This window comes from Pseudomonas sp. 14A (assembly GCF_018132745.1).
Lineage (GTDB): Bacteria > Pseudomonadota > Gammaproteobacteria > Pseudomonadales > Pseudomonadaceae > Aquipseudomonas > Aquipseudomonas mercuritolerans.
The window spans coordinates 115,344-227,870 of sequence record NZ_JAGRQJ010000016.1; the positions used below are offsets into that span (position 1 = coordinate 115,344).

110 protein-coding genes, 2 tRNA genes, 1 other RNA gene, 2 pseudogenes and 1 riboswitch (2 of these 116 running past the window's edge) are annotated in these 112,527 nt (G+C 60.5%); of the genes and pseudogenes, 51 read left to right on the forward strand and 64 right to left on the reverse strand.

Annotated features, from left to right (window positions below; all coding sequences use genetic code 11):
- Positions 1-1,434, forward strand: the 3' portion of a protein-coding gene (locus tag PS14A_RS20415) for a sensor domain-containing diguanylate cyclase (protein WP_212617096.1). It extends 75 nt beyond the left edge of the window; 1,434 of the gene's 1,509 nt are visible here — the last part of the coding sequence; its start codon lies beyond the left edge, outside the window; it ends in the stop codon at positions 1,432-1,434.
- Between the two features lie 150 nt (positions 1,435-1,584).
- On the opposite strand, the gene lpxC is transcribed toward PS14A_RS20415, so the two are convergent.
- The 18 genes from lpxC to rsmI all read right to left on the reverse strand — a co-directional run bounded on the left by lpxC (position 1,585) and on the right by rsmI (position 21,175).
- Positions 1,585-2,496, reverse strand: coding sequence for a UDP-3-O-acyl-N-acetylglucosamine deacetylase (lpxC, locus tag PS14A_RS20420; protein ID WP_007916984.1), 912 nt, complete (start codon positions 2,494-2,496; stop codon positions 1,585-1,587).
- A 112-nt stretch (positions 2,497-2,608) separates the two neighbouring features.
- Positions 2,609-3,805, reverse strand: a complete 1,197-nt coding sequence (gene ftsZ, locus PS14A_RS20425) for a cell division protein FtsZ (protein WP_016773283.1) — start codon at positions 3,803-3,805, stop codon at positions 2,609-2,611.
- 105 nt (positions 3,806-3,910) lie between these two features.
- On the reverse strand, positions 3,911-5,170 hold the full coding sequence (ftsA, locus tag PS14A_RS20430) for a cell division protein FtsA (protein WP_016773282.1): 1,260 nt from the start codon (positions 5,168-5,170) through the stop codon (positions 3,911-3,913).
- Positions 5,171-5,185: 15 nt separating this feature from the next.
- Positions 5,186-6,052: a cell division protein FtsQ/DivIB gene (locus PS14A_RS20435; protein ID WP_212617097.1), complete on the reverse strand. Its 867-nt coding sequence runs from the start codon at positions 6,050-6,052 to the stop codon at positions 5,186-5,188.
- A gap of 4 nt (positions 6,053-6,056) precedes the next feature.
- The gene (locus PS14A_RS20440) at positions 6,057-7,031 is read right to left on the reverse strand and encodes a D-alanine--D-alanine ligase (RefSeq protein ID WP_133338343.1); all 975 of its coding nucleotides are present in this window, start codon (positions 7,029-7,031) and stop codon (positions 6,057-6,059) included.
- A complete protein-coding gene (gene murC / locus PS14A_RS20445; RefSeq protein WP_039761387.1) occupies positions 7,028-8,488 on the reverse strand; it encodes a UDP-N-acetylmuramate--L-alanine ligase in 1,461 nt (486 codons plus the stop codon). Before murC ends, PS14A_RS20440 begins: the two co-directional genes overlap by 4 nt.
- A complete protein-coding gene (gene murG, locus PS14A_RS20450; protein ID WP_016773277.1) occupies positions 8,481-9,551 on the reverse strand; it encodes an undecaprenyldiphospho-muramoylpentapeptide beta-N-acetylglucosaminyltransferase in 1,071 nt (356 codons plus the stop codon). The genes murC and murG overlap by 8 nt, the downstream gene beginning before the upstream one ends.
- A complete protein-coding gene (ftsW, locus tag PS14A_RS20455) occupies positions 9,541-10,752 on the reverse strand; it encodes a putative lipid II flippase FtsW (RefSeq protein WP_172667897.1) in 1,212 nt (403 codons plus the stop codon). The genes murG and ftsW overlap by 11 nt, the downstream gene beginning before the upstream one ends.
- Before the next feature lie 2 nt (positions 10,753-10,754).
- Positions 10,755-12,101, reverse strand: coding sequence for a UDP-N-acetylmuramoyl-L-alanine--D-glutamate ligase (gene murD, locus PS14A_RS20460; protein ID WP_212617098.1), 1,347 nt, complete (start codon positions 12,099-12,101; stop codon positions 10,755-10,757).
- Positions 12,102-12,106: 5 nt separating this feature from the next.
- Positions 12,107-13,189 carry a phospho-N-acetylmuramoyl-pentapeptide-transferase gene (gene mraY, locus PS14A_RS20465; RefSeq protein WP_016773275.1) on the reverse strand — a complete coding sequence of 361 codons (1,083 nt, stop codon included), beginning with the start codon at positions 13,187-13,189 and terminating at the stop codon, positions 12,107-12,109.
- The gene (gene murF / locus PS14A_RS20470) at positions 13,189-14,556 is read right to left on the reverse strand and encodes a UDP-N-acetylmuramoyl-tripeptide--D-alanyl-D-alanine ligase (RefSeq protein WP_110603062.1); all 1,368 of its coding nucleotides are present in this window, start codon (positions 14,554-14,556) and stop codon (positions 13,189-13,191) included. Before murF ends, mraY begins: the two co-directional genes overlap by 1 nt.
- Positions 14,549-16,012 (reverse strand): UDP-N-acetylmuramoyl-L-alanyl-D-glutamate--2,6-diaminopimelate ligase, encoded by a 1,464-nt coding sequence (locus tag PS14A_RS20475; RefSeq protein WP_212617099.1) that lies wholly within the window; start codon positions 16,010-16,012, stop codon positions 14,549-14,551. Before PS14A_RS20475 ends, murF begins: the two co-directional genes overlap by 8 nt.
- Entirely contained in the window at positions 16,012-17,751 is a 1,740-nt protein-coding gene (locus PS14A_RS20480; RefSeq protein ID WP_178084479.1) for a penicillin-binding protein 2, read from the reverse strand. The genes PS14A_RS20475 and PS14A_RS20480 overlap by 1 nt, the downstream gene beginning before the upstream one ends.
- Positions 17,751-18,044 carry a cell division protein FtsL gene (ftsL, locus tag PS14A_RS20485; protein ID WP_016773269.1) on the reverse strand — a complete coding sequence of 98 codons (294 nt, stop codon included), beginning with the start codon at positions 18,042-18,044 and terminating at the stop codon, positions 17,751-17,753. The genes PS14A_RS20480 and ftsL overlap by 1 nt, the downstream gene beginning before the upstream one ends.
- Positions 18,041-18,982: a 16S rRNA (cytosine(1402)-N(4))-methyltransferase RsmH gene (gene rsmH, locus PS14A_RS20490; protein ID WP_137214189.1), complete on the reverse strand. Its 942-nt coding sequence runs from the start codon at positions 18,980-18,982 to the stop codon at positions 18,041-18,043. The genes ftsL and rsmH overlap by 4 nt, the downstream gene beginning before the upstream one ends.
- A 2-nt stretch (positions 18,983-18,984) precedes the next feature.
- On the reverse strand, positions 18,985-19,440 hold the full coding sequence (gene mraZ / locus PS14A_RS20495) for a division/cell wall cluster transcriptional repressor MraZ (protein ID WP_007917012.1): 456 nt from the start codon (positions 19,438-19,440) through the stop codon (positions 18,985-18,987).
- 402 nt (positions 19,441-19,842) lie between these two features.
- An RNA gene (gene rnpB / locus PS14A_RS20500) (RNase P RNA component class A) lies at positions 19,843-20,196 on the reverse strand.
- 73 nt (positions 20,197-20,269) lie between these two features.
- The gene (gene rsmI / locus PS14A_RS20505) at positions 20,270-21,175 is read right to left on the reverse strand and encodes a 16S rRNA (cytidine(1402)-2'-O)-methyltransferase (protein WP_161984073.1); all 906 of its coding nucleotides are present in this window, start codon (positions 21,173-21,175) and stop codon (positions 20,270-20,272) included.
- Between the two features lie 177 nt (positions 21,176-21,352).
- On the opposite strand from rsmI, the gene PS14A_RS20510 reads away from it, so the two are divergent.
- From PS14A_RS20510 to PS14A_RS20525, 4 genes are all read left to right on the forward strand, one after another.
- Positions 21,353-23,164, forward strand: coding sequence for a penicillin-binding protein activator (locus PS14A_RS20510; RefSeq protein ID WP_016773266.1), 1,812 nt, complete (start codon positions 21,353-21,355; stop codon positions 23,162-23,164).
- On the forward strand, positions 23,164-23,526 hold the full coding sequence (locus tag PS14A_RS20515; RefSeq protein ID WP_016773265.1) for a YraN family protein: 363 nt from the start codon (positions 23,164-23,166) through the stop codon (positions 23,524-23,526). The genes PS14A_RS20510 and PS14A_RS20515 overlap by 1 nt, the downstream gene beginning before the upstream one ends.
- A gap of 101 nt (positions 23,527-23,627) precedes the next feature.
- The gene (locus PS14A_RS20520; RefSeq protein ID WP_008082788.1) at positions 23,628-24,221 is read left to right on the forward strand and encodes a phosphoheptose isomerase; all 594 of its coding nucleotides are present in this window, start codon (positions 23,628-23,630) and stop codon (positions 24,219-24,221) included.
- Entirely contained in the window at positions 24,218-24,796 is a 579-nt protein-coding gene (locus tag PS14A_RS20525) for a BON domain-containing protein (RefSeq protein WP_024014250.1), read from the forward strand. The genes PS14A_RS20520 and PS14A_RS20525 overlap by 4 nt, the downstream gene beginning before the upstream one ends.
- Positions 24,797-24,966: 170 nt before the next feature.
- Here the strand turns inward: PS14A_RS20525 and PS14A_RS20530 are convergent, their stop codons facing one another.
- The 7 genes from PS14A_RS20530 to rplM all read right to left on the reverse strand — a co-directional run bounded on the left by PS14A_RS20530 (position 24,967) and on the right by rplM (position 29,856).
- Positions 24,967-25,380, reverse strand: a complete 414-nt coding sequence (locus PS14A_RS20530; RefSeq protein WP_016773263.1) for a ClpXP protease specificity-enhancing factor — start codon at positions 25,378-25,380, stop codon at positions 24,967-24,969.
- 16 nt (positions 25,381-25,396) lie between these two features.
- On the reverse strand, positions 25,397-26,014 hold the full coding sequence (locus PS14A_RS20535; RefSeq protein WP_212617100.1) for a glutathione S-transferase N-terminal domain-containing protein: 618 nt from the start codon (positions 26,012-26,014) through the stop codon (positions 25,397-25,399).
- A gap of 146 nt (positions 26,015-26,160) precedes the next feature.
- Positions 26,161-26,943, reverse strand: coding sequence for a cytochrome c1 (locus tag PS14A_RS20540; protein ID WP_212617101.1), 783 nt, complete (start codon positions 26,941-26,943; stop codon positions 26,161-26,163).
- On the reverse strand, positions 26,943-28,154 hold the full coding sequence (locus tag PS14A_RS20545; protein WP_212617102.1) for a cytochrome bc complex cytochrome b subunit: 1,212 nt from the start codon (positions 28,152-28,154) through the stop codon (positions 26,943-26,945). Before PS14A_RS20545 ends, PS14A_RS20540 begins: the two co-directional genes overlap by 1 nt.
- Positions 28,154-28,747 carry a ubiquinol-cytochrome c reductase iron-sulfur subunit gene (petA, locus tag PS14A_RS20550; protein WP_007917031.1) on the reverse strand — a complete coding sequence of 198 codons (594 nt, stop codon included), beginning with the start codon at positions 28,745-28,747 and terminating at the stop codon, positions 28,154-28,156. Before petA ends, PS14A_RS20545 begins: the two co-directional genes overlap by 1 nt.
- A 273-nt stretch (positions 28,748-29,020) precedes the next feature.
- The gene (rpsI, locus tag PS14A_RS20555) at positions 29,021-29,413 is read right to left on the reverse strand and encodes a 30S ribosomal protein S9 (protein ID WP_003228056.1); all 393 of its coding nucleotides are present in this window, start codon (positions 29,411-29,413) and stop codon (positions 29,021-29,023) included.
- A 14-nt stretch (positions 29,414-29,427) separates the two neighbouring features.
- Complete coding sequence (gene rplM / locus PS14A_RS20560; protein ID WP_007917032.1) at positions 29,428-29,856, reverse strand: 50S ribosomal protein L13; 429 nt, start codon at positions 29,854-29,856, stop codon at positions 29,428-29,430.
- 244 nt (positions 29,857-30,100) lie between these two features.
- Between rplM and PS14A_RS20565 the strand changes: the two genes are divergently transcribed.
- Entirely contained in the window at positions 30,101-31,141 is a 1,041-nt protein-coding gene (locus PS14A_RS20565) for an NADP(H)-dependent aldo-keto reductase (RefSeq protein WP_212617103.1), read from the forward strand.
- A 156-nt stretch (positions 31,142-31,297) separates the two neighbouring features.
- Here the strand turns inward: PS14A_RS20565 and PS14A_RS20570 are convergent, their stop codons facing one another.
- Positions 31,298-32,434, reverse strand: a complete 1,137-nt coding sequence (locus PS14A_RS20570) for an acyl-CoA dehydrogenase family protein (RefSeq protein ID WP_073473472.1) — start codon at positions 32,432-32,434, stop codon at positions 31,298-31,300.
- 250 nt (positions 32,435-32,684) lie between these two features.
- Here PS14A_RS20570 and PS14A_RS20575 point away from each other — a divergent pair, with 250 nt between their 5' ends.
- Complete coding sequence (locus tag PS14A_RS20575; RefSeq protein ID WP_212617141.1) at positions 32,685-33,581, forward strand: GlxA family transcriptional regulator; 897 nt, start codon at positions 32,685-32,687, stop codon at positions 33,579-33,581.
- A gap of 171 nt (positions 33,582-33,752) precedes the next feature.
- Here PS14A_RS20575 and zapE read toward each other — a convergent pair whose 3' ends face one another.
- The 3 genes from zapE to PS14A_RS20590 all read right to left on the reverse strand — a co-directional run bounded on the left by zapE (position 33,753) and on the right by PS14A_RS20590 (position 36,947).
- On the reverse strand, positions 33,753-34,847 hold the full coding sequence (zapE, locus tag PS14A_RS20580; protein ID WP_016773254.1) for a cell division protein ZapE: 1,095 nt from the start codon (positions 34,845-34,847) through the stop codon (positions 33,753-33,755).
- A 90-nt stretch (positions 34,848-34,937) separates the two neighbouring features.
- Positions 34,938-36,293 (reverse strand): tryptophan--tRNA ligase, encoded by a 1,356-nt coding sequence (locus tag PS14A_RS20585; protein ID WP_212617104.1) that lies wholly within the window; start codon positions 36,291-36,293, stop codon positions 34,938-34,940.
- 24 nt (positions 36,294-36,317) lie between these two features.
- Positions 36,318-36,947: an alpha/beta fold hydrolase gene (locus PS14A_RS20590; protein WP_212617142.1), complete on the reverse strand. Its 630-nt coding sequence runs from the start codon at positions 36,945-36,947 to the stop codon at positions 36,318-36,320.
- A 144-nt stretch (positions 36,948-37,091) separates the two neighbouring features.
- Here PS14A_RS20590 and PS14A_RS20595 point away from each other — a divergent pair, with 144 nt between their 5' ends.
- Positions 37,092-37,526: a DUF1043 family protein gene (locus tag PS14A_RS20595; protein WP_016773251.1), complete on the forward strand. Its 435-nt coding sequence runs from the start codon at positions 37,092-37,094 to the stop codon at positions 37,524-37,526.
- 226 nt (positions 37,527-37,752) lie between these two features.
- On the opposite strand, the gene PS14A_RS20600 is transcribed toward PS14A_RS20595, so the two are convergent.
- From PS14A_RS20600 to PS14A_RS20630, 7 genes are all read right to left on the reverse strand, one after another.
- Positions 37,753-38,487: an OmpA family protein gene (locus tag PS14A_RS20600; protein WP_130911278.1), complete on the reverse strand. Its 735-nt coding sequence runs from the start codon at positions 38,485-38,487 to the stop codon at positions 37,753-37,755.
- 120 nt (positions 38,488-38,607) lie between these two features.
- Positions 38,608-39,258, reverse strand: a complete 651-nt coding sequence (locus PS14A_RS20605; RefSeq protein ID WP_212617105.1) for an MBL fold metallo-hydrolase — start codon at positions 39,256-39,258, stop codon at positions 38,608-38,610.
- A 60-nt stretch (positions 39,259-39,318) separates the two neighbouring features.
- Positions 39,319-42,054 (reverse strand): LuxR C-terminal-related transcriptional regulator, encoded by a 2,736-nt coding sequence (locus PS14A_RS20610; RefSeq protein ID WP_212617106.1) that lies wholly within the window; start codon positions 42,052-42,054, stop codon positions 39,319-39,321.
- Positions 42,055-42,397: 343 nt separating this feature from the next.
- The gene (locus PS14A_RS20615; RefSeq protein WP_212617107.1) at positions 42,398-43,762 is read right to left on the reverse strand and encodes a DUF1329 domain-containing protein; all 1,365 of its coding nucleotides are present in this window, start codon (positions 43,760-43,762) and stop codon (positions 42,398-42,400) included.
- A gap of 27 nt (positions 43,763-43,789) precedes the next feature.
- On the reverse strand, positions 43,790-45,679 hold the full coding sequence (locus tag PS14A_RS20620; RefSeq protein WP_212617108.1) for a DUF1302 domain-containing protein: 1,890 nt from the start codon (positions 45,677-45,679) through the stop codon (positions 43,790-43,792).
- A 337-nt stretch (positions 45,680-46,016) separates the two neighbouring features.
- Positions 46,017-47,699, reverse strand: a complete 1,683-nt coding sequence (locus PS14A_RS20625) for a fatty acid--CoA ligase (protein ID WP_212617109.1) — start codon at positions 47,697-47,699, stop codon at positions 46,017-46,019.
- 266 nt (positions 47,700-47,965) lie between these two features.
- The gene (locus tag PS14A_RS20630) at positions 47,966-48,595 is read right to left on the reverse strand and encodes a LysE family transporter (RefSeq protein WP_039761334.1); all 630 of its coding nucleotides are present in this window, start codon (positions 48,593-48,595) and stop codon (positions 47,966-47,968) included.
- A 240-nt stretch (positions 48,596-48,835) separates the two neighbouring features.
- On the opposite strand from PS14A_RS20630, the gene PS14A_RS20635 reads away from it, so the two are divergent.
- The 3 genes from PS14A_RS20635 to PS14A_RS20645 all read left to right on the forward strand — a co-directional run bounded on the left by PS14A_RS20635 (position 48,836) and on the right by PS14A_RS20645 (position 51,669).
- On the forward strand, positions 48,836-49,801 hold the full coding sequence (locus tag PS14A_RS20635) for a 2-hydroxyacid dehydrogenase (protein ID WP_212617110.1): 966 nt from the start codon (positions 48,836-48,838) through the stop codon (positions 49,799-49,801).
- A 32-nt stretch (positions 49,802-49,833) separates the two neighbouring features.
- On the forward strand, positions 49,834-50,832 hold the full coding sequence (locus tag PS14A_RS20640; RefSeq protein ID WP_016773244.1) for a class I SAM-dependent methyltransferase: 999 nt from the start codon (positions 49,834-49,836) through the stop codon (positions 50,830-50,832).
- A 40-nt stretch (positions 50,833-50,872) separates the two neighbouring features.
- A riboswitch (yybP-ykoY riboswitch) is annotated at positions 50,873-50,995 on the forward strand.
- An 89-nt stretch (positions 50,996-51,084) separates the two neighbouring features.
- Positions 51,085-51,669 (forward strand): TMEM165/GDT1 family protein, encoded by a 585-nt coding sequence (locus tag PS14A_RS20645; protein ID WP_041479980.1) that lies wholly within the window; start codon positions 51,085-51,087, stop codon positions 51,667-51,669.
- 110 nt (positions 51,670-51,779) lie between these two features.
- Here the strand turns inward: PS14A_RS20645 and PS14A_RS20650 are convergent, their stop codons facing one another.
- Positions 51,780-52,598: a M48 family metallopeptidase gene (locus tag PS14A_RS20650; RefSeq protein ID WP_016773242.1), complete on the reverse strand. Its 819-nt coding sequence runs from the start codon at positions 52,596-52,598 to the stop codon at positions 51,780-51,782.
- Positions 52,599-52,848: 250 nt separating this feature from the next.
- On the opposite strand from PS14A_RS20650, the gene PS14A_RS20655 reads away from it, so the two are divergent.
- The gene (locus PS14A_RS20655) at positions 52,849-54,990 is read left to right on the forward strand and encodes a methyl-accepting chemotaxis protein (RefSeq protein ID WP_212617111.1); all 2,142 of its coding nucleotides are present in this window, start codon (positions 52,849-52,851) and stop codon (positions 54,988-54,990) included.
- Positions 54,991-55,089: 99 nt separating this feature from the next.
- Here the strand turns inward: PS14A_RS20655 and PS14A_RS20660 are convergent, their stop codons facing one another.
- Genes PS14A_RS20660 through PS14A_RS20670 form a run of 3 tightly spaced genes read right to left on the reverse strand, consistent with a single transcriptional unit; the run spans position 55,090 to position 56,201 of the window.
- Complete coding sequence (locus tag PS14A_RS20660; RefSeq protein WP_212617112.1) at positions 55,090-55,713, reverse strand: SOS response-associated peptidase; 624 nt, start codon at positions 55,711-55,713, stop codon at positions 55,090-55,092.
- 35 nt (positions 55,714-55,748) lie between these two features.
- A complete protein-coding gene (locus tag PS14A_RS20665) occupies positions 55,749-56,009 on the reverse strand; it encodes a DUF2007 domain-containing protein (RefSeq protein WP_024014272.1) in 261 nt (86 codons plus the stop codon).
- 9 nt (positions 56,010-56,018) lie between these two features.
- Entirely contained in the window at positions 56,019-56,201 is a 183-nt protein-coding gene (locus PS14A_RS20670) for a CPXCG motif-containing cysteine-rich protein (protein ID WP_130912867.1), read from the reverse strand.
- A gap of 141 nt (positions 56,202-56,342) precedes the next feature.
- On the opposite strand from PS14A_RS20670, the gene PS14A_RS20675 reads away from it, so the two are divergent.
- Positions 56,343-57,506, forward strand: a complete 1,164-nt coding sequence (locus PS14A_RS20675; protein WP_174823868.1) for a 1-acyl-sn-glycerol-3-phosphate acyltransferase — start codon at positions 56,343-56,345, stop codon at positions 57,504-57,506.
- 97 nt (positions 57,507-57,603) lie between these two features.
- Here PS14A_RS20675 and PS14A_RS20680 read toward each other — a convergent pair whose 3' ends face one another.
- The gene (locus PS14A_RS20680; protein ID WP_039761318.1) at positions 57,604-57,882 is read right to left on the reverse strand and encodes a hypothetical protein; all 279 of its coding nucleotides are present in this window, start codon (positions 57,880-57,882) and stop codon (positions 57,604-57,606) included.
- A gap of 193 nt (positions 57,883-58,075) precedes the next feature.
- Here PS14A_RS20680 and PS14A_RS20685 point away from each other — a divergent pair, with 193 nt between their 5' ends.
- Positions 58,076-58,282: a hypothetical protein gene (locus PS14A_RS20685; RefSeq protein WP_016770662.1), complete on the forward strand. Its 207-nt coding sequence runs from the start codon at positions 58,076-58,078 to the stop codon at positions 58,280-58,282.
- A 349-nt stretch (positions 58,283-58,631) separates the two neighbouring features.
- Here PS14A_RS20685 and PS14A_RS20690 read toward each other — a convergent pair whose 3' ends face one another.
- The gene (locus PS14A_RS20690) at positions 58,632-59,216 is read right to left on the reverse strand and encodes a YajG family lipoprotein (protein WP_024014276.1); all 585 of its coding nucleotides are present in this window, start codon (positions 59,214-59,216) and stop codon (positions 58,632-58,634) included.
- A gap of 205 nt (positions 59,217-59,421) precedes the next feature.
- Between PS14A_RS20690 and PS14A_RS20695 the strand changes: the two genes are divergently transcribed.
- Both PS14A_RS20695 and mqo read left to right on the forward strand, forming a co-directional pair.
- Entirely contained in the window at positions 59,422-59,655 is a 234-nt protein-coding gene (locus PS14A_RS20695) for a hypothetical protein (RefSeq protein ID WP_039761314.1), read from the forward strand.
- A gap of 704 nt (positions 59,656-60,359) precedes the next feature.
- Positions 60,360-61,868, forward strand: coding sequence for a malate dehydrogenase (quinone) (gene mqo / locus PS14A_RS20700; RefSeq protein WP_024014277.1), 1,509 nt, complete (start codon positions 60,360-60,362; stop codon positions 61,866-61,868).
- Between the two features lie 150 nt (positions 61,869-62,018).
- Here the strand turns inward: mqo and PS14A_RS20705 are convergent, their stop codons facing one another.
- From PS14A_RS20705 to PS14A_RS20720, 4 genes are all read right to left on the reverse strand, one after another.
- Entirely contained in the window at positions 62,019-62,306 is a 288-nt protein-coding gene (locus PS14A_RS20705) for a PA4642 family protein (protein ID WP_095123008.1), read from the reverse strand.
- Positions 62,307-62,369: 63 nt separating this feature from the next.
- A complete protein-coding gene (locus tag PS14A_RS20710; protein ID WP_212617113.1) occupies positions 62,370-62,849 on the reverse strand; it encodes a hypothetical protein in 480 nt (159 codons plus the stop codon).
- Between the two features lie 63 nt (positions 62,850-62,912).
- Entirely contained in the window at positions 62,913-63,386 is a 474-nt protein-coding gene (locus PS14A_RS20715) for a WbuC family cupin fold metalloprotein (RefSeq protein WP_212617114.1), read from the reverse strand.
- A 4-nt stretch (positions 63,387-63,390) separates the two neighbouring features.
- Positions 63,391-63,948: a hypoxanthine-guanine phosphoribosyltransferase gene (locus PS14A_RS20720; protein ID WP_016773231.1), complete on the reverse strand. Its 558-nt coding sequence runs from the start codon at positions 63,946-63,948 to the stop codon at positions 63,391-63,393.
- Positions 63,949-64,112: 164 nt separating this feature from the next.
- On the opposite strand from PS14A_RS20720, the gene upp reads away from it, so the two are divergent.
- Together upp and PS14A_RS20730 are read left to right on the forward strand one after the other, a co-directional pair.
- Positions 64,113-64,751 (forward strand): uracil phosphoribosyltransferase, encoded by a 639-nt coding sequence (gene upp / locus PS14A_RS20725; protein ID WP_090286199.1) that lies wholly within the window; start codon positions 64,113-64,115, stop codon positions 64,749-64,751.
- A 2-nt stretch (positions 64,752-64,753) separates the two neighbouring features.
- Complete coding sequence (locus PS14A_RS20730) at positions 64,754-66,028, forward strand: uracil-xanthine permease family protein (RefSeq protein WP_016773229.1); 1,275 nt, start codon at positions 64,754-64,756, stop codon at positions 66,026-66,028.
- Positions 66,029-66,132: 104 nt separating this feature from the next.
- Here the strand turns inward: PS14A_RS20730 and hemH are convergent, their stop codons facing one another.
- On the reverse strand, positions 66,133-67,158 hold the full coding sequence (gene hemH / locus PS14A_RS20735; protein WP_212617115.1) for a ferrochelatase: 1,026 nt from the start codon (positions 67,156-67,158) through the stop codon (positions 66,133-66,135).
- Between the two features lie 13 nt (positions 67,159-67,171).
- On the reverse strand, positions 67,172-68,074 hold the full coding sequence (locus PS14A_RS20740) for a TIGR01777 family oxidoreductase (RefSeq protein WP_212617116.1): 903 nt from the start codon (positions 68,072-68,074) through the stop codon (positions 67,172-67,174).
- A gap of 197 nt (positions 68,075-68,271) precedes the next feature.
- Here PS14A_RS20740 and PS14A_RS20745 point away from each other — a divergent pair, with 197 nt between their 5' ends.
- The 12 genes from PS14A_RS20745 (at position 68,272) to PS14A_RS20800 (ending at position 78,395) form a co-directional block, all read left to right on the forward strand.
- A complete protein-coding gene (locus tag PS14A_RS20745; RefSeq protein WP_130909546.1) occupies positions 68,272-69,258 on the forward strand; it encodes an NAD(P)/FAD-dependent oxidoreductase in 987 nt (328 codons plus the stop codon).
- On the forward strand, positions 69,255-69,470 hold the full coding sequence (locus PS14A_RS20750; RefSeq protein WP_130909547.1) for a TIGR02450 family Trp-rich protein: 216 nt from the start codon (positions 69,255-69,257) through the stop codon (positions 69,468-69,470). Before PS14A_RS20745 ends, PS14A_RS20750 begins: the two co-directional genes overlap by 4 nt.
- Before the next feature lie 215 nt (positions 69,471-69,685).
- Positions 69,686-70,648 carry a DUF523 and DUF1722 domain-containing protein gene (locus PS14A_RS20755; RefSeq protein ID WP_212617117.1) on the forward strand — a complete coding sequence of 321 codons (963 nt, stop codon included), beginning with the start codon at positions 69,686-69,688 and terminating at the stop codon, positions 70,646-70,648.
- Positions 70,648-71,589, forward strand: a complete 942-nt coding sequence (locus PS14A_RS20760; RefSeq protein WP_212617118.1) for a MerR family transcriptional regulator — start codon at positions 70,648-70,650, stop codon at positions 71,587-71,589. Before PS14A_RS20755 ends, PS14A_RS20760 begins: the two co-directional genes overlap by 1 nt.
- A 16-nt stretch (positions 71,590-71,605) precedes the next feature.
- Positions 71,606-73,051 carry a deoxyribodipyrimidine photo-lyase gene (gene phrB / locus PS14A_RS20765; RefSeq protein WP_137214154.1) on the forward strand — a complete coding sequence of 482 codons (1,446 nt, stop codon included), beginning with the start codon at positions 71,606-71,608 and terminating at the stop codon, positions 73,049-73,051.
- On the forward strand, positions 73,044-73,466 hold the full coding sequence (locus PS14A_RS20770; protein ID WP_212617119.1) for a nuclear transport factor 2 family protein: 423 nt from the start codon (positions 73,044-73,046) through the stop codon (positions 73,464-73,466). The genes phrB and PS14A_RS20770 overlap by 8 nt, the downstream gene beginning before the upstream one ends.
- The gene (locus PS14A_RS20775) at positions 73,463-74,245 is read left to right on the forward strand and encodes an SDR family NAD(P)-dependent oxidoreductase (RefSeq protein WP_212617120.1); all 783 of its coding nucleotides are present in this window, start codon (positions 73,463-73,465) and stop codon (positions 74,243-74,245) included. Before PS14A_RS20770 ends, PS14A_RS20775 begins: the two co-directional genes overlap by 4 nt.
- Entirely contained in the window at positions 74,242-75,489 is a 1,248-nt protein-coding gene (locus PS14A_RS20780) for an FAD-dependent oxidoreductase (protein WP_212617121.1), read from the forward strand. The genes PS14A_RS20775 and PS14A_RS20780 overlap by 4 nt, the downstream gene beginning before the upstream one ends.
- Positions 75,486-76,301: a DUF1365 domain-containing protein gene (locus PS14A_RS20785; protein WP_212617122.1), complete on the forward strand. Its 816-nt coding sequence runs from the start codon at positions 75,486-75,488 to the stop codon at positions 76,299-76,301. Before PS14A_RS20780 ends, PS14A_RS20785 begins: the two co-directional genes overlap by 4 nt.
- On the forward strand, positions 76,288-77,553 hold the full coding sequence (locus tag PS14A_RS20790; protein ID WP_137214159.1) for a cyclopropane-fatty-acyl-phospholipid synthase family protein: 1,266 nt from the start codon (positions 76,288-76,290) through the stop codon (positions 77,551-77,553). Before PS14A_RS20785 ends, PS14A_RS20790 begins: the two co-directional genes overlap by 14 nt.
- Positions 77,546-78,037: a DUF2878 domain-containing protein gene (locus PS14A_RS20795; protein WP_212617123.1), complete on the forward strand. Its 492-nt coding sequence runs from the start codon at positions 77,546-77,548 to the stop codon at positions 78,035-78,037. Before PS14A_RS20790 ends, PS14A_RS20795 begins: the two co-directional genes overlap by 8 nt.
- Before the next feature lie 52 nt (positions 78,038-78,089).
- The gene (locus PS14A_RS20800; RefSeq protein ID WP_024014290.1) at positions 78,090-78,395 is read left to right on the forward strand and encodes a YkgJ family cysteine cluster protein; all 306 of its coding nucleotides are present in this window, start codon (positions 78,090-78,092) and stop codon (positions 78,393-78,395) included.
- Between the two features lie 133 nt (positions 78,396-78,528).
- On the opposite strand, the gene PS14A_RS20805 is transcribed toward PS14A_RS20800, so the two are convergent.
- The 6 genes from PS14A_RS20805 to hemA all read right to left on the reverse strand — a co-directional run bounded on the left by PS14A_RS20805 (position 78,529) and on the right by hemA (position 83,888).
- A complete protein-coding gene (locus tag PS14A_RS20805) occupies positions 78,529-79,047 on the reverse strand; it encodes an acyloxyacyl hydrolase (protein WP_024014291.1) in 519 nt (172 codons plus the stop codon).
- 111 nt (positions 79,048-79,158) lie between these two features.
- Positions 79,159-79,950 (reverse strand): glutamate racemase, encoded by a 792-nt coding sequence (murI, locus tag PS14A_RS20810; RefSeq protein ID WP_212617124.1) that lies wholly within the window; start codon positions 79,948-79,950, stop codon positions 79,159-79,161.
- Positions 79,943-80,698: a molybdopterin-synthase adenylyltransferase MoeB gene (locus PS14A_RS20815; protein WP_212617125.1), complete on the reverse strand. Its 756-nt coding sequence runs from the start codon at positions 80,696-80,698 to the stop codon at positions 79,943-79,945. Before PS14A_RS20815 ends, murI begins: the two co-directional genes overlap by 8 nt.
- Positions 80,692-81,522: a peptide chain release factor N(5)-glutamine methyltransferase gene (gene prmC / locus PS14A_RS20820; protein WP_137214163.1), complete on the reverse strand. Its 831-nt coding sequence runs from the start codon at positions 81,520-81,522 to the stop codon at positions 80,692-80,694. Before prmC ends, PS14A_RS20815 begins: the two co-directional genes overlap by 7 nt.
- Positions 81,523-82,605, reverse strand: a complete 1,083-nt coding sequence (prfA, locus tag PS14A_RS20825; RefSeq protein WP_016773210.1) for a peptide chain release factor 1 — start codon at positions 82,603-82,605, stop codon at positions 81,523-81,525.
- Entirely contained in the window at positions 82,602-83,888 is a 1,287-nt protein-coding gene (gene hemA / locus PS14A_RS20830) for a glutamyl-tRNA reductase (protein ID WP_016773209.1), read from the reverse strand. Before hemA ends, prfA begins: the two co-directional genes overlap by 4 nt.
- Positions 83,889-84,070: 182 nt before the next feature.
- Here hemA and PS14A_RS20835 point away from each other — a divergent pair, with 182 nt between their 5' ends.
- From PS14A_RS20835 to ychF, 8 genes are all read left to right on the forward strand, one after another.
- Positions 84,071-85,795 carry a tetratricopeptide repeat protein gene (locus tag PS14A_RS20835; RefSeq protein ID WP_024014295.1) on the forward strand — a complete coding sequence of 575 codons (1,725 nt, stop codon included), beginning with the start codon at positions 84,071-84,073 and terminating at the stop codon, positions 85,793-85,795.
- A gap of 3 nt (positions 85,796-85,798) precedes the next feature.
- Positions 85,799-86,416: a lipoprotein insertase outer membrane protein LolB gene (gene lolB, locus PS14A_RS20840; protein WP_130909558.1), complete on the forward strand. Its 618-nt coding sequence runs from the start codon at positions 85,799-85,801 to the stop codon at positions 86,414-86,416.
- 3 nt (positions 86,417-86,419) lie between these two features.
- The gene (gene ispE / locus PS14A_RS20845; RefSeq protein ID WP_212617126.1) at positions 86,420-87,271 is read left to right on the forward strand and encodes a 4-(cytidine 5'-diphospho)-2-C-methyl-D-erythritol kinase; all 852 of its coding nucleotides are present in this window, start codon (positions 86,420-86,422) and stop codon (positions 87,269-87,271) included.
- 37 nt (positions 87,272-87,308) lie between these two features.
- Positions 87,309-87,383: transfer RNA gene (locus tag PS14A_RS20850), tRNA-Gln, on the forward strand.
- Between the two features lie 45 nt (positions 87,384-87,428).
- Positions 87,429-88,370, forward strand: a complete 942-nt coding sequence (locus PS14A_RS20855; protein ID WP_003171603.1) for a ribose-phosphate pyrophosphokinase — start codon at positions 87,429-87,431, stop codon at positions 88,368-88,370.
- Between the two features lie 141 nt (positions 88,371-88,511).
- A complete protein-coding gene (locus PS14A_RS20860; RefSeq protein ID WP_110602994.1) occupies positions 88,512-89,114 on the forward strand; it encodes a 50S ribosomal protein L25/general stress protein Ctc in 603 nt (200 codons plus the stop codon).
- Between the two features lie 171 nt (positions 89,115-89,285).
- Positions 89,286-89,870, forward strand: a complete 585-nt coding sequence (pth, locus tag PS14A_RS20865) for an aminoacyl-tRNA hydrolase (protein WP_212617127.1) — start codon at positions 89,286-89,288, stop codon at positions 89,868-89,870.
- A gap of 22 nt (positions 89,871-89,892) precedes the next feature.
- Positions 89,893-90,993, forward strand: a complete 1,101-nt coding sequence (gene ychF, locus PS14A_RS20870) for a redox-regulated ATPase YchF (protein ID WP_212617128.1) — start codon at positions 89,893-89,895, stop codon at positions 90,991-90,993.
- Positions 90,994-91,137: 144 nt separating this feature from the next.
- Here the strand turns inward: ychF and PS14A_RS20875 are convergent, their stop codons facing one another.
- A complete protein-coding gene (locus tag PS14A_RS20875) occupies positions 91,138-92,355 on the reverse strand; it encodes an MFS transporter (RefSeq protein ID WP_039761258.1) in 1,218 nt (405 codons plus the stop codon).
- Positions 92,356-92,789: 434 nt separating this feature from the next.
- Between PS14A_RS20875 and PS14A_RS20880 the strand changes: the two genes are divergently transcribed.
- Together PS14A_RS20880 and PS14A_RS20885 are read left to right on the forward strand one after the other, a co-directional pair.
- Positions 92,790-94,847 carry a methyl-accepting chemotaxis protein gene (locus PS14A_RS20880; protein ID WP_212617129.1) on the forward strand — a complete coding sequence of 686 codons (2,058 nt, stop codon included), beginning with the start codon at positions 92,790-92,792 and terminating at the stop codon, positions 94,845-94,847.
- A 115-nt stretch (positions 94,848-94,962) separates the two neighbouring features.
- Positions 94,963-95,039: transfer RNA gene (locus PS14A_RS20885), tRNA-Met, on the forward strand.
- A gap of 202 nt (positions 95,040-95,241) precedes the next feature.
- Here PS14A_RS20885 and PS14A_RS20890 read toward each other — a convergent pair.
- A pseudogene (locus PS14A_RS20890) lies at positions 95,242-95,436 on the reverse strand (DNA-binding protein); the annotation flags it as partial.
- Positions 95,437-95,834: 398 nt separating this feature from the next.
- On the opposite strand from PS14A_RS20890, the gene PS14A_RS20895 reads away from it, so the two are divergent.
- The 6 genes and pseudogenes from PS14A_RS20895 to PS14A_RS20920 form a co-directional block, all read left to right on the forward strand.
- Complete coding sequence (locus tag PS14A_RS20895) at positions 95,835-97,082, forward strand: S-type pyocin domain-containing protein (RefSeq protein ID WP_212617130.1); 1,248 nt, start codon at positions 95,835-95,837, stop codon at positions 97,080-97,082.
- 6 nt (positions 97,083-97,088) lie between these two features.
- On the forward strand, positions 97,089-97,364 hold the full coding sequence (locus tag PS14A_RS20900) for a bacteriocin immunity protein (RefSeq protein WP_130910067.1): 276 nt from the start codon (positions 97,089-97,091) through the stop codon (positions 97,362-97,364).
- Positions 97,365-97,461: 97 nt separating this feature from the next.
- Positions 97,462-97,728, forward strand: coding sequence for a bacteriocin immunity protein (locus PS14A_RS20905; RefSeq protein ID WP_241662852.1), 267 nt, complete (start codon positions 97,462-97,464; stop codon positions 97,726-97,728).
- A complete protein-coding gene (locus PS14A_RS20910; RefSeq protein WP_212617131.1) occupies positions 97,725-97,991 on the forward strand; it encodes a bacteriocin immunity protein in 267 nt (88 codons plus the stop codon). The genes PS14A_RS20905 and PS14A_RS20910 overlap by 4 nt, the downstream gene beginning before the upstream one ends.
- Positions 97,992-98,208: 217 nt before the next feature.
- Positions 98,209-100,041 carry a gamma-glutamyltransferase gene (ggt, locus tag PS14A_RS20915; protein ID WP_212617132.1) on the forward strand — a complete coding sequence of 611 codons (1,833 nt, stop codon included), beginning with the start codon at positions 98,209-98,211 and terminating at the stop codon, positions 100,039-100,041.
- A 156-nt stretch (positions 100,042-100,197) separates the two neighbouring features.
- A pseudogene (locus PS14A_RS20920) lies at positions 100,198-100,347 on the forward strand (transcriptional regulator); the annotation flags it as partial.
- 5 nt (positions 100,348-100,352) lie between these two features.
- Here the strand turns inward: PS14A_RS20920 and PS14A_RS20925 are convergent.
- The 4 genes from PS14A_RS20925 to PS14A_RS20940 form a co-directional block, all read right to left on the reverse strand.
- On the reverse strand, positions 100,353-100,985 hold the full coding sequence (locus PS14A_RS20925) for a LysE family transporter (protein WP_212617133.1): 633 nt from the start codon (positions 100,983-100,985) through the stop codon (positions 100,353-100,355).
- A gap of 73 nt (positions 100,986-101,058) precedes the next feature.
- Positions 101,059-101,658, reverse strand: a complete 600-nt coding sequence (locus PS14A_RS20930; RefSeq protein ID WP_212617134.1) for a flavin reductase family protein — start codon at positions 101,656-101,658, stop codon at positions 101,059-101,061.
- Between the two features lie 160 nt (positions 101,659-101,818).
- A complete protein-coding gene (locus tag PS14A_RS20935) occupies positions 101,819-103,135 on the reverse strand; it encodes a PAS domain-containing methyl-accepting chemotaxis protein (RefSeq protein WP_130929605.1) in 1,317 nt (438 codons plus the stop codon).
- Positions 103,136-103,249: 114 nt separating this feature from the next.
- Positions 103,250-104,563 carry an MFS transporter gene (locus tag PS14A_RS20940; protein ID WP_212617135.1) on the reverse strand — a complete coding sequence of 438 codons (1,314 nt, stop codon included), beginning with the start codon at positions 104,561-104,563 and terminating at the stop codon, positions 103,250-103,252.
- 342 nt (positions 104,564-104,905) lie between these two features.
- Here PS14A_RS20940 and PS14A_RS20945 point away from each other — a divergent pair, with 342 nt between their 5' ends.
- Positions 104,906-106,324, forward strand: coding sequence for a TIGR00366 family protein (locus tag PS14A_RS20945; protein ID WP_159245687.1), 1,419 nt, complete (start codon positions 104,906-104,908; stop codon positions 106,322-106,324).
- 60 nt (positions 106,325-106,384) lie between these two features.
- Here the strand turns inward: PS14A_RS20945 and PS14A_RS20950 are convergent, their stop codons facing one another.
- The gene (locus tag PS14A_RS20950; RefSeq protein ID WP_042609686.1) at positions 106,385-106,675 is read right to left on the reverse strand and encodes a nucleotidyltransferase domain-containing protein; all 291 of its coding nucleotides are present in this window, start codon (positions 106,673-106,675) and stop codon (positions 106,385-106,387) included.
- A 217-nt stretch (positions 106,676-106,892) separates the two neighbouring features.
- Here PS14A_RS20950 and PS14A_RS20955 point away from each other — a divergent pair, with 217 nt between their 5' ends.
- Both PS14A_RS20955 and PS14A_RS20960 read left to right on the forward strand, forming a co-directional pair.
- Entirely contained in the window at positions 106,893-108,065 is a 1,173-nt protein-coding gene (locus tag PS14A_RS20955; RefSeq protein WP_212617136.1) for a hypothetical protein, read from the forward strand.
- A 175-nt stretch (positions 108,066-108,240) separates the two neighbouring features.
- On the forward strand, positions 108,241-108,765 hold the full coding sequence (locus PS14A_RS20960; RefSeq protein WP_212617137.1) for a lysine methyltransferase: 525 nt from the start codon (positions 108,241-108,243) through the stop codon (positions 108,763-108,765).
- 8 nt (positions 108,766-108,773) lie between these two features.
- On the opposite strand, the gene can is transcribed toward PS14A_RS20960, so the two are convergent.
- Entirely contained in the window at positions 108,774-109,418 is a 645-nt protein-coding gene (gene can, locus PS14A_RS20965) for a carbonate dehydratase (protein ID WP_039761245.1), read from the reverse strand.
- A gap of 140 nt (positions 109,419-109,558) precedes the next feature.
- On the opposite strand from can, the gene PS14A_RS20970 reads away from it, so the two are divergent.
- Positions 109,559-109,963, forward strand: coding sequence for a serine kinase/phosphatase (locus tag PS14A_RS20970; protein WP_130910077.1), 405 nt, complete (start codon positions 109,559-109,561; stop codon positions 109,961-109,963).
- A 120-nt stretch (positions 109,964-110,083) separates the two neighbouring features.
- On the opposite strand, the gene rimI is transcribed toward PS14A_RS20970, so the two are convergent.
- Complete coding sequence (gene rimI, locus PS14A_RS20975; protein ID WP_076564123.1) at positions 110,084-110,536, reverse strand: ribosomal protein S18-alanine N-acetyltransferase; 453 nt, start codon at positions 110,534-110,536, stop codon at positions 110,084-110,086.
- Positions 110,529-111,275, reverse strand: a complete 747-nt coding sequence (locus PS14A_RS20980; protein ID WP_041480020.1) for a hypothetical protein — start codon at positions 111,273-111,275, stop codon at positions 110,529-110,531. Before PS14A_RS20980 ends, rimI begins: the two co-directional genes overlap by 8 nt.
- Positions 111,276-111,517: 242 nt before the next feature.
- Between PS14A_RS20980 and mksB the strand changes: the two genes are divergently transcribed.
- Positions 111,518-112,527: the 5' portion of an Mks condensin complex protein MksB gene (gene mksB / locus PS14A_RS20985; protein WP_160768349.1), read on the forward strand. 271 nt of this gene lie beyond the right edge of the window; only the first 1,010 of its 1,281 coding nucleotides appear in the window; the start codon lies at positions 111,518-111,520; its stop codon lies beyond the right edge, outside the window.

A 112,527-nucleotide genomic window follows, 5' to 3' on the forward strand; every position in this document is an offset into this window, starting at 1 on the left:
CTGACTGTGATTGCGATGGTGTGCATCATCACCTTCCTGCTGATCCGCGAGTACGCCAGTGCGCAGGAAGTCGCCACCCGCCGCGCCACGACCATCGCGCAATTGATCGACGCCGATGTGCTGCGCACCGTCGAGCTGTACGACCTGACGCTGCAAGGGCTGATCGCCGCCGCCCAGCGTGACGACCTGCAGAACGTCTCGCCGCAGATCCGTCATCTGGCACTGTTCGATCGCTCTGCCACCGCGCGCTTCAAGGGCGACATCCTCCTGCTCGACAAGCATGGCGAGGTAATCGCCGATTCCTCGCGCATCGAACCGAAACCGGGCAATTTCGCCGATCGCGATTATTTCCTCGCCCACGCATTCAACCGCGACATCGGCATGTTCATCAGCCGCCCGTTCAAGACCCGCTGCGATTGCGAAGAGGCCGATCAGTGGCGCATCAGCTTCAGCCGGCGCATCTCCTCGCAGACCGGTGAATTCCTCGGCGTGGCGGTGGCGTCGCTGAAACTCGACTATTTCGACGACCTGTTCAAAAGCCTCGACATCGGCACCGACAGCACGTTGAACATCATCAACAGCGATGGCGTGCTGCTCGCGCAGAAGCCGTATCTGCAGAGCGATTCGGTCGGCAAGAGTTTCGGCAACCGGCCCAACGTCGTGCGGATTCTCAACGATCGCGATGGCAGCGGCAGTTTCACCAGTACCTCGAGCATGGATAAACAACGCCGGCTCTATACCTACTCGCGGGTCGGCAATCTGCCGTTGACCGTGATGGTGGCGCTGTCCAGCGAGGAAGTGTTCGGCACCTGGCGGCGCACAGCGATCCTGATCAGCGGCGCCACCGGCGTGCTGTGCCTGGGGCTGTTGTGGCTGACCTGGCTGCTGGCCCGGGAACTGCGTTTGCGCCATCGCGCCGAACGCGAACTGGCGCAACTGGCTGCCACCGATGACCTGACCGGTGTGGCCAACCGGCGCATGCTCGATCAGACCCTGCGCCACGAATGGTTCCGCGCCCAGCGCTCGGGCCAGCCGCTGTCGGTGATGATGATCGATGCCGACCACTTCAAGGCCTTCAATGATCGTCATGGCCATCAAGCTGGGGATCAGGTCTTGCGTGAACTGGCCAAGGTAATCACCGCGAACGTGCGACGCCCGGCAGATCTGGTCGCGCGGTATGGCGGTGAAGAGTTTTCGGTGATTCTCGCCGAGACCGACAGCGCAGGAGCGCAGCAGATCGCCGAGCAGATTCGCCAGGCTGTGGAAGATTTGCCCTGGGTTGAAGGCGCTGAGCGGGCGATGACCGTGAGTATCGGCATCGCTACGTGGACATCGGCGAGCGAGATGACCTTGGAGCAGCTGCTGTTTTCAGCGGACAAGGCGCTGTATCAGGCCAAGGAAGGCGGGCGCAATCGCGTTGTAGTGTCAGTTTAAAGTCAAAAGATCGCAGCCTTCGGCAGCTCCTACATCTGGAATGCGGTATCCCTGTAGGAGCTGCCGAAGGCTGCGATCTTTTGATCTTATAAAGGGCATAAAAAAAGGCCATCCGAGGATGGCCTTCAAAAAACTAGAGAGGTTTTTTACTTACACCGCCGCAACCGGGCGCATGTAAGAGATTGGTGCGGTGCTGGCGTCTTCGAACGTCACCACTTCCCAAGCGTCTGTCTGCTCAATCAATTTGCGCAGCAGCTGGTTGTTCAGTGCATGACCGGACTTGAAGCCTTTGAACTCACCAATCAGGCTGTTGCCCAGCAGGTACAGGTCGCCAATCGCGTCGAGGATCTTGTGTTTGACGAATTCGTCTTCATAACGAAGACCGTCTTCGTTCAACACGCCATCAGCGTCGACCACGATCGCGTTTTCCACGCTGCCGCCGAGTGCGAGGTTGTGCTTGCGCAGGTACTCGATGTCACTCATGAAGCCAAAGGTACGGGCGCGGCTGACTTCTTTTACGAACGAAGTGCTGGAAAAATCCACGCTTGCACTCTGGGTGCGGTCCCGGAATACCGGGTGATCGAAATCGATCTCGAAGCTCACCTTAAAGCCTTCGAAAGGGACGAAAGTGGCGCGCTTGTCGCCGTCTTCCACTGTCACTTCACGCAGGATGCGGATGAATTTCTTGGCGGCGTCCTGTTCTTCCAGGCCTGCCGATTGAATCAGGAATACGAAGGGTCCAGCGCTGCCATCCATGATCGGGACTTCGGACGCGGAGAGCTCGACGTAGGCGTTATCGATGCCCAGGCCAGCCATGGCCGAGAGCAAGTGCTCTACCGTGTCCACTTTGACGTCGCCATTGATCAGCGTCGTCGACATAGTGGTTTCACCGACGTTTTCCGCGCGGGCAGGAATCTGCACCACAGGGTCGAGGTCAGCGCGACAAAACACAATGCCAGTGTCGACAGGCGCAGGCTTGAGGGTCAGATAGACCTTCTCACCGGAGTGCAGGCCTACACCTGTGGCACGGATAATATTTTTCAGTGTGCGTTGTTTAATCATGGCTTGGGCCGCTTCAGCGCAAATTGCGAACTGGTATCAACAAAGGCTGGCGATGATAGCAGACCATGCCTTTGCTGAACACCAATCACCTTCATAGCCCTGATACATTCCATCAATCGGCCTGACGACGCAGGAATGCCGGAATGTCCAGGTAGTCCAGGTCATCCTGCGGATTCATCTTCGCGGCAGCCGCAGCACCGGCCTGAGCCTGGTTGCGCATGACGGTCGGACGGTCCAGATCACGGTAGTTCACCGCTGGCTGCTCCTGACGGGCCGGAGCCGGTTGTTGCACCTGCGCCGAAGCCATCGAGGTGTGAACGGTGTTGTCGATGACCTTTACAGGCTTCTCGATTTTCGCGCCCAGACCGGTGGCAACCACAGTTACGTGCAGCTCGTCGCGCATGTCCGGATCGATAACGGTACCGACCTTGACCATCGCGTGCTCGGAAGCGAAGGCTTCGATGATCGAACCAACGTCGGAGTACTCACCCAGGGACAGGTCAGGACCGGCGGTGATGTTCACCAGAATGCCGCGCGCACCTTGCAGGTTGACGTCTTCCAGCAGCGGGTTGCGGATTGCCGCTTCGGTGGCTTCACGTGCACGGTTCGGACCGCTGGCGCAGCCAGTGCCCATCATTGCCATGCCCATTTCGCTCATCACGGTACGCACGTCGGCGAAGTCGACGTTGATCATGCCCGGACGCTTGATGATGTCGGAGATACCGCGAACGGCACCGGCCAGTACATCGTCAGCCTTGGCGAAAGCCGACAAGAGGCTGGCGTCTTTGCCGAGGATGGTCAGCAGTTTTTCGTTCGGAATGGTGATCAGCGAGTCGACGCTTTCCGAGAGCATGCGAATGCCTTCGTCGGCGATCTGCATACGCTTGCGGCCTTCGAACGGGAACGGACGGGTCACGACCGCAACGGTCAGGATGCCCATTTCCTTGGCCACTTCAGCGATGATCGGCGCCGCACCGGTACCGGTACCGCCGCCCATGCCGGTGGTGATGAACACCATGTTGGTGCCGGCCAGCACTTCAGCAATGCGCTCGCGGTCTTCCAGAGCGGCTTGACGGCCGACCTCAGGATTGGCGCCGGCGCCCAGGCCTTTGGTCACGCCGGTGCCCAGTTGCAGGATGGTCCGCGCGCCGATGTTTTTCAGCGCTTGAGCATCGGTGTTGGCGCAGATGAACTCAACGCCTTCGATGTTGCTCTTGACCATGTGATTGACAGCGTTGCCGCCGCCACCGCCGACACCGATAACTTTGATTACCGGGCTTGCGGGGATGTTGTCTACGAGTTCGAACATTTTCCCTCTCCTTACATTCTCTAGTTTTTTCGCCTACTGCTGTTTGTAGCGGTGTATCTACTGCAGTTGCTTGCCGCTTGAAGCTTGTCGCTCCAGGCTGCTGTTTTAAAAATTGCCCTGAACCCACTTTTTCAGTCGGTCCAGCAGCGGCGCCTGAGGCTCTTCGCTGCTGTAGCTGTCGCGGCTGCCGATGCCGGAGAACGAAACTCCGTCGGACTGCTTCTGCAGGCCGTACATCAACAAACCGACGCCAGTGGAATAAATCGGGTTGCGCACCACGTCATCCAGACCTTTCACGCCATGCGGCACACCAAGGCGCACCGGCATGTGGAAGATCTCTTCGGCCAGTTCAGTGGCGCCTTCCATTTTCGACGTACCGCCGGTGAGCACGATGCCCGCCGGAATCAGGTCTTCGTAGCCGCTGCGACGCAGCTCGGCCTGGATCAGGGTGAACAGTTCGTCGTAACGCGGCTCGACCACTTCGGCCAGGGCCTGACGCGACAGTTCGCGCGGTGGACGGTCGCCAACGCTCGGCACCTTGATGGTTTCGCCGGCACCGGCCAGTTTGGCCAGGGCGCAGGCGTAACGGATCTTGATCTCTTCGGCGTACTGGGTCGGAGTGCGCAACGCCATGGCGATGTCGTTGGTCACCTGATCACCGGCAATCGGGATCACCGCGGTGTGACGGATCGCGCCTTCGGTGAAGATCGCGATGTCGGTGGTGCCGCCGCCGATGTCGACCAGACACACGCCCAGTTCTTTTTCGTCGTCGGTCAGCACCGAGTAGGCCGAGGCCAGTTGCTCAAGAATGATGTCGTCGATTTCCAGACCGCAGCGACGCACGCATTTTTCAATGTTCTGTGCAGCGTTGACGGCGCAGGTGACCACGTGAACCTTGGCTTCCAGACGCACGCCGGACATGCCCAGCGGCTCGCGCACGCCTTCCTGGTTATCGATCACGTAATCCTGCGGCAGGGTGTGCAGCACGCGCTGGTCAGCCGGGATCGCCACGGCCTGGGCGGCGTCGAGTACACGCTCAAGGTCCGCCGAGCTGACTTCACGATCACGGATCGCAACGATGCCGTGGGAATTCAGGCTGCGGATGTGATTGCCGGCCACGCCGACGAACGCCGAGTGAATGCGGCAGCCGGCCATCAGTTGGGCTTCTTCGATCGCGCGCTGGATCGACTGCACGGTGGATTCGATGTTGACCACCACGCCCTTCTTCAGGCCGCGGGACGGATGCGTGCCGATCCCGACGATTTCCAGCTGGCCGTCGTCCGCGACCTCGCCTACCAGCGCCACCACTTTGGAGGTGCCGATATCCAGACCGACGATCATTTTGCCGCTTTGCACGTTTGCCATGGGTCCTGCCTCTTCTTAATTCTTTGCGACAGCGGGTTGGGCTGTCGTCGGCGCTACGGGTTCCCGCCAGCCAACAGCGAGGCCGTTGGCGTAGCGCAGATCGATGCGCGCAATGTTCGTAATCTGCTCTTTCAGCGTCTTGTCATAGATGGCGATGAAGCGGCGCATCTTTTCCACCAGGTTGCCGCGTCCCAGCAGCAACTCGATGCCGGGGCCGGAACTGCCGGCACCGGTGGTCAGGAACCAGCTGCCGCGTTCACGCAATTCCAGGCGTGCAATCGAAAAACCCAGCGGCCGCAGCATCTGGCTCAGCACCTGATACTGCTGCATCACCTGCTGTTGAGCCCGTTGTGGGCCGAACAGCTGCGGCAGGTGTTCGTAGTTCGCCAGCTCTCTGGGGGTAAATGCCTGACCCTGATTGTTCAGCAGCGACTCGTCGCCCCATCGGGCCACCGGCAATTGCTCTTCGAGGCGGATCACCACCTGGTCCGGCCACACCCGGCGCACTTCGGCATGAGCGATCCATGGCATCTGTTCCAGCTCTTTGCGCATGCCGGCGAGGTCGATGGTGAAGAAGCTCGACGCCACGAACGGCGCGATTCGCTGCTGCACCGCCTGCTGGCTGATGTAACTCAGGTCGCCCTGCACCGCGATCTTGCTGATCGGCCGATCGGCGTACGGCAACAAACGCTGCGCGCCTTCGTAGGTACCAAAGCCCAGCGCCACCAGCAGCACCGGCCAGAACAGGCTTTTCAGAAAGCCGAAATTGGCTTTCGGCAGGCGCGCGGACATCGGCTCTTTCGCCACCATTCGGCTGGCACCCCGCGGCACCGGCTTGCGGCCGGGTGCGGGTGGCTGATGTCTGAGATGAGCGCCTTGCATGGTCTTAACCTCGCGCCTCTGTTGCGCCTGCGTTTTCAACGCTGGCGGCCAGAATGGCCAGAACCAGTTGCTGGAAATCCAGACCGGCAGCCCGCGCCGCCATCGGCACCAGGCTGTGATCGGTCATGCCCGGTGCGGTATTGACTTCGAGGAACCAGAACTGCCCGTCGGCGTCCTGCATCACGTCCGCCCGGCCCCAACCGGCGATACCCAGCGCCTCACAGGCCTTGGCCGTGAGTTCCATGAGTTCCTGTTCCTTGGCCGCGTCGAGCCCGCACGGAATGCGGTACTGGGTATCGTTGGCGATGTACTTGGCGTCGTAGTCGTAGAACGTGTGCGGTGTACCCAGGGCGATAGGAGGCAACACCTGGTCACGCAGGGTGGCGATGGTGAACTCCGGACCTTGAATCCATTGCTCGACCAACACTTGCGAATCGTAGGTACTGGCCGCTTTCCATGCGTCGATCAACTCGGACGCAGAATTCACTTTGGCCATCCCGATACTTGAACCTTCATGCGCCGGTTTGACGATCAAAGGCAAGCCCAGTTCCGTCGCCGCCGAAATACAATCGGCTTCGCTGCACAGCACGGCGTGACGCGGCGTCGGAATCCCGAGGCTGTGCCAGACCTGCTTGGTACGCAGCTTGTCCATCGCCAGTGCGGAAGCAAGAATGCCGCTGCCGGTGTACGGGATGCCGGCGCACTCGAGCAGGCCCTGCATGCTGCCGTCTTCACCGCCGCGACCGTGGAGAATGATGAAGGCGCGGTCGATCTTTTCGCTGAGCAGACGCTGCAGGAAGTCTTCGCCCACATCGATGCCGAACGCGTCGACGCCAGCGCTTTGCAGCGCTTCGAGCACGGCGTTGCCGGATTTCAGCGAAACCTCACGCTCGGCACTCAGGCCGCCGAAGAGCACGGCGACGCGGCCGAAGTCTTTCGGCGCGATGGTGGAGAACAGCTTGGCGTAGGCAGCAGTCATTTCAACTTCCCCTCGACCGGCGCCGCCACGGCGCCGGCGAACAATTCACTTTTCAACAGCTTCGGCGCGAGACCGCCGATATCACCCGCGCCCTGGCACAGCAGAATGTCGCCGGCGCGCAGCAGCGGCTTGACCAGCGGTGCCAGGTCAACGCCACGCTCGATGTAGATCGGGTCGAGCTGACCGCGCTGACGGATGCTGTTGCACAGCTTGCGGCTGTCGGCGCCCGGGATCGGCTCTTCGCCGGCCGGATAGACTTCCATCAGCAGCAGCACGTTGGCGTCGGCCAGTACATTGACGAAGTCGTCGTACAGATCACGGGTGCGGCTGTAGCGATGCGGCTGGTAGACCATCACCAGACGACGCTCCGGCCAGCCACCGCGCACGGCTTTGATCACGGCAGCGACCTCGGTCGGGTGGTGACCGTAGTCGTCGACCAGCATCACGTTGCCGCCGTCTACCGGCAGTTCGCCGTAGACCTGGAAGCGTCGGCCAACGCCCTGGAAGCCCGACAGGCCCTGAACGATGGCTTCATCGCTGACGCCTTCATCGGTGGCGATGCAGATGGTCGCCAGCGAGTTGAGCACGTTGTGGTTGCCGGGCATGTTCACCGACACGTCCAGCGGCTCGCGATCCGGGCGCAGCACGGTGAAGAAGGTCTGCATGCCCTGCTGACGGACATTGATTGCGCGTACGTCGGCGTCTTCGCTGAAGCCGTAGGTCACGGTCGGACGTTTCACCAGCGGCAGGATTTCGCGCACCACCGGATCGTCCAGGCACATCACCGCCAAACCGTAGAACGGCAGGTTGTGCAGGAATTCGACGAAGGTTTTCTTCAGTTTGTTGAAGTCACCGTCGTAGGTCGCCATGTGGTCGGCGTCGATGTTGGTGACCACGGCCACCAGCGGCTGCAGATGCAGGAAGCTCGCATCGCTTTCGTCGGCTTCGGCGATCAGGTAACGGCTGGTGCCGAGCTGGGCATTGGTGCCCGCCGCATTCAGGCGACCACCAATCACGAATGTCGGGTCCAGACCACCGGCCGCGAACACCGAAGCGATCAGGCTGGTGGTGGTGGTTTTGCCGTGGGTACCGGCGACGGCGATGCCGTGGCGATAGCGCATCAGCTCGGCGAGCATTTCTGCGCGCGGCACTACCGGAATACGACGCTCAAGGGCAGTCGCCACTTCCGGGTTGGAGGTGTTCACCGCGCTCGACACCACCAGCACATCGGCAGTAGCGGCGTTCTCGGCACGGTGACCGATGAAGATCTGCGCGCCAAACGATTCCAGGCGCTCGGTGACCGGCGAAGCTTTCAGGTCGGAACCGGAGACTTGATAGCCCAGGTTCAGCAACACTTCAGCAATGCCGCACATGCCCACGCCGCCGATGCCGACGAAGTGGATGCGACGGATGCGGCGCATTTCCGGTTGTGGCATGGCTTTCTGATTCTCAACCATGGGCCACCTCCAGACAGGTATCGACCACGCTACGGGTGGCATCGGGTTTGGCCAGTCGGCGGGCCGCTTGGGCCATTGCTTCGAGTCGTTGCGGTTGCATCAAGACCTCTGTCAGGCGCGCGGCAAGATCCGCGGCACCAGTCGTTCTTTGCGGCATCAGGAAGGCTGCGCCTTCGCGGGCCAAATAATCGGCGTTGCGGGTCTGGTGATCGTCGATGGCGTGGGGCAAAGGCACCAGCATCGAGGGCAGACCGGCGGCCGCCAGCTCACTGATGGTCAGCGCGCCGGCGCGGCACACCACCAGGTCAGCCCAGCCATAGGCCTGGGCCATGTCTTTGATGAACGGCTGCACCTGCGCTTCCACACCCACGGCGCGGTAACGCTCGGCAGTCACTTCATCGTGATTTTTGCCGGCCTGATGAAACACTTCCGGGCGCAAATCGGCAGCGACTTGCGCCAGGGCTTCAGGCAGCAATTTGTTCAACGGTTCTGCGCCCAGGCTGCCGCCAAGGATCAGCAAACGCGCTTTGCGCCCGGCCAGTGCCGGTCGCGATGTGTCGAGGAACAGCTCGCTGCGCACCGGATTTCCGGTGGTACGGCGGCTGTCCGACAGAGTAAAGGTGTCGGGGAACGCTTCACACACTCGGGCGGCGAACGGCACCAGCAACCGATTGGCGGTGCCGGCGACAGCGTTCTGCTCGTGAACGATCACCGGCACGCCGGCCAGTTTCGCAGCAAGACCACCAGGGCCGGTCACATATCCGCCGAAGCCAACCACGCACACCGGCTTCAGGCGGCGCATGATCGCCCGCGCCTGCCACACCGATTTCAGCAACATCAGCGGCGCCTTGAGCAGCGACAGCTTGCCCTTGCCGCGCAGACCGCTGGCGTTGATCCGGTGCAGTTCAAGCCCAGCCGCCGGAACCAGTTCGTTTTCGATCCCGCGTGGCGTGCCGAGCCAGTGCACGGTATAGCCGCGCGCCTGAAACTCGCGGGCACAGGCCAGCGCCGGGAACACGTGGCCGCCGGTACCGCCGGCCATGATCAATACATTAGCGCCCATGAGTCGGCTCCTCGGCGAAGTCGCTCTCCTGGAATTCCATCTCTTCGCTGCCCAGGTGGGTTCGACTCTCCCACTCGATGCGCAGCAACAGGCCGAGACAGGCGCAGCAGATCACCAGCGAGCTGCCGCCGTAACTGAGGAACGGCAAGGTCAGCCCCTTGGTTGGCAGCAGGCCGACGTTCACACCGATGTTGATCAGGAACTGACCAATCCACAGGAACGACAAGCCGTAAGCCACGTAAGCGGCAAAGAACTGCTTGGCCTTCTCCGCCCACAGGCCGATGTACATGCCGCGAATACATACGAACACGAACAGCGCGACGGTGCACAGCGAACCGACCGCACCGAGTTCTTCGGCGAGTACCGAGAACACGAAGTCGGTGTGCGCTTCCGGCAGGTAGAACTGTTTCTGCACGCTGTTGCCCAGGCCGACGCCCAGCCACTCGCCGCGACCGAAAGCGATCAAGGCCTGCGACAACTGATAACCGGCGCCGAACTGGTCGGCCCACGGGTCGGCGAAGTTGGTCAGACGCGCCATTCGATAGGGCTGCATCTGGATCAGCAGAACCACCGCGCCAACCGCCAGCACCACCATCAGCGAGAAACGGAACAACCCGACCCCGCCAAGAAACAGCATCGCCGCCGCGGCGCCCATCATTACCACGGTGGCACCGAAGTCCGGCTCCATCAGCAACAGACCGGCCATCGGCAGCAGAACGATGAACGGCTTGAAGAAGCCCATCCAGCTCTCGCGCACTTCTTTCTGCCGGCGCACCAGATAACCGGCGAGGTAGATCACCACGAACACCTTGGCGATTTCCGACGGTTGCACGTTGAAGAAGCTGAAACCGATCCAGCGCATCGAACCGTTCACTTCGCGGCCGATGCCGGGGATGATCACCATCACCAACAGGCCGAACGCACCGATCAGCATCATCCAGCCGAGGCGCTGCCAGGTGGCGATCGGGATCATCATGGTGACGATGCACGCGCCCAGGCCCAGCACCACATAGATAAGGTGGCGAATCATGTAATACAGCGGACTGCCCGACTGCGCCGCCGCCACTTCGGTGGACGCCGAGGCGATCATGATCAGGCCGAGACCGAGCAGCGCCAGGCAACCGGCGAGCATCGGGAAGTCGAGGTCGATGCCACGCCCGGTGATCAGCGGCGACGGGTACGGCTTGATGATGTTTCTCAGGTTCATGCCAGTTCCTCCACAGCGCGGACGAACTGGTGACCACGGTCTTCGTAATTCTTGAACATGTCGAAACTGGCGCAGGCCGGAGACAGCAGCACTACGTCACCCGGTTGGGCAGCGGCGCGGCATTGCGCGACGGCGTCGACCAGCGAGGACGCACGGATCAGCGGCACGGCATCACCGATGGCTGCGCCGATCTTGTCGGAGTCGCGGCCCATCAGCACCACAGCGCGGCAGTTGGCCGCCACCGGATCGCGCAGATCGTTGAATTCGGCGCCTTTGCCGTCACCGCCGGCGATCAGAATGACCTTGCCGTCGATGTCCGCACCGAGGCCTTCGATGGCGGCCAGAGCGGCGCCAACGTTGGTGGCTTTGGAATCGTTGTAATAGGCCACGCCGTCGAGATCGCGCACCCACTGGCAACGATGCTCGAGGCCGGCAAACGTGCGCAACGCCGCGAGCATGGCGTCGAACGGCAGGCCCACCGCGTGACCCAGTGCCAAGGCGGCGAGAGCGTTGGACTGGTTGTGTGCGCCACGAATTTTCAGTTCACGCACCGGCATCAGGTTCTGGAATTCGAAGGCGAGGTATTTCTCGCCGTCTTCTTCGCGAATGCCGAACGCCTTGAAATCCGGTTTGCTCAGGCCAAAGGTCCAGCATGGCTGGCCTTCGCCAATCAATGGACGGCTCAGGGCGTCCTGACGGTTGACCACAAACTGCTTCGCGCCCCGGAAGATCCGGTGCTTGGCCAGGTGATAGGCCGGCAGACCGCTGTAGCGATCCATGTGGTCTTCGCTGATGTTCAGTACGGTGGCGACTTCGGCGTTGAGCTGGTCGGTGGTTTCCAGCTGGAAACTCGACAACTCCATGACGTACAGCTCGACGTCATCGCTAAGCAGATCCAGCGCCGGCGTGCCGAGGTTGCCGCCAACGGCGACGCGCTTGCCGGCCGCAGCCGCCATCTCGCCGACCAGAGTAGTGACGGTGCTTTTCGCGTTGGAGCCGGTAATGGCCACGATCGGCGCCCGCGCGTTACGCGCGAACAGCTCGATGTCGCCGGACATTTTCACGCCACGGGCTGCGGCGGCTTGCAGGGCCGGGGTCGCCAGCGCCAGGCCGGGGCTCACGTAGAGCTCGTCGGCACGGCAGAGGAATTCGACGTCCAGCTCGCCACAACGCACTTCCACGTGCGGATAGTCACGCTTGAGCGTGGCCAGTTCCGGTGGATTGTCCCGCGTGTCGGCCACAGCAAACGACGTGCCCCGGTTCGCCAGGAAGCGAACCAGGGACATGCCGCTCTTGCCGAGGCCGACAACGATGCGGAAGTGGTCAGAAGCGATCAGAGACACTCGTTCTACCTCAGCTTCAGGGTGGCAAGGCCGACCAGGACAAGAATCACGGTGATGATCCAGAAACGGACGATCACGCGCGGCTCGGGCCAGCCCTTGAGTTCAAAGTGGTGGTGTATCGGCGCCATGCGGAACACACGGCGACCGGTCAGCTTAAAGGAGGCAACCTGAATGACCACTGACAGGGTTTCCATCACGAACACGCCGCCCATGATGAACAGGACGATTTCCTGACGGACGATCACCGCAATGGTGCCCAGTGCCGCGCCAAGTGCCAGGGCACCGACGTCGCCCATGAATACTTGCGCTGGATAGGTGTTGAACCAGAGGAAACCAAGGCCGGCACCGATCAGCGCGCCGCAGAACACGATCAGCTCGCCCGCGCCCGGCACGTAAGGAATCAGCAGGTATTCGGCGAATTTCACGTTACCCGACAGGTAGCAGAAAATCCCCAGGCCGCCGCCGACCATCACGGTTGGCATGATCGCCAGGCCGTCGAGGCCGTCAGTCAGGTTGACCGCGTTGCTCGAACCGACAATCACAAAGTAGGTCAGCACGATGAACCCGGCGCCCAGCGGAATGCTGTAGTCCTTGAGCATCGGCAGGATCAAGGTGGTTTCCACCGGCGTCGCGGCAGTCATATAAAGGAAGATCGCTGCGCCGAGGCCGAACACCGACTGCCAGAAATATTTCCAGCGGCTCGGCAGGCCACGGGAGTTTTTCTCGATGACTTTGCGGTAATCGTCGACCCAGCCGATGGCGCCGAACAGCAGGGTCACCAGCAGCACCACCCAGACGTAGCGGTTGCTCAGGTCAGCCCAGAGCAGAGTGCTGACGCCGATCGACGACAGGATCAACGCGCCACCCATGGTCGGCGTACCGGATTTGGACAGGTGCGATTGCGGGCCGTCGTTACGTACCGATTGGCCGATCTGACGGTTCTGCAGAGTACGGATCATCCACGGGCCATAGCACAGCGACAAGACCAGCGCGGTCAGCACACCGAGAATCCCGCGCAGGGTCAGGTACTGGAAGACCGCGAAGCCTTTGTAGAACTGTTGCAGATACTCCGCTAGCAGCAGCAGCATTAATGTTTCTCCAGACTGGACCCGCACAGAGCCGCAACGATGTTTTCCATCGCTGCGCTGCGCGAACCCTTGATCAAAATGGTGGTGTTTGTGTCCTGCTCGGCGGCGAGGGCCTGGATCAGCTCGGCCTGGGTGCCGAAGTGCTGCGCCTGCTCACCGAAAGCGTTTACCGCGTGGACCATGTTCGGCCCGACCGCGTAAAGCGCGGAAACCTTGCCTCGGGCGTACTCGCCCACGTCGCGGTGCCCCTGCTCCGCCCAGTCGCCCAACTCGCCGATATCTCCGAGCACCAGGACGGTGCGGCCGGAAAAGCCGGCGAGTATATCAACGGCCGCACACATCGAGGTGGGGTTTGCGTTGTACGTATCATCGATGACGCGCATGCCGTTTTTCGCCAGTTGCGCGACGGTGCGCCCCTTGACCGGTTGCACCGCGCCGAGGCCGGTGGCGATGCCGAACAACGACACGCCCAAGGCGTGGGCAGCAGCGGCGGCAGCCAGGGCATTGGCGACGTTATGGGTACCGAGCAGGTTCAGTTGCACGCGCTCACTGCCTTCAGGCGTGTGCAGATTGAACGCCGGGCAACCACGGGCATCAGTGGCCAGATCGCTGGCATGGAAATTCGCCTCGCTGTTGCTCAGGGCGAAGGTCAGCACCTGACGACCGGCAGCGCGGGTCTTCCAGATAGCGAAAGCCTTGTCATCGAGGTTGAGCACGGCGATGCCATCGGCGGCCAGGCCTTCGATGATTTCACCTTTGGCTTCGACGATTTTTTCCGGACCGCCGAACTCACCGACGTGAGCGGTGCCGGCGTTGTTCAGGATCGCCACATGCGGCTTGGTCAGGCCCACGGTGTAGGCGATTTCACCGAGACGCGAAGCGCCCAGTTCGATCACGGCGGAGGTGTGTTCCGGCGCCAGTTCGATCAGGGTCAGCGGGACGCCGAGGTCGTTGTTCAGATTGCCACGGGTCGCCAGCACCGGACCGCGCGTGCGCAGGATGCTCGCGAGCATTTCCTTGACCGTGGTCTTGCCACTGGAACCGGTCACCGCCGCCACTGGCTGGGTGAACGCAGCACGGTTCAAGGCGCCGAGTTGGCCCAGCGCCTGACGGGTGTCCTTGACCAGCAATTGCGGCAGCGCGCTGTCGGCGACTTCGCGCTCGACCAGTGCCGCCACGGCGCCTTTACCGGCAACGTCGTTCAGATAATCATGACCGTCGAAACGCGGGCCGGTCAGGGCGATGAACAACTGGCCGGGCTGGATCGCCCGACTGTCGATGCTGACGCCGTCGAAACTCGCGTCAGCGCCGATCAAACGGGCTTCGAGTGCGTTGGTCAGTTCGCTGAGTGTCAGGGCCTTAAGCATGGGCCACCTCCCACGCGGTCAGGGCGCGATCGGCCTCGACCAGATCGGAAAACGCATGGCGCACGCCGTTGATTTCCTGATAGTCCTCGTGACCTTTGCCGGCCAGCACAATGACGTCATCAGCGGTTGCGCCAGCAATCAATTGCGCAATGGCCTGGCCGCGACCGGCGACGAAAGTGACTTTATCCACAGCGCTGAAACCGGCGCGGATGTCGTCGAAAATCACCGCAGGATCTTCGGCGCGCGGGTTGTCGTCGGTCACCAGCACTTGGTCGGCCAGACGCTCGACCACTTCGGCCATCAACGGACGTTTGCCGCGATCGCGATCACCGCCGCAGCCGAACAGGCACAGCAATTGGCCTTTGACGTGCGGGCGCAGTGCGGTAAGAACTTTTTCCAGCGCATCGGGCGTGTGGGCGTAATCGACCACCACCAGCGGTTGCGTGCCGCCGCCCAGACGCTGCATGCGCCCGGCCGGGCCTTCGAGCTTTGGCAGCACTTTGAGAATTTCGTCGAGGGCGTAATCCAGACCGAGCAAGGCGCCGACTGCCGCCAGCACGTTGCTCAGGTTGAAACGCCCGAGCAGCGTGCTGCGCAGGTGGTGCTCGCCTTGCGGCGTTACCAGCGTGGCGCGTACGCCGTGGTCGTCGAACTGCGCTTCGCGGCAGAACAGGTACGCGCTGCTGTCGAGCAGGCTGTAGGTGATCAGGCGCGACTCGCGTTTTTCCGCCGCCAGTTGCCGGCCGAAATCGTCGTCGAGATTGACCACGCGGCACTTCAGGTCATTCCAGGCGAACAGCTTGGCCTTGGCCTCGGCGTACGCCTGCATGGTGCCGTGATAATCCAGATGGTCACGTGACAGATTGGTCATCACCGCCACGTCGAACGCCAGCGCGGTGACCCGGCCCTGATCCAGACCGTGGGACGATACTTCCATGGCCACGGCTTTGGCACCGGCCTTTTTCAGGTCACCCAGTGTCGCTTGCACGGCAATCGGATTCGGCGTGGTGTGCAGGCCGCTTTCCAGCGCGCCATAGAAACCGGAACCGAGGGTGCCGACGATGCCGCAATGCTGGCCGAGCAGATCCAGCGCCTGCGCGACCAGTTGGGTCACGCTGGTCTTGCCATTGGTGCCGGTGACGCCGATCAGGTTCAGGTGGTGACTCGGTTCACCGTAAAAACGCCCGGCGATGTCCGACAGCTGCGCCGCCAGACCCTTGACCGGAATCAGCGGCACGTCAGTGATCGGCAGCACGGTGGCGCCTTCGACTTCATAAGCCACGGCAGCCGCGCCGCGTTGCAAGGCATCGGCGATGTGCGCACGGCCATCGAAGCGGCCGCCGGGCACGGCGAGAAACAGATCGCCGGCGCGCACGTTGCGGCTGTCCAGCGCCAGTTCACGGATCAACAGATCATGGCCGGCGTGGGGAAATATCTTGTTCAGACTTAATGACATCAGCCGCGCCCTCCATTGGCTTTCAGCGGAACGACCGGGGTGGCGTTGGCCTGTTGCGTGGTCGGCAGGTTGTCCGGGGTCACGTTCATCAGGCGCAGGGTGCCGGACATCACACGGCTGAACACCGGCGCGGACACCAGACCACCGAAGTACCCGGCCTTGGTCGGTTCATCGATCACCACAACAATCGCGTAACGCGGATCGCTCATCGGGCCGAAACCGGCGAACAGCGAACGGTAGGAGTTTTCCGCGTAGCCCTTGGTGCCGACCGAGGTCTTGCGCGCGGTACCCGACTTGCCGCCGACGTGATAAGCCGGCACCTGCGCACGGAATACGCCGCGCGGCGCTTCGATCACTTGCTGCAACATGCCCTGCATGGTTTTCGCCACGGCTTCCGGCAGCACTTGCGTGGTCTGCGGCATCTTGTCGGTTTTGATCAGGGTCAGCGGCGCGAGGCGACCGTTGTTGGCCAGTGCCGAGAACGCATGCACCAACTGGATCGCGGTCACGGAAATACCGTAGCCGTAAGACAAGGTTGCAGTTTCAGCCTTGCGCCATTCGCGGTAGTTGGGCAGATTGCCGACACGTTCGCCGGGGAAGCCCAAACCGGTGTCCTGACCGAGGCCGACTTTCTGCGCGAGACGGAAAATGGTTTCGCCGCCGATATCGAAGGCGACTTTACTCATGCCGACGTTACTGGAATTGATCAGGATGCCGGTCAGGTCGAGCACCGGCCCCTCGGTCTTCGACACGTCTTTGATGGTGTACTTGCCGATCTGCAACGAGCCCGGGTACACCTCGACGGTGTCACTCGGTTTCCAGCGGCCGGTTTCGATCGCCGCGCTCATGGAAATGGCTTTCATGGTCGAACCCGGCTCGAACACGTCGATCATGGCGCGGTTGCGCATCATCGCCGGTTGCAGGTTGCGACGGTTGTTCGGGTTGTAGGTCGGCTGGTTGACCATGGCCAGAATCTCGCCGGTCTTCACATCCATGATCACCAGACTGCCGGCCTTGGCGCCGTTCTCGATGATCGCGTTGCGCAGCTCGCGGTTGGCCAGGTATTGCAGACGCAGATCAATCGACAACGCCAAGGGCTTGCCGGCCTTGGCGTTTTTGGTGACCTGAACATCCTTGATCAGCCGGCCACGGCGATCCTTGATGACTTGTCGTTTGCCCGGCACCCCGGCCAGCCATTCGTCATAGGCCAGCTCGACGCCTTCACGGCCGTGATCGTCGATATCGGTAAAGCCGACCATGTGCGCGGTGACTTCCCCGGCCGGATAGAAGCGGCGGAATTCTTCGATGCCATAGACGCCCGGCACTTTCAGATCGAGCACAGCCTGGCCCTGCTCGGGGGTCAGCCCGCGCACCAGATAGATGAATTCTTTGTTGGCCTGGGCTTCGAGGCGTTCGCTCAGGGCTTTCGGGTCCTGACCCAACGCGGCAGCGAGTGCCGGCCACTTCTCTTTGGCCGACTGCATTTCCTTGGCGTTGGCCCACAGCGTGGTCACCGGCGTACTGACGGCCAGAGGCTCGCCATTGCGGTCGGTGATCAGGCCACGGTGCGCCGGAATCGGAATGTGCCGCAGGCTGCGCGCATCGCCCTGGCCCTTGAGGAAGTCACGGTCGACCACTTGCAGGTCGATGATGCGCCAGCAGATCGCCGCGACCATCAGGCCGAGCAGCGCCACCATCAGGCGGAAGCGCCACGGGAACAGTGCGCCTTCGAGTTTCATCATGGCGCCACCATCTTCACGTCAGCCGCGCCAGGGATGTGCATTTTCAGTTGTTCGGTGGCCAGCACTTCGATGCGACTGTGCGCGGTCCAGGTGCTCTGCTCGAGAATCAAGCGGCCCCACTCGGCCTGCGCCTTGTCGCGCACGCTGAGTTCGTTATAAAGAGTGTTGAGCAACTGCCGGTTCCAGTGCGCGCTGTACGACACGGCAATGGCCGAAAACAGCACGCCAATAAAGAGCAGCAGCATCAGAAAGCTGCCGCCGGGCAGTGGTTTGGCGAAAAGCTTGCTCACCGCAACTTCTCCGCGACACGCATGACGGCGCTACGGGAACGTGGGTTGACTTTGAGTTCGGCGTCGGAGGCCGTCTGCGCTTTGCCGTGGATTTTGATTTTCGGTTCGAAGGCGACGTGGCGAACCGGCAGGTTGCGCGGCAGGTTGTCGGCTTCGCCTTTCACCAGCTTGCGCATGAACAGTTTGACGATGCGGTCTTCCAGCGAGTGGAAGCTGATGACCACCAGACGGCCGCCAACTTCCAGCGCTTCCAGCGCGGCGTCGAGACCGGCTTCCAGATCGCCGAGTTCGTTATTGACGTGAATGCGCAAACCCTGGAACGCGCGGGTAGCCGGGTTCTTGCCCTTTTCCCACGCCGGGTTGGCGACTTTCAGCACCTCGGCCAGATCGGCGGTGCGCTCGAACGGTTTGATGTCACGACGCTCGGCGACGGCGCGGGCCATGCGCCCGGAGAAACGTTCTTCGCCGTATTCCTTGAACACCCGGGCGATTTCTTCCACCGGCGCGGTGTTGACGAATTCGGCAGCGCTGATGCCGCGGGACGGGTCCATGCGCATGTCCAGCGGACCGTCATTGAGGAAACTGAAGCCGCGCTCAGCGTCGTCAAGCTGCGGCGACGACACGCCGAGGTCGAGCAGAATGCCGCTGACCTTGCCGGTCAGGCCTTGCTCGGCAACCACCGAACCGAGCTCGGCAAAGCTGCGCTGCACAACGACAAAGCGGCCGTCTTCGGCCGCTAGCGTTTGCCCGGTGGCAATCGCTTGAGGATCCTTGTCGAATCCGATGAGTCGACCGTCCGGCCCGAGCTGGCTGAGGATCAACCGACTGTGCCCGCCGCGCCCGAACGTGCCATCCAGATAGCAGCCATCAGGACGTACGGCGAGAGCCTCGACGGCTTCGTCAAGCAGTACGGTGATGTGGTTAAAGCCGCTATCAATAGTCACAGGATCAAATCACGCAGTTCATCAGGCATCGCGCCCGGTTGTTGAATAGCAGCAAGGTCAGCGGCAGATACCGCGTTCCATGCATCCTCGTCCCACAATTGGAACTTGTTCAGCTGGCCGACCAGCATCGCGCGCTTATCGAGCTTGGCGTATTCGCGCAAACGCGGCGGAACCAGGAAACGACCACTGCCATCGAGTTCGAGGTCGACGGCATTACCAATCAATAAACGTTGCAGGCGACGGTTCTCTTCGCGAAGCGAAGGGAGTGCGCGCAACTTGGTTTCAATAATTTCCCACTCATCGAGCGGATAGACACACAGGCATGGATCAACGGCATCAATGGTCACGATCAATTGGCCGGAACTGCGCGAATCGAGCTCGTCACGGTACCGGCTCGGCATGGCGAGACGGCCCTTTGCATCGAGACTGATAGCGTTAGCTCCGCGAAACACGTCAGCGTTTCTCCAATTTTTATCGTTTTGAGCTCAAAAAACCCACTTCATGCCACTTTCCGCCACTTGCGCACACTATAGGAATGCGCCCACCACACCGTCAAGGCGCGGATTAAAGGAAAAGCCTTACAGAACGGAGATTTAGCGACGTAAAAGGAGGCTCAACGAGAATCTGACGTGAAGTTTCGACCAATAACTTGATGCAGCACTGAAAGCTGCGCTCGAAAGTTAAAGTAGTTTGTTAAGAGTAAGATTTTTTCGGTATTACAAAGGCGCTTCGGCTGTTGATTGAAGCAGGGTGGGAAAAGGCTATTACCGCGTTTGCCGCTGCCGGAGTTTCAGACCAGGCCGGCTGATATTACACAGCCGCGTCTTTTTTGTTTCAAGCAGGGAAAGAAAAAGGTGGAGAGTCGATCTGTAAGCCGGGTTCTGTCTTGAACAGTCATTCGTCTACGATGGCCATCACTGGACATCTTTAGCAACCTACCCGGTCCCAGCGCGGGCCACGCCTTGGGACCCTATTTGGTCTTGCTCCAAGTGGGGTTTACCTAGCCACGAACTGTTGCCAGACGTGCGGTGCGCTCTTACCGCACCTTTTCACCCTTACCGGCGCTTGCGCGCTTAGGCGGTTATTTTCTGTGGCACTTTCCGTAGGCTCACGCCTCCCAGGCATTACCTGGCACTTCGCCCTATGGAGCCCGGACTTTCCTCCCCCCCCTAATTTTCATAGAGGGCAGCGACTGTCCGATCGACTCTCCGCCGCGAAGGTTAACGGCAGAGCGCCGGAAGAACAAGCGCTAAAACCCTCAAGAACGCCATGGGCGACGGCTTACACGCCTTTCTGTTTATCCAGCGCTACCTGATACAAGACGTTTTTGCGCTCGCCGGTGATTTGCGCTGCCAGTGCGGCGGCGCGCTTGAGCGGCATTTCCTCCAGAAGCAGATCGAGGATGCGCATGGCTTCGCTGCTGACCGCGTCCTCCGACTCCGGCGCGGTCCAGCCGGCCACCAGCACCACGCACTCGCCGCGCTGCTGATTACTGTCGGACTCGACGAACGCACGCAGCTCGCTGAGCGGCAGGCCTTTGAGGGTTTCGAAGGTCTTGGTGATTTCCCGCGCCAGCAGAGCCTGACGCTCGCCGCCAAACACCGCTTCCATATCCTGCAGGCATTCGAGAATGCGATGCGGCGCTTCATAGAAAATCAGGGTGCGCGGCTCTTCTTTGACTGCTTCCAGACGCGCCTTGCGCCCGACCGACTTGGCCGGCAGAAAGCCTTCGAAGATAAAACGGTCGGACGGCAATCCTGCCGCCGACAGCGCCGCAATCAACGCGCAGGCACCCGGCACCGGCACCACGTTGATGCCGACCGCACGGGCCTGACGCACCAGGTGATAACCCGGATCGGAGATCAGCGGCGTGCCGGCATCGGAGATCAGTGCGACGTTGTCGCCCGCCAGCAACCGGGTAATAAAGCGGCTACCCTCATCCCGTTCATTGTGTTCGTGGCATGCGGCCAAAGGCGTGCCGATGCCGAAGTGCTGCATCAGGCGCGCCGAATGCCGCGTGTCTTCCGCTGCAATCAGGGCCACTTCACGGAGGATTTTCAAGGCCCGGGCGCTGATGTCGTCCAGGTTGCCGATGGGCGTCGCCACCACATAAAGCGAGCCAGCAGCGGAATTCAAAGGACCTGGAGCAGTCAAAGCGCACACCTCGTGATCGGTAAAAGCGGCCATTGTAGCGCGTCATGAGGCTTGCGATGCGCTCCGGCCGAGTGCGGTTTTTCGCCCGGTTGTGCGCTGCCGCAACATTTACTCCAGCTAAATTGACCGATTCACGCCAGTAACATCGCGCCCCGGCCAGTGCTTGGGTACAATTCCACGCTAATTTGATCGAGTATCAGGAACACTTACATGATCGCTTGCCTGCGGCTGTTCACTGCCCTCTGCCTCGCTGCCTTGTTGGCCGCGTGCGCCAGCTCCCCTTCCTCCAGCCTTGGCGAACTTCCACGGACTCCGGACGCCAGCATCGAGCAACTGCTCGAACAGGCTGCGCAGGCTAAAACCCCGGAACAAGCCGCCCTGCTGCGCCTGAGCGCGGCGGACCAGGCCTACCGCCAAGGCAATGCCGGCCAGTCCGCGCAGATCCTGCAACAAGTGCCGGTTGAGCAACTCAAGCCAGGCCAGCAGATTTTTGCCAACACGCTGTCCGCAGAGCTGGCCATGACGCGCAATCAGCCGAAAGCTGCACTGACTGCCCTGAGCCATCCAAGCTTCCAGAAGCTCAGCGAAATGCCGGAAGAGCAGCAAGTGCGCACCGGCACTGTTCACGCCCGCGCCCTTGAAGCCGATGGCCAGACGCTGGCCGCTGCCCGCGAGCGTGTGTTCATCGCACCGATGCTGGAAGGCGAAGCGGCGAGCAAGAACCACGAAGCGATCTGGACCCTGATCGCGTCGCTGCCAACCGATCAATTGCAACCGAACAACACCGACGATCTCGGCGGCTGGATGGCGCTAGCGCAAGCGGTGAAAACCGCAGGCACGCTGGAACAGCAACAAGCCGCAATCGACAACTGGCGTGCGCAGAATCCAAAGCACCCGGCGGCTGTCAACCTGCCGCTGCCACTGACCAAACTCAAGGAACTGGCCAGCCAGCCATTGAGCAAAATCGCCCTGCTGCTGCCCCAGGACGGCCAATTGGCGTCGGTCGGCAAAGCGCTGCGTGAAGGCTTCATGGCCGCGCATTATCAGGCGCAACAGGCCGGCCAGAACCCGCCTGCCATCGAGTTCTACGACAGTTCGAAGCTGACTTCGATGGACGAGTTCTATCGCAAGGCCCAGGCTGACGGCGTGCAACTGGTAGTCGGCCCGCTGGAAAAACCACTGGTCAAGCAACTGAGCACTCGCCCGCAACTGCCAATCACCACCCTTGCGCTGAACTACAGCGAAGGCGAGCAAGGCCCGGCGCAACTGTTCCAGTTCGGCCTCGCTGCTGAAGATGAAGCTCGCGAAGTTTCCCGACGCGCCCGCGCCGATGGCCTGCATCGCGCCGCGATCATGGTGCCGAAGGGCGAATGGGGCGATCGCGTTCTGCGTGCCTTCAGCCAGGACTGGCAAGCCAATGGCGGCAGCATCGTTGCCACCGAACGTGTCGATCAGCCGGTGCAACTGGCCCAGCAGATCGCCGACATGTTCCAGCTGCGTCAGAGCGAAGCTCGCGCCAAGAGCCTGCAGAATGTTGCCGGCACCAATGTCGCCGCGCAGCCTTCGCGTCGTCAGGACATCGAATTCATCTTCCTGGCCGCCACGCCGCAACAGGCCCAGCAGATCAAGCCGACCCTGAACTTCCAGTACGCCGGCGACGTTCCCGTCTACGCGACCTCCCATGTGTACAGCGCCAGCGGCGACGTCAATCAGTACAACGACATGAACGGCATTCGCTTCTGCGAAACCCCATGGCTGCTGGAAACCAGCGATCCGCTGCGCCAGCAAGTAGCTGCGCAATGGCCGCAAGCCAATGGCAGCCTCGGTCGCCTGTACGCCATGGGCGCCGACGCCTATCGCCTCGCCCCGCGCCTGGGCCAGCTCAAGGCCCTGCCGGACAGCCGCATCGAAGGTCAGTCGGGCAGCCTCGGCATGACCCAGACCCAACGCGTAGTGCGCCAGTTGCCATGGGCACAGTTCGTCAGCGGTCAGGTGCAGCGCCTGCCGGACACACCGCGCTGATGCCCGACAGGTCACGCTCGCAAAGCGGCAAGGATGCCGAGCGCCAGGCGCTCGAACATCTGCAACAACAAGGGCTGCGCCTGCTGGCGCAGAACTGGTTATGCAAACGCGGCGAGCTTGATCTGGTCATGCTTGATGGCGATACAGTAGTATTCGTTGAAGTTCGCTACAGAAAAAACACTCAATGGGGTGGCGCGCTCGCCAGTATCGACGAGCGCAAGCAGCAGAAACTGATCTTTGCAGCACAGTATTTTCTTCAGCGCGAGTCGCGTTGGGCCAATTCCCCCTGCCGCTTCGATGTGGTGGCGATCGACAGCCACCCGAATCAGCTGAACTGGTTGCAGAATGCTTTCGACAGTTGATCGCCTGCACCCTGCCCCGTTTTCGTCCGACACATTTTGCTCTTTGCTTTGCGGGCTGCACATTCACGTGCCGAACAGCCGCGCCACTTAAGGTCACACAGATGGACATGCAATCCCGAATTCGCCAGCTTTTCCAGGCCAGTATCGACACCAAGCAACAGGCGATGGACGTACTTGCACCGCACATCGAGCAAGCCAGCCAGATCATGGTCAACGCCCTGCTCAACGAAGGCAAAATGCTCTCGTGCGGCAACGGTGGTTCGGCCGGCGACGCCCAGCATTTTTCTTCGGAGCTGCTCAACCGCTTCGAGCGCGAGCGTCCGAGCCTGCCGGCGATTGCGCTGACTACCGACACTTCGACGATCACCTCGATCGCCAACGATTACAGCTACAACGAAGTGTTCTCCAAGCAGATCCGCGCGCTCGGCCAGCCGGGCGATGTGTTGCTGGCGATTTCGACCAGCGGCAACTCGGCGAACATTATTCAAGCGATCCAGGCCGCACATGATCGCGAAATGATTGTCGTAGCTTTGACCGGACGCGATGGCGGCGGCATGGCGTCGCTGCTGTTGCCCGAGGACGTCGAGATTCGCGTACCGGCCAACGTCACTGCACGTATTCAGGAAGTCCACTTGCTGGCGATCCATTGCCTCTGCGATCTGATCGACAGCCAACTGTTCGGGAGTGAAGAATGACCCCTAATCGCCTTGGCCTTCTGGCCTTGACCCTGTGCCTCGGCATCAGCGGCTGCACCTCGGTGGTGAACGCCAGCCGTGAAGCGCCGATCGAAGACGACCGTGGCACGCGCACCTTCGGCAGCAAGATCGACGACTCGCTGATCGAGACCAAAGCGGGCGTGAACATCGCCAAGGCCGACCCGGCCCTGGACAACGATTCGCACATCGTCATCACCAGCTTCAACGGCGTGGTCCTGCTCGCCGGCCAAACGCCACGTGAAGACCTCAAGGCCAAAGCCGAACAGGCCGCCGCCAACGTCCAGCGCGTGAAGAAAGTGCACAACGAACTGCAAGTGCTGCAACCGTCCTCCCTGCTCGCGCGCCAGAACGACGCGTGGCTGACCACCAAGATCAAGACCCAGATGCTCACCGACGCCAGCATTCCTGGCTCGCGCATCAAAGTCGTCACCGAGAATGGCATCGTCTACCTGCTCGGCCTGCTGACCAAACAGGAAGCCACTCAGGCAACCAATCTGGTTCAGGGTGTGTCCGGTGTGCAGAAGATCGTGAAGCTGTTCGAATACATCGACTGACCTGATGACGCAGAGCTGTGTAGGAGCGTGTAGGAGCTGACGAGTGCAACGAGGCTGCGATCTCTTGATCTTGCTTCTAAAGATCAACAGATCAAAAGATCGCAGCCTCCGGCAGCCCCTACACCGCCAACGCAGGCACAAAAAAGGCGATCCATCCGGATCGCCTTTTTTTATTTCACAACCTTCAAACTTGGCCGGCCACTCGGGCGTGGCGGCTCGCTGCCCGGTGGCGGCGAGTCGTCATCCGGATCGATGTCTTCCTCGTCGTCCATCGGCAACTCGAGGTCAAACACCATGCCCTGGCCGTTCTCCCGCGCATAAATGCCCAGGATCGCGCTGATCGGCACGTAGAGACTGTGCGGAACACCGCCGAAGCGGCCTTCGAACGTCACCACGTCGTTATCCATGTGCAGATGACGCACGGCACTCGGCGAGATGTTCAGGACGATCTGGCCGTCACTGGCAAAACCCTGTGGCACCTGCACCGCCGGGTACTCGGAGTTGACCAGCATGTGCGGGGTGCAATCGTTATCCACAATCCACTCGTAGAGCGCGCGGACCAGATAAGGTCGACTGGAGTTCATAGCGGCTCCTTAAGCCTTAGCGCATATCGCGTTCGACACCAGACAGACTCGCCTGGAAAGCCTCACGCGCAAACTGACGCTCCATATAATCAAGCAGCGGCTTGGCCGGCCGCGGCAGTTCAATACCCAGCATCGGCAAACGCCAGAGTATGGGTAATAGGCAGCAATCCACCAGACTTTGTTCCTCACTGAGGAAGAACGGCTTGTCGGCGAACAGCGGCGAAACGCCGGTCAGGCTTTCGCGCAGTTCCTTGCGCGCCACGACCCGTGCAGCCTCTTTGCTCTTGGGATCCAGAATCAGATCCACCAGCCCGCACCAGTCACGCTGAATCCTGTGGATCAGCAGACGGCTGTTGGCCCGCGCCACCGGATAAACCGGCATCAGCGGCGGGTGCGGGTAACGCTCATCCAGATACTCCATCACCACGGTCGACTCCCACAACGCCAGGTCACGATCGACCAGCGTCGGCAGACTGCCGTAAGGGTTCACCTCAATCAGTTTAGGCGGCTGGCGGCCCGCTTCCACGTAAATGATTTCGGCGCTGACACCCTTCTCTGCAAGCACGATGCGCACTCGGTGGGAATAGTGGTCGGCGGGGTCGGAGTAACAGGCCAACCGATTGGTCACGCCCATGGCGATCCTCCTCGCTTGTTGAATTTGTCGGAACCGGAAAAACGCGCGCGCCCAGAGGGCACCTCCCGCAGGGTCTGACTGAGCAGATCCTGCTTTAGCGGAGGCGCCCTTGGGCGCGCGCGATTAACAGCAATGCTTGAAGCGTATCAGTGCACGTCTTTCCAGTATTCACGCTTGAGCAGGTAGGCGAACACAAAGAAGAACGCCAGGTACAGCAAGACGTAAGTACCGATGCGCTGATGTTGCAGCTTAACCGGGTTAGCCGAGTAAGCCAGGAAGGTTACCAGATTCTTGACCTTCTCATCGAACTGCTCTTCGTTCAGAGCACCGGACTTCGGCACGATGGTCAGTTGATCGCACGCTTCATGGGTCAGCGGCGTGCCGGTCAGCGGATCGTATTGCTTCTTGCCGTCCTCGACGATCTGCACCTGTTTGCAGCCGACGACCTGACGACCTTGCAGGCCGACCAGTACGTTAGGCATGCCGACGTTCGGGAAGACCTTGTTGTTCACGCCCCATGGACGCGCCGGATCTTCATAGAACGACTTCAGGTAACCGTAGAGCCAGTCGGTGCCGCGTACTCGCGCTACCAGAGTCAGGTCCGGCGGCGCTGCGCCGAACCAGGTCTTGGCGTCGGCCGGCTGCATGCCGATGTTCATGTGGTCGCCAATCTTGGCACCGGTGAATACCAGCTTCTCCAGCATCAACTCGTGCGGGATGCCGAGGTCATCGGCGACGCGCTCGTAACGCTGGAACTTGGCACTGTGGCAACCCATGCAATAGTTGGCAAAGGTCCGCGCACCATCCTGCAGAGCGGCTTTGTCAGAGACGTCGATATCGACACTTTCCAGTTCAGGACCATGACCCTCGGCGGCAAAAACCAGGGAAGGCAGAGCAGCAAAAATCAGAGCAAGTAATAACTTTTTCATCAGCCAGTCACCCTTTCCGGAACCGGTTTGGTCTTCTCGAGCCGGGTGTAGAACGGCATCAGAATGAAGTAGGCGAAATACAGGAAGGTGCAGACCTGCGACAGCAACGTGCGCCCCGGAGTTGGCGCAAGAACACCGAGAACGCCGAGAATCACGAAGGAGATGCAGAACACCACCAGCCAGATTTTGCTCAGCCAGCCCTTGTAGCGCATCGATCTCACCGGACTGCGATCCAGCCATGGCAGCACGAACAGCACCGCAATCGCCGCACCCATGGCGATAACGCCCAGGAGTTTGTCCGGCACCGCACGCAGGATTGCGTAGAACGGCGTGAAGTACCAGACCGGAGCAATATGCTCAGGCGTCTTGAACGGGTTGGCCGGCTCGAAGTTTGGTTTTTCGAGGAAGTAGCCGCCCATTTCCGGGAAGAAGAACACAATGAAGCAGAAGATGAACAGGAACACCACAACGCCGACAATGTCCTTCACCGTGTAGTACGGGTGGAACGCAATGCCGTCCAGCGGGATGCCGTTTTCGTCTTTGTGCTTCTTGATATCGACGCCGTCAGGGTTGTTCGAACCGACTTCGTGCAGCGCCAGAATGTGCAAGACCACCAGACCGAGAATCACGATCGGCAGCGCGACCACGTGCAAGGCGAAGAAGCGGTTCAGGGTGATTCCGGAGATCAGGTAGTCACCACGAATCCACTGGGTCAGGTCATCGCCGATCAGCGGAATCGCACCGAACAGCGAGATGATCACCTGGGCTCCCCAGTAGGACATCTGGCCCCACGGTAGCAGGTAACCCATGAACGCTTCGGCCATCAGTGCCAGGTAAATCAGCATGCCGAACACCCAGACCAGCTCGCGCGGTTTTTGGTACGAACCGTAGAGCAGGCCGCGGAACATGTGCAGATAGACGACGATGAAAAACGCCGAAGCGCCGGTCGAGTGCAGCAGACGCAGGATCGAGCCGTACTCGACGTCGCGCATGATGTATTCAACGGAAGCAAAGGCCTCTTCTGCCGACGGCGTGTAACTCATCGTCAGCCAGACGCCGGTGACGATCTGGTTGACCAGCACCAGCAGTGCCAGCGAGCCGAAGAAATAGAAGAAGTTGAAGTTTTTTGGTGCGTAATATTTGCTGAGATGGTCTTCCCACATTTTGGTCGCGGGAAAGCGCGCATCAACCCAATCCATGAACTTGCTCATCACGCTTTCTCCGTATCGACGCCAATGACAATCAGGTCATCGGTCTCATAGGAATGCGGGGGAACTGGCAGGTTCAAAGGCGCAGGTTGCGACTTGTAGACGCGGCCAGCCAGATCGTAGTGGGAACCGTGGCACGGGCAGAAATAGCCGCCTACCCAGTCCTTGCCCAGATCCGCAGGTGCCACTTCGGGACGGAAGGTCGGTGAGCAACCCAGGTGCGTACAGATCCCGATCAGCAGGAGAATTTCCGGCTTGATCGAACGTACTTCCGGGTCGACATAAGTGGGTTGCGTGGAGTTTTTGGAGGTCGGATCGGAGAGCTGACCCTCGATCTTCTTGAGATTCCCCAGGATTTCCTCGGTACGGCGGACAATGAACACCGGCTGGCCGCGCCATTCAGCAATCATCTGCTGGCCTGGCTCGATTTTGCTGACATTCACTTTCACCGGTGCACCGGCAGCTTTCGCCTTGGCACTGGGAAACCATGACCCCACGAACGGGACCGCAGCCCCCACCGCTCCTGCAGCACCCACCACGGATGTGGCTGCCACCAGGAAGCGACGCCGGCCTGCATTCACGCCGTCATTGCTCATTCAGTCCTCTCCCATCAGCTTTTTTGGCCTGTTAAATCAGGCGTCTACTAAATAAATCAAATGTTACTTATAAAAATTTTGCCCGAATGGTAATGAAAACCCCCAATTCTGACAAGGTTAATTCCCCGGGGCTCAGCCCCTCAAGCCTTGGAGTATAGGGGGTCTACGGCTGTGGCAAGTTGTCACAACGCAATTCTTTGATAAATCGCACGCATAAAAAAACGCCCGCTTCCGTGAGGAGGCGGGCGTTCTTTTTTGAACGTGGAAGCGGAATTAACGCTTCGAGTACTGCGGACGCTTACGCGCTTTACGCAGACCAACTTTCTTACGTTCAACTTCACGGGCGTCGCGGGTAACGAAGCCAGCTTTGCGCAGAGCGCTACGCAGGGTTTCGTCGTAGTCCATCAGAGCGCGAGTGATGCCGTGGCGGATTGCGCCAGCCTGACCACTTACACCACCGCCGATCACGGTGACGTAGATGTCGAACTTCTCGACAGTCTCGGTCAGCTCCAGCGGCTGACGAACTACCATGCGGGCAGTTTCGCGGCCGAAGAAGTTATCCAGCGAACGGTTGTTGATGGAGATGTTACCAGTACCCGGACGCAGGAAAACGCGTGCGGTTGCGGTCTTGCGACGGCCAGTGCCGTAATTTTGAGTCGCCGACATAATGTACTATTCCGTTAAAACTTCAGTTCTTGGGGCTGCTGAGCAGTATGAGGGTGAGCAGCGCCCGCATAGACTTTCAGCTTACGGTACATGTCGCGACCCAGTGGGTTTTTAGGCAGCATGCCTTTAACCGCGGTCTCGATCACGCGCTCAGGGGCCTTGGCGATCAGCTTTTCAAAGTTGATCGACTTGATGCCGCCCGGGAAACCGGAGTGGGAGTAGTACATTTTGTCAGTGGTTTTAGCGCCGGTAACACGGATCTGCTCGGCGTTGATGACGACGATGTAGTCGCCGGTGTCAACGTGAGGAGTGTACTCAGGCTTGTGCTTGCCACGCAGACGGCTCGCGATTTCGGTGGCCAGACGACCCAGGGTCTGACCAGCAGCGTCGACGACAAACCAGTCGCGCTTTACTGTTTCCGGTTTAGCAGTAAAAGTTTTCATTCTTTATAGCCTCAGGGGCCGCCTGTAAATAAGACGGCGGATCTTACTGAATAGTGCGTACTTTGACAAGTCAAAGGCAGCCGGATACAGACGCTTTCGGGGGCTCGGGTCGGCGCGTCCGTTCAACGGCAAGATTCTTCGGCGGCGGCGCATCACTTCCACTGCAGAAAGAGGTCGGCAATTATGCAGATTGCGAAAATTTTTTCAACCTGCTTTTATGATTGTTTTGCCCAAGGAGCACCCGATGGACTATCGCCAGCTAGGCCGTACCGACCTGAACGTGAGTGCAATCTGCCTCGGCACCATGACCTGGGGCGAGCAAAACACTGAGGCTGAAGCCTTCGCCCAGATCGAGCGGGCGAGAGAAGCGGGGATCAATTTCCTCGACACCGCCGAAATGTACCCGGTGCCGCCCAAAGCCGAAACCTACGCCACCACCGAGCGCTACATCGGCAATTACTTCAAGAGTCGCGGTGACCGTTCCGACTGGATCCTCGCCAGCAAGATCGCCGGCCCCGGCAACACCATCGACTACATCCGCGACAAGAACCTGCGCCACAACCGCCAGCACATCACCGAAGCACTGGACGGCAGCCTCAAGCGCCTGCAGACCGATTACATCGATCTGTATCAATTGCACTGGCCGGAGCGCAGCACCAACTTTTTCGGGCAGCTGGGCTACAAGCACAAGATCGAAGCGAACCTGACGCCGCTGGAAGATACCCTCGAAGCCCTCGACGAGCAGGTTAAGGCCGGCAAGATCCGCCACATCGGTCTGTCCAACGAAACGCCGTGGGGCACCATGCGCTTTCTGGCTCTGGCCGAAGCGCGTGGCTGGCCGCGTGCGGTATCGATCCAGAACCCGTACAACCTGCTCAACCGCAGCTTTGAAGTCGGCTTGGCCGAGATCGCCATGCGCGAACAGTGCGGCTTGCTCGCCTATTCGCCGCTGGCATTCGGCTTCCTCTCCGGCAAGTACGAAGGCGGCGCCCGTCCACCGAAAGGCCGCCTCAGCCTCTACAGCCGCTTCAGCCGCTATTTCAACCCGCAATCGGAGGCGGCGTGCAGCCGTTACGTAGCCCTGGCCCGTGAACACGGTCTGGACCCGGCACAAATGGCCTTGGCCTTCGTGACCCAGCAACCCTTCGTCACCAGCAACATCATTGGCGCGACGACGCTTGAGCAACTGGACAGCAACATTGCCAGTTTTGATCTGAAACTGTCCGATGAAGTGCTGGCCGGGATCGAGGCGATTCACAAGGATCACCCGAACCCCGCGCCATAACTGACCGCCAAAAGCTTCGCGAGCAGGCTCGCTCCCACAGGTACGGTGATCCCCTGGGGGAGCGAGCCTGCTCGCGAAGAGGCCAGTCGGATTACCTCAACAGCGGAACGCGGAGCGTCCCCGGCGGCATTCCTTTGCTGCGCGTGGGAACGATCATCACAGCGACCGCGCAATAATCTCCTTCATGATTTCATTGGTGCCGGCATAAATCCGCTGCACCCGCGCATCCGCCCACGCCCGGGCCACCGGGTATTCCCACATGAAGCCGTAGCCACCATGCAGTTGCACGCACTCGTCGAGCACCTTGCATTGCAGATCGGTGCCCCAGTATTTGGCCATCGCAGCGGTCGGCACATCGAGTTTGCCCTGCAGATGCAGCTCCAGGCAGCGATCGACGAAGACCCGGCCGATCTGGATCTCGGTGGCCATTTCGGCCAGTTTGAAGCGGGTGTTCTGGAAATCGGCGATCGACTTGCCGAACGCCTTGCGATCACGGGTGTAATCCAGCGTCCATTGCAACGCTGCTTCAGCCGAGGCCAGACCGCCAATCGCCACGGTCAGGCGCTCCTGCGGCAACTCCTGCATCAGATAGGCAAACCCGGCACCCGCCTGGCCGAGAAGGTTTTCCTTCGGCACGCGCACGTCCTGGAAGAACAGTTCCGAGGTGTCCTGCGCCTTCATGCCAACCTTCTCCAGGCGCTTGCCCTTCTCGAAGCCCGGCGTATTCGCCTCCACCAGAAACAGACTGGTGCCCTTGGCGCCAGCCTTGGGATCTGTCTTGGCCACCACGATGACCAGATCAGCCAGAAAGCCGTTGGTGATGAACGTTTTCGAACCGTTGATCACATATTCGTCACCGTCCAGCACCGCCGTGGTTTTCACCCCTTGCAGATCGGAACCCGCGCCAGGCTCGGTCATGGCAATCGCCGTGACCATTTCGCCCGAGACCAGTTTCGGCAGGTATTTGTGTTTCAGCGCCTCGCTGCCGTAATGCAGGATGTAGGGCGCGACGATGTCCGAGTGCAGCGAAAAGCCGATGCCGGTCAGGCCCAGACGCCCGACTTCTTCAATCACTACGGTGCTGTAGAGGAAATCCGCGCCCAGGCCGCCGTACTCTTCCGGCAGATGCGAACAGAGCATCCCCGCCTCCCCCGCCTTGTTCCACAGCGCGCGATCGATGTGCCCCTGTTTCTCCCACTGCGCGTGATACGGCACGGCCTCTTTTTCGAGGAAAGTTCGCACGCTGTCGCGGAACAATTCGTGCTCTGAGCTGAACAGGGTTCTGGGGATCATGCGGCACCTTTCTTTGTTGTTGGAGGGATACGGCTCTCAGAGACTAAGCCCGACTCCTGCTACGGGACACTGGACACATCCGACAAAAAATAAGACGATCCAGCCGTCTGGTGACCACTTTCCCTTATAAAAACAAAACAAAAGTTGAATTATGTCTAAGCACGTTTCCCCGCCCTTGCGGCGCGTCAGCATCCTGGCCATCGACCGGGTTTTCGCTTACACCCTCATGCAGGCCAAGGATTTTTTCCATGTGGCCAGCCTGCGTTACGGCAAACAACTGGGCCATGGCCTGACGCCGGCGTTCGAAACGCGCCTGGTCAGCCCCGATGGCAAACCGGTAAAAAGCTTCAGCGACGTGGTCATGCCGGTCGACGGCGGCCTGGAAAACGCCGACGTGATCATCCTCCCGGCGTTCTGGGACGATTTCGACACGCTGTGCAGCCGTTACCCGCAAATCATGCCGTGGCTGCGCGAACAGCATGCGCGCGGCGCGGTGTTATGCGGCGAAGCCACCGGAGTGTTCTGGCTGGCCGAAGCCGGGCTGCTCAACGGCAAGGAAGCGACTACCTACTGGCGCTTCTTCAACGCCTTCGCCGAGCGTTTCCCCAAGGTCTATCTGAATCAGGACAAGCACCTGACCGACGCCGACAATCTCTACTGCGCCGGCGGTACTACTTCGGCCTGCGATCTCTACATCTATCTGATCGAACGCTTCTGCGGCGCGAACGTGGCACAAGCCGTGGCCCGTGACATCCTTTACGAAGTGCAGCGCAGCTACTCACCGGGACGTATCGGTTTCGGCGGGCAGAAGCTCCATCAGGACGTGATCATCCTGCAGATCCAGCACTGGCTCGAAGAGCATTTCGCCGACAAGTTCCGCTTCGAAGACGTCGCCCGCGAGCACGGCATGAGCATCCGCAACTTCATGCGCCGCTTCCAGACCGCCACCGGCGACAAACCGCTGCACTACTTGCAGCGCCTGCGCATCGAGACGGCCAAGGGCCTGCTCTCGGGCACACGCAAGAGCATCAAGACCATCAGTTACGAGGTCGGTTACGACGATGCAAGCTTCTTCGCGCGACTGTTCCGCCAGCACACTGAACTGTCGCCTAACCAGTACCGGCAGCAGTTTCAGCAGGCTGCGTAACTCAACTGCACAATCCAATGTGGGAGCGAGCCTGCTCGCGAATACGTACTTACCTGCAACATTGACGTTGCTGACACTGCGCTTTCGCGAGCAGGCTCGCTCCCACAGGGAAAAACTTCAGCGCATAAAAAAGCCTGCAATCGCAGGCCCTTTTCCTTGCCGAAACTCCGTTTAAGGCTTGTGCGCCCGCGACAGGAATTCGTGGGATTGCATCTCCAGCAGTCGGCTCAGCGTGCGCTGGAACTCGAAGGTCAGGCGTCCGCCGGTGTACAGATCCTTCAACTCGACTTCAGCAGAAATGATCAGTTTGACGTTGCGATCGTAGAACTCGTCGACCATGTTGATGAAGCGCCGGGCGATGTCGTCGGTGGTGACGCTCATCTGCTCGACGCCGCTGAGCAGCACGGCGTGGAAGATCTTGCCCAGTTCGATGTAGTCGTTCTGGCTGCGCGGGCCGTCGCACAGTTCACGGAAGTCGAACCAGGCCACGTCGTCGCAGGTGCGCAGAGCGCGGATTTCGCGGTTCTCGATGATCAGCACATCGTTTTCCACCGCCGCCGTGCACTCCGGTGTCAGTGCCTTGAAGCTCTTGCGCAGGCTTTCGTGCGCGGCTTCATCGAGCGGATAGTGGAACAGCTCGGCTTGCTCGAGGTGACGCAGACGATAATCGACGCCGCTGTCGACGTTGACGATCTCGGTGTTCTGCTTGATCAGCGCGATGGCCGGGAGGAAACGTGCACGTTGCAGGCCATCCTTGTACAGACCGTCCGGAACGATGTTGGACGTCGCGACCAGGGTCACGCCGTTCTTGAACAACTCTTCCATCAGCGTGCCGAGGATCATCGCGTCGGTGATGTCGGAGACAAAGAATTCATCGAAGCAGATCACCCGCGACTCGGCCGCGAAGCGCTTGGCGATGATGGTCAGCGGGTTCTTCTCGCCGCCCAGGGTCTTCATTTCTTCGTGCACGCGCTTCATGAAGCGGTGGAAGTGCGTGCGGGTCTTTTCCTTGAACGGCAGCGCTTCGAAGAAGGTGTCGACCAGGTATGTCTTGCCGCGACCGACGCCGCCCCAGAAATACAGGCCCTTGACCGGCGCCTGATCCTTTTTGCCAAACAGCTTGCCGAGCAGACCCGGCTTGTTCTGGTCAGCGGCGATCAAGTCGTCGTATAGACGCTGCAAGTGACGCACGGCAGTTTCCTGCGCGGCGTCATGGAAGAAGTCCGGGCGTTTCAGATCAGCTTGATATCGTTCTAGGGGCGTCATAATTCGTTAGCAAGGCAACAAAAACGGGCCGTCACTGTAGCGACGGCCTGTGGGAATGGCAATCGGCCCTTGGTCGGGTCGTGCCGCCGATCAGTCCTGAGCCGGGGTCAGCGCGACGCGCAACGCCTCGATGGCGGCGTCCCGCGCACCGATGTCGGCAAACGCCGGGCTGTCGCCCACGCACTCACCGGCCAGCCAGACGCTGAAGCTCAGTTCTTCAGTACGCACGTCCAGCGGCTCGCCGGACTGCAACTGTTTGGTCACCTGGCCGGCGGTTTTGCCGTCGGCGAAGTTGCGCGACAGCAGCAATTGCTCGCCGTCGGCTGACAGCAGACGGAAACGGAAACTGCCGTCGTCCTCGCGGAAGCTGACGAAACGCGCGGTTTTCGCAGCTTTCTTTTTGGTGGTCGCGGCGACCTGAACCTGATTGACGAAAGAACGCAGGCCGACAGCTTCGCGCAATTCATTGAGGAACGGCGTGGCCACGGCGCGGGCCTTCTTCGCACCGATCTGCAGGATGTCTTCCAGGTCCGCCGGACGCTCGATCAACTGGTGATACTTCTCGCGCGCCTCGCCCAACTCGCTGTCGAGCAACTGGAACAGGCGATTCTTCGCCTCACCCCAGCCCAGACCACCGAGCAGTTCGCTGCGGAATTCGTCAGCCTGCGCCGGGGTGGCGAAGGCCTGGAACAGGGTGAACAGGTGCGAGTTGTCAGGATCTTTCGCTTCGCCCGGGGCCTTGGAGTCAGTGACGATCCGCGAGATCGCGTCCTTCATCTCTTTGGCGCTGGAGAACAGCGGAATGGTGTTGTCGTAGCTCTTCGACATCTTGCGACCGTCGAGGCCCGGCAAGGTGGCCACGCTTTCTTCGATCAGCGCTTCGGGCATGGTGAAAAATTCTTTGCCTTGACCGAACAGATGGTTGAAACGCTGACCGATATCACGGGCCATTTCCACGTGCTGAATCTGATCGCGACCGACCGGCACCTTGTGCGCGTTGAACATCAGGATGTCCGCGGCCATCAGCACCGGGTAGCTGTAGAGGCCCATGGTGATGCCGGCATCCGGGTCTTCACCGGTTTCAACGTTCTTGTCCACCGAGGCTTTGTAGGCGTGCGCGCGGTTGAGCAGGCCCTTGGCGGCGACGCAAGTCAGCAGCCAGGTCAGCTCGGGGATTTCCGGGATGTCGGACTGGCGGTAGAACGTCACGCGGTCAACATCGAGGCCGCCGGCCAGCCAGGTCGCGGCGATTTCCAGACGCGAGCGCTGGATGCGCAGCGGGTCATCGCATTTGATCAGGGCGTGGTAGTCGGCCAGGAAATAGAACGAATCGGCCTGGCTGTCGCGGCTGGCGAGGATTGCCGGGCGAATCGCGCCGGCGTAGTTGCCCAGGTGCGGCGTGCCGGTGGTGGTGATGCCGGTGAGAATGCGGGTACGGTTGGTCATGGGTAATCGCTTGTCAGACTGCAATCAATTCGAGAGACGCGGCAACAGCAGATCCTTGAGATCGGTCAGCTTGCCGTGAAAAAAGTGTCCGCATTCTGCCACTTTCAGCAGCTCATGGGGGCGCTGGAGTTTTTCCGACCATTGGTAGACCAGCTGCGGATCGATGACTTCGTCGGTTTCCGGCTGGATCACGGTCAACCCGCCGTGCTGCGGCAGTTGATCCTGCTCGCCCAGACGCATCACTGCCGGGGCAACCATGAACAGGTGTGCAAGCTGGACGCCTTGGGCTTCGAGACGGCCGCCGAGACTTGCTGCAACAAATCCGCCGAAGGAGAAACCGAACAGGGTCAGCGGCAAGTCCGGGTGTTTTTCCCGCAGCCATGCGGCGGCTGCTTCGGCATCATCGACTTCACCACTGCCCATGTCGTGCGTGCCCTGACTGGCGCCGACGCCACGATAGTTGAAACGCAAGGTGATCAGGCCCGCGTCGCGCGCGGTGCGCTGCAGGGTCGAGACGACCTTGTTGAGCATGGTGCCGCCCTGCACCGGGTTCGGATGGCAGATCAGCGCGATGCCGCGCGGCTGCTCGTTATCCAGGTAAAGGCTTTCCAATTGACCCACCGGGCCGTCAATCACTACAGGGGTTTCACGCATCAGCAAGGGAGGAACTCCGTGACCTCGAATCGGGTCGACTCGTCTAGCAAATTGTCTGTGCCAATCTATTGCGAGTGAATCGCGGTATACAGCGCAGGTTCGAGCCGTTAACGTAAAGCAAAGCCGTTTATAGAGGAAGGACTCGTGGAACACTCGCTCTTAGTTTGGTTGTTACCGACTCTTGCCCTGGTTGTGGGTGTCGCCATTGGATTCCTGATCGCGCGCGTTGCGCCGAACGCCGCACCGAGCCGCACGCAGCGTCAACTGGATGATATCCAGGAGCGTTTCGACAGTTACCAGAACGAAGTGGTCACCCACTTCAACAGCACCGCGATGCTGGTCAAGAAGCTCACTCAGAGCTATCAGGAAGTGCAGGATCATCTCGCCGAGGGCGCCAATCGCCTGGCCCTGGACGAGCAGACCCGCCAGCGCCTGATCGCCGCCCTGCACGCCGACGCAGCGCAGGCACCACGTGAACGCCTGACGCCACCGCGCGATCAGGAACCACCGCGTGACTACGCGCCAAAGAGCCCGAATTCGCCGGGCATGCTCGATGAGCATTATGGTTTGAAGAAGTAAGCAGTCTTCGCTGAAAACAAAAAGCCCCCGGACAGTGATGTGTCCGGGGGCTTTTTTGTATCTGCAATCTTCGCTGCGCTTGCCGGCCTCTTCGCGAGCAGGCTCGCTCCCACAGGGGGAATGCATTTCAAATGTGGGAGCGAGCCTGCTCGCGAAAGGGCCGCTACAGGCGACACAAAAAAATGCCCGATCACAAGACCGGGCATTTCTTCATCCAGGCAATCGCTTATGGATACTGCTGCACCGTACCCGGCTGTTGCTGCTGACCACCGTACTCCTGGCCTGGAATAGCCTTCAGGTTGACTTCGACCCGGCGGTTCTGCGCGCGGCCGTTGACATCACCGTTACTGGCAATCGGGTTATCCGGGCCGGCGCCACGGGCCGACAGGTTGGCACCGCTGACGCCTTGCGAGGTCAGGTAAGTCGCCACGCTCTGCGCACGACGCTGGGACAGGTCCATGTTGTGCTGGCGGCTGCCGGTGCTGTCGGTGTAGCCGACGATTTCGATCTGGTTCTGGTTGAACTCTTTCAGCGAGTTGGCCAGGTTGTTCAGCGGTTGATAGAAGCTGGAAGCGATGTTCGCCGAATCGGTGGCGAAGGTGATGTTGCCCGGCATGATCAGCTTGATCTGATCGCCCTGACGCTGCACTTCAACGCCAGTGTTGGCCATGCTCGCGCGCAGTTTCTTTTCCTGCTGGTCGGCGTAGTAGCCGTAGCCTGCTGCGGAAGCACCGACGACAGCAGCGCCGATCAAGGCGCCCTTGCCACGGTTGTCGTGGCCGATGGCGGCACCGGCAAGTGCACCGGCCAGCGCACCGAGGCCACCGTATTTGGCGGTTTTGCTCATGCCTTGCGAGCCACCGTCGGCCTGACCCTGATTGTCATACGGATTAGGCGAGGCGCAGCCGGACAGCACGGCCACGGCAGTAGCGACAATAATCAAACGACGCGTGGTGAACATGGAGAGCTCCTGGTTTTTTGCATTCTGTGGTGCAGCGGCCACTGATCAATCAATGGACCTGCGCGGGCGTTGGATCATGACAATGCCTAAAAATTCCGCCCGCTGCCCGTGACAAAAAATTCAGGCACGTACAAACGGGTTCTCGCGCATCTCATCACCCAGACGCGTGTCCGGACCGTGCCCGGTGACAACCGTCGCGTCCTCGTCCAGCGTATACAGCCGCTGCTTGATCGAACGCACGATGGTCGCCTGATCGCCGCCCCACAAATCCGTGCGCCCAACCCCGCGACGAAACAGCGTGTCGCCGGCTATCAACAGCTTAGCCTCGGAAAACCAAAAGCTCATGGAACCGGGGGTATGACCCGGCGTGTGCAAAGCCACGCCGCAACCGCAGGCCAGCTCTTCGTCATCGCTCAACCAGCGATCCGGCGATGGCACCGGGGTGTAAGGCACGCCGAACATCTGGCATTGCATCTCCAGATTGTCCCAGAGGAACTGGTCTTCCTTGTGCAGATGCAAAGTGGCGCCGGTCTTCACCTTCATTTGGCCGGAAGCCAGGAAGTGATCGAGATGGGCGTGGGCGTGGGTGTGGATGATGCTGACGACTTTCAGGCCATGGGCATCGAGGCGCGCCATGATCAGGTCCGGGTTGCCGCCCGGGTCGACGACGATGGCTTTTTTGGTGATTGGGTCGCCGATGATGGTGCAGTTGCACTGGAGCGGGCCGACGGGGAAGGTTTCGCGGATAAGCGCAGGGCTGGGCGTGGTCATGGAAAAATCCTGGACAGGGTCAACGCCGTTGGCAACGGCCGATGGCGAATTTTACCGTCGCTAGAGCAATAACCCCAATGCCTTCGCCCGCGCCACGGCCTGCGTACGCCGCTCAACCCCAAGCTTGCTGTTGATATGGCTCGCGTGGGTTTTCACGGTGTGCAGGGAAATGAACAACTGCTCGCTGATCTCCTGATTGGAACAGCCTTGAGCGATCAGGCGCAGCACGGCCAGCTCACGGCTGCTGAGTTGTTCGGTAGCGGAGCTTTCCACGGCCGGGCGTGGCGCGGCTGTTGGGAAATGCGTGAGCAATTGCTGGCTGACCGCGTTGCAGGAGAGTGCCTGCAATTGCCCGCGCATCCAGTCGGCATGGCTTTTCAGTAGCGCATCGAAGGGCTGGAAGACGCCGCCGGCAGCGGCTTCCAGAGCTTGGCTCAACGTTTTGCGGGCTTCCGGTTCGCGCCCATTCGACAGCAACAGCGTCACCTTCTGCGTCAACGCCATCACACTGAGCAACTGGCGTCCGGTCCGCTGGCCGTTTTCATGCAATACGTCCAGCCGACCTTCGGCCAGCATCGGTTGGCCCTGAATTACATCGAGCAGCGCCTGTTGCAGCTCCACATGCAGCGGCAGCTGCGGATGAAACTCCGGCGGTGCAGCGGCGTGTTCGCCGGTGTAGGTCTGGCCCAGGCGCGCAAGCCACGCCTCGGCGAGATCGATGCGACCCTGGGCCAGCCACAGTTCGCATTTGACCAAGGTGATCATCGCCAGGTAGTAGATCGGCGGCACGTCCCAGATGTGCATCAGGCGTTCGGCTTCGGCGAGTTCGGCGAAGGCCTTGGCGAACTCGCCGCTGGCGCCGTCGAGGCGGGCAATCACGCAGTGGCCGATCAGCACGCTGATGTCGCGACAGGCCCGCGCCTCGCCAATGCCGGCCAGCAGGCGTACGCGTGCGGCCTGCGGCTGCAAACGCATCGCCAGCAGGAAACCTTCGTACAACGTCAGCCGCGCGCGCACGGCGTACAGGCGTTGCGGCGACAGACCGCGCAAGCGCTCCAGGCCCTGATGCACTTCATCCAGCGCGCGCAGGATCTCGCCCCGCGATTGCAGAACCCGCGCCCTGTCGTAATGCGCCAGTGCTTCGAATAATGGATTGCCGACCCGTTGCGCCAGCTCAAGCGATTCGCGGTTCAGGCCACGGGCGCGCCACAGATCACCGTCGGCGATCGCCAGATTGGATAGGGTCGACAGACACATCAGGCGCTGGCCGTAACGCTTGGCCGGCAGGCTCTCCAGCGCTTCGCTGCAATAACGCAGGGTCAGTTCGCGATGGCCGCGCCCGCGAGCGATGATCCCGCTAAGCGCCAGCCATTGCGCCAGCATGGATTTTTGCGCGGTGGCCGAAGGCGCCGGCAGGAAACGGCTCAAATGGCTGGCCAGCTCTTCAGCGGCGTCGAGCTGACAGGCCAGCCCCAGCGCCCAGCTGTACAGCACGATCAGCCGTGGCGTACTGATCAGCAGGCTGTCGGGCAAGTCCATTTTCCATCGCAGCAGCATGCCGACGTTCTGCTCGGCGAGCAGCTGTTCTTCGGACAGGTTCTGTACCAGGTTCGCCGCGACATCGAGATGCCCGGCACGCAACGCCTGCTCCACCGCTTCGTCGAGCAAGCCCTGTGCGTTGAACCAGCGGCAGGCGCGCAAATGCAGTGTAGCGTTGGGCACCATCGCCTGGGCGATTGGCCGGCTGCGCAACAAGTCAGAAAACAAATGGTGATAGCGATACCAGTGACCGTGCTCGTCCAGCGGCACCAGAAACACCTGATGGGCGAGCAGAAAGCGCAGGATCTCGGCGCTGTCATGGGCTTCGCGGACCGCGTCGCACAGCTCGCTGCAAAAGCGTTCCTGCGGTGCGGTTTCGTAGAGGAAGGATTGCACTTCGGTTGGCAAGCAATCGATGACTTCTTCGAGCAGATAATCGCGTATCAGCCCTTCACCGCCATTCAGCGCTTGCGGAAGCGCGGCATCGTTGCCCGCCTCGGCCACCGCCAGCAGCCAGAAGCGCAGACCGGCGACCCAGCCTTCGCTGCGCTGGATCAGGCTTTCCAGTGCTTCGCCGCGCAGTGAGCTGCTGTGGCGGTCGAGCAAAGTCAGGGCTTCGTCGTGGGTCAGGCGCAAGTCCTGTTCGTGCAGCTCAAGCAACTGCCGCGACAGGCGCAGACGCGCCAGATGCCAGTCCGGGCGCTGACGACTGGTGACCATCACCAGCAAGCCATCGGGCAGATGATTGAGGAAGAATTGCAGGCACCGGTCCAGCACCGGCCCCTGGGCGAGGTGGTAGTCATCGAGTACCAGCAGCAACGGTGCGGCTGGATCGAGGTGCAGCGCCAGCTCATCGAGCAGACCGTCGAGCCACTCTTCGAACGCGAATGGTTGATGGCGCTGACGCATTTTCAACAGGCCGAGGGCACCAGCGCCCAACGCAGGAAAATAGTCTTGCAGACCTTCGAGCAAGCGCTCGAGAAAACGTCCGGGATCGCTGTCACGCGGACTCAAGCCCAGCCAGAGACTTTGCCAATGCGCCGGCAGACTCTGACAGAACTCCACCGCCAGCGAGCTCTTGCCGAACCCGGCCGGGGCGCTGACCAACAGTAACCGACCACCGAGCCCGGCCTGCAGACGCTGGCAAAGGCGCGGCCGCAGGACATAGCCGTCAGGCAGCGGCGGGCGAAAAAAACGCCCGTCCAGTGCTGCGACGGTGATGCTTGCGGGACCCGGAAGTGGGGACAGATCAGTCATGGCCGGCTCTTGTTCGAAGGCGATTGGCGGCGTTGCAGATGTCCGCAGCCTAGCCTTAATCGAACCGGTTATGAAGGTTGCTGCTACAAATGGCTACAAAAAGGCTACACAGCGCCGCCAAAATCCGGCATCACCGACCAATCGCGACCACGATGAATCCGTGTAGGAGCTGCCGAAGGCTGCGATCTCTTGACTTTGCTTTTTCCAGAATCAAAAACAGGATCAAAAGATCGCAGCCTTCGGCAGCTCCTACATGAGCGGTGCGGCGTAAACCGCACGCAAAAAAACGCCCCGAACCGGTCGGGGCGTTTTCACGAGGATGCGGCCTCGGGTTTACGCAGGTTTAGCGAACACCATCCTGACGCAGAGCGGCCGGGGTGAAATCGCTGGTGGTGGCGGTGAAGCCGAAGTCATACGCCTGTTTCTCTTCGTTCTTCATGCCCAGCGCCAGATAGCGGCCGGACTGCAAGTCGTAGAGGGTTTCGAGGGCGTACCACGGCACTTGCTTGTCGTAGTAGTTCTCGGCATGCGCCTCGGCTACACGCCACAGTTGGCCGCGACCGTCGTAATGGTCGATGACCGCTGCCTGCCAAGTGTCCTCGTCGATATAGAAGTCACGCTTGGCGTAGATGTGGCGCTGGCCTTCCTTCAGGGTCGCGACCACGTGCCAGACGCGGCGCAGCTCGTAGCGAGCCAGGTCCTGGTTGATGTGACCGGCCTTGATGATGTCGGCGTACTTCAGTTTCGGATCGTCGAGTTTGTAGCTGTCGGAGGCGATGTACATCTCTTTCTTGCCTTCGAGCTTCCAGTCGTAACGATCCGGCGCACCGTTGTACATGTCGAGGTTGTCGGAAGTACGCAGGCCGTCGGCGGCAGTACCCGGGCCGTCATACGACACTTGCGGTGCACGGCGCACACGACGCTGACCGGCGTTGTAGACCCACGCCGAACGCGGCTCCTTGACCTGATCGAGCGTCTCGTGCACCAGCAGTACGCCACCGGCCAGACGCGCCGGCGCGGTCACTTTCTGCTTGAAGTAGAACAGGATGTTGCCCGGGTTCGCCGGATCGTAGTCCTTCATCTTGTCGCGGAACACGAACTGATCCTGGAAGTACACCAGGCTGTACGAGCCGTTCGGTTGCGGCGTGGCCTGGGTCACCAGACGGGTCACGCTGCCGCCGCGATAGCGGGTGATGTGGTTCCAGATCACTTCCACGCCGGTTTTAGGAATCGGGAACGGCACGGCGGTATCGAAGTTTTCCAGACCGTTGCCGCCGGACACCAGGTTGGTGCTGGTGGCGTTCTTCTTGATCGCAGCGAACACGTCATCCGGCACGGTGGCGCCGCGATGGGACGGATAGACCGGCATCTTGAAGGTTTCCGGGTAGCGCTTGAACATCGCGTACTGGCCCGGGGCAAGCTTGTCCTTGTACTTGTCGACATCCTTGGCAGTGATGGTGAACAGCGGCTGCTCACTGGCGTAAGGGTTGGACAGGAAGCCTTTGCTGTCGACACTGCCGGCGTTTTTTGGCAGTGGTTTCCAGGCCGGGATCGAGCCGTCGGCATTGCCAGCCATTTCCGCGCCCATCGGCGTCAGGCTCTTGCCCAGTTTATCCGCTTCGGCAGCAGGCACCGCCGCCATGACACTGGTCGCCAGCAGCGACAGGCCCAGAACACCGGCGTGGAACAGACTCTTTGTTATTTTCATAAATTCGTTCGTCCTGAAATGCAGTGCTTAGAAGTTCACGCCGAAGCTGAGCGCCACGAAGTCGCGGTCGTCCACGGTGGTGTACTTGCCGTCGAAGAAATTGGTGTAGGCCAGGCTCGCGGTGTAGGTGTTCTGGTATTCGGCATCGACACCCAGGCTGACCGCTTTGCGACCTTCCTCGAAGTTGCCGCCAGGGCCTGGCGAGTAACCGCTGACGTCGTGGGACCAGGCCACGTTCGGCTTGAGGTTCACACCGGCAAACACGTCGTTGTATTCCCAGATCGCCCGACCACGGTAGCCCCACGACATCGACGTGGTGAAACCGTCGTTTTCGCAATTGCGGCTGCGGTTGTTCTGCGGCGAACCGGGACCGGCGCCGTTGATGGTGCTGTTGTTGAGGATGTTGGCGCAGGTATCGACTGTACCAGTGGCCGGCAACTCACCCGGACCGTAGACCGGGTCACGGCCATAACGCTTGTCGGAGCGGCTTTCCAGGCCACCGACGTAGGTCGCGCCGACTTCACCCACGAGGGTCAGACGACTGGCGCCCATGACCTGATCGAAGAAGTGCGTGAACGTCGTCTGGATCTGGGTGATTTCCTTGCGCTCATAGCCATGCAGATCCTGACCCGGCACGCCAGTGAGCAGCGAAGCGTTGGTCAGCGCGCCGCCCAGAGGACGTACGCCGGCAAACAGGATGTCGGTGGAGTTCAGTTGTACCGGCGCGTTCGGACGGTAGCTGATCTCACCGCTCCACGCCGTACCGGTAGGCAGGGTGGTGGAGAAGCTCAGACCGTAGAGACGAATGTCTTCCGGGTATTCGATGAAGTAATTGGAGTTGCCCGCAACCAGCAGCGGTGCGAGTGCGGCAAACGGCCCCGGCAACCCGGCAGCGGTGTTGTAGACCGATTGCGGCGCGCCGGTGGCGCTGAAGATCGGCGCACGGCTGTGGTAGTTCATGAAGTAGGCGCCGAACTCGGTGTCGAGTGGCTCGAACATGTATTTGAGGGACGCACCCCACTGACCGCTATCGCGCGCGTCACGGTCCGGCCCACGGCGCACCAGCACGCCTTCTTCGTCGACGTTCACACCGTTGGCGGCCAACGGCCCCAAAGCGATCGCCGGAATCTGCGAACGCTTGTTCAGTACGCGCAAATTGTTGTCGCAACCGTCGGCAACGATGTCTGGCTGGGAGAAGAAGGTGCCGCAGTTGTCGACGACGGTCTGATCCCATTCCAGTTGGTAGAACGCTTCGGCCGAGAGGTTATCGGTGAGGCTCTGCGACACGTAGAACATGTTGACCGGAATCAGGCCTTCCTTGATCTCGGCGCCCGGACGACGGAACGCGGAGACGTCGATCGGGTTGATCGAGTTGATGCCGCCGCCGATGAAGGTACTTTCACCCCAGCTCACTACCTGCTTGCCCAGACGCACGGAACCCGGCTGATCGGCGATCGCGTAGTTGTGGTAGACGAAGGCGTCGAGGATCTGCCCGCCGGAGGACTTGGCGCCCTCTTTGCGGTTGCTGTCGCTGATGTCCTTGAATTCGCGGCTCTCGTCCTTCAGTTCGAAGTCGTACCAGTACTTGCCACGGACGAACACGCCGGTGTCGCCGTATTTCAATTCAAGGTCATGGATGCCCTTGAAGATCTTCGAGAAGGTTTCGCCGCTCTTGAAGTTGGCGTGACCGTCATCGGAAGTCTGCGACAGGCCACGGCCGCCGTTGTTGACGCCGATGAGGTTCTTGTTCGGGCTCTGAGTAGACCAACTGGCACCGATCGACAGGGACGAGTCGAACTGGCCTTCGATTTCACCGACGTTGAAACTGACGCCGAATGCAGGCCCGGCGAGCGAGGAGGCAAGACTGACCGCCAGAGGCAGTTTCGCCCGGCGCCAGAACTGGTTTACTGAGGTCATCGACGCTACTCCATGTGCATTATTGTTATGGCAGTGAGTACTTTTAAAAACGCTGTGGAGGACCGGGCGCCAGGGCTGCCCGAAATCGCTCCAGAGTTGCTCGCCCCGATCAGTGCGTGTGCTCCGTTTCTAAAAAGTCCTTGAGCGGACTATATCCAGCGGGTGGTAGTGCTTGATCCCTCTAAAGTGTGATTTGCAGCCGCCAACCACTCTGGAACAGTCCTTTCGCCAGTCCGACACAAGTCGGCACGGCAAGGATGGCTGATTTTTTCGATTTCACAAGCCAAGCGCTTGCTTGGTGGGTCTGGCGCGCCGGTTTCGGCGCGCCAGCAGGCACTTAAAGTGTCGAGAGGAAGGTGCTGTTGTTGGCCTGCCATTCGGTGATGTCGAGGCGGATGCGCTTCTTGTCGAGCTTGCCGACACTGGTCTTGGGAATTTCGGTAACAAGGGCGATCTGACTGGGGATCGCCCACTTGCTCAGGTGCCCCAGCTCGACGAACGGTTTGAGGTGTTCCTTCAGTTCCCGTGCGCCGATCACCTGCCCTTCGCGGACCACCAGCAAGGCAAACGGACGCTCGCCCCACTGCGGATCGGCAATGCCCACCACTGCTACTTCGCGTACCGCCGCATGCCGGCTGATGAGGTCTTCGAGGTCGAGGGAGGAGATCCACTCGCCGCCGGTCTTGATCACGTCCTTGATGCGATCACGAATATCGATCACGCCCATGCTGTCGAGCGTGGCGACGTCACCGGTGTGCAACCAGCCACCGGCCCAGAGCTCGGCGCCCTTCTGCGGTTCGTTGAAATAGCCTTCGGTCAGCCACGGCGCGCGCAGCACCAGTTCGCCCTGGGTTTCGCCGTCAGCCGGAAGGAAATTGCCCTCGCCGTCGACAATCGCCGCTTCGACCAACGGTCCCGGCACGCCGGCCTTGATCCGGTAAGTGGTGCGCTCGTCTTCGCCGCCGGCCATCAGTTCGTCGTTGAGGTGCGCACAGGACACCAGCGGCCCGGTTTCCGACATGCCGTACGCGGCCGTCAGCTGAATGCCACGGGCCTTGGCGTTTTCATACAGGCTGCGGTTGAGCGCGCTGCCGCCGATGACGATTTTCCAGCCGCCAAAATCCGCACCTTGCGCGGCTTTGGCGTTGAGCAGCATCTGCAGGATGGTCGGCACGCAGTGGGAAAAGGTGACCCTCTCCTTGCGCCACAACTCCACCAGATACTCCGGGTCGTAGCGCCCCGGATAAACCTGCTTGAGCCCGAGCATGGTCGCCACATAAGGCAAACCCCAGGCGTGAACGTGGAACATCGGCGTGATCGGCATGTACACATCGTTGGTGCCGAGCAGCCGTACGCTGTCGATCGATCCCATGATCGTCGCCACGCCGATGGTGTGCAGCACCAGTTGCCGATGGGTGAAATACACGCCTTTCGGATTGCCCGTGGTACCGGTGGTGTAGAACGTGGTGGCCACAGAATTTTCGTCGAAATCCTGAAAATCATACTGCGCACTCGCAGCGGCCAGCAGTTGCTCATATTCGCCGACGAGGTTGGGCAGCTCTGCGGTTTTCTCCGGAAGATCGGTCAGCAGCAGGGTTTTCTCCACCGTGGTCAGCTGCGGCGCGATGGCCTGATACAGCCCGACGAACTCACTGTTGACCAGGACGAAGCGGTCCTCGGCGTGGTTCATGGTGTAGAGGATCTGCTCGGGCGACAGACGAACGTTGATGGTGTGAATCACCGCGCCGATCATCGGAATGGCGAACATGCATTCCAGGTAACGGTGGCTGTCCCAGTCCATCACCGCCACGGTGTCACCAGCCTTGACGCCAGCAGCCGTCAGCACGTTGGCCAGCCGCGCAACCCGCTCGATCAGGGTCGGATAGCTGTAGCGCAACTGGTCGCGGTAGATGATTTCGCGGGTTTTCTCGTAACGGGCGCCGGACATCAGCAGCCGTTTGATCAGCAATGGATACTGGTAGGCCCCATCGGCCGGCGGAATGACCCGAGTCTGCAACATAAGAATCCCTTTTCTGACTGCACGGTGTTGGCGGAGAGATTCGTACTCTAGTGCGCCTGCATGACAGTCAAATCAGCCAAAGGAATGATTTGCAGAGCCGTACAAATGCTAGCTTTGCGCCAGCATCCCAGACATCGAGAAAATGGATATGGCACCTGTAGGAGCTGCCGAAGGCTGCGATCTTTTGATCTTGATCCTGAAACAAGATCAAAAGATCGCAGCCTCGTTGCACTCGTCAGCTCCTACGAGGGAAAAATGCCGGCCGGTCAGTGCATCTCGGTGAACGCGATTTTCACGCCGAGAGCAATCAGCACGGCGCCCATGGTGCGGTCGAACCAGTGGCCCATGCGGGCGAAGCCGGCGCGCACCCGTTGCTGGCTGAACAGCATCGCCACCAGGCAGAACCAGATCGCCGTCGCCACCGCCAGGTACACCCCGTAACCGGCCTGCACGGCCAGCGGTGTGTGCGGGTTGATCACCACGGTGAACAGCGAGAGGAAAAACAGCGTGGCTTTCGGGTTCAGACCGTTGGTGACGAAGCCCGAGGTAAACGCGCCCCGCGCGGTGCGTACGCCGGTTTCCCGGTGCAAGTCATCGTTGACGGTTTTCGCCGGTTGCGCGCGCAAGGCCTTGAAGCCGATGTAAAGCAGATACGCGGCGGCGGCCCACTTCAGGGCGTTGAACAGCACGATCGATTGCGACACGATCAGACCGATGCCGAGCAACGAATAGCCAACGTGCAGGAAAATCGCCGTGCCCACGCCCAGCGCGGTCCAGGTGCCGGCGCGGCGCCCATGGGTCACGCTCTCGCGCACCACCACGGCAAAGTCCGGGCCGGGGCTGGCCACGGCGAGCAGGTGGATCAGGGCAACGGTCAAGAACTCGGTCCAGTACATGGGGGCTCCTCAGGATTCGAATGTTCACACTGGGCTCATTGCCGAATGCTTTCCCTGTGGGAGCGAGCCTGCTCGCGAAAGCGCTGGGTCAGCCAACAGAGATGTTGAATGGGCCAGAGCTTTCGCGAGCAGGCTCGCTCCCACAGGTGTTCAAGGCATCTCGGTGTCGAGTAACCAATTGTTTCATCTGGTAGGCTCGGCAGAGTACGCCCTCCGCTCACAGCACAAAAGGTACAGTTGATGACGAACACGCGCCGCGCGGTATTCCTTGATCACCCTTCGCTGGATCTCGGCGATCTGGACCTCGGTCCGTTGCGCGAATGCTTCAGCGACTTGCAGCTGTTCGCCCAGACTCTGCCGGAACAGGTCAGCGAACGCCTGCACGGCGCCAGTGTGGCGATCACCAACAAAGTCGTGATCGACGCCGCTGCAATGGCTGCCAACCCGCAGCTGAAACTGATCCTGATCAGCGCCACCGGCACCAACAACGTCGACCTCACTGCCGCCCGCGCTCACGGCATCACCGTGTGCAATTGCCAGGCTTACGGCACGCCGTCCGTGGCGCAACACACGATCATGCTGTTGCTCAACCTCGCCACGCGCCTGGCCGACTATCAAAAGGCTGTGAGCGAAGGCCGCTGGCAACAGGCGAAACAGTTCTGCCTGCTCGACTACCCGATCGTCGAACTGCAAGGCAAAACCCTCGGCCTGCTCGGCCATGGCGAACTCGGTGGTGCCGTGGCGCGACTGGCCGAGGCGTTCGGCATGCGCGTGCTGCTTGGGCAGATTCCCGGGCGCCCGGCTCGGCCGGATCGCCTGCCGCTGGAAGAACTGCTGCCGCAGATCGACGCCCTGACCCTGCACTGCCCGCTCAACGAGCACACCCGGAACTTCATCGGCGCCGGCGAACTGGCCGCGATGAAGCCCGGCGCATTTGTGGTCAATACCGCTCGTGGCGGCTTGATCGACGAGCAGGCGCTGGCCGACGCTTTGCGTCGCGGCCACCTCGGCGGTGCGGCGACCGATGTGTTGAGTGTCGAGCCACCGACCCAGGGCAACCCGCTGCTCGCCGCCGATATCCCGCGCCTGATCGTCACCCCGCATAACGCTTGGGGCAGTCGCGAGGCGCGCCAGCGTATCGTCGGGCAATTGAGCGAAAACGCCCAGGCGTTCTTCAGCGGTGAGGCGCTGCGGGTCGTCAGTTGATAAACTGCGGCACTTTTTTTCAAGGAGCAGTTATGGATCCGCGCAGTGAAGTACTGCTTCGTCAGGCCGAGTTATTCCAGGGTTCGCTGCTGTTGGCCGGCCTGCCTGCCGACGACTTGCTCGGGCGTCTGCCGAATGCGTTCGGCTGGTGCTGGCACGCTGGCGACCAAGCCGCACTGGACGCACGTTTCGAAGGCCGCAGCCAGTTCGGCGTGAACGTGCCCGAGCGTGAGTTCGACAGCGCTGTGGTGTTCCTGCCCAAGTCCAAGGACCTCACCGACTACATCCTCAACGCCGTGGCGTCGCGTCTGGCCGGGCGTGAGGTGTTTCTGGTCGGGGAAAAACGCAGCGGCATCGAAGGCGCATCCAAACAGCTCAACCCGTTCGGCAAGCCGCGCAAACTCGACAGCGCCCGCCACTGCCAGCTCTGGCAAGTCACCGTGGCCAATGCACCTGAAGCGAAACCGCTGGAAAGCCTGGCGCAGACGTACGAACTGCCGCTGGCCGAAGGGCCGTTGAAAGTCATCAGCCTGCCGGGCGTGTTCAGCCACGGTCGCCTGGATCGCGGCAGTGCCCTGCTGCTGGAGCATCTGGACAAACTGCCGAGCGGCCATCTGCTTGATTTCGGTTGCGGCGCCGGCGTGCTCGGGGCTGCGGTGAAACGTCGCTATCCGCACAATCAGGTGACGTTGCTGGATGTCGACGCGTTCGCCGCCGCCAGTAGCCGTCTGACCTTGGCCGCCAATGGCCTGGAAGCCGAAGTGCTGACCGGCGACGGCATCGACGCCGCGCCGATGGGTTTGAGCGCGATTCTGAGCAATCCGCCATTCCATGTCGGCGTGCACACCGATTATTTCGCTACGGAGAACCTGCTGCGAAAAGCGGCGAAACATCTGAAAAACGGTGGCGAACTGCGCCTTGTGGCGAACAGCTTCCTCAAGTATCAGCCGCTGATCGAGGAGCACCTGGGCGTGTGTGCGATCAAGGCTGAAGGCAATGGTTTCCGGATCTACCGGGCCAAGCGCGGCTGAAAATTTGTTCTTGCCCAATCGTATTTGCCTAGGCAGAATCCGCTCCGTCCTAGGGGAGTAGTCTCCCACGAGCGCCAAGCTCGTCCGGCATACGTCAACATACTTGATCCTCAGATCATGGCGTATGCGACCCAAGCGTCCGCACCAGACGGATCGCAGGGTTTGACAAGACCTATGACACGCACACCTTACCCGGGGCGGGAAGGCTGTACGTGTCATAGCCGTGTCGACCCGCCCCTTAGGAAATCCCTGATGCTGGACTCGCTACTCGTTCCCACCGCTATCGTTGCCTTGGCCGAAATCGGCGACAAGACGCAACTGCTCGCGCTGATTCTCGCCGCTCGCTTTCGCAAACCCTGGCCGATCATCGCCGGGATTGTCGCCGCGACCCTGGCCAACCACGCAGCAGCCGGTGCGGTAGGTGCCTGGGTCGGCAGTTTCTTCTCCGACGCCGTCCTGCACTGGATCCTCGCCGCCAGCTTCGCCGCCACGGCGCTGTGGACCCTGGTCCCGGACAAAATGGATGACGACGAAGCCAGCACGGCGCGCAAGTTCGGGCCGTTCCTGACCACGCTGATCGCGTTCTTCCTGGCGGAAATCGGCGACAAGACGCAGATCGCCACGGTGATGCTCGCCGCGCAATATCCGGAACTGTGGCTGGTGATTATCGGCACCACCGTGGGCATGCTGATTGCCAACGTGCCGGTGGTACTGGCGGGTAACTTTGCCGCAGAGAAACTGCCACTGACCCTGATCCGCCGCCTCGCGGCTTCGGCGTTCATGATTCTGGCGATTGTTGCGGTTTATAAAGCGATGCAGAGCAGCGGCTGGGTTTGAAGCAGCTACAAGCTACAAGCTGCAAGCTGCAAGCTGCAAGCTGCAAGCTGCAAGCCCAGCGAGTCTGCTTTGACTTGTAGCTTGCCGCTTGAAGCTTGTAACTGCTCTATTCAGGACTTCGGGGCTTTTTCGTACAACGGCATGACTTTAGGAATCGCTGCCTGCAACGCAGCAATGCGGCTGCTGGATGCCGGGTGGGTGCTCATGAATTCCGGTGGCGCGCCTTCGGAAGCCTTGCTCATCTTGTCCCACAGGGTGATCGCCGCGTTCGGGTTGTAACCGGCGCGGGCGGCCAGTTCCAGGCCGATCAGGTCGGCTTCGTTTTCGTTGGCGCGGCTGTTGGGCAAGGTCATGCCGTAGTTGGCCACGGTGTCGGCCAGCGCCAGGCTGTCCTGCCCCAGACCGAACAGGGCACCAGCGCCCTGCTTGGCCATCTCCATACCGTAAGCCTTGGACATCGCTTCACGACCGTGCTCGCGCAGAGCGTGGGCGATTTCATGGCCCATGACCGCAGCGATTTCATCGTCGGTGAGTTTCAGACTGTCGATCAGCCCGGTGTAGAAGATGATCTTGCCGCCGGGACCGCAGTTGGCGTTGAGCTCATCGCTCTTGATCAGATTGACTTCCCATTGCCACTGCGCCGCGTCCGGGCGGAATGTTGGCGCTTGGGCGATCAAGCGGTTGGCGATGGTCTGCACGCGCTTGGCTTCAGGGCTGGTCTTGTCCAGCACACCTTTGCTCGACGCCTCGCCGACAGTCTTCTGATACGACTGCGCGTACATCTGGTCCACCTCTTGCGAGGACAGCATGCTGAACATGTACTGCTTGCGCTCCACGCCCACGGCGCCGCCGCTGGTGGTGTTGACCGACTGACAACCGGCCAGCAACAGCGCTGCGCTCAAAGCACTTACCACTAATGTCTTGTTCATTCAAAAGCTCCCTGAAAACCTGAGGCGTATCCTAGGCGGCTAATTGTATTGGCGCCAGATACAACGGACGCATTGCGCGTACATTCACCTATGGCCGCAAGACCTCGTGGAAATTCCTCAAGCGCATTGAATCCGCCGCGCACCGATCCATCAGCGACATCGCGGGCCGATTCCGACCAACGTCTCTCATGGCCCTGCACACCCCGCCGATAAATCCCTCGCAGATTGTCCTCTTGCGTGCGGAGCGCCCATGAAGTTCAAGTCGATCCAGTTTTCCGTCGCCGCCCTGGCCGGCGCCATCGTTCTGAGCGTGGTCGCGGCGCTGGTGCTGTACGCGCTGTTCTCCGGCGCTCGCACTCAAGAAATGGTGCAACAGCGCACCCAGGCGCAGTTCGAGCAAGTCATCGAACAGCGCCTGACCTCGCTCGCGCAGACCCAGGTCAGCCAGATCCAGCGCGAACTCGAAGCGCCGCTGTTGATTGCCGGCGGTCTGGTACGCGTGAACGCCCTGCTCGGCGCGACCGGCGCCGACGGCCAGCCGCGCCTGAGCGTCAGCCGCGAACAACTGATCAGCCTGATCAAGGAAAACGTCGAAAAGAACCCGAAGATTCTCGGCACCTACATCGGCTGGGAAAAAAACGCACTGGACCACAATGACGCGGCCTACATCGGCAGCTCTGTAGTTGGTATCGATCCGGCCAACGGCCGCTTTTTGCCGTGGTGGTTCCGCAATACCGACGGCAGCCTGGGCGTGGACAAACTGGCCGATGTCGACGATCAGAAAACCCTGTCCACCGGCATACGCGCCAGCGAGTACTACCTGTGCTCGAAAGAGACGAAGAAAGCCTGCGTGATCGACCCGGCACCGTACAAGGTCGGTGACAAGATCGTCATGCTCGCCTCGTTCATCGAACCGATCATGGTCAACGGCGCATTCCAGGGCATCGTCGGTGCCGACCTCTCGGTCAATTTCATTCAGGACATGCTGCTCGCCGCCAACCAGAAGCTTTACAGCGGCGCCGGTGAAATGGCGCTGGTCGGCGGCAACGGGAGGATCGTTGCCTACACCAAGGACTCGAGCAAATTCGGTGAAAAAGTCAGCGACATCCTCGACGCCGAACAGGCCAGCAATCTCGCCAACCTCAAGCGCGACGAGGTCACCTATTCGGTGAATCAGGCCAAGGGCCGCATCGAGCTGTACCTGCCGTTCGGCATCGGCCAGACCGACGCACGCTGGACACTGATGCTGCAACTGCCACTCAACGCGGTCATGGCCGATCTGCAAAACCTCCAGGCCGACCTTGATGCCCAACGCAAATCCGACACCTTCGGCATGGCCATGGTCGGCCTGGTCATCGCCGGCATTGGCCTGCTGGTGATCTGGCTGGTGGGCCACGGCATCGCGCGGCCACTCAAGCAAATGGTCGCCATGCTCGATGACATCGCTCAGGGCGAAGGCGATCTGACCCGGCGTTTGAGCAGCGACCGCAGCGATGAACTGGGCTCGATTGCCAAAGGCTTCAACACCTTCCTCGCCAAGTTGCAGGCGATGATCACGCAAGTGGTGACCTCGGTGCAGAGCGTCAGCGATTCCTCGGAACACACCGCCGACATCGCCATCCGCACCAACATCGGTGTGCAGAAACAAATGGCCGAGATCGATCAGGTGGCGACCGCGGTGCAGGAAATGACCGCCACCGCCCAAGACGTGGCGCGCAATGCCACCCAGGCCGCACAAGCGGCAAGTCACGCCGATCAGGCCGCCAGCCAGGGCATGCAGATCGTCCGCGACACATCGGATTCGATTGGCGTGCTGGCGGTGGAAATCGGCAAGGCTGTCGAGGTGGTGCAGACGCTGGCCAAGGACAGCGAAAACATCAATGCCATCCTCACCGCCATTCGCGGCATCGCTGAACAGACCAATCTGCTGGCACTGAACGCGGCAATCGAAGCCGCGCGGGCCGGCGAGCAGGGTCGCGGTTTTGCCGTGGTTGCGGATGAAGTGCGCAATCTGGCGCAGAAAACCCAGAAGGCCACTGAAGAAATCCAGAGCATGATCCAGCAGTTGCAACAGGGCACCCGCGATGTGGTGCGTGTGATGGAAGACAGCCAGAACCGCACCGACGAAAGCGTGCAACACGCGGCGAAAGCGGCCGAGGCGCTGGAGACGATTACCCAGGCCGTGTCGGTGATCAATGACATGAACACGCAAATCGCCAGTGCGGCAGAAGAGCAAAGCGCAGTGGCCGACGACATCAACCGCAATGTGATCAATATCGGTCAGGTGGCGAATGAAGTGGCGGGCGGTGCGGATGAATCGAGCTCGGCGAGCGCCGGGTTGACCAAACTGGCCGAGCAGCAGCGGCGGTTGATCAATCAGTTCAAGGTTTGATCTTTAGATCCTCTTCGCGAGCAGGCTCGCTCCCACAGTTGGATTGCATTCACATGTGGGAGCGAGCCTGCTCGCGAATATGCCGGCACAGATCACTCATCACGCCGGGGTGAGACACTCCGGCCCGTTCAACTTCGGATCATTCACCAGATTCGCCAGCACCCGCTCGCGCAGCGCCGCCGGCTCACTGGCGAGCAAACCCTGCAACACATGCAGCGGCGTTTGAGGATCAAGCCAGGCAGCCTGCCCCGCTTCATCAAGAATCAACGGCCGGCGCTGACTCGCCGCCGACTGAGTGATCACCGCCGTGCTCAGCCAGACCTGCTCCTGCACCGGATACGCTTCCCAGATCGCCGCGAAAAACAACGACGAGCCCTCCCCCGGCGTTAACCAGTACGGCCGCTTGCGCTGGGTGCCGCGCCATTCGTAAAAGCCGTTGGCCGGCAGCAGGCAGCGACGCAAGCGCAAGGCCTCACGAAACATCGGCTGTTCTGCGACGGTTTCGGCGCGGGCATGGGCCGGGGTCTTCGACAGATCGGTCAGCCACGGCGGCGTCAGCCCCCAGCGCGCACGGGCCAAGGTGCGCTGGCCGTCTTCTTCGGCACGCAGCATCAGCACCGAGTCATTCGGGGAAATGTTCCACTGCGCCTGTTGATCGGCGGGAAAACCTGGCAGGGCCGCGAAGTCGCGGTTCCAGCGAAACAGGGCATAACGTCCACACATGGGGCAACACGACTCTGAATAAAACGAAGGCCAGCCTAACAGACCAGCGTGCCGGGAAAGCTTTCCGGTTCGTCGCCGGGCAGCGGCAGCGCGGCATTGTACGCGGTGATCAACTCGCGGGCGTATTCGGCCTGATCGTTATCCACCGACAGCCAGAGCAGGCCGAAGATCGGCAATTCACCCGCACCGCCCACCAGATCACGGCCGATCAGATGCGCCTCGATCCCCTCACTGGCAAGCATGCCCTTGAGCATTTCGCCCTCCATCAGGTTCGCCGGTTCGTAGATGCGCTGCATACGCGGCCCTCACTCGTTTTCGCTGAAGACTTCCAAGTGCCACTCTTCTTCATGTACCTGCAGGACAAAGGTGATCGGACGACAGCACACCTGGCAGTCTTCGATATACGTTTGATCCCCAGCGGACAAATCCAGAGTCGTCTCGACTTCCTCACCGCAATACGGACATTCATAGCGTGCATTTTCCAGCATCGCGGTCTCCCCAGTGACTTGTGCGTATAATCGCCGGTCTATTTGCAGGGCTATTTTTGTCTGGCTACTTTTCAGACCGTGCCCCGCGGGTTTTCGATCAAACCCTTTACTTACCCTAGCCGTTTCCAACAAGAGAGCATGATGGGCGAATTCGATGCCATCCGACCTTACGACGACAGCGAAGTACCTGCGGTACTGGCAAGGCTGCTCGGCGACAAGGCGTTTCTAGATATCCTCACCCACTTCCGCTTCCCGCGTTTTGCCGGTGCCTTCGGCTGGATGCTCAAACCTCTTATAGCCCATCGGCTGCGTCGTGAGTTTGCCGACGTGAATTCCGTGGCTACCTTACAGGACAAAGTCGAGTTCTACGTCGACCACACCATCGAGCGCGCCACCGACGGCGTGACCTATACCGGTGTCGAGCAATTCAAGTCCGGCAGCGCCTACCTGTTCATCGCCAACCACCGCGATATCGTCATGGACCCGGCCTTCGTCAACTACGCCGTGTACCACGCCGGCCTGCCGACACCGCGCATCGCGATTGGCGACAACCTGCTGCAGAAGCCGTTTGTCAGTGACCTGATGCGCTTGAACAAGAGCTTTATCGTCCACCGCTCGATCACCGGCCGTCGCGAGAAAATGGCTGCTTATCAGTTGCTGTCGGCGTACATCAACCACTCGATCCGCAACGATTGCGCGTCGATCTGGATTGCTCAGGCGGAAGGTCGGGCGAAGGACGGCGACGACCGCACCGAGTCGGCGATCCTCAAGATGTTTCACATGAGCCGCAAGGACGAGCCGTTCGGCGAAGTGATTCGTTCGTTGAACGTTACCCCGGTGTCGATCAGCTATGAATACGACCCGTGTGACCAGGCCAAGGCCCGCGAACTGTACATCCGCGCCACCACCGGCACCTACGCCAAGGCGCCGGGCGAGGATGACGTGAGCATCGCGAAGGGCATCACCGGTTACAAGGGTCGGGTCCACGTGAATTTTGCCGCGCCGATCACCGAGGTGTTCGAGGACACCAAGCAATTGGCGATCGAGATGGACAAGCAGATTCTCGGCGGTTACCGGTTGTTCCCGGTGCATTACCTGGCGTACGCGCAGTGGGCGGATGCCGATCCGCAATTGAATGTGCCGAAAGCGGCCGAGGTGTTCCCGGCTGACGAACTGGCCAAGGCGCAGGATGAATGGCAAAGCCGATTGGATGCCTGCCCAGCTGAGCATCGGCCGTACCTGGTGCTGCAATATGCGACGCCGGTGCGTAATCAATACCGGGTCAAGGCTGGGTTGCCGCTGTAAAGCAACAGCAAGATCAAAAGATCGCAGCCTTCGGCAGCTCCTACATGGGAATGATGTACATCCTGTAGGAGCTGCCGAAGGCTGCGATCTTTTGCTTTCAGAAGCGCGTGCTGATCCAGGAGACGATCAGAGCAAGCCCCAGGCAGGCAAAACCAAAACGATAGAAGAATCGGTTCATGCGCAACGTCGCCCAATCGAGGATCGGCTCGGCATTCGGCTGCGCCTGGCGCTGGGCGGCGAGACTGGCCTGGGCGCGTTGCTCACGACGGCGGGTCGCGTGCAGCAGCCAACTGCCCGGAAAGGCCAGAAGCAAGGCCAGCAGGTTGATCAACTTGGCGGGATGGGCGGTAAACAGCGTCATCAAGTGCAGCGACATCACAGACCTCGAACTTAACCGGTGTGGCAGACGCCAGACCGACGACCGCGGCGCGGATTCTACCCAAACCGGCCCACCCTGCCCCTGCCTTTGCGACAAATAACCTGACAATCGACCGATGGCTGTCCTGTGTCATGGCATCGTCACGTGGATGCTTCACCCTGCGCGCCTCGAAACCCGAATGGAATGCGACATGCTGCACGCGGAAAACCAGGATCGCCTGTACCTCATCACCCCTTACGACGACCAGCAAAGCCTGGTCGGCAGCCTTGCCTTCAACGTGCAGGATCGACACTGGCTGGTGTATTGCGCGCTGGGCGGGCATCAGCACGCGGACTTGCCCGAGACCGATTTGTTGACTGGCGTGAGTGTGCTCGATTTCTATTCCCAGGCTGCCTGAACGTCAAAAGCACCCTCACCCTAGCCCTCTCCCAGAGGGAGAGGGGACTGACCGAGGTGTTTGCGGTAGATACGCCGACTTAAGATACCGCGCCGAACTCAGGTTTTTGACGCACACGCGATCGGCTCCCTCTCCCTCCGGAGAGGGGACTGACCGAGGTGTTTGCGGTAGATACGCCGACATGAGATACCGCGCCGAACTCAGGTTTCGAAGCACACGCGATCGGCTCCCTCTCCCTCGGGAGAGGGCTGGGGTGAGGGGAATCGATTTCCCATACGACACAAATCCCAGATCCAAAAAAAACCCGGAACCATCACTGGCCCCGGGCTTTTTCACATTCGCTGCAAACTTACTCAGCGAGCACCTGACCCACGGTCGGGTCCTTGAACAGACGCGTCAGCGCATCGCTCAATACATCGCTGACCAGTTTGGTGTTGGTTTCCTGATTCGGCGCCATGCCGAAGCGCTGGTCCAGCGACGCACCGTAACGACCGCTGTAGCGGCGGTTGGCGTTCTGCACGTCAGAGCGGAAGGTTGCGCCGATGGTTGCTTCGGTCACGTACATGCCTTCTTTCGGCGACTGATATTTCAACTCGGCCAGGGTCACGGTCAGCTGCGGCGCGTTGGGTGCGTTAGTGGTCGGGGTGAAGCCGAGCAGACGCACGGCGGCTTCGGCCTGGGCCTGCAGCTTGGGCAGGATCTGCTCGCGCTGCACGGTGATGGCGCTGGTTTCCGGGTACAGACCGCCACGGGTGCCCAGGGTTGGCGACGGACGACCATCGACCACACGCACGATGACAGGCTGGCCACGACCGACCGCTGGCAGTTGCGTGGTCAGCTTCGGCTCCGGATTCAGTTGTTGCGGGCTGTGGGCGCAGCCGGCGAGGGTCAAACCGGCGACAGTGATCAAACCGAACAACAGGCGTTGCAACATGCTCTTCTCTCCAGAATCAGGCACAAACAGGCCGGCAGTATAGCGGTGGGCCACTGCGCGTAACCAGCGCCGCGCAGTGAATACTGAAATGTCTGACAAACCCCGCCGAAAGCGGTTCCTGTCACACATTCTTCACCGTCCATACACCGCGGCGTCATGCCTCGCCGACAAGCTTCAAAGCAGTCCTCCTTCAAGGAACTCTGCCATGCGTTATCTGATCTCGCTGTTCGCCCCTCGCCCGCTGCATCGCAGCTTCGCCCTGCTCGACCGCAACGGTCATTGCCAGGCTTTCAAGCAGTGCAGCCTGCAACCGATGGGCGACGGCTGGGTGGAAATCGAAGAAATCCGCCTGACCTGGTTGAACCAGCCGCTGCCCGCCAGCGCCCGGGTCGTACCGCGACAAATGCGCGCACGGGGTCAGGTGCAGTTGAGCATCTGACCGGATGCCTAATAAAAGTCATTAAACACGAGCAACTGCGCGCATTTCTTCGCTACAATCTCCCCCCGATTATAAGGACGTCTCCTGATCGGGCCCCGCAACAGCGTCAATGCGCATGCATCGACATCAAAATCGCCCACAGAGAGCCGCCCACACAGATCGAGTGAAGTTGGCGCGCTTGCCTGTTCTTCCGGCAAAAACCCGCTTTTCGCGAATCTGCAGAGCTGTCATTCGCTCGGCCACCGCGTTGTTTTGCCCTTGCGGGCAGGTGCCAGGCCAAGGCAGCCCTTTTTTGAGGTTCACGTCTTCAAAAGAGCGTGAAAAAAACGGGTTTTCACAACTTCACAAGAGTGTGGCGAGCAAATGAATAGTTTTGCGTCTGAACATGCACCATTAGCGTCCGAAACAGCCCAACGACACAGGACCGGGTATACCTCGAACATCGGAGCCTGAAGCCTGTCCGCTACGGATTTGGTTGCACGAAAACGGATGTCTCGACCATAAGTCGAATTGCCAGCCCTGCGTGAAAATGCGTTCATGGAACGCTTGAAACCAGGCCGCACGCATCCGTCGAAGTTGCGAAAAATTGCGAAGATTCGGACATGGCCAACCTGACCACGGATAGCCCGGGCCCACTGACCTGCCCTGGAACGCCTGGCAGCCATGCCGACAATTTGGTGCTGCAGATTTGGGAGACGCGTTAAATGGCGCATAACGAAGCAGTCGACGTAGTTCTGGTAGGGGCCGGCATCATGAGTGCCACCCTGGCCGTACTGCTCAAAGAGCTCGACCCCGCGATCAAGCTGGAAGTCGTTGAGCTGATGGATTCCGGTGCTGCCGAGAGTTCCAATCCGTGGAACAACGCCGGTACCGGTCACGCCGGCCTGTGCGAGCTGAACTACACCCCGCAGGCCGCCGATGGCAGCGTCGACATCAAGAAAGCCGTGCACATCAACACCCAGTTCGAGGTGTCGAAGCAGTTCTGGTCGTACCTGACCAAAAAAGGCACGTTCGGCTCGTGCAAATCCTTCATCAGCCCGGTTCCGCACCTGAGTTTCGTTCAGGGCGAAAGCGGTGTGTCGTTCCTCAAGGAGCGCTTCAATGTCCTGAGCAAGCACCACGCGTTTGCCGACATGGAGTACACCGAAGACAAAGGCAAGATGGCCGAGTGGATGCCGCTGATGATGCCGGGCCGCTCGCCCGACGAAGTCCTCGCCGCCACCCGCGTGATGAACGGCACCGACGTCAACTTCGGCGCCCTGACCAATCAGTTGCTCAAGCACTTGAGCAGTGCCCCGGACACCCAGGTCAAATACTGCAAGCGCGTGACCGGCCTCAAGCGTAACGGCGCCGGCTGGACCGTCAGCATCAAGGACGTCAACAACGGCAACACCCGCGAAGTCGACGCAAAGTTTGTCTTCCTCGGTGCCGGTGGCGCGGCCCTGCCGTTGCTGCAGGCTTCGGGCATCGAAGAAAGCAAAGGCTTCGGCGGCTTCCCGATCAGTGGCCAGTGGCTGCGTTGCGATAACCCGGAAGTAGTCAAGCACCACCAGGCCAAGGTCTATAGCCAGGCGGCCGTGGGTTCGCCACCGATGTCGGTGCCGCACCTCGATACCCGCGTAGTCGATGGCAAGAAATCCCTTCTGTTCGGGCCGTACGCCGGTTTCACCACCAAGTTCCTCAAGCACGGCTCCTTCATGGACCTGCCGATGTCGGTGCGCGCCGGCAACATCGGGCCGATGCTGGCGGTGGCGAAAAACAACATGGACCTGACCAAGTACCTCGTCAGCGAAGTGATGCAGTCGATGGAACAGCGTCTGGAATCGCTGCGGCGTTTCTACCCGCAGGCGAAAGCCGAAGACTGGCGCCTGGAAGTGGCCGGCCAACGGGTGCAGATCATCAAGAAGGACCCGAAAAAGGGCGGCATCCTGCAGTTCGGTACCGAACTGGTCGCAGCGAAGGATGGCTCCCTCGCTGCCCTGCTCGGCGCATCGCCAGGTGCGTCGGTGACCGTTTCGATCATGCTCGAGCTGATCGAAAAATGCTTCCCGGCCAAGGCGTCCGGCGAGTGGGCAAGCAAACTGGCGGAAATCTTCCCGGCCCGTGAAAAGGTTCTGGAAACCGATGCTGCGCTGTATCGCAAGATCAACACGCAGAACAACATCGCCCTGGAACTGGTTGAAGAAAGCAGCGAGACACCAAGCTTCGCTTGATCTTGCGGCATGAAAAAACGCCCCAATCGGGGCGTTTTTTATGGACGCCAGAATCAAAAGATCGCAGCCTTCGGCAGCTCCTACAGGGCCAACATAAATCCCATGTAGGAGCTGCCGAAGGCTGCGATCTGTTGATCTTGTCTTTTGCCCTTAACCGCGGGACTTTTCGATCAGTTCAATGTATTCCGGGGCGTTGCGCTGATCGGCGATCAGCTCAACGAAAGTCTTGCCCTGCTCATCCTTGCCATCGACGTCATAACCCGCCGCAACGAAGAAGCCCAGAAAGCGCTCGAAGTCATCGATGCGCAATCCGCGATAGGCCTTGATCAGTTTGTGCAGCGACGGCGAAGTGGCGTCGACCGGCTCAAAATCGAGGAACAGCTTGATCTGCTCATCGCCGATCTCGTCACCAATCACTTGTTTCTTATCTTTACGCATTGCCGACTCCAGCTCGCAGACATGACACGGGGCGGGCAGTTTACCCCTGCCCGACCGCCCGGCTCAACGCGGACGAATCGCCCCGGTGTGCAAATCCGCCCAGATGTGGCCGTTGGCATAACTGAGGAACTGCACATACACCGTGTCGTTGCGCAGCAGATCCATCACCACGCGGTATTGCGCCAATGGATAGAACAGCGTCAGGGTTTTGCTTTTGTCATCGTAGGCCGGCTTTTTCAGGCTTTTGCTTTCGCCGTCAAAACTCACCAGCACCTGGCTGATCGTCGCGCCCTTGTTCAGCGATTTGCCTTTGAGGCGGATCAACAAGGATGAGGTGACCGGAATCGGCTGCTGATTGGACTGGCGCTGCGCACCGACCACCACCGAATACTCGCTGACCTGCAGCAGTTGCTGCTGCTCGGGGTCAGCATCACGCAGGGTCAGATCGTCCGGCGGCAGGAACTGGCTGTGCATCGGCGCAGCGGACAGCGGCAGGCTGAGAGACAGCAGCAGGGCGGCGAGACTGCGGATCAAGAGGCGCATGACAGACTCCGGAGGGCGGGGCCAAGAACTCTAGCATGCACCTGCGCAAATCAATGCGCCGATTCAATCGAACTGCTTGCGCATCCAGGCCTGATAGTCAGCGACACCGGGCTCGCCATCACGCGGTGCCCATGGGGCGAGTTCGCCTTCACCGACCGGGCGATAGGGTCCGGCCTTGCATTCGAACATCAGGCTGTCGGCTTCCAGTACGACCAGTCCGTGAAAGACGTTCGTCGGCAGATCCACACCGACACAGTCCCCGCCGGCCTGCAGAACCTGCTTTTTCAACACGCTACCGTTTTCGTCGAAAATCAGCAGCCCCAGCCGCCCCTTGAGCACCAGCAACGTTTCAGCCTTGTTAACACCCAGATGACGATGAGGCTGGATGTAGGTCTGCGGTTGCAGCCCCACCGCCATGCGATGACAGGCTTCTTCCATCTGATGGAAGTTGTGATGCTGGCGTCCGCGGGGATTGTGCGCGGCTTTCTCGGCCAACTCAGCGAACAGCGTTTGATCAAGAAAGCCAGGCGTACCCATCGCTTTACATTCCTTTAACCGCGTAAATCCCGTTGGCGTTGCGCCAGTAGCCCTTGTAGTCCATGCCATAACCGAAAATGTAGCGGTCGATGCATGGCAGGCCGACGAAATCGGCTTTCAGGTCCGGGCGCGCCTTGCGGTCGTGATCCTTGTCGATCAGCACGGCGGTGTGCACTTTGCGCGCGCCGGCGTGTTTGCAGAAGTCGATGATCGCGCCCAGGGTATGACCTTCATCGAGGATGTCGTCGATGATCAGGACGTCGCGGTCGATGAACGAGACTTCCGGCTTGGCTTTCCAGAACAGGTCGCCGCCGCTGGTTTCGTTGCGATAACGGGTCGCGTGCAGGTAGGACGCTTCCAGCGGGAATTGCAGATGCGTCAGCAGTTTGCCGGAGAAGATCAGGCCGCCGTTCATCACGCAGAACACCACCGGATTGCTGTCAGCCAGTTGTTCGTTGATTTGTGCACCGACGCGGGCGATGGCCGCCTCGACTTCAGACTCGGTGTACAGGCAGTCAGCCTCTCGCATGATTTGACGGATATGCTCGAGATCAGCGGACATGGCGCTCTCCAGGGGTTGGCGGAATTGGAAAAGCGGGCAAAGGTACGCATCCCGCGAGGTCGAATCAAGCTCTTATGGACTAACGTACAGAATGTCCTATAGGACATCACCCTCGGATAGATTAATCTAGGCCGGTTTTTTTGCCCGCCGCCGGAGCCTTTCCCATGCCCATCCTCGAGATCCGCCATCCGCTGATCCGTCATAAACTCGGCCTGATGCGCCGCGCTGACATCAGCACCAAGAATTTCCGCGAGCTCGCTCAGGAAGTCGGCGCCCTGTTGACCTATGAAGCTACAAAAGACCTGCCGCTCGAATCCTACGACATTGCCGGCTGGTGCGGCACCGTGTCGGTGGAGAAGATCGCCGGCAAGAAGATCACCGTCGTGCCGATCCTGCGTGCCGGCATCGGCATGCTTGAAGGCGTGCTCAGCCTGATCCCGGGCGCCAAGGTTTCTGCTGTGGGCGTTGCCCGCAACGAAGAAACCCTGCAAGCGCACACCTACCTGGAAAAACTGGTACCGGAAATCGACGAACGCCTGGCGATGATCATTGACCCGATGCTCGCCACCGGCAGTTCCATGGTTGCCACCATCGACCTGCTGAAAAAGGCCGGTTGCCGCGACATCCGCGCCATGGTCCTGGTGGCCGCGCCGGAAGGCATTGCTGCCGTAGAAAAGGCGCACCCGGACGTGACCATCTACACCGCGTCCATCGATGAACGTTTGAACGAGCACGGCTACATCATTCCTGGGCTTGGCGACGCCGGTGACAAGATCTTCGGCACCAAGCAGAAGGACGCGTAACCATGCAGCAAGAGTTCAACGATCCGCTCTGGCGCACGGTACTGTCCGGCGCGCAGATGCTGTTCGTGGCCTTCGGCGCCTTGGTGCTGATGCCGCTGATCACCGGCCTGGACCCCAACGTGGCACTGTTCACCGCGGGTCTGGGGACGATCCTGTTCCAGATCGTCACCGGACGTCAGGTGCCGGTGTTCCTGGCCTCGAGCTTCGCTTTCATCACGCCGATCATTCTCGCCAAGGGCCAGTTCGGCCTCGCCGCGACCATGGGCGGGGTGATGGCGGCCGGTTTCGTCTATACCTTCCTCGGCCTGGCCGTGAAGATCAAAGGCACCGGCTTCATTGACCGTTTGCTGCCACCGGTGGTGATTGGTCCGGTGATCATTTCCATCGGCCTGGCCATGGCGCCGATTGCCGCGAACATGGCGATGGGCAAGGCCGGCGACGGCACCGAACTGATTCACTATCAAACAGCGATGATGATTTCCATGCCGGCGCTGCTGACCACGCTGATCGTGGCAGTGTTCGGCAAGGGCATTTTCCGTCTGGTGCCGATCATTTCCGGGGTGCTGGTGGGCTTTGCCATGTCGTTCTATTTCGGCGTGGTCGACACCGCGAAAATTGCTGCAGCGCCGTGGTTCGCCCTGCCGCACTTCACCGCGCCGGAGTTCAACTGGCAGGCGATTCTGTTCATCGTTCCGGTGGCACTGGCCCCGGCGATCGAGCACATCGGCGGCGTGATCGCCGTGGGCAGCGTGACCGGTCGCGATTACCTGAAGAAGCCGGGCCTGCATCGCACCCTGCTCGGTGACGGCATCGCCACCACTGCTGCCGGCCTGTTCGGCGGCCCGCCCAACACCACTTACGCCGAAGTGACCGGCGCGGTGATGCTGACCAAGAACTACAACCCGAAAATCATGACCTGGGCGGCGATCTTCGCCATCACCCTGGCGTTCATCGGCAAATTCGGCGCGCTGCTGCAGAGCATTCCGGTGCCGGTGATGGGTGGGATTCTGTGCCTGTTGTTCGGTTCGATTGCGGCGGTGGGCATGAACACCCTGATCCGCCACAAGATCGACCTGGGCGAAGCGCGCAACCTGGTGATTGTTTCGGTGACGCTGGTGTTCGGTATCGGCGGTGTGCTGGTCGGCACCGGCACCGGCCCGGATGACTTCGGCCTCAAAGGCATCGCGCTGTGCGCGGTGGTGGCGATTGCGCTGAACCTGATCCTGCCGGGCAATGATGGCTGGAAGCAGAAGAAGGCGGATGAGCCGCTGATCTAAGGCTTTCAGATTTTCATCGCCTGACAGATAGCATTCGCGAGCAGGCTCGCTCCCACAGATTGGAATGTATTTCCCCTGTGGGAGCGAGCCTGCTCGCGAAGCTTTTAAAGGGCCAGCGGCGCTCTTTCGCAGAGGGTCGCCAGCGCCTTGGCCCATTGCGGGTCGTCGTTCAGGCACGGCACCAGTACCAGTTCCTCGCCCCCCGCTTCGCGGAACTGTTCCCTACCGCGATCGCCAATCTCTTCCAGCGTCTCGATGCAGTCAGCTACGAACGCCGGGCACATCACCAGAATCTTTTTCACCCCGCTTTTCGCCAGTTCATCCAGCCGCGCTTCGGTATACGGCTCGATCCATTTCGCCCGGCCCAGGCGTGACTGAAACGACACCGACCATTTGCCGTCCGGCAGGCCCATGGTTTTGGCGAAGGCGGCGGCGGTACGGAAACACTGCGCGCGGTAACAGGTTGCCAATACCGCCGGCGAGGCGGTCTGACAGCAATCGGCGCCCTTGAGGCAGTGATTGCCCGTCGGGTCGAGTTTGCTCAGATGCCGCTCCGGCAAGCCGTGAAAGCTCAGCAGCAGATGATCGTAATCCTGCTGCAGATGCGGACGCGCACTGGCGACCAGTGCTTCGATGTATTCCGGCTGATCGTAGAACGGTTGCAGGATCGACAACTGGACATCGAGTTTCTTCTCGCGCAGCACGCGCCGGGCTTCTTCGATCACGGTGGTCGTAGTGCTGTCGGCGAACTGCGGATACAGCGGCGCCAGCGTGATCTTCTTATGTCCCGCTTTGACCAGACGCAGCAGACAGGTTTCGATCGACGGCTCGCCATAACGCATCGCCAGATCCACCGGGCCGTGTTTCCACGTGCGGGTCATCTGCTCCTGCAAGCGGCGGCTGAGCACCACCAGCGGCGAGCCCTCCTCCCACCAGATCGAGGCGTAGGCATGGGCCGATTGCTCGGGGCGCTTGATCAGGATCAGCGACACCAGCAACCGCCGCAGCGGCCATGGCAGGTCGATCACGTAGGGGTCCATCAGAAATTGATTGAGGTAGCTGCGCACATCGGCCACCGAGGTGGAGGCCGGAGAGCCCAGGTTGACCAGAAGCAAAGCGTGATCGGTCATGCAACGTCCTATTTCAGAGGCGGCTGGAGAGATCATCCAGAGCCGCGCGTAAATCCGTAAAGCGGAAAGCGAACCCCGCTTCGAGCAAGCGTGCCGGCGTGGCGCGCTGGCCGCCGAGCAATAACAGTGACAGTTCGCCGAGCATTACCTTCAGCGCCAGGGTCGGCATCGGCATGAACGCCGGGCGGTGCAACACACTGCCCAGCGTCTTGGCAAATTCGCGGTTGCGCACAGGTTTCGGCGCGCAGGCATTATAAGGACCGCTCGCCTGATTCCGGTGCAGAAGAAAATCAATCAGGGCGATTTGATCGTCGATATGAATCCACGGCATCCACTGCCGACCATTGCCCAAAGGCCCGCCCAGCCCGAGCTTGAACGGCAGCAACAGCCGCGACAAAAAGCCGCCCTCGGCCGACAGCACCAGACCGGTTCGCACCAGCATCACGCGTATGCCGAGGTTCTCGGCACGCAGCGCGGTTTCTTCCCAGGCGATGCACAACTGACTGGCGAAGTCGTCGATGCCGGGCGGCGATTCTTCAGTCAACTCGCGTTCGCCACCGTCGCCGTACCAGCCGATCGCCGAGCCGGAAATCAGCAGCGACGGTTTCTGCGCACGAGTTTCCAGCCACGCCAGCAGCGTTTCCGTCAGGGTGATGCGGCTGCTCCACAGCAACGCCTTGCGGCGATGGGTCCAGGGGCGGTCGGCAATCGGCGCGCCGGCGAGATTGACGATCGCATCCAGCGGATCTTCGCCGAGGTCTTCCAGACGGGCAATCCCGCGCACTTGCGCGCCGCAGATCTGCGTGACCTTTTCCGCGCGGCGACTCCACACCGTCAGGCGATGGCCCTGCTCCAGCCAGTGTCGGCAGAGCTGACGTCCTATCAAACCAGTACCGCCGGTCAGCAATATGTGCATGACATCTTCCTCGCGTGGCGTTTAACCCGGATCACTAGTCTATTTTTATAGGCAGGGATCTTTTCGATCGGGCAGGCTCTATGGTTTAACAATAGGCCAAGCTGTCAGAACGAGAACGCTAGAAGTTATACCAAAAAACAGAATTGTACAGGTTTGATCGACGGCGTAGTCTGTACAGAAAGGTAAACGAGGCCCCTATGACTGTACCTATCGCAATCATCGGCACCGGCATCGCCGGGCTCTCCGCCGCCCAGGCTCTGACAGAGACCGGGCATACCGTTCAACTGTTCGATAAAAGCCGCGGCAGCGGCGGGCGCATGTCGAGCAAGCGCAGCGACGCTGGCTCGCTGGACATGGGCGCTCAATACTTCACCGCGCGCGACCGGCGCTTCGTCACCGAGGTGCAGCGCTGGCAGAGCCAGGGCTGGGCCGCCGAATGGACGCCGCAGCTGTACACCTTCCAGGGCGGGCAACTGAACATGTCGCCGGACGAGCAGACCCGCTGGGTCGGCACGCCGCGCATGAGCGCCATCACCCGTGGCCTGCTCGATGGTCTGGATGTGCAGTTCGCCTGCCGCATCACCGAAGTCTATCGCGGTGAAGAACACTGGCATCTGCAGGACGCCGACGGCTGCACCCACGGCCCCTTCAGCCATGTGGTGATCGCCACACCAGCGCCGCAAGCCACCGCGTTGCTGGCCGCCGCACCGAAACTTGCCGGCGTCGCAGCCGGGGTGAAAATGGAGCCGACCTGGGCCGTCGCCCTCGCCTTCGAAACTCCACTCGATACGCCAATCGAAGGCTGCTTCGTGCAGGACAGCCCGCTCGACTGGCTGGCGCGCAACCGCAGCAAACCCGGGCGCGACAGCACGCTTGACACCTGGGTGCTGCATGCAACCAGCGCCTGGAGCCGGCAACATATTGATCTGTCCAAGGAAGCAGTGATCGAGCATTTGCACGGTGCTTTCGCCGAACTGCTGCACAGCGCCATGCCTGCGCCGACCTTCAGCCTCGCCCACCGCTGGCTCTACGCCCGCCCCGCTACCGGCCATGAATGGACCACGCTGGCCGATGTCGATCTGGGCCTGTACGCCTGTGGCGACTGGTGCCTGTCAGGCCGCGTTGAAGGCGCCTGGCTCAGTGGTCAGGAGGCTGCACGTCGCTTGCACGAACACCTGCAATGAATCGCATCAATCCGCGCAAATTGCTGCTGTCGAAGTGGACAGCAGCCCAGCCGCAAAACCGCGAAAAACATTTTCTGGTGACCGAACTGATCCGCGACGAGGAAGGTACGGTGCTGGAAGTTGAATTGCAGGCGGTGCTGACCCAGCGTAGCGAGCGACTGGATTGGCAGGTGCTGAAAGACAGCGAGAACTGGTTACTCGGCTGGAAATAGATTTCCCTTGTGGGAGCGAGCCTGCTCGCGAATGCGCTGTGCCAGATGCGGATTCACTGACTGACACACCGCTTCGCGAGCAGGCTCGCTCCCACAGTGTTCTTGGTGAACCCAAAAAAGTTATACAAATCATTTGACTTGTACATCCATCGATCTATGCTGAGGAAAAGTTGTACAGAGATAACTCTCTGTACAGGTATAGATTCGAGGTGCTCATGTCTACTGCTTCCCTGTCCAAGCCGAAGATCGCCATCAGCGCCTGCCTGTTGGGCGAAGAAGTGCGCTACAACGGTGGGCACAAGGAATCGCGGCTGTGCAGCCGTACCCTCACCGAATATTTCGATTTTGTCCCGCTGTGCCCGGAAGTCGCCATCGGCATGGGCATTCCCCGTGAGCCGATCCGGCTGGTCGGCGACCCGGAGCAACCCGAGGCCGTCGGTACCGTCGACCGCACTATCAACGTCACCAGGCCGCTGGCCGAGTACGGCGAGAAAATGGCCGCCGAGTTGCAGGACCTGTCCGGCTACATCTTCATGCAGCAGTCGCCCTCCTGCGGGCTGGAACGGGTCAAGGTCTATCACGACAACGGCGCGCCAGTGAATGGTGGCGGACGCGGCATCTATGCGCAGGCATTTTGCGCACAACATCCTGACCTGCCCGTGGAAGAAGCCGGGCGCCTCAACGATCCGGTGCTGCGGGAAAACTTCATCACCCGCGTATTGGCCTACAGCGCCTGGCAGCAAGTGCTCGCCGAGGGCCTGACCCGCCGCGCGCTCACCGAATTCCACTCGCGCTACAAGTACCTGCTGATGGCGCACAACCCGCTGCAATACAAAAACCTCGGCAAATTGCTCGGCAACATGGCCGACAGCGATCCCGCCGAACTCGGCCCACGCTACTTCAGCGAACTGATGGCCGCGCTGAAGAAATGCGCCACACGCGGTACTCACTGCAACGTGTTGCTGCACCTCAGCGGATATTTGAAACAATCGCTAAGCGCCGAAGACAAACAGGAAATGCAGCAGATCATCGGCCAGTACCGCCAGGGCATCGTGCCGCTGGTGGTGCCGCTGACACTGCTCAAACACCACTTTCGACTCCATCCGGACCCGTACATCGCACAGCAGGTTTACCTGCAGCCGCATCCGGAAAACCTCAGTCTGCGAAACTCGATCTGATGAACGATAAAACCGACAGCAGCGCCCAGGAAGACCTCGGCGCCGACTTCAAGAAAGCCCTCGACGAGGGCTGGTTGCCGATTCGCGAAGTCGCGCGGCAGACCGGCGTCAACGCCATCACTTTGCGTGCGTGGGAACGTCGCTATGGGTTGGTGGTGCCGCAGCGCACGCCCAAGGGTCATCGGCTCTACAGCGCTGAACATGTGCAGCGGATCATGGCCATCCTCACTTGGCTCAACCGTGGGGTGGCGGTCAGCCAGGTCAAGCCACTGCTCGACGCGCCGCAAGCCTTCACCGAAACCGTGGAGAACGACTGGCAGCGTCTGCGCCAGACTTTGCTCTCGGCAGTCACCGCACTGAATGAGCGCACGCTGGATGACAGCGTCAATCAGGCCATCGCCCTGTACCCGCCACGGACCTTGTGCGAGCAATTGCTGATGCCGTTGCTGGCCGAGCTCGAACAGCGCTGGCAGGGCCAGTTCGGCGCGCAGATGGAGCGCACGTTTTTCTATTCCTGGCTGCGCAGCAAGTTCGGCGCACGCATCTACCATAACAACCGCCAGTTGCATTCGGCGCCGCTGCTGTTGATCAATCATTCCGACCTGCCGCTGGAGCCGCATCTGTGGCTGTGCGCATGGCTGATCAGCAGTGCCGATTGCCCGGTGCAGGTGTTCGACTGGCCGCTGCCGGCCGGCGAACTGGCGCTGACCGTCGAGCATCTGCAAGCCCGTGGCGTGCTGTTGTATTCGAGCAAAGCCATGCAACTGGCGCAGTTGCCCAAGCTGTTGGCGAACGTCAATTGCCCGACCCTGATTGCCGGCCCCACGGTGCACATTCACCACACCGAGCTGTCAGCACGCACTGCGCAAACCACCGATCTGTTTTTGGCCGAAGATCCGCTTGCCGCCCATCAGGCGCTGCTCGAGCGCGGATTGATTTGATGATGGGTTTAATCACATGCAATTGATCTGGCTGCGCAGCGACTTGCGCCAACATGACAACACTGCCCTCGCGGCCGCCGCAGCGCGCGGCCCGACGGTGGCGGTGTATCTGTTGAGTCCGCAGCAGTGGCTGGAACACGATGATGCACCGTGCAAGGTGGATTTCTGGCTGCGCAACCTGCGCGAACTGAGCCAGAGCCTCGGCACGCTGAATATCCCGTTGTTGATTCGCAGCGCGCCGCACTGGGATCAGGCACCGGCAGAGTTGCTCAAGCTCTGTCGGCAATTGAAGATCGAAGCAGTGCATGTCAACGAGGAATACGGCGTTCACGAAAGCCGCCGCGATGAAGCCGTGGCCGACACGTTGCGAGCCGAGAGCATTGAGTTCCACAGCTATCTGGATCAGTTGCTGTTCAAACCCGGGACGGTGCTGACCAAGACCGGCACCTATTTCCAGGTGTTCAGTCAGTTCCGCAAGGTCTGCTACGAGCGCCTGCATCGCTCGATGCCGGCCTTGGTCAAAGCACCGGGCAAACAGGCCGCCCTGGATATTGCCAGCGATGCGATTCCCGAGGCTGTCAAAGGCTTCGCCACACCGAGCGAATCCCTACGCGCCTTGTGGCCGGCCGGCGAGCAAGAAGCGCGGCGCCGGCTCGACACCTTCACCGATGCGCAGATCGATTATTACCGCAGCGAGCGCGACTTCCCGGCCAAACCGGGCACCAGCCAACTGTCGGCGTACCTCGCCGCGGGGGTGATCTCGCCACGCCAGTGCCTGCACGCCGCACTGCAAAGCAATCAGGGCGAGTTCGAAAGCGGCAAGGTCGGCGCGGTCACATGGATCAACGAGTTGCTGTGGCGCGAGTTCTATAAACACATTCTGGTCGGCTACCCACGCGTCTCCCGGCATCGCGCCTTCCGCCCGGAAACCGAAGCGCTGGCCTGGCGCGATGCGCCGGAAGAACTCAAGGCCTGGCAGGAGGCACGCACCGGACTGCCGATCATCGACGCTGCGATGCGCCAATTGCTGGAAACCGGCTGGATGCACAATCGCCTGCGCATGGTCGTGGCGATGTTCCTGACCAAAAATCTGTTGATCGACTGGCGCGAGGGTGAACGCTTTTTCATGCGTCACCTGATCGATGGTGACCTGGCGGCGAACAATGGCGGCTGGCAATGGAGCTCGTCCACAGGCACCGACTCGGCGCCGTACTTCCGCATTTTCAACCCGCTGAGCCAGTCGGAAAAATTCGATGCCGAAGGCGTGTTCATCAAGCACTGGTTGCCGGAACTGGCCGGGCTCAACAAGAAGGAAGTGCACAACCCAGCGGCAGCCGGAGGACTGTTCGGCGTGGCCGATTATCCGGCCCCGATCGTCAACCTCAGCGCTTCACGCGAGCGCGCGCTGACGGCGTTCAAGAACCTGCCGTCGCGCCAGCCAGTGGGCGGCAGCGATGAGTGACTTCCTGCGCAGCTTCGCCCGCGAGTTTTCCGGGTTGAACAAAGACAACCTGCATCGCCTCGGCGAGCTGTACAGCGACGACATTCATTTCACCGATCCGCTGCATGAGGTTCAGGGCTTGGCACAACTGCGGGATTACTTCAGTGAGCTGTACGCCAACGTCAGCGATCTGCGTTTCGATTTTCACGGCTTTGACCAGATCCGCGAAGGTGAGGGTTACCTGCGCTGGGTCATGAGTTATCGCCATCCGCGCCTGGCCAAGGGCCGGGAAATCAGGGTCGGTGGCTGTTCGCACCTGCTCTGGCGCGACAAGGTTTATCGCCATCGGGATTATTTCGATGCCGGGGCGCTGCTGTATGAACACTTGCCAATATTGGGCCGGGTGATTGCCTGGCTGAAAAGGAGAATGGGATGAGTCGTACACCTCCACGGCGGTATTGGTTGACCGGCGCCAGCAGTGGCATCGGTGCAGCATTGTGTGAGGACATCTTGAAAAGCGGCGCGCATCTGGCGGTCAGCTCGCGCTCGACTGCGCCGCTGAAAGTCTTGTCCCAGCGTTATCCGGGACAGGTGCTGGTGGTGCCCGGCGATCTGACCAACAGTCAGACCGTGCGCGAAATCGGTGAGCAGATCGGCGCGGCCTGGGGTTCGCTGGACAGCGTGATTCTCAACGCCGGCACCTGTGAATATGTCGACGCGCGCCAGTTCGATTCGTCGATCATCGAGCATGTGGTGCGCACCAATCTGCTCGCCAGCAGCTATTGCATCGAAGCCGCCTTGCCGCTGCTGCGCAAAGGCACCGCGCCGCACCTGGTCGGCATGGCCAGCTCGGTGACCTACCTGCCGCTGCCACGGGCCGAAGCCTATGGCGCATCGAAGGCCGGGCTGCGTTACCTGTTCGAATCGCTGCGCATCGATCTGGCGGATGAAGGCATTGAAGTCACCATCATCAGCCCGGGTTTTGTCGAAACGCCGCTGACCGAGAGGAACGATTTCCCGATGCCGCTGAGCTGGCCTGCGGATAAAGCAGCGCGGCACATCTTCGCCAAACTCAAGGACCGTCCGCTGGAAATTGCCTTCCCGGGGCTGTTCATGGCCGCGCTGTGGCCGCTGTCGAAACTGCCCGCCCGCGCGCAACTGGCGATCGGCAAACGCATGGTGCGCAAGAACCCACCACAGCGGGACCCGCTATGAAAATTGCCGTGATTGGCAGCGGTATCGCCGGGCTCACCTGCGCCTACCTGCTGAACCGCCGCCACGACATCACCGTGTTCGAAGCGAGTGACTGGGTCGGCGGCCATACCCACACCGTACCGGTCAGCGTGGCCGGGCAATCGTTCGCCATCGATACCGGTTTCATCGTGTTCAACGACTGGACCTACCCGAACTTCATTCGTTTGCTCAACCAGCTCGGCGTGGCGTTCAAGCCAACCGAAATGAGCTTTTCGGTAACCGACCCGGACACCGGCGTGGAGTACAACGGCAACAACCTCAACAGCCTGTTTGCCCAGCGCAGCAATCTGTTGTCGCCGGGGTTCTGGGGCATGCTGCGCGACATTCTGCGCTTCAACAAAGAAGCCCAGCGCGACCTGATGGAACTGCGCATCGCCGCCGACACCACCCTCGACGATTACCTCAAGGCTGGCGGCTACAGCGAGCGTTTCATACTGCATTACATCGTGCCGATGGGCGCGGCGATCTGGTCGATGCCGATGGCGGAAATGCTCAATTTCCCGCTGCAATTCTTCCTGCGTTTCTTCAAGAATCATGGCCTGCTGTCAGTCAGTGATCGCCCGCAGTGGCAAGTCATTGAAGGCGGTTCCAGTGCCTATGTGGCGCCGCTGACCGCTTCATTCAGCGACAGGATTCGCCTGAACTGCCCGATCAAGCGCGTCGAGCGCAACCAGCACGGCGTAGTTATCCACAGCCCGGCCGGCCTCGAACATTTCGACAAAGTGGTGTTCGCCTGTCACAGCGATCAGGCGCTGAACCTGCTGGCCAACCCGAGCGAAGCCGAGCGCTCGATTCTCGGCGCCCTGCTCTACGCCGACAACGACGTGGTGCTGCACACCGACACGCGTCTGCTGCCGACACGCAAACTGGCCTGGGCCAGCTGGAACTATCGCCTCGGCGGCGCCGGCCATACGCGCGCGGCGGTCACCTACAACATGAACATCCTGCAAGGCATCGAAAGCGACACCACGTTTTGCGTCAGCCTCAACCAGACCGCCGGCATCAGCCCCGATAAAGTGCTGGCCCGTTACACCTATGCCCACCCGCAATACACGCTCGCCGCAGCGGCCGCGCAAAACCGTTGGGGCGAACTCGATGGCGAGCAGCACACGCATTATTGCGGCGCCTACTGGGCCAACGGCTTTCATGAAGATGGCGTGGTCAGCGGGCTGCGCGTAGCCGCCGCGCTCGGTGAAACCCTGTGAACAGCGCTCTGTACAGCGGCGTCATCGGCCACCGACGTTTTGCGCCGCGCCGCCACGAATTCCGCTACCGCATCGGCCTGCTCTATCTCGACCTGAGCGAACAGGACGCCGTGCTGGCTTTGTCGCCGCTGGCGGGGCGCAGCCGCTTTGCGCCGTTCTCGTTTCGCGAAACCGATTACCTGAAAGCCTTCACCGGCAAGGGCATGCGCCTGATCGACGCCGTGCGCCAGCAGGTCGGCGCGGCCATCGGTCATGAGCCACAAGGCGCGGTATGCCTGCTGACCCAGCCGCGCAGCTGGGGGCTGTCGTTCAATCCGGTGAGTTTCTTCTATTGCCATGAAGCCGACGGGCAACTGGCGGCGATCGTTTGTGAAGTGACCAACACGCCGTGGCGCGAGCGTTATCACTATGTGCTGCCGGCGCAGGCGCCGACCAGCCTGGTGGATTTCCACCAGCATTTCGCTGTGGCCAAGGCGTTTCACGTCTCGCCGTTTCTGCCCCGTGACCTCGAATACCGCATGAGCTTCAGCCCGGCTGCGCAAAGCCTCGGCGTGCACATGGCCGATTGGCAGGGCAACGAGAAACTGTTCGACGCCACGCTGAATCTGCGCCGCGAGCCGCTCGATCGGCGCAGCCTGCACCGCTACCTGCGGCGCTTCCCGTGGATGACCGCAAAAACCGCTTTGGCGATTTATTGGCAAGCACTGCGACTGCTGCTCAAGCGCGCGCCGATCTTCGCTCACCAGGCTGCCGACGGCAGCTTTCAAACCGCCACTGTGCCTCCGAAGGAGCCGCACCATGAAATCCTCTAGCCTGCCGCTCGGTCGCTTCAGCACCAACGGTTTGACCGGCTCGCTGCTGCGCCGTGGCGTGTTGCGCCAGTTGGCGCAGCTCAAACACGGACAATTGATGGTCGTCGAGGATGGCGAACAAATGCTCTTCGGCACGCCGGGCAGCGCCCTGCTCGGCGAAGTCCATGTACTCGACCCGGCCCTGTGGGGCATGGTCGCCGGCAACGGCTCGATCGGCGCCGGCGAAGCATTCATCCACGGCTACTGGAGTTCGCCGGACCTGACGGCTGTGGTGCGCGTATTCGTCAGCAATCTCGATGTGCTCGATGCAATGGAGGGTGGCCTGGCGCGACTCGGCCGCCCCTTTGTGCAAGGGCTGCACTGGCTCAATCGCAACACGCGCAAGGGTTCGCAGAAAAACATCGCCGCGCATTACGACCTCGGCAATGAACTGTTCGAACAGTTTCTCGACCCGACCATGATGTATTCCGCCGCCCAGTTCCTTTCGCCGAGCGACACCCTGGAACAGGCGCAATTGAACAAACTCGAGCGCATCTGCCAGAAACTCGCGCTCAAGCCCAGCGACCACCTGCTGGAAATCGGCACCGGTTGGGGCAGCATGGCCCTGTACGCAGCGCAGCATTACGGTTGCCGCGTGACCACTACGACGCTGTCGAAAGAGCAGTTCGCGTTCACTGCCAAGCGCATCGAACAACTTGGCTTGCAGGATCGCGTCACCCTGCTGCTCAAGGACTACCGCGACCTCAGCGGCGAGTACGACAAACTGGTGTCGATCGAGATGATCGAAGCCGTCGGCCATCGGTTCCTGCCCACCTACTTCAAACAATGCGCGCAGTTGCTCAAGAGCAACGGGCTGATGCTGCTCCAGGCGATCACCATTCGCGAGCAACGCTACGAACAGGCCAAACGCAGCGTCGACTTTATCCAGCGCTACATCTTCCCCGGCGGCGCCCTGCCCTCGGTGCACAAGATGCTCGATGTGGTCAGCCGCGAAACCGACATGAACCTGCTGCACATGGAGGATTTCGGCCTGCATTACGCCAAGACATTGCGCCTGTGGCACGAGAACTTTCGCCTCGCCCATGGTCGCCTGAGCGAACTGGGCTACGACGATTATTTCCTGCGTTTGTGGGAGTTCTATCTGTGCTACTGCGAGGGCGGATTCCTCGAACGCACCATCGGCACCGCGCAATTGCTGCTGGCCAAACCGGCGGCGATGACCGCGCCGCTGCTCGGTCGCTTCGATGCGTGAACGTGTCGCCAACGCCGTGCTGTTTCAGCTCGGCTGGCTGGCCTGCGTGCTCGGCGGCAACAGTTTGTGGCTGCTGCTGGCACTGGCGGCACTGGTGATTCATCTGCGCTGGATCAGCAGTTGGGCGGCAGAAGGTCGTTTGATTCTGTGCGTGGTGATTGTCGGCACGGCGGTGGACAGCGTCTTGCGTCACCTCGACGTGTTCCGCTTTGCAGACGCGTCACCGCTGATTCCGCTGTGGCTGATGCTGCTGTGGGCGCTGCTCGCCACCACGTTGCGCCACTGCCTGGCCTGGAGCGCGCGGCCATGGTGGCTGGCCAGCGGGCTTGGCGCAATCGGTGGCGCATTGTCGTACTACGCTGGCGGACGCCTGGCAGGCGTGCAATTTCCCTATGGCGAGGCGGCAACGCTGATCGTTATCGGGCTGCTCTGGGCAGGCTTGTTCCCACTGTTGCATTTGATGGCGCGGCGTCTGGCGCCGTGAGCGTCCGTCAGCGCTTTCACACCCACAGCGATCACTGCCTTACACTGCCACGATGAAAACCATCCCCCACACCCAAATCGCCGAACCGGCGGTCACCTGCTCGACCTGCGCGGCGTGCTGCTGCCAGCTCGAAGTGATGCTGATCACCGACACCGGCGTGCCTGATCGCTTTATCGATACCGATGAATGGGGCGGTGAAGTGATGCTGCGTCTGGACGACGGCTGGTGCGCGGCGCTGGATCGCGACAGCATGATGTGCACGATCTATGAACGACGCCCGCTGATTTGCCGCGAGTTTGAAATGGGCGCGCCGGAGTGCATCGAAGAGCGCCGGGGTATTGCGACAGCCTACCGCTGATTCTTTGACAACGCAGAAACAACTGTGGGAGCGAGCCTGCTCGCGAAGCGGTGTGTCAGCCACCATTTGAATTGACTGACACTCAGCTTTCGCGAGCAGGCTCGCTCCCACGTTGGTTCCGCGTAGCGGCGTGTTACAGCGGCATTGTGTAATGCAGCGCGTAGCTTTCTACACCATCGTTGTCGCTGGACAGGCCGGCGTTGGAGTAGTGCGTGGCGCGGATGCCGACTTCGTGGCCGCCGTTGAAGCGCAGGCCGAAACCGATACGGTCTTCGAACTGGAAGGAACCGCCCAGCTTGTTGCTCTCATATTCGGTGTTGGAGAAGAACGCCGCGCCGATACCCGCTTCAACGTACGGTTTGACCGACTGACCGGCAAACTCGTAAACGAATACAGGCGAGAACGACAGGCTGTTGTTGCTGGAAGTCTTGTCACCTTCCCAGTACGTGTAGGCACCGCTCCAGTAGCCAGTCAGGCGACCGACGTCGCTCTGCAGCCAGCTCTTGTCCCAGTCGAAATTCATGCCTAAGCGATACGTCATTGTCGAATCGCTGGTACCGCCGACGGCGAATTCAACGCCAGCGGCTTGTGCAGAAATGCTTTGCCCCATCAGTGCGGCCGCAATCGCGGCCAAGCAGAATAGTCGCTTCACTTTGAAACTTCCTTTTCCGGAACGATCGTTTGGTTTTTAGTTGCTGCTGTCGCTATAGAAATCCGCGCTTGGTCAGAAGTTCAGCGTTTTTTAAGTTATTTCACATTTTTTTTACAAGTCGAAGTTTTGCACATTCGACGCAGTTTGGCCCAGCAACGGTAGGATTTTTCTGAAGGATTGCGGATCGCCGCTGGTCCAGAACTTCACCGGCTGGCTCGGGCGTTGCGCCAGCAGATCACGCTCGGCGAGCAAGCGCTGCAACTGCCGGGCCACGGCAGCTCCGGTATCGATCAGGCTGACATCGTCGGCGATCATCGACCTGAGTAACGGCTTGAGGAAGGGATAATGGGTGCAGCCTAGAATGATTGTGTCGCAGTTTTGCGCCAGCAATGGAGCGACGTAACCTTGCAATAAAGTGCGTAATTCGGCGCTGTGCAGATCACCCGTTTCGATCAGTTCGACCAGTCCCGGACAGGGCTGGGTGATGACTTTTATGTCAGCCGCGAAACGATCGAGCAACGCGGCAAACTTTGCGCTCTGCAACGTGCCGGTCGTGGCCAGAACGCCAACCACGCCGCTTCGCGTGGCCGCAGCGGCCGGTTTGACCGCCGGTTCCATGCCGACAATCGGCCAGTCCGGGAAATCACGACGCAGGTCGGCAACACCGGCCACCGTCGCGGTATTGCACGCCAGCACCAAAGCCTTGGCACCCTGCTCGCGAAAAAATCCTGCCATCGCACTGCAACGCTGGCGGATGAATTCCGGGGTTTTCTCGCCGTAAGGAATATGCCCGCAATCGGCGACATAAAGCAGCGATTCATTGGGCAACAAGCGCTGGATTTCGCCGAGGACCGACAAGCCGCCGACCCCGGAATCGAACACGCCGATCGGCGCTTCACGCATGGCGGGCGCCACAGACGCTGCAGCCCGGATCGCGCTTGACCCGCAGCTCACGGAAGCGCGAACTCAGAGCGTCGATCAGCAACAAACGCCCCACCAATGGCTCGCCAAAGCCGACCAGCACCTTCAACGCTTCCAGCGCCTGCAAGCTGCCGACCAGGCCGACCAATGGCCCGACCACGCCGGCCTCGCTGCAGGTCAGTTCGGCTTCGCTGCCGTGTCCGTACAGGCAGTGGTAGCAAGGGCTCTCGCCACGCCGCGGATCGAACACCGACAGCTGCCCTTCCAGACGAATTGCCGCACCGCTGACCAAGGGCTTGCGCGCGGCAACACAGGCGGCGTTGACTGCCTCTCGGGTAGAGAAGTTGTCCGAGCAATCGAGGACCAGATCCACCGCCGCCACCGCTGCGGCGAGGGAATCGGCGTCCAGCGCCTGACGATGGGCGACCAGTTGAATCTCGGGATTGATCGCGCCCAGGCGCTTGAGCGCCGAGTCGACCTTGGACATGCCGACACTGTCGGTGTCGTGAATGATCTGCCGTTGCAGGTTGGTCAGATCGACCGTGTCGAAATCCGCCAGATGCAACTCGCCGACGCCCGCTGCCGCCAGATACAACGCCACCGGCGCGCCGAGACCGCCAAGGCCGACGATCAGCACGCGGCTGGCCTTGAGCTTCAGCTGCCCGTCGATGTCGATGTGTTGCAGCAGAATCTGCCGGCTGTAGCGCAGCAATTCCTGATCATTCAGCACGGCAGGCGCCCCAGACTGATGCGTTGATGGCCGCCCAGATCGGTGCGGCTATGGACTTCTTCAAAGCCACGAGTCAGCAGCAGATCACGCACGGCTTCGGCCTGATCATAGCCGTGTTCGAGCATCAGCCAGCCTCCGGCATCAAGATGATCCGGCGCCTGCGCAACAATCAGGCGCAGATCGTCGAGGCCATCTTCACCGGCGACCAGCGCACTGGCCGGTTCGAAGCGTACATCGCCCTCGACCAGATGCGGATCGGCGGCGGCAATGTACGGCGGGTTGCTGATGATCAGATGGAAGCGCTGGCCTGCAAGTGCGCTGAACCAATGGCTGCTCAGCACCGTAGCGTTGTTCAGGTGCAGACGCTGGCGATTGCGTTCGGCCAGGGCCACGGCTTCGAGCACGCGATCCACGGCGGTGACCTTCCACGCCGGGCGTTCGCTGGCCAAAGCCAAAGCAATCGCGCCACTGCCGGTTCCCAAGTCGAGGACCTTGGCCGGGGTTGCCGGCAGCAGCTCAAGGGCTGCCTCCACCAGCAATTCGGTGTCCGGGCGCGGAATCAGCGTGTGCGGCGCGACTTCCAGATCGAGTTTCCAGAATCCCTGCTGGCCGAGAATGTAGGCCACCGGCTCGCCACTGCGGCGGCGTTGCAGATATTCGGCAAAGGTCAGCGCAGCCTCGCTCGGCACGATGCGCTCGGGCCAGGTGTGCAGGAAGCTGCGCGACTTGCCCAATGCGGCGGCCAGGAGCAATTCAGCGTCCAGACGCGCAGTCGGCGAGTCCGGCAACTCGGCAGCGCGCAACAGGCTGGCGATGATGGTCATTTATTCACCTATCGCTGCGAGTTGGTCAGCCTGATATTCGGCGAGCAGCGGCTCGATCACGGCTTCGACGCCACCGGCGAGAATTTCATCCAGGGAATACAGGGTCAGGTTGACGCGATGGTCGGTGACCCGGCCCTGGGCGTAATTGTAGGTGCGGATACGCTCGGAACGATCGCCGGAGCCGACCAGCAACTTGCGCTCACTGGCAATCGCGTTGGCTGCCGCTGCGTTCTGCTGATCGTTGAGTTTTGCCGACAGCCACGCCATCGCCCGGGCACGGTTCTTGTGCTGGGAGCGTTCTTCCTGACACTCGACGACGGTGCCGGTCGGGATGTGGGTAATGCGGATCGCCGAGTCGGTGGTGTTGACGTGCTGACCACCGGCCCCGGAGGAACGGTAAGTGTCGACACGCAGATCCGCCGGGTTGATCTCGATGGCTTCGCGCTCGTCCGGCTCGGGCAATACCGCCACGGTGCAGGCCGAGGTGTGGATCCGGCCCTGGGATTCGGTGGCCGGTACGCGCTGGACGCGGTGTGCGCCGGACTCGAATTTCAACTTGCCGTAAACGTTGTCGCCTTCAATGCGGGCGATGACTTCTTTATAGCCGCCGTGTTCGCCTTCGTTTTCCGAGAGGATCTCGACGCGCCAGCCACGCCGCTCGGCATAGCGCGAGTACATGCGGAACAGGTCGCCGGAGAAGATGGCCGCCTCGTCGCCACCGGTGCCGGCGCGGATTTCGAGGAACACGTTACGCCCGTCATTCGGATCTTTAGGCAGCAGCATGCGCTGCAGATCGGACTCCAGCGTGACCAGCAACTCCTTGGCTTCGCGAACTTCTTCCACGGCCATTTCGCGCATGTCCGGGTCGTTGTCCTTGAGCAGCGCCTGCGCGCCTTCAAGATCGCTTTGTACGCCGAGCAGCTTTTTATAGGCGGCCACTACCGGCTCGAGTTCGGCGTACTCTTTGGAATAGGCGCGGAATTTGGCCTGATCGGCAATGACTTCACCGTCGCCGAGCAGCGCGGTCAATTCCTCGAAACGGTCCTGGAGAATGTCCAGCTTGTTGAGCAGTGACGCTTTCATTGCGGTTTTTTATCCGAAAAACTATCCGGTGAGCCCTCAAGGGCAAAGAGTTCCTGGGCCATGGCCAGCGCATCGAGGCGGCCTTCGGCAGACAGCTTTTTCAACTGCACGCTGGGCGCATGCAAGAGTTTGTTGGTCAGGCCACGGGCCAGTTGCCCGAGCACGTCTTCGGCGTTGCCGCCGTTGGCCAGCAGACGCAGGGCCTTCTGCAATTCTTCGTCTCGCAAGCGTTCGCTCTGTTGACGATAGGCCTTGAGCACATCGACTGCCGCCAGTTCGCGCAGGCGCACCATGAAATCGTCGGCGCCGACCGAGACCATTTCCTCCGCCGCTTGCGCAGCGCCCTGACGGCTCTTGAGGTTCTCGGCGACCACTTCGTGGAGATCGTCGACGCTGTACAGGTAAACGTCGTCCAACTCGCCGACTTCCGGCTCGATATCCCTCGGTACCGCAATGTCGACCATGAAGATCGGCTTGTGCTTGCGCAGCTTCAGCGCACTTTCCACCGCACCCTTGCCGAGGATTGGCAACTGGCTGGCGGTCGAACTGATGACGATATCGCTGCGCACCAGCTCCGCCGGAATGTCCGAGAGCAGCACCGCGTGAGCGCCGAACTGCTCGGCCAACTGACTGGCGCGCTCCAGCGTGCGGTTGGCAACGACGATGCGCTTGACCCCCAGCTCATGCAAATGGCGCGCGACTAAAGTAATCGTCTCACCGGCACCGATCAGCAGCGCCTGGCTGCGTTGCAGATCGCTGAAAATCTGTTTCGCCAGGCTCACTGCGGCAAACGCCACCGACACCGGGTTCTCGCCAATCGCAGTATCGGTACGCACCTGCTTGGCGGCATTGAACGTTGCCTGGAACAGCCGCCCCAGCAACGGACCGATGGTGCCGGCCTCGCGGGCCACGGCGTAGGCCGATTTCATCTGACCGAGAATCTGTGGTTCGCCCAGCACCAGCGAGTCGAGCCCGGAAGCGACGCGCATCATGTGACGAACAGCCGCATCGTCTTCATGCACATAGGCACTGGCGCGCAGCTCGTCGAGGCTCAGATGGTGATAATCGGCCAGCCAGCGCAGCACGACATCGGCCGAGAGCTGATCCTGTTCTATATAAAGCTCACTGCGATTGCAGGTGGAGAGGATCGCGGCTTCGCGGCTGTCGGTCAGTCGGCAGAGCTGCTGCAAGGCCTCCACCAGCTGCTCAGGGGTAAAGGCCACGCGCTCGCGGACGTCTACTGAAGCAGTCTTGTGGTTGATACCGAGTGCAAGGAAGGCCATTCAAGGTCGCTGATGGTGACGTGAAGCCGGCAATTGTCCTACTTCGAAAGATTCAGAACAACTACCGCTGACTATTGTCCCAATCGTCAGCCCCTATAATGGCCACAATTGAGTCTCGGTTATGTTTGGCCGAAGGCTTGTGTCATGATGATCCGACCGCAGGTTAGTCGTCCTCTTCCTATATGAATAGATCTTCCGCGTTGCTCCTCGCTTTTGTCTTCCTCAGCGGCTGCCAGGCCATGGCGCCCGTTGCGCCGGACGGCACCCCACCGGTCGAAGACACCACGCCCGCCCCTGAAAAGCCCAAGGTTTACGGCTCGTTCAGCGAGGAAACCGTGTTCAGCCTGCTGAGCGCCGAACTCGCCGGCCAGCGCAATCGTTTCGACATTGCCCTGGACAATTACGTGACCCAAGCGATCAACACCCAGGATCCGGGCGTCTCCGAGCGGGCTTTTCGCATCGCCGAATATCTGGGCGCCGATCAACCGGCCCTCGACACCGCGCTGATCTGGGCGCGCAACGCGCCGGACGATCTCGAAGCGCAACGCGCCGCCGCCGTGCAACTGGCCCGCGCCGGGCGCTACGACGACTCCATGGTCTATATGGAGAAAGTCCTGCAGGGCAAGGGCGACACCCATTTCGATTTCCTTGCGCTGTCGGCCGCCGACACCGATCAGGAAACCCGCAACGGTCTGATGAAAAGCTTTGACCGTTTGCTCCAGCGCCACCCGAACAACAATCAGCTGATTTTCGGCAAGGCTCTGCTGTTGCAACAGGACGGCGACAATCAAGGCGCGCTGACTCTGCTCGAAGACAACCCACCGGAAGACGGCGAAATCGCACCGATCCTGCTGCGAGCGCGCCTGCTGCAATTGCTCAACCGCGGCGATGAAGCGCTGCCGCTGTTGCAGAAAAGCATCAGGAAATACCCCGAAGACAAGCGCCTGCGCCTGACTTACGCGCGCATGCTGGTCGAACAGGACCGCATGGACGACGCCAAGGCCGAATTCTCCACCCTCGTTCAGCAATACCCGGAAGACGACGAACTGCGTTATTCGCTGGCTCTGGTGTGCCTGGAAGCCAAGGCGTGGGATGAGGCCAAGGGTTATCTGGAAGACCTGATCGCCCGCGAAAGCCACGTCGATTCAGCGCATCTGAACCTTGGCCGGATTGCCGAAGAGCGCAATGACCCGCAAGGCGCGCTCATCGAATACGCCCAGGTCGGCCCGGGCAATGACTATCTGCCGGCACAGCTGCGTCAGGCCGATATCCTGATGAGCAACGGCAAGACCGCCGAAGCGCAGAGCAAGCTGGCCGCCGAGCGTGACGAGCAACCGGATTACGCGATTCAGCTGTATCTGATCGAATCGGAAAGCCTGTCGGCCAACAAACAGGACGACAAGGCCTGGAAGGTTCTGCAACAAGCGCTGCAGAAGTATCCGGACGATCTCAATCTGCTTTACACCCGCGCCATGCTCGCGGAAAAACGCAATGACCTGGCGCAGATGGAGAAAGACCTGCGCCTGATCATCAAGCGCGACCCGGACAACGCCATGGCGCTGAATGCGCTGGGCTACACCTTGTCCGATCGCACCACCCGCTACGCTGAAGCGAAAACGCTGATCGAGCAGGCGCACCAGATCAATCCGGAAGACCCGGCGGTTCTCGACAGCCTCGGCTGGGTGAACTATCGCCTGGGCAATCTGGACGACGCGGAGAAATACCTGCGCCAGGCGCTCGAGCGTTTCCCCGACCACGAAGTCGCCGCGCACCTTGGCGAAGTCCTCTGGGCCAAGGGCAATCAACGCGAAGCCAAACAAGTGTGGGGCAAGTTCCTCAAGGATCAGCCCGACAGCACCATTCTGCGCAGCACCATCAAGCGCCTGACCGGATCCGAGAATCTTTAAACCATGCTTTTGCGCCACGTTATTGTTTTCAGCTTCATCGCCCTGCTCGCCGGCTGTTCGGGTTTCGGCACTCGCGAATCGGTCGAGGGTCACGGCAGCCCGGCCCAGTGGGCGGCAAACAAACAGCGACTGACCGGCCTTGATGGCTGGCAGATCGACGGCAAGATCGGCATCCGCGCGCCGAAGGATTCCGGCAGCGGCACGCTGTTCTGGCTGCAGCGTCAGGACTATTACGACATTCGCCTGTCCGGCCCGCTGGGCCGTGGCGCGGCACGCTTGACCGGGCGTCCGGGCAAGGTGTCGCTGGAAGTCGCCAACCAGGGCCGCTACGAATCGCAATCTCCTGAAGCCTTGCTCGAAGAGCAACTGGGCTGGAAATTGCCGGTGTCGAATCTGGCCTGGTGGGTTCGCGGCCTGCCCGCTCCGGAAAGCAAGAGTCGCTTGAACCTGGACGCCGACAGCCGCCTGGCCAGCCTTGAGCAGGACGGCTGGAAAGTCGAATACACCGCCTACACCGAACAGAATGGTTACTGGCTCCCCGAGCGCATCAAGCTGCACGGCACCGACCTCGACGTGACGCTGGTGATCAAGACCTGGCAACCGCGCAAGTTGGGGCAATAACGCATGACCGCTGCACGCCTGACCCTGCCCTCGCCGGCCAAACTCAACTTGATGCTGCACATACTCGGTCGCCGTGAAGACGGTTATCACGAATTGCAGACGCTGTTTCAGTTCCTCGATTACGGCGATGAAATCACTTTCGCCGTGCGCGATGACGGCGTGATCCGGCTGCATACCGAGTTTCCCGGCGTGCCCCACGACAGCAACCTGATCGTGCGCGCGGCGAAGATGTTGCAGCAACAGTCCGCCTGCGCGCTCGGCATCGACATCTGGATCGACAAAGTCCTGCCCATGGGCGGCGGCATCGGTGGCGGCAGTTCGAATGCGGCGACGACTTTGCTCGGTCTCAACCATTTGTGGCAACTGGGCTGGGATGAAGATCGTCTCGCCGCACTGGGTTTGTCACTCGGTGCCGACGTACCGGTGTTCGTCCGTGGCCATGCGGCATTTGCCGAGGGTGTTGGCGAGAAACTGACCCCGGTCGACCCCGAAGAACCGTGGTATCTGGTGCTCGTGCCGCAAGTCGCTGTTAGTACGGCAGAAATTTTTTCCGATCCTTTGTTGACACGTAACACACCGCCCATTAAAGTGCGCCCCGTTCCCGAGGGAAACAGTCGAAATGACTGCTTGCCGGTGGTAGCAAGGCGTTATCCAGAGGTACGTAACGCATTGGATTTGTTAGGTAAATTTACCGAAGCAAAGCTCACCGGAACTGGAAGTTGTGTGTTTGGGGGCTTCCCAAGCAAAGCTGAAGCTGATAAAGTCTCGGCCCTTCTGACAGAGACCCTTACAGGGTTTGTAGCGAAAGGAAGCAACGTTTCGATGTTGCATCGCAAGCTGCAAAGTCTGCTCTAAAGGAATCAAGTGCCCGGCACTTGAAAGCAACAGATACAGGGGCGTCGCCAAGCGGTAAGGCAGCAGGTTTTGATCCTGCCATGCGTTGGTTCGAATCCAGCCGCCCCTGCCATTTTCTCTACTCATCCAGGTTACCCTCAGCCTCTAGGTACTGCGCGTGTCCAAGATGATGGTCTTTACGGGGAATGCCAACCCCGATCTGGCTCGGCGTGTCGTACGTCAGCTGCATATCCCTCTCGGTGACATCTCTGTCGGCAAGTTTTCCGACGGCGAAATCACAGCCGAGATCAATGAAAACGTTCGCGGTAAAGACGTCTTCATTATTCAGCCGACCTGCGCTCCGACCAACGATAACCTGATGGAACTGGTAGTGATGGCTGACGCCTTCCGCCGCTCCTCGGCTACTCGTATCACTGCTGTTATTCCTTATTTTGGTTATGCCCGTCAGGATCGCCGTCCGCGTTCCGCACGTGTGGCTATCAGCGCGAAAGTCGTTGCTGACATGCTTACCGTAGTCGGCATCGACCGTGTTCTCACGGTTGATCTGCATGCTGACCAGATTCAGGGTTTCTTCGATATTCCGGTAGATAACATCTACGGCTCCCCGGTTCTGGTGGATGACATCGAAGATCAGCGCTTCGAAAACCTGATGATCGTGTCCCCGGACATTGGTGGCGTCGTGCGTGCACGGGCTGTTGCCAAGTCGCTGGGCGTCGATCTCGGGATCATCGACAAACGCCGTGAGAAAGCCAATCACTCTGAAGTGATGCATATCATCGGTGATGTCGAAGGGCGTACCTGTATTCTCGTCGATGACATGGTCGATACCGCCGGCACCCTGTGCCATGCGGCCAAGGCCCTGAAAGAGCATGGCGCAGCCAAGGTCTTTGCCTATTGCACACACCCTGTGCTGTCGGGCCGGGCCATCGAGAATATCGAAAATTCCGTGCTGGACGAGCTGGTGGTGACCAACACCATCCCGCTGTCCGCTGCAGCACAAGCCTGTGCACGTATCCGCCAACTGGATATCGCACCGGTTGTTGCCGAAGCGGTTCGCCGCATCAGCAATGAAGAATCGATCAGCGCGATGTTCCGTTAAGGGCCCTGCCCTTTACGAAATGTCTCGTTGACGAAAAGCGCCCCGCCCCGGCATTCCTGTCGGGGCGGGGCTTTTTTGCCCATACCGTGTTCGGCGCTGGTCGCAAACGCCACTCGGTCATGGCTATTTTGGAGATACAAAATGAACGATTTTACTCTGAATGCTGAAGTGCGTTCCGACCTGGGGAAAGGTGCGAGCCGCCGCCTGCGTCGTCTCGCAAGCCTGGTTCCAGCTGTAGTTTACGGTGGCGACAAAGCCCCTGAATCCATCAGCATGCTGGCCAAAGAAGTTGCCAAACTGCTCGAAAACGAAGCGGCTTACAGCCACATCATCGAGCTGAACGTTGGTGGCACCAAGCAGAACGTAATCATCAAGGCTCTGCAGCGTCACCCGGCCAAAGGCCACGTGATGCACGCTGACTTCGTACGCGTTGTTGCCGGCCAGAAACTGACCGCCATCGTGCCTGTACACTTTGTTGGCGAAGAAGCTCCAGTGAAGAAAGGCGGCGAAGTTTCGCACGTTGTTGCTGAAATCGAAGTGACCTGCCTGCCAAAAGATTTGCCTGAGTTCATCGAAGTCGACCTGTCGAAAGCAGAAATCGGCACCATCATCCACCTGTCGGACCTCAAAGCTCCTAAAGGTGTTGAGTTCGTTGCTCTGGCACACGGCGATGACAAGGCTGTTGCCAACGTCCACGCTCCACGTGTTGCTGCAGAACCTACCGAAGAAGGCGCAGCAGAGTAATTCACTCTGTCATGCCGGAGTGAGCAAGTAACATCGCGGACTGGAACGTAGCGAGAAAGCGGGCGAGAACGCGGAGTTTACATCCATGGTAAATGAGCATTTTTCGTCCACTTTCGCCGCTTTCCCTTATCGCGGCGATGTTATCCACCACTCCAAGGAAGGGCCCCTATCGTGACTGCCATCAAACTGATCGTTGGCCTGGGAAATCCAGGCGCTGAATACGAACAGACCCGGCATAACGCAGGGGCCCTTTTTGTTGAGCGCGTCGCCCACGCACAGAATGTGAATCTTGTGGCCGATCGCAAATATTTCGGCCTGACCGGGCGCTACTCGCATCAGGGTCAGGATGTTCGTCTGCTGATTCCCACCACCTACATGAACCGCAGCGGCCAGGCCGTGGCGGCACTCGCCGGTTTCTTCCGCATCAAGCCTGAAGAAATCCTCGTGGCGCATGACGAACTCGACTTGCCTCCGGGCGTTGCCAAGCTCAAGCAGGGCGGCGGCCATGGCGGTCACAACGGGTTGCGCGACATCATTGCGCAACTGGGCAATCAGAATACGTTCTACCGCCTGCGGCTTGGCATCGGCCACCCGGGCGTTGCCAGTATGGTTTCAAATTTCGTCCTGGGTCGTGCGCCACGCGCCGAACAGGAAAAACTCGATGCCAGCATCGACTTTGCCCTCGGCGTGCTGCCGGATATCCTCGCCGGGGAATGGAACCGCGCGATGAAAAACCTGCACAGCCAGAAGGCCTGACTTTTACCCGAGGGGAAACACCATGGGATTCAATTGCGGCATCGTCGGCCTGCCTAACGTCGGCAAGTCCACCCTGTTCAACGCCCTGACCAAATCCGGTATCGCGGCCGAGAACTTCCCCTTCTGCACCATCGAGCCGAACAGCGGCATCGTGCCGATGCCGGATCCGCGCCTGGAAGCTCTGGCGGCCATCGTCAATCCGAAGCGCATCCTGCCGACCACCATGGAATTCGTCGACATCGCCGGCCTCGTTGCCGGTGCCTCGAAAGGTGAAGGCCTGGGCAACAAGTTCCTGGCCAACATCCGCGAAACCGATGCTATCGCTCACGTGGTGCGCTGCTTCGAAGACGACAACGTGATTCACGTGTCCAACAGCGTCGACCCGAAACGCGACATCGAAATCATCGACCTGGAACTGATCTTCGCCGACCTCGACAGCTGCGAGAAGCAACTGCAGAAAGTCGCGCGCAACGCCAAGGGCGGTGACAAGGACGCCGTGGTTCAGAAGGCTCTGCTCGAGCAACTGATCGCGCACTTCACCGAAGCCAAGCCGGCGCGCAGCCTGATGAAGAACATGAGCGCGGATGAGAAAGCCGTGATCAAGGGCTTCCACCTGCTGACCACCAAACCGGTCATGTACATCGCCAACGTGGCTGAAGACGGCTTCGAGAACAACCCGCACCTGGACGTGGTCAAGGCCATTGCCGAAGAAGAAGGCGCCATGGTCGTTCCGGTGTGCAACAAGATCGAAGCGGAAATCGCCGAGCTCGACGACGGCGAGGAGAAGGACATGTTCCTCGAGGCCCTGGGCCTGGAAGAACCTGGCCTGAACCGCGTGATCCGCGCCGGCTACAAAATGCTCCACCTGCAGACCTACTTCACCGCCGGTGTCGAAGAAGTCCGCGCCTGGACCGTCAAGGTCGGTGCCACCGCACCACAGGCCGCTGGCGTGATCCACACCGACTTCGAAAAAGGCTTCATCCGCGCCGAAGTCATCGCCTACAACGACTTCATCCAGTACAAGGGCGAAGCCGGCGCCAAAGAAGCCGGCAAGTGGCGCCTGGAAGGCAAGGATTACATCGTCAAGGACGGCGACGTAATGCACTTCCGCTTCAACGTCTGAGCAACAGCCGCACACAAAAAAGCCGCGTTTGATACGCGGCTTTTTTGTGTCTGAAAGATTGTTAAAAGATCGCAGCCTTCGGCAGCTCCTACAGATGTACATCTATCCCCTGTAGGAGCTGCCGAAGGCTGCGATCTTTTGATCTCAAGCTTTTTTAGTACGCGGGAGAAAGATCGCCAACACACCAAACAACGGCAGGAACGAGCACAGGAAATACACATACTCAATCCCGTGCACATCCGCCAGATGCCCAAGCAGCGCTGCACCAATCCCGCCGAAACCGAACATGAGTCCGAAGAAAATTCCGGCAATCATGCCGACATTGCCCGGCACCAGTTCCTGCGCGTACACCACAATCGCCGAGAATGCCGACGCCAGAATGAAGCCGATCACCACGCTGAGAATGCTGGTCCAGAACAGATCGACATGCGGCAGGATCAAGGTGAACGGCGCGACGCCGAGGATGGAAAACCAGATCACAGCCTTGCGCCCGATCTTGTCGCCAATCGGTCCGCCGAAGAACGTCCCCGCCGCCACTGCGCCCAGGAAAAGGAACAGGTGCAATTGCGAGCTGGCCACTGACAGGTCGAACTTCTCGATCAGGTAGAAGGTGAAGTAGCTGGTGAAACTGGCCATGTAGAAATACTTGGAGAACACCAGCAGCCCCAGCACCACCAGCGCACTGGTCACCCTGCCCTTCGACAAGCCGTGCGTCGCCGCTTGGCCGGCCTTGAGCTTGAACAGGTTCAGATGGTTGGCGTACCAGCGGCTGATGCGGTACAGCACAAACAGCGCAAAAACCGCGAACAGGCCAAACCACGCCACATTGCCTTGGCCGAAGGGAATGATGATCGCCGCCGCCAGCAACGGGCCGAACGCGGAGCCGGCATTGCCGCCGACCTGAAAGGTCGATTGCGCCAGACCAAAGCGGCCGCCCGAGGCAAGTCGTGCAACACGCGAGGCTTCCGGGTGAAAGGTCGACGAGCCGATACCAATCAGCGCCGCCGCCAGCAGAATCAATGGGAAGCTGCCGACCACCGACATCATCAGAATGCCGATCAAGGTACACACCGTGCCCGCCGGCAACAGCCACGGTTTGGGGTGGCGATCAGTGTGATAACCGACCCACGGCTGCAACAGCGACGCGGTCAATTGGAAGGTCAAGGTGATCAGGCCGACCTGGGTGAAGGTCAGGCCATAGTTGGCCTTGAGCATCGGGTAGATCGACGGCAGCACCGACTGGATCAGGTCGTTGATCAAATGAGCCAGCGCCACCGCGCCGATGATGCGCATCACCAAGGGGCTGCTTTGCGGAGCAGCGGTCGCCGAGGCAGCGGCGGTCTGAACGTTGCTGATAGCCATGGAAAATTCCGGACAGCAGATGGGTGCCCGCAGGCAGGTGCGTCAATGTGCCATTTTTCGGTGCGCTCGCGCTATCCCCTTAGCCAGCTAACTAAGTTATTGGACACACCACCGTGTAGGAGCTGCCGAAGGCTGCGATCTTTTGATCTTGCTTTTAACCATCAAAGTCAAAAGATCGCAGCCTTCGGCAGCTCCTACAGGGGATCGTTGGCAGCGAAGGTGATAGCGCAACGCCATGGTCTGAATCTTGCCTTGCTTCTGCCCTTGAACACGATCGCCTTACAAAGGCGCTCGACAATGGGAAGTTTCGCTACAGAGCCGGCCTACAGAGCGGGCATGGGTGAACTTTCGAGGCCTTTTAGAGGGCACGGGTCGTGAGCCAACAGCTCGCGATGCACGCCAATGGTGCGTGGTGTCCAGAGGAGTCATGAGGCATGCAGGCTTTCCTTTCACCGGGGATCAAATTGCTGGGGCGGTTTGGCTTCGCAGGTAAATTCCAATTATTGTTTCTGCTGTTCATTCTGCCGCTGGCCGGCAGCCTGTTGATGATCGGCCATGACTATCGCGAGAAGCTCAATCTGATCTCCGGCGAACGTGCCGGTGTGCGTCAATTGCTCGCGCTGGATGCGCTGGACAACCTGCTCGCCGCGCAACGCGACCGCGCCGCCCGCTGGCGCGCCACCGAGACCAATCGTCAGCCGACACCGGCCACCCTCGCCGCCATGGCTGCCTTCGACGGCGTGCAACCGGCGGTACTGCAAGCCACCACGGAGCTGGGCAATGCCCTGAACCAGCAAGGCGCCGACGGCGCAATCCTCGAACGCTTTCAGGCGCTGCAAACCGCACTCAATGGCCTGGATACGAAAAGCCTCAGCAATGTCGGCTGGTGGCCGGACGGTTATGACCGCTTCACCAATGCCCTGGGCGCGCTGCAAGCCTTGCGCGAGCAGATCGTCATGGACAATCGCCTGACCCTCGCGCCGTGGTTGGAAACCTACCTGCTGACGCAGATTTCCACGCAGCACGCACCGGACCTGATCGAGCGGGTCGGCCGTCTCGCCGCGGTCGGCCAGGCTTCGGTGGTCTCCGGGCAGTTCACCCTGCAGAGCCGCCTGCAGTTGCGCGACCTGCGCAGTCGCATCGGCGACGCCCGCGAGCAACTGGTGAAAACCGCCGGCCTGCTGGAGGCGCGTCTGCCAGCCGAGCTGCAAGCCTGGGCCGGTCAGTATCACGACAGCCTGAAACACCTCGACAGCGGCCTGAAAGTCCTCGACGACGGTGTGTTTGGCGGCAGCATCAACCTCAAGCCAGAGGACTTCGAACGCAGCCTCGACGCGCTGCTCACCGACCTCGCTTCCCTGCGCCAGCAATCCCTGGTGGCGCTGGATCAGCGGCTCGATGCGTATTACAGCTCGGCGATCCGCCAGTTCATTGTTGTCGCCGCAATCTTCGGTTGCCTGCTGCTGGCCGCGTTGTACCTGTTCGTCTGCCTGCAAGCCTCGATCCGCCGCAGTGCCAGCGGCATCACCTTGCTCGCTGAGGCCTTGCGCGACGGTAACCTGAGCCTGCAAGTGCCAGTGGTGGGGCGCGATGAGCTGGCGGCGATCAGCACCGCGCTCAACGTCGCCGTGGTGCAACTGCGCAGCAGCATGCTCGGCGTCGACCACGAGACCTCGCAGTTGAGCAACGCGGTACGCAGCCTCAACCAACACTCCAGCGGCGCCCTGAGTGAAGTTGAGGCGCAGCAGTTGCAGATCAGCCAGATCGCCGCTGCCGCCACGCAATTGGCCGCCACGTCGCAAGGCGTCGCGCAGAGTTGCGAACAGGCCTCGGGCAGCGCCCAGCAGACCCGGCGCATCGCCGCCGACAGCAGCCGCGACAGCCAGCGCACCACGGCCAGCATTCAGCAGCTCAATCAGCGCCTGAACGACACTGCCGCCGCACTCGGCCGGGTCAGCGAGCAAGGCCAGCAGATTCAACTGGTCGTGGACACCATTCGCGGCGTCGCCGAGCAGACCAACCTGCTCGCGCTCAACGCCGCCATCGAAGCCGCCCGCGCCGGCGAACAGGGTCGCGGCTTTGCCGTGGTCGCCGACGAGGTGCGCAGCCTCTCGCAACGCACGCAATCGTCCACCGCGCAGATCGCCGGCACCGTCGACAGCCTGCGCGCCACGGTCAACGAAGCGGTGAGCCTGATGGAAGCCGCCTGCGGTCAGGCGCAATCGGATGCCGAGGCGGTCACCGGACTCGGCGAACGCTTGGGAGAAATCGCCAGCGCCGTACAGAGCGTCACCGACACCCTGGCGCAAATCGCCACAGCTGTGGAAGAACAGGCCAGCACCGCCGACGAAGTCAGTGGCAATATCCAGCAGGTCGATCAAGCGGCGGTGCGTTTGCTTGAAGGCGCACGTGCGGTGAACCTCGCGGCCGACACCTTGAGCCAGGGCAGCGAAGCCCTGAGCGCCAATACCGCCAGATTCCAACTGCGCTGACGCCCTCCCCGGCCCCGATTTTCGGGGCCCGAGGATAAGCGGTTGAAAACAGGAAGAAATATTTTCGATTTACGCTTGACGCTTTGCCATTTCAGGGGAATAATGCGCGCCACTTGGCTACATAGCTCAGTTGGTTAGAGCATAGCATTCATAATGCTGGGGTCCGGGGTTCAAGTCCCTGTGTAGCCACCAAGTACTAAAAACGGCTTACCGAAAGGTAGGCCGTTTTTTTATGCTTCGAGAAAAGTTGCGCTCTGCTTCACTCGCAACCTACCGCTTAATGTCAGCGGATCAATTCCACGTGCCCCATCAGAGAAATGCCGCTGGGAAAAAATCAGAAAGCCCGACATCGAGCCGGGCTTCTTATTACCACGGTGGATCACGCTGCTGTGTGAAGTCCGGTTGCGTTGGAGACAGCGGCAAAACCGCCTCTCGCTTCCACCACACGTCGCACCGCGGTGAGAAACACAGACTCACCGCCCTCTTCATCAATTTCTTCCAATGCTGCAACGAGATATTCGAGAGCGAAATTCTCGTCCGTGCGCAGCATTTCGAGAACACTGTCCTCGTGATTGCTTACGCTTTTCATTGAGCTACCTCTTCAGCGCCTTCCAGATTTCTTTTGATTGATCGATGTCGTGTTGCTGCCTATGTTTTGTTCCACCGCCCAGCAAAAGTGAAGCCCCTCCTGGGAACCGTACAGAAACCATCCTCAGGCAACGCCGTGTAGGCTGTCGACCTGAATAATCTGTAAGAGAAATCCGGCGTAGTCAGCGATTCAAAGGAAAAGACTACAGGCGCGACCGACAATGGTTTTGCCTGAATCAGGCGCAAAACCGCTGAACTGAGATAGCCCTGTAGGAAGCAGGCTTTGCTCACGTAAGAACTGGATTTTTCATCACGTCAAGCACCCGCCCCTCTCTCCCCGAATTACCCTTCGATCGACAAGCTCCCCTGGCTCGATTCAGCGCCATGCAGGGAGTTGGCATGCCTCAATACAAATACCTTCTCGACGATGACTGGTTTTTAAATCCGTATAGCGGTGGCAGGGCCTGGTTTACTTTGCTTCCACCGAAAGCGCCGGAGCCGGTGTACATCGAGAAGGATGAGTGGCCTGCGCCCAAGCCACGCGAAGACAGGGTCTTTGCCAAGTCCTGCACGCCGGACAACTGGTGTCGCACGGACGCTGGCACTGCCAAGGAGCCAGCCAGCAACTTCGGCAAGATCATGGTCACCGGCGCCATGCTCATGCCCTCCGCCAGTACCGCTGTCGCGACGGCAATAGGCGCCGACCTGGCTTTGGGGCGTCTGGCCGGCGGCGGGATTTTGCAACAGCGCCTGAACTGGGCCATCCGTGGCGCCGGCGGGCCGGCCAGTGTGTTCGTGCTGGGAATGCTGCCGAGCAAAATGGCCGACGGCACGCTTCACACCGACGAAGAACTACGCCGCATGAGCCGCGCCACCACGCGCGTGCGCTTCCAGTTTCGTCGTGATGCCGAAGGTGTTCTGCGGGTCTACGGCATCCACTCCGGCGCCTCTGGCGATGACGCCGTACGCACGGTGAGCGTCAATTGGAACGCCGACAAGACCGCCATGGAGGCCAAGCTCAACGGCATCACCATTCTCTGGACGCCGCAACGCGGGCCGTTGGGGTCGATGCCTCCGCTGGTTTATCCCGACCACGGTGAGGCACTCGGCCCGATCCTCGTCCACCCGATCCCGGACAACACCGATAGCCAGATTGAGGGTCTGCCGGGCGAGGATGTAACGGCCGAGGATTGTATTCTGGTGTTCCCGGCGGACACCGGGCTGAAGTCGTTGTATGTGGTTTATTCGAGGCCGGCGAGGCAGACGCCTGGGATCGTTACGGGGGTGGGAGAGGATGTGGCGGGGATATGGCTTGCGGGGGCTGATTCGGGCGTGGGGGTTCCGATTCCAACAGACGTTGCCAACTCTCTACGAGGACGAGAATTCAAAAACTTCGACTCATTCAGAGCAACCTTTTGGAAAACGGTTGCAGAGTCAGCATCGGGGGGTGAGTTGATTGAACAGAATGTTGGTCGCATGCGTAAGGGTAAGGCGCCACGTGTGCGTAAAGCCGATAGAGTCGGCGGTAGAAAGTCTTATGAAATTCACCATCTCGAAAAAATATCCAAGGGCGGTGGCGTATATGACCTAGATAACCTTCGAGTAAATACTCCTCGGAACCATATAGATATACACCGGCGTGAATAGGCAAATATGAAAGACACCTTATTAAAAGCCAGCATTTCTGAGTACACAGAGGCCGAATTCGTCGCGCTACTACAAGAGCTCGCGAAAGAGGATGAAGAGGCTGAAAACGATGATCGTGCTGATTTACTGTTGGCACACTTCGAGACAATCAGCGAGCATCCAGCAGGATCGGACTTGATCTACTACCCGGAGCCTGGTGCTGATAACTCGCCTGTGGGGGTAATGCAAAGTGTCAGGGACTGGCGAGCAGCACAGGGATTATCCGGGTTCAAAGACTCTTGATAAGTCGTGTCGTTGAGGGTTCGAGCCATCGAGTTAACTTTGGCTCTCACGATTTATTGCGTCTCAACACATCCAAGATTCGTGCATGAGATAGGCAATGGCAACGGAATTCCTTATTAAAGACGATTTGTCAGATTACACCGAGCAAGAATTCATCAACCTCCTTGAGCGCATTGTCGGAAATGAGGGGAGCGAGAAAGAAGAAAGCAAGCTCGTTCTTCACTTCAATTTGATTTGTGGACATCCAAGAGGATCCGATTTGATTTTTTACCCTGAAAATGGCGCCGATGACTCGGCACAGGGAATCATTGAGTCATTGAAGAAATGGCGTAGTGACCATGGGCTGTCGGGCTTCAAGCAATGATAAGAAAACGCACCAAGCAAAGCATAGCTGACTACACCGAAGCAGAATTCTTGAAATTTGTGCAATCTGTTCTTGCAGCCAACACAAGCCCAGACGAGATTCTCGATCCGCTGTTATTTGAATTTGTACGTCTGTGTGAGCACCCAGCGGGCACTGACCTTATCTATTGGCCCGAGGATATGAAACAACAAACAGCCGAGGGCATTACCGAGATCGTGAAAAGGTGGCGCTGTACCCATGGTCTACCTGGCTTCAAGCAATAAGTTTCTGACTCACTAACCCCTGCATAACTCTCAAGAAGATCGCATCGCCTGAGTTACCCCTTTCGCGAGCAGGCTCGCTCCCACAAGGGCATCGTTTTCGGCCAATCGATTGGCGCGGCCGCTGAGCGGGAGGGCTGTAATCCTCACGCAGTTTGCACCCCGCCGGCCCGCTCGATAAAGTCCCCGAAGACTTCTACCCCACGGACGGAGAGCCCGCGTGTTTCCAGCCCAGCCCTTGAAGCGCTTTCGCCTGCCAGCCCTGACACTGCTTGTCAGCGCTCTGACCCTCACCGCGTGCAACGCCCCGCCCTCTTCTTCCTTGCCGCTGGCGCCGGAAGCCGCTTCCGGTTACCGCACTGATCTGCAAACCCGACACGCCAATAAACACATGGCCGCTGCTGCCAACCCGCTCGCGGCCGAGGCCGGGCGGGAGATGTTGCGTCAGGGTGGTTCGGCGATTGATGCGGCGATTGCGATGCAGGCGGTGTTGACGCTGGTTGAGCCGCAGTCCTCCGGTATCGGTGGCGGCGCGATGATTGTGTTGTGGGATGGCAAGCAGGTGCGCACCTATGACGGCCGCGAAACGGCGCCAGCCGGAGCCACCGAGAAGCTGTTCCTGAAGGCTGACGGTAAACCGATGGCCTTTACCCAAGCGCAGAAGGGCGGGCGCTCGGTCGGAACCCCCGGGGTATTGCGCGCGCTGGAGCTGGCGCATCGGCAGCATGGTCGCTTGCCATGGGCGAAGCTGTTTGAGCCGGCGATCAAACTGGCCGAGCAAGGCTTTGCGATTTCCCCGCGTCTATATTCGCTGCTGACTGCCGATCCACTGATACGCCAGTCGCCAGACATGGCTGCGTACTTCCTGAATGAGGATGGCAGCGTCAAAGCTGTCGGCACACGCCTGCAAAACCCGAAGTTGGCCGCCGTGTTCAAACGCATCGCCAGCGAAGGTGCCGATGCGCTGTACAAAGGTCCGATCGCCGAAGAGATCGTCGCCAAGGTTCAACAGCACGCCAACCCCGGCAGCCTGTCGCTGAACGATTTGCAGCGTTATCAGGCCAAGGAGCGCGCGCCGCTGTGTACCGACTACAAGCGTTGGCAGGTCTGCGGCATGCCGCCACCGTCGTCGGGCGGGATCGCCGTGGCGCAGATTCTCGGCACGTTGCAGGCGCTGGAGACTCGCGATCCACGCCTGTCGCTGACCCCGCTCAAACCAGTGAACAGCAATAGGCCAGCCGGGATCGAACCGGCGCCGCAAGCGGTGCATCTGATCGCCGAGGCTGAACGTCTGGCCTATGCCGATCGCGCGCAATACGTGGCCGACACCGACTTCGTCCCGGTGCCGGTCAAAGGGTTGCTCGATCCTGCCTATCTGGCCAGCCGCGCCAGCCTGATCGGCGAGCGCAGCATGGGCAGCGCCAAACCGGGCACACCGCCGGGCGTACAGGTTGCCTACGCACCGGACCGCTCGCCGTTGCGCATCTCGACCTCGCAAGTGGTCGCGGTGGATGATCTCGGCGGCGCCGTGTCGATGACCACCACCATCGAAGCCGCGTTCGGCTCGCACCTGATGGTTCAGGGTTTTCTGCTGAACAACCAGATGACCGACTTCTCGTTCATCCCCGAAGAGAACGGGCAGAAAGTCGCGAACCGCGTCGAACCGGGCAAACGCCCACGCTCGTCGATGGCGCCGACACTGATCTTTGATCGCAACACTGGTGAATTCGTCGCCACAGTCGGCTCGCCCGGCGGCTCGCAAATCATCGAATACGTGGCGAAAACCACCATCGGCCTGCTCGACTGGAACCTCGATGCACAAAGTGCGATCAACCTGCCCAACTTCGGCAGCCGCAATGGCCCGACCGAACTGGAACAGGGGCAGTTCAGCCCGGTGCTGATTCAGGCGTTGAAAGACAAAGGGCATGCGGTGAATGAAATCGACATGACCAGCGGCACCCAGGCGATCGTGCGGGTGAAGGATGCGCAGGGCAAAGCGACATTGACGGGGGGTGCCGATCCTCGGCGTGAGGGAGAGGCGTTGGGGGATTGAGTATTACGAAGTGGGCAGAAAAGGCTTACCGGGAGGTAGGCCTTTTTTTTCGGCGATTGGCTCTGTTCATATGTCCCTAGTCGCCTTTTCCTACCCCGAAAAATAGTTGCTTGGCTTAAATTCAATCAGCAAAGATCGTAAGAAAATGGAGCAACCATGAATCCGAGCCCGATCCATACCGAAGAAGATTACAGACTGGCACTCAAAAAGGTTTCTGCGCTGTTCGACAGTGAGCCGGAACCTGGCACCTCTGAGGGTGATTATTTCAACGAAATGATTAACCTCATCGAAGCCTATGAAGCCCGGCAATGTCAGCGATTCGCCACCAAATGCACCCCAAACAACAAATAGCATCCACCTGCCAATCGATCCAGCCACTGGCGTGACCGCTCGTAGACACTAGCAACCCGGCGGCTGGCGAAGAACAGAGCGACGCTGCAATACCAGCTGAACGACAGCGTGGCCATGGTCAGCACGGCCAGCGCCAGCAGGAGCGGCGGTACGTGGGGCGGCATGGCGGTGGCGAAGATGGTGGCGACAAAGAGTGCCGATTTCGGGTTGGTCATGTTGCCGAGGAAACCGCGAGCGTAGACGCCGGAATAAGTCTGCCGGGGCGCAGCCGGTGTACCGGGGGCAACCGTAGCCTTGCGCTTGAATTGCTTCAGCCCCAGATAAATCAGGTAGCAACCGCCGGCAATCTTGAAGCCCAGATAGAGGGTCGGCGCGGCGCTGAACAACGTCTTGATTCCCAAGCCGCCGGCAAGGCCCCACAGTACCGTGCCGGTGGCCACACCCAGCGCAGCCACCACGCCATGTCGGCGCGAGTGACTGGCCGCGAGTTGCGCAATGTTGAAGAAATTTGGCCCGGGCGTGACCACCGCCACTGTCCACAACAGCGCCAGCGACAGCAACGGGGCAAGATAACCGGCAACAAAAACGTCCATGAGCGTTGCGCCTGAGCAGTGAAATGAAGCCTCTACCTTGCTACATCCGCTGACGGTTTTCCATCAACGTCATTTAAACCGCCAACGTCTTGCCATCCACCCCATCCCCAATCTTCAGGAAATGCCCGCCCGCAACGTGATGCAGCGTGCGCAATCCATCCTGCCCTTCGAAATGCCAGCGCCCATCGCTGAACACACGCTCATCGGCCTGGGCAGCAATGACTTCGGCGAGGAACAGGTCGTATTGCTCGTGATTGCGCGGCTCCGGCAGCAGGCGGCATTCGAGCCAGGCGACACAGCCGTCGAGCAGCGGCGCTTCAACCTGTTCGCCAGCGAAGGTGTGTAGGCCGTACGCCTGAAGCTTGTCCCGGCCCTGGTTGCGGGTGATTTCCAGGCCGGAGGTGTTGCCGACGGTTTGCACGATATCGGCCTGACTGACGCAAGGCACGTTCAACACAAAGGTGCCGGAGGCCTCGAGCAACTGGCGGGTCCAGGTGGATTTGTCGAGGACGACGGCGACTTTCGGCGGTTCGAAATCCAGCGGCATGGCCCAGGCGGCGGCCATGATGTTGCGCTGGCCGTCGTGAGCGGCGCTGACCAGCACGGTCGGCCCGTGGTTGAGCAGGCGGTAGGCTTTGTTCAGGGGCACCGGACGGCGGTGGGAGACGCTCATGGGAATCTGCTCCGGAGGAAAAGGAGCCGATTGTAGCGTTGTCACTGGCGAAACACAGAACCTGTGGGAGCGAGCCTGCTCGCGAAAGCGGCGTGTCAGCCAACATTAATGTTGAATCGCCTTCGCGAGCAGGCTCGCTCCCACAGTTGATCAGTGTCGATCAGTGAGACAGCTGATTGGCAAACTGCCCCACCGCATCCACCACTTTCTGCGCACCGTCCTGAATCTCGACGATCACCGTGCCCGCCTCCGCCGCCAGCGCCAGGCCCTGTTCAGCCTGAAGCTTGCCGTCGGTCATCAGGGCCACGGCGTTGCGGGCCATTTCCTGGTTCTGTCGTACCACGCCGACGATTTCGTCCGTCGCCTGGCTGGTGCGCGAGGCTAGTTGCCGGACCTCGTCCGCGACCACGGCAAAACCACGGCCCTGCTCGCCGGCCCGGGCGGCTTCGATCGCGGCGTTGAGCGCCAGCAGGTTGGTCTGTTCGGCAATGCCGCTGATGGTTTTGACGATCGTGCCGATCACCAACGACTGCTCGTTGAGCGCCTCGATACCTTCGCCAGCGGCTTGCATGTGCCGCGACAAATCACGCATCACGTTCACCGCTTCGGTGACGACCGTGGTGCCCCGTTGTGCGGTGCTGTCGGTCTGTTGCGAGGTGCTGTAAGCGATGCTGGCCGCGTCGGCAACCGCCTGCTCGCGGTTGACCTGATCGGTGATCACCGTGGCGAACTTCACCACTTTGTACAGTTTGTCGTTGGCATCGACCACCGGGTTGTAGGACGCTTCCAGCCACACCGTACGACCATGGCTGTCGATACGCTTGAAGCGGCCAGCGACGAATTCGCCGCTGTTCAAGCGCCGCCAGAAATTCTGGTACTCGGCGCTGTTGTACTCTTCCGGGGCGCAGAACGTGCGGTGATGTTTGCCTTTGATCTGCGCCAGGCTGTAACCCATGCCGTTGAGGAAGCGATCATTGGCACTGAGCACATTGCCGTTGAGATCGAACTCGATCACGGCGGTAGAGCGCACCAGCGCGCCGATCAGGTTCTCATGCTCGCGGGAGGCTTCGATGGTGCGGGTCAGGTCGCTGGCGTAGAAGGAAATGTGTCTGATCCGGCCATCGGACGAGCGCACCGGTTGCACGATGGAACGCAGCCACGCCTCGTCGCCATTGCCGCGCAACAGGCGCACGGCGCCGGCGAAGTGCTCACCACGGCTCATCGAGTTTTTGAAGCGCTGATGGAATTCGTCGGTTTTGACGTGGGCCGGCACGATGTCTTCAATTGCCCGGCCGACCAGGTCCTGGCTCTTGTAGAGCATTTCATCGAGAAAATTCTGGTTGACCGAACGAATCCGCCCGTCGGGCTCAAGGGTCAGCGCGAGCATTTCGCTTTCCAGGCTTTCCTTCACTTGTACAAGGCTGGAGAGTTCTTCGCGCAGAGCAGCCAGCTCTTGCTTCAAGCGTTTATTGAACATGGGAAAGCACCGATGGCAGGGTAGTTAGCGAATACAACCTAGCCATCGGCCTTGCACAGCTTTTCTTAAGCCAGCTCCAGACCCGTCAGTCGAAAATAATCCGGCGCTTGCGGTTCAGGCAGCGCCGGCAGCCTGACACGGTCCGGTACGTGGCATGCGCGCACCGAAATACGCCGCCGTCACAATCCCCACAGCGCCCATCACGGCACAAAAGATCACGCAGATCCATGGGCTCCACGGCATCAGACCAATCAGCAACAGCGGCGTGATACTCGCCCACGCCGCGTAGGCAATGTTGTAGGTGAAGGAAATGCCCGACACGCGAATCCGCGCCGGGAACAACCCGACCATCACCGAAGGCACCGCACCCACTACCCCACAAGCGAGACCGGCGACCGCATAGGCCATGCCGATCCAATGCCCGCCCAGGATCAGACAGCCATACAACACGCCAATGCCCAATGGCAGCAACAGGCTGTAGAGCATGACCGTGCGCCAGGCGCCGATGCGATCGACCAGCAGCCCCGCGATCACGCAGCCAATGTTGAGAAAGACGATGCCCAAGGCACTGAGGCCGAAGGTGTGGCTGGCGGTCATGCCGAAGGTTTTCTGCATCATGGTCGGGGTAATGACCACGAAGACCACCACCGCCGAGGTGAGTACGCAGGTGAGCAACATGGCCGGCAGCATGGCCAGACGATGTTCACGCAGCACCGTGCGCAGCGGCAGCTCGACCCGCGCCTCGCGCTGCGCTTCCATGGCCATGAACACCGGGGTTTCGCTGAGCCATCGGCGCAGATAAACGCCCACCACGCCGAACACGCCGCCGAGCAGAAACGGATAGCGCCAGGCGTAATCGAGAATTTCGGCAGGTGTGAAAACCTGCGCCAGGAAGGTCGCGGTGAGTGCGCCGATCAAGTAACCGAAGGTCAGGCCGGCTTGCAGGAATCCGAGGGCGTAACCGCGATGGCCGACAGGCGCATGCTCGGCGACGAACACCCAGGCACTCGGCACTTCACCACCCACCGCAGCGCCTTGCAGGATGCGCAGCGCCAGCAACAGCAAGGGCGCGAAATAGCCGATCTGCGCGTAGGTCGGCATGATCCCGATCAGCAGGCACGGCAGCGCCATCATCAGGATGCTCAGGCTGAACACCTTTTTGCGGCCCAGACGGTCGGCGAAATGCGCCATCAGAATCCCGCCCAGCGGCCGCGCCAGATAACCGGTGACGAAGATGCCGAAACTCTGCAGCAAACGCAGCCACTCGGGCATTTCCGGGGGGAAGAACAACTGACTCAGGGTCAGTGCGAAGAATACGAAAATGATGAAATCGTAGATTTCCAGCGCCCCGCCGAGCGCCGCAAGGCCGAGGGTCTTGTAGTCGGAGCGGCTGAACGGCGCCGGTCGGGCTGGAGAATTGGCAGTCATGACAAGGAACTCAGGCATCGGCAAAAACCAAGGCGCTCATGGTCTACGCAAAAGCGCGGATCGACAACCCGTCAGACCATAGTCTCGGTTTGCGAAAACCTGCTCAACAAAAGGGCGGCGCTTGATTTACTGTTAGCGCCTGTCCAAGGGACCACGCCAACACCGACCAGCCGCCCACGTGGGAGCGAGCCTGCTCGCGAAAGCGTCAGTTCAGACAACCTGATGCTGAATGTGCTGACGTCTTCGCGAGCAGGCTCGCTCCCACAGGGATCTCTGTGGCTGTCGAGCCGGGCGACTGCTCCCGCGGACCAAAATAACCATAAAAAATCCGAGGTACTTCCCGTGGCCGTTGATATCGAAGATAGCCGCTCCGCGCGCTTTGCCCTGCGCTGTTCCAGTTTTGCCGAACGCTGGTTTCCCGACTCCTGGGTATTCGCCGCGTTGGCCGTGATCATCGTTGCGCTGGCCACTCTGGCCATGGGCGCCAAACCCACCGCTGCAGCGATGGCCTTCGGCGACGGCTTCTGGAGCCTGATCCCGTTCACCATGCAGATGGCCTTCGTGGTGATCGGCGGCTATGTCGTCGCCAGTTCTCCGCCCGCAGTCAAACTGATCGACAAACTGGCACGCATCCCGAAGAACGGCCGCTCCGCCGTGGCCTGGGTAGCGTTGATCTCAATGGTCGCCTCGCTGCTCAATTGGGGTCTGTCGCTGGTATTCGGCGGGCTGCTGGTACGCGCCCTCGCCCGCCGCACCGACCTGAAAATGGATTACCGCGCGGCCGGTGCTGCGGCATATTTGGGACTTGGCGCGGTGTGGGCGCTGGGCTTGTCATCGTCAGCCGCACAGTTGCAGGCCAACCCGGGCAGCCTGCCGCCGTCGATCCTGTCAATCACTGGCGTAATCCCGTTCACCGAAACCATTTTTCTCTGGCAGTCCGGCGTCATGCTCCTGGCGCTGATCGTAATTTCGATCATCATCGCCTACGCCACCGCGCCCGGCCCCAACTCGGCACGCGACGCCGAGGCCTGCGGCATCGACCCGGCGTTCAACCTGCCGCCGCTGCAACCGCGCACGCGCCCCGGCGAATGGCTGGAACACAGCCCTTTGCTGATCATCGTGTTGGTGCTGCTGGCGGCGGGATGGCTGTTTCACGAGTTTTCGACCAAACCGGCGATTACCGCGATTTCCGGCCTGAACACCTACAACTTCCTGTTCATCATGCTTGGCGCGCTGCTGCACTGGCGCCCGCGCAGCTTCCTTGATGCGGTGGCCCGTGCGGTGCCGACCACCACTGGCGTGTTGATCCAGTTTCCGTTGTACGGCTCGATCGCCGCACTGATGACTACGGTCAAAGGCGCCGATGCGCAAACCCTCGCGCATCACATCTCGACCTTCTTCGTCAGCATCGCCTCCCACGACACCTACGCGCTGCTGATGGGCGTGTATTCGGCGATTCTCGGTTTCTTCATCCCGTCCGGCGGCGGCAAATGGATCATCGAAGCGCCCTACGTGATGCAAGTCGCCAATGACTTGCAATACCACCTTGGCTGGGCGGTGCAGATCTACAACGCCGCCGAAGCACTGCCGAACCTGATCAACCCGTTCTATATGCTGCCGCTGCTGGGCGTGCTCGGGTTGAAGGCGCGGGATCTGATCGGCTTCTCGTTCGTGCAACTGCTGGTGCACACGCCACTGGTGCTGCTGTTGTTGTGGGCGCTGGGGACGACATTGGCGTATACGCCGCCGGTGATGCCGTAAGTCGATAAAAACGCACCTGCTCAAGGGCAGGTGCTCTTAAAACTTGGTTTGATCGCTGCTTTAGACGGGTCGCGCCTGATCAAGCACCTGCTGACGAAATTTCACTGGCAGGTCGCCGGGGGTCAGCACCTCGACCGCAACACCCAGCAGGTCTTCAAGCTCAACCTGAAGCCCGCCCAGATCAAAAAGCGTCGTGCCGGGCAGCGGGTCAACCAGCAGATCGAGATCGCTACCGTCCAGATCCGTCCCCAGCAATGCTGAACCAAATACACGCGGGTTGGCCACACGAAAGCGCCCGATCACTTCGCGGACGGCGGACCTTTGCATGTCGAGAGCAGTAGAAGGCTTCATGACTCACCCTTGGAAAATTCGATGTCGCTGCAGTCTAGCAGTGCGGACGCGCACCAGGCAGCGTGCTTGTTGGCACAGCCGTAACAATATGTGCGCTGCTTGGGTCATACCGCATTCAGGCAAGAATCCACACTCAACCGCTTTTCTGTCAAACACCACTGATCCACTATGAAGCGCCCCCAAATCGAGGGGAACCCACGCTGAAAAGGATCTGAGCATGTTCAAACTCGCAGGACTTACCCTCGTTGCACTGACGCTAAGCACCGCCGTCCACGCCGATGTCGACGTGAAACTGGGCAGCACCGAGCGCGTCACCCGGCTCTTCGCCTACCCCAACAATTGCAGCGTGATCTGCTTCCGCAACTGGACGCTGGAGCAGACCGTTGCTCACTACCTGAGCCAGAGCCTCCAGCGCGACGGTTACGCCGATGCCAAGGTGCTGGTCAAGACCGACAACGATCAGCTCTACGCCGAGATCACCGGAGTGCCGGATGGCTATGACAGGTCATTGTCCGCGCTGCTCGACGCCGGGGATCTGGCTTATGCCGGCGCCAGCAAGCTCAATGCCGATGGCAAGTGGGCCTACAGTTGGTATCTGTTCCTGCCACTGGGCATGGCGCTGGAGAATCGCAAGAGCGTCGAGTTGCTGCACTTCCCGCCTGACTACTCGCTGACCCAGGCGCAGGATTATCTGCGCTCGAACACCACCGACCGCTGGGCGACTTTGCTGACCGATAACGGCATCCCCGCCGGGCAGACGCCGGCCTATCAGACCATCATCGACATCGCGCCGATCGCCGCGCCGTCCAACGCCGGCGGGGATCTGGAGGACGTCTATGACTACTTCAAGGATTACCAGACCACGCTGGTCAAGCAGTTCAGTAAGACCGCCAGCGGCACGACGCTGCCGATGGTTGCGTTCGGGGCGCCGGTGCGCAACTGGATCAAGGAACAGTATGGGCCGACGGTGGGCGTATTGGGTCTGGCAAGCATCAGTCCGAGCGAAGGGGTGAACGTGCCGGTGCTCGGTTCCAACCATCCGAGCTATATCTGGTACGCCGCCGATCCGAAGAGCTATACCGGCGACGATGCCCAGGCCAAGGCTGACGCGGCGGGCTTGAAAGTCATGGGTCAGGATCTGAGCGCGGCCTGCTGGCAGGCCGGGATGGGCAGCAAACCGGGCAGCGATGCGCAGGCCACGCTGAACAGTTGCACGCAAACATGGCAAGTGACGCAAAAGGTCAAAACCTGCGAGTTGTTCTATACCTCGATTCGCGATCTCAGCGCCGAACAAGCCGCTGCCAAGTGCGCAACGCCACCGGTCAAGACGCAACTGCAACAGCTGAAAGCGCCACTGCCTGCGGCCGCCGTGCCCGCACCTGCTTTGTAATCGTTGCCGCAGTAACCCCGTGTCAGCCAATGCTGACGCGGGATAACGGCGATCGCGCCTGTCAGGTTTGACAGTAGACCAGTAGTTTCAATTGCGCGACGCTTGGATCCAATCATGCATCGCCAGGCGAGGCATGGGCACAACCCGGAGGCAATACCCACCGACAAGGACTGTTATGAACAATCAAGCCATGGGCCGGCACTCGACGCGCGACACCGAAGGCATCTATCCCTTCGCCGGACTTCCCGTGCGGCTGGGCTTTCCATCCTGCGACGACTTCCAGATCATCCACAACGAACGAGGCGTTGCCACGGCAGTGGTCGCGCGCCGTGAGTTTCTGCGCATCAGCCGAATGTGCCGGGTTTCCGGGCAATTGCTGCCCTATCGCTGTCGACAGACCCGCCAGTTGCAAACCGGCATCCACGTTTACGATCCGCGCTTTTGCGGGGTGCTGGAACACGCCTGCGACCCGAATGTATTTCTCGACATGAGCGAGTTGTGGCTGTGGGCCTTGAAAGATATCCACAGCGGCGAACATCTGAGCATCGATTACGCATCGACCGAAGACAAACTGCTACGCCAGTTCGCCTGCGATTGCGGCGCGTCGCGCTGCCGTGGGTGGATCACCGGTTACGACGAACCACCCACGCCTGAAGGCCAGCGCTTTTTACAGCGCTGGCGTCACGCGGGGCGAGGTTGAAGTGACGGTTATGGCGCGCCGACAGGGCGCAAACGATATTGCGGCGGCAACTGTTCGAAACCACTGATGGTGGTATTGAGACTTTTCCAGCGGCCATCCTTGATCCCGTAGATGCAGCCGTGGATCGACAGGGGCTGGCCGCGATGCCAGGCGTTCTGGATGATGCTGGTGTGCGCGACGTTGGCCACTTGCTGGATCACGTTGAGTTCGCACATGCGATCGACCTGCTCTTCTTCGGTCGCCAGCTTGGCCAGCTCTTCGCGTTTCTCGTAATACAGATCGCGGATCGAGCGCAGCCAGCCGTCAATCAGGCCAAACTGGCGATCCTGCATCGACGCACGCACACCGCCGCAGCCGTAGTGGCCGGTGACGAGGATGTGCTTCACCTTGAGCACATCAACCGCGTACTGGATCACGGACAGGCAGTTGAGGTCGGTGTGCAGCACGACGTTGGCCACGTTGCGGTGCACGAACAGATCGCCCGGCAGCATGCCGACGATTTCATTGGCCGGTACGCGTGCGTCGGAGCAACCGATCCATAGATATTCCGGAGTCTGCTGGCGCGCCAGTTTGGCGAAGAAATCCGGGTCTTCCTTGGTGATCGCGTCAGCCCAACGCTCGTTGTTATCAATCAGGTCTTGTAGATCGTGCATGGATAAGGCCTCAAGAAAGATGCGCAGGTTTGATAGACGACCACCCGTCGAAGTCACGCCGCCAGCGCAAAGTGTTTTCGTTGGAATTCTCGCGCGCCCGGTGAGTCCACTCAGTAAGGCCCACACTATGAGGAATTGCCATGACTGATTCACGACGCCCTTATGATGCGGTGCAACCGGAACCCATCGATGATAACGAAGACCGCATGGGCTCGGTGCACGAGCTGGACTTTGACGACGAAGAGCCCAGCGCGAAGATCGGCGATGAGCTGCCCGAGCGTGAACGTGAACAATTGATGCCTGCTGAGCGAGTGCGTGAGGCGGGTATGACCGGGGCCTCGGTGGACGATCACCAGCCGACTGATGATGACCTGAGCCCTGAGACTTTGATTCGCGAGGATGGTGCGCGCGATGCCGAGGAAGTCGGCGAAGGCAATCCGGCGGATTGGGATTTGAGCGAGGTCGGTGAAAACGACATCGGCGGCGGTGACGGGCTCGATGAGGCGGAACTGGCGGATCTGGATCCGCTGGATGGCAAGCGCTGATCAGCTGACTTTGAATTTGCCCCCTGTAGGAGCTGCCGAAGGCTGCGATCTTTTGATTTTGCTTTGGATCTTACAAAAACAGGATCAAAAGATCGCAACCTTCGGCAGCTCCTACAGGGCTTAATCCACCAAGGTACAGGCCATCACCACCGCATCCTCACGCCCGCCCACCGCCGGATAATAATCGCGACGCCGGCCGATCTCGTTGAAGCCATAACGCTCATACAACCTGAACGCAGCCGTGTTGCTGTCGCGCACTTCGAGAAAGCACTCCCGCGCTTCAGCCGCATACGCCCGCGACATCAAATGCTCAAGCAACGTCAGGCCCAACCCGCGCCCCTGATTTTCCGGCTTGACGGTGATATTGAGCAGGTGCGCCTCATCAAGAATGATCTGCACCACACCGTGGCCCACCTGCTGCTGCCCTTCGAACATCAGCCAGATCTGGTATTTGCCCAGGCCATCGAGAAAGATGCCCCGGGTCCACGGATGGCTGTACGCGGCGTATTCAATCTTCAACACAGCGTCCAGGTCCGCCTCGGTCATCGGGCGAAAGGTTACAGCCTCACTCATCGGATTGTTTCCAGCGCGCCATCAGCCGACGCATGGCTTGCCACACAGCGGCCTTGCGCTGTGGCTCTTCCATTAACAGTTCCAGACCGGGAATCGCCCAGGCCAGGCCCAGACCTTCGATCTGCAATTCACTATTGAACGCTTCGGCGTCCGCTTCCCCGGCAAATTTCACCGCCGGCAGGCCGATCAGCCACAGACAGGCGCAGGGCGCCGCTTCCATCTGCACCGAGAGGAAGCCTTGCACGAAGTCGCGCGCCGCTTCCGGGCCTTGATCCAGCGTGCCGCGATTGAGCCACGGCCAGCGCACCGGCTCGCCGACGATTTGCGGCGCATCCGGCAGACCGGCGGCGCGCAGCATGTCCTTGAGCAGCAGGTAGGCCGGATCGCGACTCTGAAACGCTTCGCCTGTGGGTAACTCGACCAGCAGCAGGCAACGCCCGGCGCGCAGCAGTTGCAGGGCGAAACGCGGCGGCGGCACTGGCGCAGGCTTGACCACCACCGGCGTGTCGTCGACTTCCTCCACCGGTTTGGCGCCGTTGCGGGTACTGGCCAGCGACGGACGCGGCACCTCGATTTTCGGTCGCTCGGCCTGACGCGCGGCAGGCTGCGCCGGTGCTTCGGCCTGAGGCGCCGGAACAACCGGTACCTCAAGCTCAGGCTCGGGCATCTCCAGCAGCTCGGGCCGCGACGGTGCGGCGAAAGGCAGTTCGGTGCGCGGCAGCCAGTTGACCACCTGCATGGCGTTCAAATAGGCGCGGCGGCGGGACTCGATAAGCAAAGGTCGGCCACTTGTGGATAACGGAAAGTGCGCTGATTCTACCGCCCTTCGCACAATATCGCTCGCTGTTGATCGATACCCCGCGCTGCGCTGCGCCGCTGCCCTTTGGGCAAAGAATGCGACAGCCCGTCCCGAGAGTGAATCGCCGCGCCTGTGATGCAGTACAATCGCCGCTTTTAATCGCCAACCAGCCGGCCATTCCGATGATCGAACCCAAGCGCGTCTTGCGCGCCCTCGCTGAACACTGGGCACTTCTGGAGCCACTGTGCGAGCACTTCGACCAAGGCACCCTGAGCCTCAACGAACTGCGCACGCAACTGGCCGCCCAACAACTCGACAGTACGCCGCAGGACATCACCAGCCTGCTCGACGTGTGGATTCGCCTCGATATTCTGGTTCCGGTGGCGAAAAGCCCGAACCGTTTCGAGCTCAACGCGCAGATCCACGACTTCCTCGCCTACCTGCGCCGCGAACACCGCCTCGGTCTGTGCCTGGAAATCGAAGCCTACCTGCGTCACCTTGAGCGTCTGGCCGGTTATATCCAGGACGCTTTCGACGTTCGTGACGGCAACGATCTGGCGCGCCAGCTGCGCTTGCTCGACATGCGCGTGCGCGACGTCCTGAAGAAACTCGACAACGATGAACAAGCCCTGGTGGCAGTGGCCGAACGGGCGAAGACCAGCGACCGGCAGATTCCGCTGCGTCAGCGGTACGCCGAAGTCCTGGCGACGTGGGACGAATACGTCGAGCCGATGATCGATCTGGTCAACGCCGACGGTGCCTTCGAGCAAGGCGTGCGCAAGGTCGAAACGGTGCTGCTGAAGATGCTCAGCGAACAGCAGCGCCTCGGCCATCTGGTCGATGACGACATGCTCCTGCGCACCCACGCGCGCATCCTCGAAATGCAGACCAGCGCGCAACTGACCCTGCGTCATGCCCGCGAACTGCTGCTGCCGCTGCGTGAAGAAGCGCGTCGGCACAACGCCGTGACCCGTGGCGCCGCATTGGCGCTGGCGGCGATCCGGCGTAAAGGCATCGACGCCGTGCCGCAAGCGGCGATGCCGCTGTTCACCCGTCCGCAAAGCACCTTCCTGGGCAGCGCCAGTCAGGTCGAAGCCTACGTTTATGCGCTGGCGCGTTTCGAGCCGAAACCGGCGCGCTTCCCCAAGGCGCACAAAACCCAGAAGGCGGGCGACGCTCCACGTGCACCGCG

Bases quoted from the DNA above. Each gene is read 5' to 3' on its own strand.
- lpxC (WP_007916984.1), bottom strand. From the start codon at position 2,496: ATGATTAAACAACGCACACTGAAAAATATTATCCGTGCCACAGGTGTA.
- ftsZ (WP_016773283.1), bottom strand. From the start codon at position 3,805: ATGTTCGAACTCGTAGACAACATCCCCGCAAGCCCGGTAATCAAAGTT.
- ftsA (WP_016773282.1), bottom strand. From the start codon at position 5,170: ATGGCAAACGTGCAAAGCGGCAAAATGATCGTCGGTCTGGATATCGGC.
- PS14A_RS20435 (WP_212617097.1), bottom strand. From the start codon at position 6,052: ATGCAAGGCGCTCATCTCAGACATCAGCCACCCGCACCCGGCCGCAAG.
- PS14A_RS20440 (WP_133338343.1), bottom strand. From the start codon at position 7,031: ATGACTGCTGCCTACGCCAAGCTGTTCTCCACCATCGCGCCGAAAGAC.
- murC (WP_039761387.1), bottom strand. From the start codon at position 8,488: ATGGTTGAGAATCAGAAAGCCATGCCACAACCGGAAATGCGCCGCATC.
- murG (WP_016773277.1), bottom strand. From the start codon at position 9,551: ATGGGCGCTAATGTATTGATCATGGCCGGCGGTACCGGCGGCCACGTG.
- mraY (WP_016773275.1), bottom strand. From the start codon at position 13,189: ATGCTGCTGCTGCTAGCGGAGTATCTGCAACAGTTCTACAAAGGCTTC.
- murF (WP_110603062.1), bottom strand. From the start codon at position 14,556: ATGCTTAAGGCCCTGACACTCAGCGAACTGACCAACGCACTCGAAGCC.
- PS14A_RS20475 (WP_212617099.1), bottom strand. From the start codon at position 16,012: ATGTCATTAAGTCTGAACAAGATATTTCCCCACGCCGGCCATGATCTG.
- PS14A_RS20480 (WP_178084479.1), bottom strand. From the start codon at position 17,751: ATGAAACTCGAAGGCGCACTGTTCCCGTGGCGCTTCCGCCTGATGGTG.
- rsmI (WP_161984073.1), bottom strand. From the start codon at position 21,175: ATGGCCGCTTTTACCGATCACGAGGTGTGCGCTTTGACTGCTCCAGGT.
- PS14A_RS20510 (WP_016773266.1), top strand. From the start codon at position 21,353: ATGATCGCTTGCCTGCGGCTGTTCACTGCCCTCTGCCTCGCTGCCTTG.
- PS14A_RS20515 (WP_016773265.1), top strand. From the start codon at position 23,164: ATGCCCGACAGGTCACGCTCGCAAAGCGGCAAGGATGCCGAGCGCCAG.
- PS14A_RS20520 (WP_008082788.1), top strand. From the start codon at position 23,628: ATGGACATGCAATCCCGAATTCGCCAGCTTTTCCAGGCCAGTATCGAC.
- PS14A_RS20525 (WP_024014250.1), top strand. From the start codon at position 24,218: ATGACCCCTAATCGCCTTGGCCTTCTGGCCTTGACCCTGTGCCTCGGC.
- PS14A_RS20530 (WP_016773263.1), bottom strand. From the start codon at position 25,380: ATGAACTCCAGTCGACCTTATCTGGTCCGCGCGCTCTACGAGTGGATT.
- PS14A_RS20535 (WP_212617100.1), bottom strand. From the start codon at position 26,014: ATGGGCGTGACCAATCGGTTGGCCTGTTACTCCGACCCCGCCGACCAC.
- PS14A_RS20540 (WP_212617101.1), bottom strand. From the start codon at position 26,943: ATGAAAAAGTTATTACTTGCTCTGATTTTTGCTGCTCTGCCTTCCCTG.
- PS14A_RS20545 (WP_212617102.1), bottom strand. From the start codon at position 28,154: ATGAGCAAGTTCATGGATTGGGTTGATGCGCGCTTTCCCGCGACCAAA.
- petA (WP_007917031.1), bottom strand. From the start codon at position 28,747: ATGAGCAATGACGGCGTGAATGCAGGCCGGCGTCGCTTCCTGGTGGCA.
- rpsI (WP_003228056.1), bottom strand. From the start codon at position 29,413: ATGTCGGCGACTCAAAATTACGGCACTGGCCGTCGCAAGACCGCAACC.
- rplM (WP_007917032.1), bottom strand. From the start codon at position 29,856: ATGAAAACTTTTACTGCTAAACCGGAAACAGTAAAGCGCGACTGGTTT.
- PS14A_RS20565 (WP_212617103.1), top strand. From the start codon at position 30,101: ATGGACTATCGCCAGCTAGGCCGTACCGACCTGAACGTGAGTGCAATC.
- PS14A_RS20570 (WP_073473472.1), bottom strand. From the start codon at position 32,434: ATGATCCCCAGAACCCTGTTCAGCTCAGAGCACGAATTGTTCCGCGAC.
- zapE (WP_016773254.1), bottom strand. From the start codon at position 34,847: ATGACGCCCCTAGAACGATATCAAGCTGATCTGAAACGCCCGGACTTC.
- PS14A_RS20585 (WP_212617104.1), bottom strand. From the start codon at position 36,293: ATGACCAACCGTACCCGCATTCTCACCGGCATCACCACCACCGGCACG.
- PS14A_RS20590 (WP_212617142.1), bottom strand. From the start codon at position 36,947: ATGCGTGAAACCCCTGTAGTGATTGACGGCCCGGTGGGTCAATTGGAA.
- PS14A_RS20600 (WP_130911278.1), bottom strand. From the start codon at position 38,487: ATGTTCACCACGCGTCGTTTGATTATTGTCGCTACTGCCGTGGCCGTG.
- PS14A_RS20605 (WP_212617105.1), bottom strand. From the start codon at position 39,258: ATGACCACGCCCAGCCCTGCGCTTATCCGCGAAACCTTCCCCGTCGGC.
- PS14A_RS20610 (WP_212617106.1), bottom strand. From the start codon at position 42,054: ATGACTGATCTGTCCCCACTTCCGGGTCCCGCAAGCATCACCGTCGCA.
- PS14A_RS20615 (WP_212617107.1), bottom strand. From the start codon at position 43,762: ATGAAAATAACAAAGAGTCTGTTCCACGCCGGTGTTCTGGGCCTGTCG.
- PS14A_RS20620 (WP_212617108.1), bottom strand. From the start codon at position 45,679: ATGACCTCAGTAAACCAGTTCTGGCGCCGGGCGAAACTGCCTCTGGCG.
- PS14A_RS20625 (WP_212617109.1), bottom strand. From the start codon at position 47,699: ATGTTGCAGACTCGGGTCATTCCGCCGGCCGATGGGGCCTACCAGTAT.
- PS14A_RS20630 (WP_039761334.1), bottom strand. From the start codon at position 48,595: ATGTACTGGACCGAGTTCTTGACCGTTGCCCTGATCCACCTGCTCGCC.
- PS14A_RS20635 (WP_212617110.1), top strand. From the start codon at position 48,836: ATGACGAACACGCGCCGCGCGGTATTCCTTGATCACCCTTCGCTGGAT.
- PS14A_RS20640 (WP_016773244.1), top strand. From the start codon at position 49,834: ATGGATCCGCGCAGTGAAGTACTGCTTCGTCAGGCCGAGTTATTCCAG.
- PS14A_RS20645 (WP_041479980.1), top strand. From the start codon at position 51,085: ATGCTGGACTCGCTACTCGTTCCCACCGCTATCGTTGCCTTGGCCGAA.
- PS14A_RS20650 (WP_016773242.1), bottom strand. From the start codon at position 52,598: ATGAACAAGACATTAGTGGTAAGTGCTTTGAGCGCAGCGCTGTTGCTG.
- PS14A_RS20655 (WP_212617111.1), top strand. From the start codon at position 52,849: ATGAAGTTCAAGTCGATCCAGTTTTCCGTCGCCGCCCTGGCCGGCGCC.
- PS14A_RS20660 (WP_212617112.1), bottom strand. From the start codon at position 55,713: ATGTGTGGACGTTATGCCCTGTTTCGCTGGAACCGCGACTTCGCGGCC.
- PS14A_RS20665 (WP_024014272.1), bottom strand. From the start codon at position 56,009: ATGCAGCGCATCTACGAACCGGCGAACCTGATGGAGGGCGAAATGCTC.
- PS14A_RS20670 (WP_130912867.1), bottom strand. From the start codon at position 56,201: ATGCTGGAAAATGCACGCTATGAATGTCCGTATTGCGGTGAGGAAGTC.
- PS14A_RS20675 (WP_174823868.1), top strand. From the start codon at position 56,343: ATGGGCGAATTCGATGCCATCCGACCTTACGACGACAGCGAAGTACCT.
- PS14A_RS20680 (WP_039761318.1), bottom strand. From the start codon at position 57,882: ATGTCGCTGCACTTGATGACGCTGTTTACCGCCCATCCCGCCAAGTTG.
- PS14A_RS20685 (WP_016770662.1), top strand. From the start codon at position 58,076: ATGCTGCACGCGGAAAACCAGGATCGCCTGTACCTCATCACCCCTTAC.
- PS14A_RS20690 (WP_024014276.1), bottom strand. From the start codon at position 59,216: ATGTTGCAACGCCTGTTGTTCGGTTTGATCACTGTCGCCGGTTTGACC.
- PS14A_RS20695 (WP_039761314.1), top strand. From the start codon at position 59,422: ATGCGTTATCTGATCTCGCTGTTCGCCCCTCGCCCGCTGCATCGCAGC.
- mqo (WP_024014277.1), top strand. From the start codon at position 60,360: ATGGCGCATAACGAAGCAGTCGACGTAGTTCTGGTAGGGGCCGGCATC.
- PS14A_RS20705 (WP_095123008.1), bottom strand. From the start codon at position 62,306: ATGCGTAAAGATAAGAAACAAGTGATTGGTGACGAGATCGGCGATGAG.
- PS14A_RS20710 (WP_212617113.1), bottom strand. From the start codon at position 62,849: ATGCGCCTCTTGATCCGCAGTCTCGCCGCCCTGCTGCTGTCTCTCAGC.
- PS14A_RS20715 (WP_212617114.1), bottom strand. From the start codon at position 63,386: ATGGGTACGCCTGGCTTTCTTGATCAAACGCTGTTCGCTGAGTTGGCC.
- PS14A_RS20720 (WP_016773231.1), bottom strand. From the start codon at position 63,948: ATGTCCGCTGATCTCGAGCATATCCGTCAAATCATGCGAGAGGCTGAC.
- upp (WP_090286199.1), top strand. From the start codon at position 64,113: ATGCCCATCCTCGAGATCCGCCATCCGCTGATCCGTCATAAACTCGGC.
- PS14A_RS20730 (WP_016773229.1), top strand. From the start codon at position 64,754: ATGCAGCAAGAGTTCAACGATCCGCTCTGGCGCACGGTACTGTCCGGC.
- hemH (WP_212617115.1), bottom strand. From the start codon at position 67,158: ATGACCGATCACGCTTTGCTTCTGGTCAACCTGGGCTCTCCGGCCTCC.
- PS14A_RS20740 (WP_212617116.1), bottom strand. From the start codon at position 68,074: ATGCACATATTGCTGACCGGCGGTACTGGTTTGATAGGACGTCAGCTC.
- PS14A_RS20745 (WP_130909546.1), top strand. From the start codon at position 68,272: ATGACTGTACCTATCGCAATCATCGGCACCGGCATCGCCGGGCTCTCC.
- PS14A_RS20750 (WP_130909547.1), top strand. From the start codon at position 69,255: ATGAATCGCATCAATCCGCGCAAATTGCTGCTGTCGAAGTGGACAGCA.
- PS14A_RS20755 (WP_212617117.1), top strand. From the start codon at position 69,686: ATGTCTACTGCTTCCCTGTCCAAGCCGAAGATCGCCATCAGCGCCTGC.
- PS14A_RS20760 (WP_212617118.1), top strand. From the start codon at position 70,648: ATGAACGATAAAACCGACAGCAGCGCCCAGGAAGACCTCGGCGCCGAC.
- phrB (WP_137214154.1), top strand. From the start codon at position 71,606: ATGCAATTGATCTGGCTGCGCAGCGACTTGCGCCAACATGACAACACT.
- PS14A_RS20770 (WP_212617119.1), top strand. From the start codon at position 73,044: ATGAGTGACTTCCTGCGCAGCTTCGCCCGCGAGTTTTCCGGGTTGAAC.
- PS14A_RS20775 (WP_212617120.1), top strand. From the start codon at position 73,463: ATGAGTCGTACACCTCCACGGCGGTATTGGTTGACCGGCGCCAGCAGT.
- PS14A_RS20780 (WP_212617121.1), top strand. From the start codon at position 74,242: ATGAAAATTGCCGTGATTGGCAGCGGTATCGCCGGGCTCACCTGCGCC.
- PS14A_RS20790 (WP_137214159.1), top strand. From the start codon at position 76,288: ATGAAATCCTCTAGCCTGCCGCTCGGTCGCTTCAGCACCAACGGTTTG.
- PS14A_RS20795 (WP_212617123.1), top strand. From the start codon at position 77,546: ATGCGTGAACGTGTCGCCAACGCCGTGCTGTTTCAGCTCGGCTGGCTG.
- PS14A_RS20800 (WP_024014290.1), top strand. From the start codon at position 78,090: ATGAAAACCATCCCCCACACCCAAATCGCCGAACCGGCGGTCACCTGC.
- murI (WP_212617124.1), bottom strand. From the start codon at position 79,950: ATGCGTGAAGCGCCGATCGGCGTGTTCGATTCCGGGGTCGGCGGCTTG.
- prmC (WP_137214163.1), bottom strand. From the start codon at position 81,522: ATGACCATCATCGCCAGCCTGTTGCGCGCTGCCGAGTTGCCGGACTCG.
- prfA (WP_016773210.1), bottom strand. From the start codon at position 82,605: ATGAAAGCGTCACTGCTCAACAAGCTGGACATTCTCCAGGACCGTTTC.
- hemA (WP_016773209.1), bottom strand. From the start codon at position 83,888: ATGGCCTTCCTTGCACTCGGTATCAACCACAAGACTGCTTCAGTAGAC.
- PS14A_RS20835 (WP_024014295.1), top strand. From the start codon at position 84,071: ATGAATAGATCTTCCGCGTTGCTCCTCGCTTTTGTCTTCCTCAGCGGC.
- lolB (WP_130909558.1), top strand. From the start codon at position 85,799: ATGCTTTTGCGCCACGTTATTGTTTTCAGCTTCATCGCCCTGCTCGCC.
- ispE (WP_212617126.1), top strand. From the start codon at position 86,420: ATGACCGCTGCACGCCTGACCCTGCCCTCGCCGGCCAAACTCAACTTG.
- PS14A_RS20860 (WP_110602994.1), top strand. From the start codon at position 88,512: ATGAACGATTTTACTCTGAATGCTGAAGTGCGTTCCGACCTGGGGAAA.
- ychF (WP_212617128.1), top strand. From the start codon at position 89,893: ATGGGATTCAATTGCGGCATCGTCGGCCTGCCTAACGTCGGCAAGTCC.
- PS14A_RS20875 (WP_039761258.1), bottom strand. From the start codon at position 92,355: ATGGCTATCAGCAACGTTCAGACCGCCGCTGCCTCGGCGACCGCTGCT.
- PS14A_RS20880 (WP_212617129.1), top strand. From the start codon at position 92,790: ATGCAGGCTTTCCTTTCACCGGGGATCAAATTGCTGGGGCGGTTTGGC.
- PS14A_RS20895 (WP_212617130.1), top strand. From the start codon at position 95,835: ATGCCTCAATACAAATACCTTCTCGACGATGACTGGTTTTTAAATCCG.
- PS14A_RS20900 (WP_130910067.1), top strand. From the start codon at position 97,089: ATGAAAGACACCTTATTAAAAGCCAGCATTTCTGAGTACACAGAGGCC.
- PS14A_RS20905 (WP_241662852.1), top strand. From the start codon at position 97,462: ATGGCAACGGAATTCCTTATTAAAGACGATTTGTCAGATTACACCGAG.
- PS14A_RS20910 (WP_212617131.1), top strand. From the start codon at position 97,725: ATGATAAGAAAACGCACCAAGCAAAGCATAGCTGACTACACCGAAGCA.
- PS14A_RS20925 (WP_212617133.1), bottom strand. From the start codon at position 100,985: ATGGACGTTTTTGTTGCCGGTTATCTTGCCCCGTTGCTGTCGCTGGCG.
- PS14A_RS20930 (WP_212617134.1), bottom strand. From the start codon at position 101,658: ATGAGCGTCTCCCACCGCCGTCCGGTGCCCCTGAACAAAGCCTACCGC.
- PS14A_RS20935 (WP_130929605.1), bottom strand. From the start codon at position 103,135: ATGTTCAATAAACGCTTGAAGCAAGAGCTGGCTGCTCTGCGCGAAGAA.
- PS14A_RS20940 (WP_212617135.1), bottom strand. From the start codon at position 104,563: ATGACTGCCAATTCTCCAGCCCGACCGGCGCCGTTCAGCCGCTCCGAC.
- PS14A_RS20950 (WP_042609686.1), bottom strand. From the start codon at position 106,675: ATGAAGCCTTCTACTGCTCTCGACATGCAAAGGTCCGCCGTCCGCGAA.
- PS14A_RS20955 (WP_212617136.1), top strand. From the start codon at position 106,893: ATGTTCAAACTCGCAGGACTTACCCTCGTTGCACTGACGCTAAGCACC.
- PS14A_RS20960 (WP_212617137.1), top strand. From the start codon at position 108,241: ATGAACAATCAAGCCATGGGCCGGCACTCGACGCGCGACACCGAAGGC.
- can (WP_039761245.1), bottom strand. From the start codon at position 109,418: ATGCACGATCTACAAGACCTGATTGATAACAACGAGCGTTGGGCTGAC.
- PS14A_RS20970 (WP_130910077.1), top strand. From the start codon at position 109,559: ATGACTGATTCACGACGCCCTTATGATGCGGTGCAACCGGAACCCATC.
- rimI (WP_076564123.1), bottom strand. From the start codon at position 110,536: ATGAGTGAGGCTGTAACCTTTCGCCCGATGACCGAGGCGGACCTGGAC.
- PS14A_RS20980 (WP_041480020.1), bottom strand. From the start codon at position 111,275: ATGCAGGTGGTCAACTGGCTGCCGCGCACCGAACTGCCTTTCGCCGCA.